Here is an 84,959-nt window from a genome sequence, read left to right on the forward strand (position 1 = left end):
AGACGAAAGAGTCTGTTTCACATCTATGATGACCGAGGCTGTGACCTGATCGGCGAAACACCTGACGCTATCCGTGATCTCTACGATGATTATAAGCATTGGATATTGAACCATGATAAAAACACTATTGATCAGACATTCTCACTATAAAGAGGCGATTCTTTGACTTAGAATCGCCTCTTACTTAGCTCTCGCTTAAAGAAATCGAACGCACAGTCGACTGAATCAACTGCTTTAACCATTTTTGTCTCACATCTGTTGAAAAGTCTTCATTTCCAAATACTTCTACTCTAAAGGGAAGCGTTTTTAACAACTGATGTTCCAATGCTTTTCGTTCCCTTAAGATTGCAATCGTCCCTTCCACTCCTGATAACGAGCGATTCACACCATATGCTTGCTCCGTGTAATAGGATACGAATCCGTCCGCCCATTCTGGTGGACGCTCGTTTAATGCTCTACGGAAGCTTCGTTCTACATCCGGTTGATCAACATAGACGAGAACTGGTTGCAATGGCGCGATGATCGTCGCTAAGCGATTAATATACGCTCGTAACGTCTCTTTCGGTAGATCGTATTTGATGAGTCCCATCGTCAACGGATTTTGCAAGAAACAGCACTCAAAAACATATGTTGTATCCGTCGTTAACGCTTGAGCGACGAACGCTTCCCACTTTTTAAAGATCATTGACTGATATAACTCAAATGGTAGTTCATAGATATCTCTTGCTTGCAGAAACGCAAGTACTGCTTCAGGAACATCCTGTTTTGACTGCCACTGACGATACGATATTAGCACGTAGTCATTGAACACCTCAGCAAATCGTAAGACATCGAGTGAAGCGTACTTGCTTTGAAAATCCGTCCATTCATCCATCGTTAAGTAAGCGATACTCTCATAATCCGCAGGATGGTTGAGATCACCTTCGATATGAAGGCGTGTATTGATTTGTTGATTTTGTAGTACACGAGTTAATGCTTCAGCTGTTGTTGTTTTGCCTGAGCCTGGGAGTCCTTCAACTAAAAATAAGCTTGTCACCATTCTTTGTCCTCCTAAAAAAGCATGTTAAAAATTCATATGCTATATACATTACAATTTATAGTATTATTTAGTTATGTAAATTACATTATATTACAGGTTAGCCGAATCATTTATCATTACCTTGAGAGGATTTCATACAGTGAAAAATCTCTACTTCGAGAAACGCAGATTTACTTATAGTGACGTAATCAATACGCAGTCGGATTTTATAGACGATTATCCGATCGTTTACCTATTGTATAATTCAACTAAAGAACAAGCATATGTGGGGCAAACGGTTCAAAAAAATCAAAGATTAAAATCCCATTTAAAAGATTCTCGACGTAAACAACTTGATCAAACAATTTTAGTTGGACACGAGCAGTTTAACCAATCGGCCACTTATAACATAGAGTCTAATTTGATCAACTTTCTGATTGCTGACGGCAATTATAAGTTGCAGAACGTCAGTCAAACAGCCTCTCGCTATACTCATAATTATTATCAAAAGTCCTTTTTTAATGAGACGGTCTTCGAAAACATTTGGCAACGATTGCGTGAAGAAAGCATTGCTAAAGGAACACTTGAACACCTACGCAATAAAGATGTTTATAAACTTTCTCCATATCGTGAATTGTCTGAGCAACAACTCGAAGTAAAACAAGCAATACTAGAATATTGCAAAATAAATATTACACAATCAGGACATCATGTATTTATTGTTGAAGGAGATGCCGGGACAGGCAAAAGTGTTTTGCTTAGTTCTTTATTCAATACAATCCAGGACCTGTCGAAAGATACAAGTTCCGCTCTTTATCAAACAGACAATTACTTACTTGTTAATCATAGTGAAATGCTAAAAACGTATAAATCGATTGCGGGAAGCTTACCGAACCTGAAGAAAAAACAATTTCAAAAACCTACACCATTCATAAACACATTGAGTAATCAAAACACAATGGTAGACATTGTACTAATTGATGAAGCACACCTACTCTTAACAAAAGAAGATACGTATAACAACTTTCATCAAAAAAATCAGCTGAACGAAATCATCACACGTAGTAAAGTCACTATTCTAATTTTTGATCCTAAACAAGTATTAAAAATCAAGAGCCACTGGGGACGTACTACTCTTCAGGAAATCGTTGGTCCTTTCGCAACGAAAACATTACGATTATCCAAGCAATTTCGAATGCAAGCTAGTCAAAAAACATTACATTGGATCAATCGTTTTGTAGAACGAGAGATTCTACCACTACCATCAGACTCTAACTATGACTTTCAAATCTTCGAAGATCCCGAAGCATTCAAACAAGCAATTTTTCAAAAAAATCAAAAATATGGACTTTCAAGAATGGTATCAACCTTTGATTATCTTCATAAAAAAGATGGTGCTGACTATTACGTAGACGAGGATGGCATCAACCTTCCCTGGAATCGTAGTTATTCAAATATAACGTGGGCCGAACAACCCGAAACGATAAATGAAGTTGGATCAATCTATACAATTCAAGGATTTGATTTAAATTATGTAGGTGTTGTGCTTGGTCCTTCTATTCAATATGACGAAGAAACTCAGCGGCTAGTCATTGATCCTACGCAGTATAAGGATAAAGGTGCCTTTACTTCGCGTCAGGACTTAAGTAAATCAGAAAATGAACAAGCAAAAGAGGACATCATTTTAAACTCATTAAATGTTTTGATGAAGCGAGGCGTAAAAGGACTTTATCTTTATGCTACGAATCTGCAATTGCGAAAATGTCTATTACAACTAAAGGAGAATGACTCATGAATGAAATTGAATCTTTAATAAAAAAAATCGATGACTTTCGGGATGAGCGGAATTGGAGACAATACCATAATGCTAAAGATTTAGCGATTTCTTTATCGATCGAAGCATCTGAATTACTAGAGGCTTTTCAGTGGAAGACAAGTGAAGAAGCTTGGGAAGAGAACAAAGAGAATATTAAAGAAGAGATTGCTGATGTTCTGATTTACGCGTTGACTTTATGTAGTGAATTGAATATCGATGTAGAAAAAATTGTAATAGATAAAATCCGGAAGAATGGGAGAAAATACAAAATTTAATTTAAATTAGAAGGACAATTTCTGTATAGAAACTTCAGGAATTGTCCTTCTTAGTGATTTACATCACTGCTTATAGTAATCATATAATTCATCAATAGTTAAATCTATCCCACTAGAGTTGAGGCGAGCTTTTCTACTGTCAAATAATCTTTTAATCATATTTTGAATCTCTTCAAATGTACCATAATGAATTTTTCTATGGCACATTGGACAAATAGAAATGATATTAGCATGTGTATCTAAGCTATTCTTATATTTATTTTGAAACTGTATCGGAATGAGATGATGAGCTTCAACATAATTTTCTTCAGTAAATTTAGATACGAACAACTGATGCGTTCCATCCAATTCGCATAAGTATCCAGCTCGTTCCAGTGCCTCTCTAGCATATCTCGGATTACGGAACCAGACCTCTCTTCCATGAACAATGATTTTTTTAGGTGTTGTTTTAGGAGCCTCTTCCATCCTGATTCCGTTATCAGAATCCGCTAGCAAATACTGGTGAAACTCACGCGTCTCATATGCGTACTCATCCTCTATTTCTCTAACTTCAAGTTCTTGTTTCCATCTCAATAAATGATTCAATGCCGCACCATACATATTATTTCCACGTCTGTTCTTATCGATGAAATCTGGATGTTGCATAATTTTTCTAATCATTTCTTCAGACTCGATATCGAATAGCTCCTTTTCATTAGACAGCCCATATGAATCTAGCTCTCTAGAGACACTATCGATAGCAAAAGCATATTTCTTGATTGATTGTGACGAAACGGTCGATGTCTCTTGCATCCATATAATAAAATTCGATTTGCTCATCTCAGCTTCCCCTCTTTAATTTCTTGTTTATGAAATGAAGGCTAACTTCGCAAAAACGATGTTAGCCTTCATAACCATTACTTCTCAAACTGCTTGTATAGTCCTTACTATTTCTCCACTTACATAGAATTTCTCGTCACTACCTCGCAACTTAATATGATTTTCCCAAATATAGAATCTCCATTTTGCATCATTTGAGTAATCAAGAGTAATTTCCTCCGTCATCAAGCGACGTAGATTTCTAAATTCAATATAATATACTTTTCCGCCTTCAACACGAATGGCCATAATCGAAATATCTGCTTGATCCAACTCATCTACTTGCTTTGTAGTTAAATCAAACCATCCATGCTCTTCTTTATATAACTTCGTCTCCGGTGTACAAAGTTTAATCGTTTTATTCTCGCTTGTTACCCCTTGATAAATAATACGTTTTTGTCCAATCAAGGATAATGAGCAGTCGTAACGTTGTTCTATCGCCTCTAATACTATTTCTTTTAGTGGAACAGACATAATATTTCCTCCTTGATTTTCAAAAAATGCTTGATCACTTCTCATTCAATGCCGGTATATCTACAATATGCTGACCATTATATGAACGACCTTGCTCATCAAGGAAATGCCCTACACTGAGGCACTGTCCTTTTCGCAATTGGCGTAAATCATCCGGATTCGCCATACCAATTCGACTCGCAAGAATTTTGAGTTCGCTTTCAGCAGGAGAAAAATATATCTTCGTCCCAGCATTATCTAAAATTGATAATTCATCTTTTGCGAAGTTATTAAAAGTTTGAGTCGCAAACCATGCTGACCAACCAAATTTTCGACCCTCACGTAAAATTTTTGCTGCCGGCGAACCATCTGTAAATGATAAATTTTGTGCTTCGTCTAATACAACTGGAATGGGTTCATCCTTTGTTCCATCTTGTGTAAAGTACCATAAATCCCATAGAATGAATTCCGTCATTAATTTCTTAATATCATCTTGGTCGTAACCAGCGAGTTGAATGACGGTCACCTTTCCGCCTGGTCCAAAATATTCTTTCCATTTATCTTCTGCTTCATAGTCGAATGGATCCATATCAACAAATTGTGTCAATCTACTTGTAATCGATGCGATTACGCTTGAAGTAGCTATATCCAACTCCTTGATTTCCTTCAATAAATGCTCCATTCTCATATGGTCGCCATGTTTGATGATTCCACGTTTCGTCGCTTCATAAAGCGCACTCTTCTGTTGTGGACCGAATGTCTTGTAGACAGCTTGGAATACATCCGCGACACGTGTCGCCACTTCATTAGGCTTTTCTTTCTCAATCCGTCCCACAACTTCTTTATCACGACGACGGAATGGATTCAACGGGAATCCTTCATGATAAACAATGCGTTCCGTCAGCTTCCCTTCCATTCGCTTTAAAAAAACTTCATCCAGTTGTGTTAACGTATAACTACTTGAATAATCTATCACAAGTGCCGATTGTCCACTGTTAGCTAAGTCAAGCAAAATTGATTGAATAAAATAAGTCTTCCCTTGACCTGATCTTCCACCGATTAGCAAATGACGATTCGATAAATTTTTATCCATGAACTCCCAATGAACTGCTTTACCTAAGCTTCTCCCAATCCAAGGACGTATCTCTTTATCAGGCGGTGTCACTACTGGCGATGTCACTACTGGCGATGTCACTACTGGCGGTGTCACTACTGGCGGTGTCACTACTGGCAGCTTCGGTGGCGATTTAATCACCACACCCTCCGAAAGCTCTTTCATTGAATATGCAAGAGTAGCATAGCCTTCATATTCTGGATATTCAAGCACCACTACACCGTCTCGTCTTTGACTCGTTGATGCTTCTGCTGCTTTACGGAAAGAGACGACAAAACCTGCACCGAATTCTTTTTCAAGCTCATTCGTAATATCAAAATCGTCATTCAAGAGTCCGTCGATTTCTTCACCTGATACTGTATAATCGCGTTCTGGCCAAACCTCATTATGCTTTATCTTGTCAAGATTATTGAGATAGATTCGAGCAAAATAATTTCTCAGGAACCGCGCATCGAAACCTTCGTCTGCAACAAGATAATCATGCAAGCGTTGCTTTAATTCTTTGACCTGCGAAATTCCTTTATCAATGATAGGTGTTTCATTTAAACCAATTTTAACCTCGACCGGATAAAGATGTAATTTAAGTCGACCACCCACTTGTTCAAGACCCATCAACATTAAATCATCACTACAATTCCCACGTCTACCAATCGTTTTGCCTGAGAACAATCCATCTTTTCTACTAAGTCCTACGCTCCCAGTCACCCTTACAATTTCCTCCATCGCAACAGGTACCCATCGAATATTTGGATGGTCAACATGTAGTAAGATTCTTTTTATCGCTGAGACCAGACTCATCTTTTCACGCTTATCATGGCTACGATTTTGGACAGCCCGTAACAACCATTCTCCATTAAAAGTATTGAATGCAAGAATGACGTTCTGAATCGCCTCTTTCGTCATCTCTACCTGCTGACTCTGCATGATTTCTTCGATGACATTGAAGTAAAGGTTCGATTTATCAGTTACTGTGATTGCATCGTAACTACTCGATGAGGACAGTTGGTCACTGTAATGAACAATGACGAGATGGTCGGAAGATTCTTGGAAATATTTCAAATCTACCGACGGATCAATGAATGTCACCCAATGTGCGCTTTCATAGAGAGATTTTAAGAAACGTTCACTCTCGGTACGCACGTGCATTGCGAGCGCAATACCTTTAGTGTATGCATCATGTCCGCCTCCTTGCATATTGGCGATAAGTTCGTTCATCTGATAACCAAAACGTGTCAGTTGCGTTCTTCTCGTGTCACTTTCACCGATTCCATACCCTGAACGATATCCACTACTGTCTGTTCGTGAAGAGACACTCGTCGTGAATAGTCCATTAAGATTCATACTACTCGGTAAACTCGTCATTAATTGACGTGATATGTTCTCTTCGTTTCGCATCTTATAAAAAGTTACATGCGCATACTCCATCGTTTCTTCAAAATCCTTTTTCATATAATGAATCGCAGACTGGAAAGCGACCATCACCTCATCCGCTTCAAAATCTTTTGTCGCGAAATCTATACCGGTTCGTTCTTTGAAAATTGATGCCGAACTCGCTTCGTTCAGTTCATCGAAGAAACTGGACGTTTTTTCATCTAGTTTATAAGAAGTCACCTCAATGTGGCGTAATGCATCCAAGTGACCTGACTGACGCACTTGACCTTTAAGCCAATCCACGATACCACGAAGAACTTCACGATCATTCGCAATATTTACGACGTTGATACGAAGTGCAGCTTTTTCATCAATAGAGAATAGATATTCATAATGATCAACGAATTGTGTCATCTTCTCTGAAACGATTTTAGCTAAATAACTGCTTGTTTCTCCTACAGACGCCTCTTCACTCGGCCGATATAAGTGCCACTCTGCCATTCGACTTTCATCAATCGGCATGTATAAATCATCTTGCATCTTTAGATAGGGTACAACATACATTGCTTTCAAACGCCGCAATATATTTGCATCAACTTGTTCTTCAGCTAATTCTGCCGATACCTGCAGCTGATAGGCGACATTTAATGGAGCGAAAGGTGAGAAATATACGGATTTCCCTTCCCGAATCATTCCCAGACGGAAAAGATTTCGTTCTGCGTCTATCATGACTTGTGAACTTTCTATTTGTTCGATGCTATCGAGATATGCATCGACATATCGTGTTCCCACCGTAATCATTTCTTCATCATAGTGAATCAAGGAAGGCATTCCGCCTTTTCGCTCGATAGTTTGTAAAAATTCCATGTATATCTCTTCAAGTGTGTGTGGAAGCTCTAATTCAACTTCCTCCAGTTCATCCAAACGAATTGCAGCAGACCGCATTTTTGTATTCGTCCAGTTTTTCTCCATCATCAAATAACGGCGGTCATTCTCATAAATCGTGTAAGGTAGATTATCAATTTCGACACGCTTTCCATCTTCAAGCATTTTAAAAGAAGAACGAGATTGACGTTTCTTTTCCCATAACTTCGAACCTTCCAATGGAATCGAACGGATTGCAATATCTTTAACGACGATTGGCATCGAAGTTCGCCCATCCGAGATTCGGAATCGAAACTCATCCTGCTCCTCGATTTGTTCACCTTTAAAAAGTAAGATAGCTCCTTCATCGATAGTTACCGTCTCATCATCTACTAGAACAGGAATTTCTGTTTCTCCTTCGCCGATCCGAACACCTCTTCCATCAAAATTCAACCGGATTGCCTGTTTGCTTTTAGGTGTCGTATCGACTTGGAAAGAAGAAAAATGAGGTACTAACCATTCCTTCGGACAACGTAAGATGGCAATATTAAATTTATACGTACTCGCCGCTTTATTCTCGTGTTTGTAAACCACTCGCTCGAACAACGTTTCACCTGATGAAGCATCAATGTTAACTCGAATTGAGTGTCCGCTCGATACAGCATTTCCTGTCGAGATGAACCGATTACTAACGTGACGGTCAAATGGTAACTTTAGTTCGATAGTCGAAACATGTGAAGGAGCAAATAACAATAGATTCCATTCGCGTCGTCCGGCTGTTGTATCTGCCTTAGGTCGTTTCTCGAGATGGACTTCCTCGATTGGTGTTATATCATCCGTTGATACTTGAATGCCGTTTGCCTCGAAATGAATTACTTTCTTCTCGGAAGCGACCTCCTCCCACTCAAGAATCTTATTGAAATCCTGTACATACCACTTTTCATCATCACTTAAGGTCGAAGCCCCTTTGTCATACAATTCCTCTAAACGATCTCTTGCATTCCCCATCTCGACTAACCGACCTATTTCTTCATGCTTTCGAGTATTCACGTCAAGACGTCGGTCGATTTCTCGTTCACGTTTCATCCATTCTCTTGAGTTCACTTCATACCGTGCTTGCTCTTCTAATAAGATACCAAGCCCACTATCTTGGAAGTAATGAAGCGCACGATAATCCGCTTGTTCTAAGTTCCCCTTTTCTAGTAAAGCAAGCGTCTCCTCGAAATCAAGGAAGGATGTATTTTGCATACGCGTTGTTTGTTCACGATTCTTTAGATAATGCATGAAGGCGGCTTGTTCTACCTTCGAAAATCGACTGACCTCTAGCAACTCATCCATACTCTTGACCATTTGACTGACGTGTAGTGGAAGTCCCTCACTCATGAGATTCCGTCCACCGCCACGAATTGAGTCATTAAGCGTGTCGGAAAGAAGGACAAGAGAAGTTCCCTTCCAAATTCCTTTTTGTTCACTCATCTCATTTCGAAGTGTAACTAAGAAGTCGATACTCGTATCAATCCCTGTTGCAGCAATAACGAATTTTTGACTGCCGTATTCTAAGGAAATTGTCTCATACGTTCGTGTTCCAGATGGATGACGGTACTGAAATGGTTTACTCGTCGATAAATTGGAGAGTGCATTATACATTTCTACGACGTGTTTCCTAGAGGGCAAGTGAACATAATATCGATCCGTTTGTTGATTTAGTGCCTCTTGCTGAAAGAAGCGATTCAATTGTTGACTAATATGATTAAAGAATGGATTTGACATATTGAGCATCCCCACTATCGCTTTTCTTTTCCAAATAATTCAATTTATCAAGTAGTTTAACGACTTCTTCTTTCGAATTATAGTCGAACCAAACACCTCGTTCTTCGAGCCGCTTCCATAGCTCACGTAGTTCGATTCGCTCCTCTTTTACTGATACTGCAACCAGCATCAATAACTGTTCTTGTGACAAGGATAATAACGTTCCAAGTGAACCACCATTTTTCCGATAGAATTGTTTTACAAGCATTTCAAGTGTCTTCGGATATCGGGAATTCAATTCTTTCGATACTCCCATCCGAATCGTTCGATGTAAATCTTCGAAGGCATCCCGCAATGTTTTTCCTTCTAAATTGTGTGGTACATCCTGTTTCGTCCAAGTAGCATATTCTTCTTCTAACCATTCATAAATCGATGATATGAATGGTTGTCTCCCTTCTGGTTTTTCAGCGAAAAACTCGAAGTAGTCATGGTATAGACGGTTCTTATCATGACCAATAAAATCGTTCATCGATAAAATATTCAATGCATGCTCATGCGCATAGAAATGTTCCAGTCCGTACTTAATCAATCTGTATCCACTCTCATAATTTTCACGCCATTTTGCTCCCTTTTCCCATCGAAGAAGAAAGTATAAAGGTTGAAGATGGTGCGCCTCAAAATGCCCAATTTTGTTCACTTTGAAGATAGTTTGTGTAATCGATGTGAATGCATAATGAACAAGTAATGCTGACAGATTCTCGATTAGAAATTTTGGATTACGCCGCATATGTGCTACGTCCTCTTGAAAACGTTCCTCAAGTCCAGGAAATAATGAGCGATATGTCTCTTCTCCTTGATCGTAGCGCGCTACTGGAGATAATTGCTCCATGAGTACTGTAGTGATGATATCCATTTCCTCAGTCGTCTGGAAGTGGTCATGTAAGACAGTTCGGTTTTCTCTCGCATATGTGTCATATAGATACCGAGCAAAGTCGATTTCCCCTACTTGTTCTCGTTCATTTTCCGAAAGAGGTACCCGCTCTAATTGCTCAATTTTATCGATTCGCTGACTTGTTACGTCATGATTTGATTCTTCTAGATAGTACTCAAACAGTTGCTTAGACTCATCATCGTCGAATTTTCCTAGTCTTAGCACGTCATCAAAAGACTGACTTTTTAAATCGATTTCTGCAGATTTCCCTTTAATCATCCGTACGAATGCACCGGTAACTGATAAAAAACCGTTCTCAAATTTCACACGCTCTGGCTCTCGGGTAGGAAAAGGCAGAAGATAGACGTTCTTTCTTCGTGCAAAAACATATTTTCCACCTTTTCCTGCAAAACGCCGGATGCTTTCCTTCTTAAGTTGATACATTTACTTCACCTTCTTTACTTCGTATCGTGATTTTGAGAATTTTGGTTTTGAAATTTCTAGCATCGAGTAATCTAGTGTATGGACAAGCAATAATTTATTCGTCTTGTCTGCCCCTTGAATTAGCTTTTCATGAAATTCAGCAAATTGAAGTGCATTTTGTACATCTTGTTTTGTAGGACGGTAGCCGGATGCTACTTTTTTCAGTAAAGCAAACAAAGAATAATCCAAATCAAATAAGTGATTTGTCGCATCTTGTTGATATCCGATACGGACCGAAGGCTCAAAACGAGTTAAGATATTCTGCCCTTCAGCCATCCCATACGTTTCTTCGTCGACACTTTCTTCGACTTTCAACGTGATGGCCATACGGAATCGTTTATTCGGTGGATCGATGTATATATAACCATCGCGCGGCGAACCTTTCCACATATACAATACGTTGTTTAATAGTTCAAAGACCTCGCCCATACCTTCTTCGTCCCCGGTGTAGTAAGCAAATAATAGCTGGACGAATGATTCATAGATATCATCAATTTTTTCTGGATAGAGTAAAGCATAGTTACGAATCAACAGACGTGCGAATGCAAGCTGTGTCTCACGACCATAAGCTTCTGATAGACGTTCCCATACACCATCCAATGCTCGATCACCCAGAATTTCTTTAACCATTCTTTCAGGATGTTCAGTCATGATGAAACGTGTCAACATCATATCGAAATGTTGAAGGCGCATCTTCACAGGGTCAACTTCATGTAAAATATGAAGAAGATGAGAACGGTCAGGGTGTGCGAATAAAAGATTTGGTAACATAGCATCAATATGTTCTTGAAGTGAAGAGATAGCCGTCGTCACCTTTACCGGTACGATGATATCGTAAATGAAGTTATACAAAGCCCGCATAGATATGATTACTTTTTGCTTAATCATCGCCTCGACTAAAGCTTTGACTACTGCTTGTTGTACAGATTCATGTTGCAACAACTCAAAATTCTGATGAGCCGCCGTTACATTTTCTTGTTGAATATCTTTTAACCATGATTTATAAAATGGATTTTTTTCATCCTTCGCTGTGATACGTCGGATAATTTCCAAACAAACTCTAGAAGTGGCCCCATTCGACGTCACTTCATAAAATTGTTCTCCAGAGAAATTAAGTAGATGGAAATGCCCTTCGCTTTTTCCGTTACTCGCGGCTGATGCAAACACTTCACTTCGATCGATAAAAGACGTCACTTGATTAAAACGCCCTTTAGATTTTTGAAGATGATAAAAATTATGCAAGACACCTAAATTGATGGCAATAATTGTCGTCCTCGCCTTTTCCGGTGATGCATCGAAATGATGTAAGACTCTCTCCAGTGTCTCAAGCGCATTTTCACTTGGATTATGTGCTTCGGTCGAATCATTATGTACCAACACCTCTTCAAACAAATCAGGACGATTCTCCATCAAATAAGCAAGTAGATGACTTTTCCCATCTCCTACACTACCGCATAAGAGAATCAGGCTAGGTGAAGGACTCTTGCGAGCCACTTCCAGTTTTTCCGTCAACATTTCCTGAATAGGACGAACAACATGCATATAAGCCCGAAGAGACCCAAAAGATTCTGCATGAACAACAGATTCTTTCGACGAAGATTGTAAGACACGCATTCTCGTCAAAAAGTCACCAGACTCTGTTATGAAACCAGTATTCGATTCTTTGTATTCAAGATGTTCGGGTTTCTCGATAGCCACCTCAACAGGTGTAGGACTCGTCTCAATAATCTTAGACATCGGAAAATCTGAAATCTTATTTTCTTTAGCAAAGAACTTACAATCACTGATCCAGGATTGAGCGATTTCCATTAAAATATTTAGCGCTCTAAATCCTTTTGAAACACGAAGATTCTCTGCATAAATTGAATCGCTTATTTTAATATATTCGTTCGCAATTTGAAATTCACGCATCGATACATTAAGTCCAACTCGCATATGTTTCCATGCCAAATGTAATAAGTTTTTTTGAAACAAGTGTGATTTCGTTTTATCTTGGCCTATTTGCTCAGCTAGTTGTGTCGAACGCTTTTCAGATAATGCTATGAATAATCCATCAAGATACGCTAATGCCTCCGTCGGACTATCTTCAATCATTTGATTAATCTCATCGAAATGAAAAATTATTTCGTCTACATGAAGAAGCGTCTGTAACTCTCCCCAAACTTCTACTTCTTTCAATCAATCTCACCCCAATTAGTTTATACATTTATTTTAATAAGTTATATTTAACTTTATCATTATTTGGATAGAATGAACATTCAGTTTCCTTTTTTAGCAAAATATATATTCATTCTATATCGAACAATTTCTAATATCATTTTATAAAAATCATTCGACGCATAATCAACTGTCGAAATAGTTAATTTGTTGTTTTCGAATACGAATGGCCTGCCCATTTTCGGAAACGGCATTTTTTTTAATAATCTCTCAACTTTAGTAGCATCAAACGTTCCTTTTAACTCAGCCGTTTGGGCATCCTTCAATTCCCGATACTTCTCCGCATGCAAATAATCATAAAAGAACGGTGCGACTTCTTCGGCCGTAATCGGCTCCATCCAGCGCTCTTCTCCCCGCTCAAGCATCGCTAGCAAGACGACCATCTTATAGCTCCGGTTCATGATCGTCTTTTCGACCTGCTCGATCAATTCACGATTTGCTTCATATGCTTCGATCTCTTCGTCTGATAACTCCTGATGCTCTTTTAAGAAACCAATGTAAGAACCCCACTCCTGTTTATAGCCTTGCGGAACTGCTGCATACTCACCGATTTCAACATAGGATGGTCGACGACCGAGTTCGTATTTGATTTGCTCATATTGTTCAATCAGTCGTAACTTCCGCTGACTTGGTTGCCGGAGTCGATGAATCAATTCCAATGCCCGTGTATCGAACTCAATCACACAGCCGGGCGGTGGCGTAATCGGTTCTGTCTCCCCTCGCTTGAACGATTCTTTCATCGTTCCGAGCAATTTCAGTTTCGTCTCGACGTTACGATAGTTCCCGATCAAATCAATGATGACGCAGTGCGATTTGTCTTGCGCTAAACGTAAGCCGCGTCCGATTTGCTGTGTATAAATGGCGACGGATTCAGTTGGACGACAGAACAGAAGTGTATCGACTTTCGGAATATCGACACCTTCGTTAAATAAATCGACAGTAAAGAGAACGTCAATTTCGCCCTGCTCGAATGCTTGCATATGTTGCGCGCGATTCGTCGTCTGCCCTGTCAGTGCAAATGCCGTCGTTCCTTTTTCCCGGAATACTTGCGCCAGATATTCCGCTTGCTTGATCGACGAACAAAAGCCGATCGTCTTCGTTTGCCGATGTTTCTCCCAAGAATGATAGATATTATCCGCGACTTCACGATCGAGTTGCCGATGCTCGAGTTGCGACGCATCATAGGTCCGACCAATTCGTCGAATCTGAGAATAGTCGATCGTGTCATGAATACCGTAATAATGAAACGGCGTCAAAAATCCTTCAGCAATCGCTGCCGTGAAGTGCATCTGGAAAGCAACGTTATGGTGACAGATCGCATAGACATCGGCTCCATCCATTCGGTCTGGTGTTGCCGTCAGACCGAGCAAGAAACGAGGCGTGAAATGATCAATGATTTTCCGATAACTCGTTGCTGCCGCGTGATGGAACTCGTCAACAATAATGAGATCAAACTGATCCGTTGCAAAACGGTCCAAGTGACGCTTTTGCGCCAACGTCTGGACGGAAGCGAAGACGATCTCCGTCGTCTCTGTGACGGTCCGGTCACTGCCGATATAAAAGCCAGTCTGCCACGCCGGATTGACTTTTTGAAACGAACGCTCTGCTTGCAGTAATAGTTCTTTTTGATGTGCCAGGAACAGGACTCGTGTAAAGTTTCCCGCAAAGAACGCACTCAGATAGGTCTTCCCTAGTCCAGTCGCAAGCACTGCCAACGCCCGTGTCCGTCCTTCTTCCATCGTTTCCCGTAACGCTTGCAGCGCTTCTTCCTGCACCCGGTGCGGCAGGATTTCTGGCGCAACGACGACCGTTCCTTCGTCATACTCGACTTCTGGTTCTGCGACATATTGACGTGCCGCGTACTCTTGACGATAAGCGTCTAAGACAACCGGATTCAATTCCTCTGCCGATTCGCTGAGATAAAGATCCATGAAGGCATCAATCGCATCATCAAGGATCTGTGGAGCGACAGCTTGCGGTAGATGAACGTTCCATTCAATACCGGACCGAAGCGCACTGTTCGAGATGTTCGACGAACCGACGATTGATAAGCCAGTCTCTGCGTTTCGAAACAGATACGCTTTCGGATGGAACGAGCGTCCGCCTGACCGATAAAAGCGAACTGACAACCCATCAAGCGCAAGCAACTGCGCCAATGCTTCTGGATCGGTGATATGTAGATAGTCGCCAATCAACAGCCGAATCTCGGCTCCTCGTTGCAAGGCGCGACGAAATGCCGGAACGAGCAAGGCGACGCCTGACTTCTGAGCAAACGCTGCGACGATATAGACTTCCTCTGCCAAATCAATGGCCTCGACGAGTGAGTCATATAAGTGATGCGTCGTCAGCTTCGCTTCCGGGATCAATCCTCGACCTCGATCAGGTAAAGGCGTTCTTCGAATCCGCCGCGTTGTTGCTGTTTCTTCGTTCGGACGGCTTCCAGTTCCTCGACTGTCACGCCATGTGTCTTCGCTAACGCTTGGATGAGCTCCAGTAAATCAGCTAACTCCTCGACAGCGTCTGCGTCCGTCGTCGCTTCCTCGTATTCAGCCAGTTCTTCATGTAATTTCTTTTTCGCTTCCACTAGGAATTCATTTTCATCCAACGTGCGGAACGTCGCTTTTTTCCCATTTTGGTCGATGATGTTTGGAATCGCGTCTCGAACTAATTTATGATAAAGTGGCATATCAATTCACTCCTTTGAAGGGTTGAGGGATCTCCGAGTCGAATCACTCGGTGTCGTACATATGTATTTTATAAGAGGAGGTTCTTTTCATGTCTACATTCAAACAGATCGACACAACGAACGCCCCTGCTGCAATCGGTCCTTATTCACAAGGCTTCATCGCGAACGGAACACTCTATGCTTCTGGTCAAATCCCGATCGATCCCGCAACAGGTGAACTTGTACCAGGCGGAATCACGGAGCAGACGGAACAAGTCATGCGAAACGTCGATGCCATCCTGAAAGAGGCAGGACTGACACCTGACCGCGTCGTCAAGACGACATGCTACTTAACGAGCATGGAACACTTCGCTTCTTTTAATACGATTTATTCCGATTACTTCGCACCGCACGATTACTTCCCGGCTCGGTCTTGTATCGCGGTTAAGGAACTACCAAAAGGTGCATTAGTTGAAGTCGAGATCTTAGGACTCGTGTAATCTGATCGCTACGCACTCGTTGCGTAGCGTTTTTTCATCGCAATCCCCAGCGTCCTGTTCCTTTCCTCGTCTCACTGTAAAAAAGGTCCTGCTCTCCCTGGTACAATTCACACTCACTCGCATGCAGGTAGATCAATTTTCGAATACGTGCCTCGAGTCCTGCTTCTGATGTAAACCGTGATAGATCCAAATGTTCTATTTGTCTGACGCGCTGGTAGATATCAATTAAATCGAGTGGCGATTGTCGTTCTAGGATTTTCTGAATTGCATCAAGTAACTGCTGACTCTCATCCGTCATGTCCTTCTAACTCCTTTCTCATCACTTTATTTTGAATCGCATTCATCACAATCGGTATTTGCACGACCAGATTCAAGACACTCACTCCGAGAACCAGTTGACTGACTGTCAATGGATTAAAGTATCCTTCGCCATATCCTTCCCCCACGCTGAGCGCGATCCCATACGAAATCGCAAACGACACCATATTGCCGATGACGATGTATTTCGGTTTTCCACTCCGCGCAAGTGAATATGATAGAACACCGAGTCCAAATAAAAATAAGGCATACCCTAGTATCGAACCCTCTTTCCAATCGAGATAAGGTCCAAGCCACGCAAACGGTATCAGATACAATAGGGCTCGTTTCATTGTTCACCCTCCACTTCTTCGTCTTTTCGGTTACTCCCAGCATCGTAATAACCGTATAGCAGTTCTCGAATCATCTCCCACCCTGGTGGAAACACGTTTGATCGTGAAATTATTTCTGTTCCGTTTTCTGTCGTCACATGAATCTCCCAATCTGTTCCGCCAATAATAGTAAAGCTTTCAGGATCCGAATACTCTCGCCATTCATTGGCATTAAATCGATCCGACCACATGTCGATTAGATAGATGTCCTCTTCCGTCAGCTTTCTGAATAATGGATGCTCTTCTTCATCTAGAAAGAGACGCCCTTTCGGATACCATGGACCTAATAATTCTTCCTCATCTTCCGCACGAAGCGTCTGACTTGCGCGATCCCACCAAAACGTCTGTCCTCTTCCCATACCGGACTCTCGGAAATAAATTCGTTCGACTGTTTGCATCACGCTCATCCTCTAAAATTGATATTTCCATTATAGCCCATTTGCTATTTTTAACCTGTTACATTTTTTACTATGGTTCTGCTGATTTCTGTGACTGTGAAACATTTTTCTTCTTCTATCAGTAAATGTAGTGAAAGGAGATGTTTCACATGCATGTATCCATTCGCCAAGCCGGTTATGACATCGGTCAGCCCGTCTTACACGAGATTGCGTTTGCCTTACAGCCTGGATCCATCACCGGTTTGATCGGTACGAACGGTGCAGGAAAAAGTACGACGATTCAAGCGATGTTCGGTACGCTGCCTTGGGTCGAAGGAGAGATCGATTTACCGGTCTCACTCGCCTATATTCCGGAACAGCCAACCTATTATGAATATTTGACGCTCTCCGAGCACCTTGAGCTGGTCGCCTCACTTCACGAGACAGATCACGCTTACACAGAACGACTCTTAAAGACATTCGAACTGCATGCTGTCACAGGTGACTATGTGTCCTCTTTCTCTAAAGGAATGAAACAGAAGGTGATGCTCGTCTGTGCCTTGATGCAACGCGCGGACTGCTTGATCATCGATGAACCGTTCGTCGGTCTCGACGCGGTCGCGACGATTCGGTTATTGCATGTACTCGAAGCAGAACGAACGCGTGGCGTAGCGATTCTGCTCGTCACCCATGTCCTTGATTCCGCGGAACGTCTGTGTGACGATTTCGTCTGGATTGATCAGGGACGCATTAAACATCAAGGAACACTCGCTCAAATCGGTGAAGCCTCTGGTCAACCTGGTGCTCGCTTGTTCGACATCATGGAAGCGATGGTACTCGAGCATGATTGAAACCTTTTTGAAGCAACGGATCCGTCGACGGCATGCGGAACAGCATCGCTTCTTTAGAGAAATTTTTGATTGGACGATTTTGCTGTATCTTGTCATTCCGGTCGGTCTGTTTATCATCTATGAGACGATTCAGATCTTAAGTGGTCAAGCGGTTTGGGTGCAAACAGTTCCGGTCGCTTGGATCTTACTTGGTTGGATGCTGTACGGGTTTCTGCCTGCCTTTTACGCTTGGTTCGAACCAGCGGACCGTCTCTTCTTCAAACTGGTTCCTGGAGCAATCGTCCGAATGAAGCGGTATTCTGTTCGGTATCACTTCGTGCGGATTTTCTTATTAACGACCGGCTTACATCTACTTTGTTTCCCGCTACATCACATCCGGTTTGACCAATCCAGTATCACCGTACTGCTGACTAGTCTCGCGCTTTCTTTACTCCAACCGTTCTTTAGCTTCTGGACATACCGGTTATCTGGGCAACGGTTCTTGCGGAAATGGAGCGGTCATCTCTTCCTGGCAGCAGGACGCATCTCCCTGTTGCTCCTGCTTTGGCTTCAACCGCACCCTGTTCTCTTCGTTGTCGCACTGGGTGTGTTACTGTTCGGATCTCTCCATGTCCGGCACTGGTCACGACGTGAGGACGGATTAACGGAGGATATCCTGTTGTCGATGAAACGACAGTCGAGTTTATCAACAACCGTCCTTGAATTGAACGGTGCCTTACCGAAGCCGTCTCATCGAAAGCGACCCTTCCTTCATCTGCGACTATTCAAGAAAACGCATCAGCAACTCCCGCTGATCACGTATCTGCGGGATCCGAGTAAGCGCCGCTTCTTGCTCCAGCTGTTCGCTGCAATGAACTACGGTCTTCTCGTCTTACCATGGATTGGACGCGGTCTCGTCATCACCTTCGTACTATTCGTTCTCTTTCAAGAACGGAAACAACATCACACGTGGTTCCGCAGACAATCATTCTACCAGCATATTTCCAATTGATTGATTTCTGCTATACTTTTTCTAATACATGGTTGGAGGGATGACTTCATGCGTACTCATTTATTCTTATTTGGAGGCGGTCCTCCATTTACACCGAATTTGCAAAAACGGTTTGCTGCATTAACGAATGGTGGTCCGGTCGCGATTCTGTATGTCCCACGTACTGGTAAGGACTGGGTGACCTACGCCTCGATTTATACGGAAGCGTTGCGGGAAGAGGGTATTGCGTCCTTCGTCCATCTACCACTGTCTGACGCGCCAACGGATGAACAGCTCGCGCAACTACAGCAATGTCAAGGGATCATCATCTCCGGTGGCGAGACCGAATTGTATCAGCAATACTTGGTCGCGACACCGATTGGTGACATCATCCAGTCGCGTTTCGTAAACGGTGTTCCGGTCGCTGGCTTTTCTGCCGGTGCCCTCGTTTCACCCGAACGTTGTGTGATTCCGGAGATCGACCAACGCGACAATCGACGTCTTCGCTTGCCTGGTCTTGCTCTGCTGACAGATGCGACCGTCTGTGTGCATTACGAGACGTGGGGCGAAGCCGCCCACCTCGTGCAATCCTTTACGGAAGAAGGCACGAGCCGTGCCTTCGGACTTGCCGACGCAAGCGGGATCTATCTGTGCGATCAGTACCTGATCGAAACAGAAGGAACCGATCCCGTCGTGTTATCACGGAGTCCCGTCAGATGACGGCGATCGTCCCTGCTGTCAAAGGCATCATCATTCACGAGCAACGTCTCCTGATCGTCCGCCGGGCTGTCGCTGACTTCGGCGGCGGAACATGGGAATGTCCAGGTGGAAAGATCGACTTCGGTGAACTGCCGCTCGACAGCCTTGTTCGCGAGATAAAAGAAGAGACACAGTTGACGGTTACGCCAGAACGTCTACTCTATGCCTCTAGCTTCCTAACGCATCCCGATCGGCAAATCATTTTGTTGATGTACGTCTGCTCGACGAACCAGACGAGCGTTCAGTTATCCGCAGAACACGACGCTTATCTCTGGGCGGACGAAGAAATGATCCGTCAGTTGATCGCTCCAAATATTTTGGCTGATTTTGAGCGATATGATGTCTGGTCTCTCCTTAGTTGACCGTAATATACTGCCCTGTCCAATGCTCTCGTCAAACAAGACAGTATTTTTTTCATTACCGGACAGTTGTTGTGTTTTTAAAGTAATGAACAGGGAATCCCTTAAATATATCTATCGTATACATTATTAAGGGGGAATCTTTCATGGACCGTCAAGCCGAAAAACGAAAAAGTAAGATGCCGTTCTTCATCATTCTTGTCATTGCCATCTTTGTCATCGTTGCTGCTGCGTTGATCATTTATGTGACGTCTGAACCAAAAGAAGAGACACAAGCACTTATGACACATCTTGCGACTGTCCTTCCGATTTACGTGAACTAGATTCACAAGACCTTTACACAAGTCGTACAACGCCTTCATACATGTTGAGCCATCTCCTTCCGATAGGTACACGGGAGGAGATGTTTTTTATGCTTACGAAAAAACGATTACTAGCACAACAACTAAATAGATGGTTGATTCCGATCGTTGCCATCGGATTGATTATGATCAGCGGTCTAAGCGTTTACGCTTCCTATCAACAATCCGTCGCAGCGACTGAGGAACGGCTGATGCGCGAATTAACGATGTTTGATGCGAACGTCCGGGCAACGTTTCTCGCATATCCGAATGACGCAACAGACCGTACGCGTGCCATTAAACGATTGCAACAGCAACAACGAACCGACTTATCACGTGACGACTACACGGTTCGCTTTCAAAGCCTGAACACGAGTGAGGCGTTCCGACCGTTGACACTCGACCCAGCAAAACGGAAACAACTACTACAGCATTTAAAAACAGCTCGTACATATGCCTTTTCAAATCAAGACCAGTTTCTTGTCGCGATGACGATTCCGGAACTCGATGACGTCATCTTGCTGACGACCGATCGCGATAAATTAATCGCTCCTGCTCGAGATTTAGCTTGGACACTCATCTGGGTGAGCGTGATCACACTTGTCAGCATCAGCCTCTTGATCCGCTGGCGAATTCAACGACAACTAGCACCGTTATCGAAACTCGCTCTACAGATTGAAGAAGCCCATGCGAAGCGATCGTATCGTCCGTTAACACTTAAGACGACGACCTTTGAGTTACAACAGCTCACGTTTCAATACAATCAATTGATGCAACAGATTGGGGATTTGACGACCGAAATGCAACAAGCCAGTCAGGAACTTGAATCCGTCCAACCCCACTTTTCATCGCACTTATCCGCGATGGATCAGTCGGTGCATGCCGTCGATGAAGTCGCCGGTTCCTTACTTGCGCAATCGACGCAGATGAATCAGACGATCATCGCCTCCACACGTTTGACTGCCCAAGGACACGATGCGTTAAGCGAAATGCAAACGACACTTCTGAACAGCCAACGTGCCGTAACTCGTTTTCAACAGACTGTTCAGACGAATCACACGACACTTGGGACATTACAACAAGAAAGCCACTTGCTGAAGGAACAATCCGCGACGACAGAGCAAATCTTGCAACAGACCTCACATCTACAGCAGCAGATGGAGACCTCAATTTCCCACATCCAGCGTGTCGCTGAAGAGACGCGCCGCCTATCGCTAAATGCGCTAATTGAGGCAACTCGTGCTGGCGAAGCCGGTCGTGGCTTCACGGTCGTGGCCAAGGAAGTCGAAAGACTAGCCATCGATATCCGGACGAGTACGGACCACATCCGTCAGGTCAATCAGACGTGGACGGCAGGGCTCACTCAAGTCGAACAAGCGCTCTCGCAGATGACGGAACGGTTTCTCTCGACGTCACAACAGCTCGAGACGGCAACAGAGCACTTGCAACAGATGCTGACTGAAGCGACGACGATCGAGACGACACTGGGGACCGTGGAACACCAACGTCAAATCGTCGCAGAAGTCCAGTCGAATATGCAACAGCATCTACAATCTGTCCAAAAGTTGATGTCAGAGCTCTCGTCCTATAGCCAAGTACTCGGGGATCAAATGCAACACCACGTCATTCAGCAAACGGAATTGAAGACACATAGCGCGGTACTCGAGTCACGGATCAGTTCGTTGCAACAGACCGTTCGCTCGAGCGAATCGTCGTCTTAACAAAAAGTGCGCCTGCCATTCCTGGCAAGCGCTCTTTTCCTCTGTTCTCAGCCGATATAACGTGCTTCCTTTTTATCGATGATATTGCGAATCCGGTTCTCCGTCACCTGATACTGCTCCGCCAGTTGACGAATCGTCTTCCCTTTTTCATATTGGGCGCGAATCGCTCGAATCTGGAATGATGACAGTGTCACATGTTGTTCTAATAAGAGATCAAACTCACCAAGTAGTTCGGTATACTGCTGATCAAATGAAGGCAACACGTCCAAGTTCGACAACTGATCGTCAGCTCGTTTACCGTTGCGTCGGACGAGTCGCGCTTCCGTAACGTCAACCGTCAGAAAAGCTTGCGCAACGAGTAGACCGACCTGCACTCGTTCTCCTCGCCCCCGTTGATAGAGCGTGACTTTCCGATATCCTTCCCGATTGAGTCGTGGTCGGAGCAAGACACCTTTTCGGCGTTGCCGGACGCCGCGACACGTCACGATCGTCCGATCAAGCGACCTTACGCGACCAAGTGACGAGACTTCATATATACCTACATAGCCGATGACGGCCTTCCATTGCTCTTGCATAGTTGTCCTCCTTCAGACAAGGACACGACGGGACTTCATACCTGAATTATATCAAATTACGAACAAACGTTCTAGCGATGTCACTCATCGGAATGTGCTATTCTTAGCAGAAAAAGGAAATGAGGTTCGTCCATGAAATTTGTCTTGTTACTTGGTCCCCAAGCAGTCGGAAAGATGACGATTGGTCAGGAAATCGAACGGTTGACGGAGATGAAAGTCTTCCATAACCACCAGACGATCGACTTGTTATTGCCTTATTTTGATTTCTCTGAACCCGCCCATCACCGCTTAAAAGATACGATTCGGCGCGAGATGTTCAAGGAAATGGCGAACAGTTCGCTTGAAGGTGTCCTGTTTACATTCGTCTGTCTATTCGGCGTCGAAGGTGGTGGTCTCGAGTTCATCGAAGAAACGGTTGAGTTGTTCGAACAAGCAGGTGCTGACGTCTATATCGTTGAACTGGATGCGCCGGTCGCAACCCGTCTGCACCGGAACACGACCGAAAACCGATTGACGCACAAAGTAACGAAGCGTGACCTCGCCGCTTCTGAACAAGACTTACGCGAGACGGCGGACGGATACCGGACACGCTCGCTGCCAGGCGAACTACCGGACGTCAATTATCTCTTCCTTGATACGGAACAGTTAAGTGCGCGTGAAAGCGCTGAAGCGATTTGCGACCATTTCAACTGGTCGAAAACAACGGTCTAATCACAAATAAGCCCCGTTCTGCTCAGCAGACGGGGCTTTAATGATGAAGTTCGCGTGCATATCGATTCGCCTGCAACTGAAATCCGTTCCGACGCCAGACCGTCTCACTGCCCGCTTCACTATAGACACACGTCAATAATAACGTCCGCGCGAGATATGACAAAATCGACGTCAAGGCTTCTGTGATGTACCCGTGCTGATCGTCCTCATCAGTCGTCGTGTAACGTAAGGTTCCGGTAGATGCATTCCAAGTGAAGATAATCGTTCCGACGATCGTTTTCTCACGTAACGCATGCAGCGTCCACTTACAACCCGATTCTTCATCCGTTGCTTCGACAAATAATCGTGACGTTTTAAAATCCGGATGCCGTCCTTGCATTCAGCTCTCCTCCTCGACCTCAAACGTTGCTGTCGCGTAAGCCTCTCCGTTAATCAAAATCGTCAATGTGTGTGTACCAGGATAATGGACACGCGTCGTCATGTTCCGAAACGATTGGCGTCTTTCGACTTGTAAGACACCTTTAACTTCCCGCTCCCGCAGTTGAAACACCTTCCGACTCGTTCTGCGTTGTTTGACGTAATCGATTGCGTACTCCAAGCGCAAACGTTGTGGAACAGAACTCGTCACGGTGAACGAGAAGTCGAGCTCTCCGCCAATCGTAACCGGCGAGACGACTAAATTTGTAATCTCGACCTCCCCTTGCGTAACGTGACCGAACAATTGTAAGACTTCTGGATTTCCGCGTTTGAGTAACGTCCGGGAGGCGTGGCGCAAAATCCAGTCCGTGTTCGGATCTGTTCCTAAGTGACGTTCGATCCGCTCAATCAGATATTCCGGATGTGTCTTTGAAATATCGTTCAAGTGATTGGCGACACTTTTTCGGACGTAGAGTGACGGATCCTGTAGTAACGCGTCAAGAACCGGTAACGCCGGTCGCGGATCAGCAATCAGACTCGGAATCGCTTGTCCCCATGGCAGACGCGGTCGTGTCCCTTCCGACGCTAAGCGCCGAACATGTTCATCGTCTGATGTTGCCCACATGAGTGCTTGCTCGAGATAACGCTCTTGATCAGCGAGTAGAAAACGCCGGACAGCGAACTCAGACGTCGAATACGGTGTCAATTTAGCGAGTGTCTCTAACGCAAGCTTCCAGTCAACGAGTGTTGCTGTCCGTTCGACATACTCGGGAAAAACGATCCCTGGTAACCCAGTAAACTGCGGTGCGAGTCGCTCTAGCTCCGGCACCGAATCCGGAAACGGTGGCAGGACGGATTCTAGCGTCTCCGCAACACGACGGACGCGTTGTTTAAACGCAAGCTCGTCCCAGTCCTCCCGTTCGACTCGTCTGCGAAAGTCTGGTACATCGACCGCTTCTTCTAATTCATCGAGCCAACTCGGTGAAAACACATCTTTAATCAAACTCATCCTATATCTAGTCCCTTCCGTGTACGCTCCAGTTTGAGCAATGTTTCTTTGCGTGCAAGTCCCCCGGCGTATCCACCTAAATCTCCATTCGTTCGAATGACCCGATGACATGGAATGATGATTGCTAGTTGATTTGCTCCGTTGGCTCGTGCGACAGCGCGAACAGCGGTTGGTTGACCAATTCGGATGGCCAGTTCCTGATACGAGATCGTCTCGCCACTCGGAATCCATTCAAGTTCTTCCCAGACGCGGCGTTGAAAGGGCGTTCCGTACCGCATCAGTGGCGTCTGAAACAAGACCGGTTCTCCTTTGAAGTAACGACGGAGCTCCCCTTCAATTTGTTCAAAGATGGGTGACTCCCCAGGCACGATGACAGCACGCGCTTTTTGACGCAATTGTTCAATTTCCCGCTCAAGTCCCCGTCGATCGACGAATTCAAGGAGATGCAAGTGTTGTTCATCAGCAATCGCAAGCATCGAACCGAGTGGTGTATCAAGCCATTTTGCGCGCAAGACCTGTCCGTCAAAACGTGACGGTGCTTCCCCGAGCATCCGTGCTGACGCTTCACGAAAACCGCTACTTGATTCATAGCCTCCTACTAACTGCCCTTCGATGACCGGCTTCCCAGTCCGAATCTCTTTCATCGCTAGCCCCATCCGCCGTGCCCGAGCATAGGCAACGAACGTCATCCCGAATCGTTTCTTGAACTGGCGCCGTGCTGTTGATTCGTCCAAACCAAGTGCTCGGAAATCGGCTTCTTTAAACCGTTTATCTGGTTCCGCCTCGACTGCTTCGATCAAGCGTTGAATCGTACCGTGATCGCCTGGATAAGCGAGCGGATGACACCGTCTGCACGGTCGATAAGAGGCAAGCAATGCCTCTTGCGCCGTCTCGAAAAACTCACAGTTCTCCGCCTTCGGTTTTCGCGCTGGACACGTCGGGCGGCAAAAAATACCGGTCGTCTTGACTCCGACGAAAAACGTTCCTTCGTACGTCGCGTCACGTCGAACGAGTGCCTCATAATACATATGTTGTTCCATCGCTTTCCCCTCCTTTGTCTCTAGTATACCGACTTGTTCAATCGTCATGTCGCCGAAAATCAGGCATTGATATGTTTAAGATTCAGTTAAGAATTCTCTACCTGTTTTCGAAAGGGACGACGTGCATACTACATGCTATACTCAACGGAAAGTAAGGTTTTCATGTTTGATTTTTTTAAAAGAAACACTTCACGGAATCGGTGATCTTCGGATTTCAATCAAAGAAGGAGCACAAGGCATCCAACTGATTTGCTCGAATGCGATTGAAACGATCTATACGCTAGAGGAACTAAACGCGTGACTGACGCCGTTCGGAACGTCTGACGCATCGCGTTCTTCCGGCGGTTCCGGTATCGGTCTGTCGATTGTTCAACAAATCATGGCGCGCCATCACGGAAGTGTCCAGCTCACTTCAGCAGACAAATGCTTTTCCGTCACGTGTCGTTTTCCGCGTCATTCGTAAGTCAGCATCCGATGCTCTCGTCGGGTGCTTTTTTGGGCTAGGTTGTTACTTCTTAGACACTTCTTTGAAATTGGAATTCGATACACTAAAGACTGTTAGAAATTAGTTGTCGTTTTAAAGGAGTTGTTCGTGTCTTATGAAATCCTCGTCTCGTTCGATTACATATATGCCAGGGCTTGACGGCTTACGTGCTTTCGCTGTCCTGTCTGTCATTCTCTACCACTTATCTGTTTCATTCTTCTCTGGTGGTTTCCTCGGTGTTGATCTCTTTTTCGTCCTATCCGGTTACCTGATTACTGGTCTTTTGTTACGCGAGTGGCAAACGACCGGGCGCCTCGATTTGAAACGGTTTTGGATTCATCGTTTCCGTCGTTTGTTCCCAGCTCTATTCGTCATGCTGTTACTCGTTCTCGGATATGTAACCGTCTTTGAACGCGAGCTATTGCATACAGTTCGTCAAGATAGTGCCTTTGCGCTTATTTACGGAACAAACTGGTGGTATATCTTCCATGACGTCTCGTATTTCGAGTCGTTCGGGAAACCGTCACCGATCCAAAACCTTTGGTCGCTCGCGATCGAAGAACAGTTCTACCTGCTATTCCCGATCCTACTTTGGTTCGGCATGAAAAATCGTCGCCTGTTCCTTCAATTGATTGGTGTCGCGATCGGCGCATCCGTGCTCGCGATGGCGATTCAATTCACACCGGGTGAGGATCCGAGTCGTGTCTACTACGGTACCGATACACGATTATTCGCCTTATTGATCGGGAGCTTGCTCGCGTTCGCGTGGCAACCGACCCGCTTTAAGATTGATATCCCAAAACGTGGTGTTCGATTGTTGAATCAAACAGGTGCTGTCACGTTGCCACTCTTACTTTTACTGATGGTTGTCACGAGTGAGTTCGGAAGCTTTTTATACCGCGGTGGCTTTTTCATCGTTTCGCTCCTTGCCGCCCTATTGATTGCTACGATCGCCCATCCGGCGTCGATTTGGAGTCGTTGGTTTGCGCGTCCATCACTTATTGCGATCGGCAAACGGTCGTACGGCTTATATCTATGGCATTTTCCCGTCATCACGTTGCTGACACCGGTCGAGCAAATTGGAACATTCTCGGTACTACGGACTATATTGATCATAGTTATTCTTGTTGCGTTAACAGAAGCGTCGTATCGCTTCATCGAGCGTCCGATTCGTCAACTCGGACTGTCTGGTTACTTGAAGCGTTTATCGCTACATCCGCAACAGTTACGTCAGTTCTCAACGATACAGTGGGCGAGTGTTGCCGTGTTGACGATCCTTATCGTCAGCTTCATTGGTAACTTATCGATTCTTGCTGTTTCCGATACACCGAAGCCAGAACCCGCCTTCCATAAGATAGCGGCGCCAAAAGAAAAACCGAAACCGGTCCTCAAACCGACGACACCGAAAGCAAAACCTGATCAACGAAAAATTTGTCGACCGACGCTTGCGATCGGTGACTCCGTCCTGCTCGGTGTCGAAGATTATCTCGGCAGTACACTCAAACAACTGACGATTGATGCGAAACTCGGTCGACAGCTACGAGAAGCGATTCCGCTAAGTGAGCAGTATGCGTCGTACAATCAACATGGACGCCAAGTCATCCTCCATCTTGGAACGAACGGCAGCTTCCGCAAAGATCAGTTGAATAGCTTACTCGACCAATTTGCAAATGCCGATCACGTCTATCTCGTCACAGCACGGGTGCCACGCCCGTGGGAAGCAGAAGTCAATCAGATGTTACGAGAGGCATCAAAGCGGAAACGGGTCGAACTGATCGACTGGCATGCTAATGCTGTCAAACACCCATCCTATTTTGAAGCAGATGGTGTTCATTTGAATATTAAGGGCGCCCGGGCCTATTCGAAGATTCTTGCGAAGGCCACGAATTGCGCCGTTTCGACAAAATAAAACCAGGACAAACAAGGTAGCGGATAGTTCCGCTACCTTGTTTTTTCGTGTTCACCCTGTCGCAAGTAGTCCAAGGTAGATCAGACTGACACTAAGAAGGCTCAGCAAGACACCCACTGCATGTCGTCTGAATCCGAGTAAGAGCAGTGGTAAGGTGGCGATCCCCATCATCAAGACCCACCCGTCCCCTGCTGGACCACTGACCGGTAGTTGACCTAACGTCGGTTGTTCCAAACGACTGAGTGATGCACTTGCCATGAACAGAAGTATTAAAATAATACTCTCCATCCGGAGTAACGGACGCGAATCGTATGTCGAGTCGAAACGTAACCGACGCCGGACAAGCGTGCCATTACAAAAGGCGTAGAACAAAAGCGGCAACAACAAAAGATGCTTCAGCAACATGGCTTGACCGTATGGCACGCCCCATAGATTCGGATAACGTTCAAGCGGAATTGCCAGTTGCATCAGCAACAGACCTGACAGAATGACACCGGCAAAAGCAATCCGGGCAAACGGACTGAACCAGTTTAAAAAGACGGACCAATTCTCGGTCGAACGGGCACCAACAGCTACCCAAAACACAACACCGATCCAAGCCGTCACACATAAAAAGTGACTGAACTGAAGCGTCCACCCAAGCGCCCCGTATTTCGCTGCGGCATGACTCGTTCCTGCAATGCCAATCCATATCGGGATCGTCAAGAGTGCGAGTAGGACGGACCGATGTTTTCGCCAAGCAAGTACGATCAATAAGAGTAAGACAGCGAAGTAAACGACAAGAAACATCCGACCGATATGCAAAAATAATCCTGTCCGTAGAGCCTCCGTCATCGTTTGTGTCGAATGTAGAAAACGAACGGCACTGATGATTGGAATACTCGTTCCAAGAACAAGCATCCCGAGCCCCGCTACCGCCCATGACGTACCATCCATTAATGGCGGTTTGTGTTTCGTTGAGATGAAGCATAACACCAGATAACCCATCCAAATCGCTCCACCCATGTAGACAAGTAGTTCTCCTAGAAACGCACTCATATCGAACGACGACGGAATAAGAGAAGTAAGACGATGCTGACTAATAGTCCACCAACAATCCAAGGAAGAAGCGTCGGAACGAGTCCTTTTGAAACAGGTTCAGCTTCTGGGACGACCGCTGCCTTTGTTTCCATTGGCTCTGCTTTTTCAACTGTACTCGCTTCAGTTGTCGCGGCACCCATCACTGTAAATCCGATCGTTCCTTTCACGGGATGACCATCATCTGAAATCGATGCCCATTTAATCGTGTACTGTCCTTTTTTCAATGGTTTCGAGACGACGGCACTGAGTTCATTCCCGATGATGAGCGGTTTCGCAAGCGACTGTTCGACACCGTTCGTATCCACTACACGTAAGGTACTCGTCTTTTCGACAGCCTCACTAAACGTCAAGCGGATTCGATCGACGGGCTCTGATAACACCGCTCCTTCTGCCGGATTGGAACTTTTGAGACTCGTGTGTGCTTCAACGGAGATGGGAAGCAGACAAATGAGGAATAGAAGTGCAAATCGGATGATACGCATGTCGTTTACCTCCTTTCAGCTTGATGTGTATAAGAAAACCCGCTGTTTCCAGCGGGTCGTCCTTTATTGTTGCGGGCGACGACGGAGTGCGAAGAATCCAAGGATCGATGCTGCGGCAATACCAAGCAATGACCACACGATACCTGTCGCCGATGATTCTTGCATACCACCGAGACCTGTGTTCGGCATTCCAGATGGCGCACCTTTGAATTTATCTGGGAACTGATCGACGATTGCTGTCGCTGTTCCCTCCCCTACGCCGTACATATGCGCGTACGCTTCGCGAATCGCTGGGTACGTTTTGTCGTAATCTTTTTCATTGTAGCTATTGAAGGCGAGTAAGAGTTGGTCAATATGGACCTTCAACCCTTCTTCCAAATCTTTTGCTTTCAAGCGTCCTTCCGTTGCTGCATCGAGGAATGCTGCTTGTTCAACGCGGTACTCATCGAGTTCTTTTACAGCCATGTCGCGTGCTTGATCATCTTTTGCACCTGTTGCTTTGACGTAGTCGACGAAGTAGCCGATATGGCTCGACCAGATTTTCTTGAATTGTTGTGCTGCTTCACTGCCGTAAACGGAACCGATTGAAGCCGACAAATCATCTGTATTTTGACTCAAGGCACCGGCTGCTGCGTCAAAGTCCTTTGCACCGTCAATCCCTTTTTGCATCGCGAGCACCGCAAGCGCTGCGTGCTCTGAGAAGTTCCGGTTGAGCCCGGCACGAAGATCGGCTGCTGGTGTATCGACTTTCGTATTTTTGAATTTGTCCGGATACTGATCAACGATCGCACCAGATAATCCTTCTCCGACCATATACATATGCTCGATTGCTTCACGTAGATTGCTGTAGGCAGCGTCATAATCACCAGCAACGTAACTATCAAACGATGTTAACAATTGCGTGATATGGACTTTGAGCCCTTCTTCGAGATCTGCTGCTTTCAATCGCCCGCCTGTTGCTTTATCAAGGAATGCAGCCTGCTCGACACGGTACTCATCCAAATCTTTCAATGCTTTTTGTTTAGCATCTTCATCTTTTGCTCCAGTCGCTTTGACGTAATCGACGAAGTAACCGATGTGGCTCGACCAGATATCTTTAAACGCTTTTCCTGCATCATCACCGTAGACAGAACCGACAGCTGCCGCTAAATCATCCGTATTTTGATTCAATGCGCCTGCTGCTTGTTCAAAATCTTTTTTACCATCAATCCCTTTTTGCATCGCAACGACTGCGAGATATGCGTGTTCAGATAGAATTTGATCGAGTGTCGCTCGCAGATCCGATGCTGGAGAGGAGACATCTAGTGAGACTTTTCCTGAACTGTGAGACATTTTACTATGGTCCTCATGACCATGTGCACTGACACCTGCTGCTGGAATCAACAATGCGGCACTTAGCGGAACAGCGAGATACGACTTTTTCATCTTCATCTTATGAACACCCCTTTAATTTTTTAGACTTCACATAGATAACGTATGGAGTTCATAAATGGTTTTATCTTTTTACATTTTTTATTTAAAATATTTTTTTGGTCGAAATACCTCCGTTCATTACTCTAATTATTTTTTAGTTTTTATTTACTCATTTCAAGAAATAAACAACTTATTTTCTAACGATTTCATTAAAATCTTCTTATCACCATATCTTTTATTTATTATTCAGAACAGGAGTGGACTCATGAAACGGATCGTCATTAGCGCATTACTTGCTTCGCTCGTCGTCTCGCAAGCAGTTGGACCTGTCGAAGCAAAAAGTAAAGCGAAGAAGAAACCTGTCATGCAAGTCGATCGAGACAAAAACGGGATTCCAGATGCTTGGCAAAAACAATATCATTTGGGATATGGAAAACAAGTCGCAACAAAAGATCACGATCGCGACGGTCTAACGAATACTCAAGAGTATCAACTTCGCCTCAACCCTACAAAATCGGATTCCGATCGCGATGGAATCAAGGATGGGAAAGAGGATGCGGACCGCGACTTACTTACGAATCAACAAGAATACACAGCGCATCTGAATCCGTTGAAGAAGGATTCCGATCAAGATGGTATTTCTGATGATAAAGAAGACCAAGATCAAGATCGATTGACGACACGCGAAGAGTTCATCGTCGGTACGCAACCATTGAAAAAGGATTCAGACCGTGATGGCATCACAGACAATGAAGAAGACCGCGATCAAGATACGCTTCTGAATGAAGACGAATTCGAACTTGGTTCTGATCCAACCAAAGCAGACAGCGATCAGGATGGAACTCGAGACGATCAGGAAGATACGGATCAAGACGGTGTTCAAAATAACCAAGAACTTAAACGAATCATGATCAAAGTGACGGATACGAATAAGAAAAAGTTCGAGTGGCGCTACAGTAATGAACACCAACGGAAAGAACTCCGTTTTAAAGATGAGATTGGCATCACTGATGTCGCGACGTTAAAAGACCGCCTTCTCGTCACGCCATCGATGACGGAAGAGGAATTATTAACGTTAGTAGCTCAGGCACTTCAATTGCCAAACATTAAAACATTACAATTCCAAGTCAAGTTCTACAATGGACAAGAGCTTGAATCGGAAGATGAACACGCGGATGACGATGGTGCATCGGATGATTCTGGGGATGAAGGCGATGACGATTCCGATGATCATGGTGGTCACGGTGATGATGATTGATCCTCAATACACAAAGAGAGAACGGAAAATTCCGCTCTCTCTTTTTTCATACTCCTATTAATGATGGTGACCGCTACTTCCACCAGCGGGTTTTGCTCCACCTTGTAAGATTTTTAAATCCTGCGCCGACAGTTTTCCGACGATGAATTGCCGTGTCGGCATGATCATCGCACCTTCACTGCTCGCATGCGCTTTGACATAATACAAGCCGGATTTCGGTAATGTCTTCGCAATCGTGTAGACACCCGGCTTCGTCTCTTCTGCCGGTTCCATACTATAGCGGACTGTTCCGTCTGCTTTCCAGATTTCGAAGTGGACATAGTCGACTTTTTGAGCCGGTTTCGCTTCACGCCAAACCGTCGCTTCGAACGTTTGCTTTTTCTTTGCGTCCGGTTGTACGTCTTTTGGGATATTCATTTTGATCGATAACGGATGAACGACTGCGTACTGCTCCGCCGCATCAGAATCAACGGCGCAGCCGGCAAGACTCGTCGTCGTGACGAGCAGTCCACCAAGCACGAATGTTTGCATCGATTTACGCATTGAAGAACCTCCTTACACTCGGAATACGACGAATGACGAGGAAATCGAGTAACCAGACGACGAGCAACGAGAGTCCGACAAGTGGGAAGACAATTCCCAGCACAACAAGCACAGCGAGGAATCCTTTCAACATGAATGCTTTCGGACCTTTTGGTGCCCCCATCCCCTTACTTGGTTTTCGCTTCAACCACAGATAGAAACCACTGACTGCTACGAGAATGATCCCAAGACAAATCAATAGGCTGATCAATTGGTTGAACCAGCCGAATTCCGTTCCTTTGTGAAGCGTGATTCCGGTCGCGACGATCTTCCCGACGACGCCATAATTGTCATAGCGATAGTCAGCGAGGACAGCACCGGAATATTGATCGAGATGGATCGTTGCTTCATCCTGTGCCTTTGCGGGATACGCGGACAGGGTGTAGACTCCACTCGGATCACTCGGGATGCTGATTTTAAAGCTTGGGTCCATTCCCTGTTGCTTGCCGATCGCAACGATGTCATCGATCGAAGCCGGAACGGCTCCTTCGACTTTCGACTGAGGGACATCAAGTGTTTCAGCGGCCCACGGGACTTCTGCGATATCTTTCGTTTGAAGCGTTGAAGTCGGTGCCTCCCCACCCCAGATGGACGGTGGATAGCCCAGTCCTTGGTTCGTGACGAGTGACTGGAAGTTCGTTCCCCAGAAACCGGACCATGGGAGACCTGTCAGGATGAGGAATAACATTCCTGCTGTAATCCAAAATGCAGGAACCGCGTGAAGATCACGACGGAATAACTTCTTACCTTGACGAAGACGCGGGAACAAAACACCTGACAGTCCCTTTTGCTTGCGTGGGAACCATAAGAATAATCCTGTCACGATCAAGACGATTGCCCAACAGGCAACGAGTTCGACAATCCGGTCACCGGTCGTTCCTGCCATCAGTTCTCCATGAATTTCTTCAATTTTGTTCATGATTCGATCGTCGTCCGATAATGTTCCGATGATTTTCCCGGAGTACGGATTGACGAAGACTGTCGCCGACATCTTAGGTGACGAGATGTTCACTTCACTGGATCGATCGTCCGATTCACCCGGTCGGTATGACGTAACGAGCGCGTCGGGATACTTCGCTTTGACGCGATTGATTTGTTCTGTCGCCGTGATGCGATCCGCTTTTGGTGTAACTTCATAATACGATTGATACAGGACGTTTTCGATTTGCGGCTTAAATAGATAGATCGATCCTGTCACGGCAAGCATGACGAGGAACGGTGCAAAAATGATACCAGCATAAAAGTGCCACCGCCAAATCGTCCGGTAAGCAGAAGAAGTCGGTGCTTTTTTGACCGTCTCTTCCGTCTGCATGAGATTCATATGTATCCTCCTTCGACAGAAAATATGTCCACTCTGTGAACACCTTTTAGTATAAGCGGTTACAATCCATTTCCACGCACTGGCTTGTGACGATAAATTGCCAATCCAGTGTGTAAATCAGGTAGCTTTTAAGAAGTGATGTGCGTCATTTTTTGACAATGATTTCACTTTTTTTGTAGATTACTTCTTATTTCAAAAAACTATCCTTATTCATAAAACCAAACTTTAACCTAAAAAGCGAATCCATTATCGGATTCGCCGTTTTATATGTGATTTACATCGAGGACTCTTCTTCTAACGCTTGCTTTTGACGATGATGATGGACGATTCCGATGACCGCTGCTCCAATGAGGATCACGATGATTGATCCAATGACACCAGGATTCACCTGTAGCCAGTTCCACAGTTCCGACCACGTCACAGCTTCTCCGATTCGAATGATGATGAATGTCCACAGTCCTGTATAGACGCCTGCTGCTAAGAACGTCATCACTAAATAACGCGGTAACGGATAACCGAGAAGTCCGGCGACATAATGAATCGGATGTCTGACGCCGGGTAAGAAGAACGATAGTCCGATTGCCCATAACCCGCGTCGTTCTATGATTGCTTCTGCTCGTTCTAAGAAACGTGATTTCATCCAGCGTTTGACGAGCGGAATCTCACGGAAGAACCGAGCAAGTAGATAAAACCACGTAAAGGCGATGAAGAAGACCGGCCAAGCGGTCAGCCAGATGACGACCGGGTACATCCCCTCTCGTAATCGAAGTGCTGCAAAACCCATCATCAAGACATCGTCCGACAATGGGGTGAACATGATTCCGCCAGCCAGGCGGACGAGTGCCATGATATCCATCACGTATCCCTACTTTCTGTTTCTCTCTATATTCAGTATCCCCGATTTTTCTGAAGTTGAGCCCTATCCATTTCTTAAGTTCTTCTTTAGTTATACTTTTCTGATCAAAAGAGATCATCATCGATGATTTAAAGTCACTTAGACCGGATGACATGTATACGCAATCGTTTAATAAAACATCCTTTTCCCACATCGAGAAAAAGGGTTTCCTTCATCCGTTCGAGAAGGGGTATAACGTACATCCGAACGCTCATCTGATAGGAGGAATTTCCATGTTGCATCGCCGGAAGACCTATACGATTCGTCCCGAACGCCTAGAAGAATTCACTGAGTTTTTTCATACCTACCTGTATCCGCTTCAAGTCAGTCATGGTGCCCGTCTCGTTGGTCGCTGGGTGACGGAAGCAGAAGATGAAGTTATCGCTATCTGGGAATACCGCGACCGTGAACATTACGAACAAGTCGATCGTGATGTCCGAAACAGTGCCTTACGCCGTGAAGCGATGAAAAAACGTGCCCGACTCGGCAAAAATCTCTATATCAAGTCGTATGAAGACTTCATGACGGCGACCGGTACGTACGCTCCTCCTCGTGCCATCGTCAGTGTGACCGCGTACATCACAAACGATGCCGGTGAAGTCCTGCTCGTTCGCAACCTCCACCGGGGTGATACGTATGAGATGCCGGGTGGACAAGTCGAAAATCATGAGTCGATTCTTGACGCGATCAAACGAGAAGTCAAAGAAGAAACCGGGATTGATGTCACAATCGATGGAATTACCGGTATCTATCAAAACGTCTCGAGTCACGTCCTTTGTGTCTGCTTCCGCGGGAAAGCGGTCGGTGGTGAACTTACGACACAAGAAGGCGAAACAACAGATGTCGGCTTCTTCCCACTGACACGTGACTCGCTGAGTGAATACATCAAACGGGATCATTTCCAGTTGCGGACGCTTGATGCCATGGATCCGCACTACTTCCCGCATGCCTTATATAAAGTCAGACCGTATGAGCTGATCAGCCGGTATGACGGTAATGCAACGTCATCTTCACGATAAAACAAAAAATCCCCTTGCAGATTTTTCTCTGCAAAGGGATTTTTTCAGTTATGTTGTCAATCGAGCAGTGATTCCAGCATCATCGGTGACATAGACAGCATCTGCTTGATCCGTAACGGTATACGCAGAAGACTTCAACGTCTCGATTGCTGCTCGGAGCGTCGCTTGATCCGGATAACGCAGCGTCCAGTAGACAAGTCCGACCGCATCTTCCGGATTCGTCGGTGCGTCAACTCCCGACCAGACGTTCAGACCGATGTGATGATGGTAACCGCCAGCAGCGACGAACAACGCACGCATCCGCGAAGCGTCAGCCGCAACCTCAAAGCCGAGCGTGTCGACATAAAATGTCCGCGCTGCTTCGAGTGTCTTGACGTGGAAATGGACATGTCCCATGACCGTCTCGGCCGGCATACCATACCAGTCTTCTTCTCCAGCTTCGACGAGCATACTTTGCCAATCGACAGGATCGGTCGTCATCTTAACATCTCCATTTGCTTCATACGTCCATGTCTCACGTGGACGATCGGCATAAATCTCGATCCCGTTCCCATCCGGATCCGATAGATAAAAGGCTTCACTGACAAGATGGTCACCTTGACCAATCTCAATCCCTTGTTCGATCAAATTGCGGATGACGAAACCGAGTTCTTTTCGGTTCGGTAGCAAAATCGCAAAATGGTATAACCCGGCAACCGAGTTCGGTGGGAAACGGCGGGCATTCGGATGAACTTCGAGCTCAACGAGTGGTGTACCTTGTGCGCCAAGAACCGTTAGCTGATCCGTTTGTGTCAGTATACGTAATCCGAGGGATGCTGTATAAAATGAAACGGAACGGTCAAGATCGGTGACGCGTAAACGAACGGGACCGAGTGTAATCTGTGGGTGAATCGACATGTTGTTTCCTCCTTCAATGAAATAGCTTGTACCTCTATTATTACGCGGAAGTGATGGAAGCGGAAGTAGGCACGAATAAGTGGTATAGTATCCTAAACGATACCATGAAGGAGGAAGACCGATGGAAGAGACACCAAGCTGTCGAGTCGAGACCGCACTCGAAATCTTGACCGGAAAATGGAAACCGTCGATTTTACTCGTCTTGATCACACACGGAACGCTCCGCTTCAGTGAATTGAAACGACAATTGCCGAACATTACGCAAAAGATGCTGACAGCTCAATTGCGCGAGCTCGAACTAAACGATATCGTGCATCGCGAGATTTACCAAGAAGTCCCGCCACGCGTTGAGTATTCGCTGACGGATTACGGTCGGACACTTATCCCGGTTCTTGACGCCATCAATGCATGGGGCGAACAGCACGTCATTCATCTTGAAAATAAAGAAAAAGTAGCTTCGGCCTCCCAATGAGAAATCCATTTCGATGTGATTTCTCATTTTTGTATGGAATAAACTGTCTATTCCCCCGTATACTAACCTAATAGACTTCTGTTTTCGGAAAGGAATGAGTCCTCATGCATCAACTCCATGCAATCGAGCAACTCGTTGCTCGGCTCAAACAAGATCCTGCAGTCGAAGCCATCTTCTTGAAAGGATCCTTCGGACGAGGAGAAGAAGACGTTCATTCAGATATCGATCTGTACTGTCTCGTCTCGGAAGAACGCCAAACGAAATTTTTATCACGTCGACTGTCCCACCTCTCTGTTTATCGCCCCATCATCTGGAAAGATGAGATCGACATCATCGCACCACAGATGATCGTCGTCTATGATGATTTGTTACATATCGATTTATTCACGGTGACACTTGATTCGCTAAACCATAAGGATCAATTGCGTGTCCTGTACGATCCAAAACAGCAATTGACGGACTTTACGGATACTTGCGACTTGACGCTTTCCGCACAAGAAGCGACCGATGAAGCGATTGATGCCGTCTGGTTCTTGTTCCAATACAAAAAAGCAGCGGCACGGGGAAACGACTTATGGGCAGTCGAGATGCTCCGGAGCGCCTTGATCAAGTTCGCGAAAGTCTTGCTTCATCACCATACTCCAGATCGGGCGCAGCTCGGATTAAAGACGATTCCGACGACATTGCCTGACGGTCCACGCCTTTCTCTTGAATCAATCTATGAAGTCTTGACACCCGCAACGCATGCTGAAGCGGCTCAACGTTATCTGGCATGTCTAGAGACTGAACGGAAGACACTCAATCGGACGCTCGTCACGCATCCCGAAACACTCGACTTACTCGATCGATTAACGCATGAACTATCGATGCAACAAGTAAAACGATAACAACAAAGGAGTAGCAGGCATTTGCCTGCTACTCCTTTGTCTGCTCACCTATCATCGTGTCAATTGAATCTCTTTTGATTGTCCACCTGCCCAGCCAAAACCGGATGAGACTTCAAGCTTCGGATTTTTGACCTGTTTCGGTAATTCAAAGACGATGTTGCCGGTTTTTTCGATATTCGGGTTGATCGTCTCTAGGAAGAAGCCCATGCCGTCTTCATTCGCATAGAGATCGAGTTCCGTATCGGCTGAATACTCGGTATCGCCGACATTGACTTTAAACATGTTGCTATCGACGAAGCGCTCTTCCTTATCTCCATTTAGAATCGTCAGACCGATGACTAAGAATTGTCCTGATGTTTTCTTTTCGCCAAGGACATTCGATAACGTGTCGACCATCTTGACGTCATTGGCGACATACGTCAATTTCCCGACCTTTACCTGATCCTTGATGCCATAGGTTTTCTTGACCGGCTTCGCCGCTGCTTTTGCTTTCACTGGTTTTGCTTCTGATTTGACTGCTTCTTGTTCGACCTCTACTTTTTTCTCTGGTGCCACTTGTTCTTCATCATCTCCTAGATTTCCAAGGATGACTGCTCCGATTACGATGATTCCTGCCCACTTCAATCCTTTTTTCATGTTACTTCCTCCTTTTAATATGGCTGACTCACTTCTAATAGCCCTAGTATAGGAAGAAGCAACCCCTTATCCTTCACACTTTTTTAACCAGGTTATTTTTTGTTTTAGGTATGAAAAATAGATTGACAGGACACAAAAAAAGAGCGCTGATTTCAGCGCTCTTTTCTCCTTATTCTCCTTTGACCCGGATGACGATTTTTCCTTTCGCATGCCCTTCTTCGCCATAATCGTGCGCTTCCTTGATGTGGTCGAGATCAAAGATTCGATCGACGACAGGCTGCAATTCGCCTCGCTCGACGGCTTTAGCGATATGTTGCAAACGCTCACCGGTCGGTTGCATGAAGACGTAGGCCGAACGGGCATTGTGTTGTTTCGCTTGCTCCTCATCGGGTGGTGTGGAAATCGAAACAAGCATCCCATTTGGTTTCAGCATCTGATAGAGCTCTCCTTGCTTGTCTCCGCCCATCGTGTCAAAGACAAAATCGACGTCCCGGACACGGTCGGCTGGATTTTCTTGTTTGTAGTCGATGACTTCGTCGGCTCCAAGTGCTTTTACCCAATCGACGTTTTTTGTACTCGTCGACGTAATGACGTACAACCCGTTCGCTTTCGCAAGTTGGATCGCAACCGTTCCGACGCCCCCTGATCCGGCACCAATGAAGATCCGGTCACCTGGCTTCGCATCCATCACTTCGAACATGACCTGCCACGCTGTATGCGAGACGAGCGGAAGGGACGCTGCTTCTGCGAAACTGAGCGATTCTGGTTTTTTCACGACAAGATGTGCATCAACTGCGACATACTCCGCATAGGTCCCTTGACGAGCGATTTCTGGACGACTGAAGACGGCGTCCCCGACTTGAAGATCCGAGACGTTTTCTCCGACTTCCTGAATCACGCCAGCAACATCCCAACCGATAACGAGCGGCATTTCGTAGCTCAACATCTGACGCAAGTACCCCTCTCGTAACTTCCAGTCGACCGGATTTACGCTCGCGGCATAGACTTCAATTAAAACATCATCTGGTCCGATGACCGGCTTTTCCAGTTCTCCGATCTTAAATTGTTCCGATCCACCATACTGTTCAATGTAAGCTGCTTTCATCCGTTGACTCCTCCTTCGATAATCATTCCCTATCTTCTTCCCCGTCCGTTCCACCAACAAACAGTCTGAGAATAGACAACAGCTCCCCACTGATCAATGAGGAGCTGTTTCGTTAACGATTCGTTTGCTGAAGGGTAGACGCCGTCTCGTTCAAGGCATGAATCGCCTGTTGCAGTTCCATGACCTGTCCGACTTGATGACGTGTCAGACCTGATAATGACTCACTTTGCGCGAGCAAGGCATTCATGAACGTGTCGAGTTGACTGGTTGCTGTCGTGATAGCAGTAAGACTACTTGTCATCGTCGCGAACTGAGTCTGCGCCGACTGGATCGAACCGACGACTTCCGTTGTATTCATCTCAATCGTCTGTAGCGCCAATTGACTCTCTGCCATCCGTTCTTCCTGCTCACGTAACAAGGTCGTACTGGCATGAATCGAGTTTCCGGTTTGCGTAACATCCTGCTCAACACGTTCAATGATCGTATTGATTTCCTTCGACGCTTCTGCCGTCTGTGATGATAGATTACGAATTTCTTGCGCAACGACCGTAAAACCTTTTCCGAACTCGCCCGCGCGAGCCGCTTCGATCGACGCGTTAAGACTAAGCAGATTCGTTTGCGTCGCAATCGCGTTAATACTCGACGTGATAGCGACGATCTCCTGGAAACGCCCAGCAAGCTGTCCGAACGACGTGACCGACTCATCCATGCTCGTCGTCAATTGTTGCAGCGATTGTCCGGCAAGACCGATCGTCTGCCTGCTTTGTTCAGCTGTTGTCCGCGATGACGAACTCCGCTCGAGCGCACGGTCGACTGATACCGTTACCTCTTGCATCCGGTTAACTTGTTGTTCGTTCAGTTGACGGATTTCACGAATCGCTTGGACGCTGCCTGCCGCTTCACTTGCCAGCTGTTGCATCGCTAGATCGACCTGACTGAAGGAATCCTTCGCCGCGTCGACCGTCTCACTCATTTCTTCTGTGAACGTCGTCACTTCCGTTGCCGTTGCTGCCGTTTGCTCAAGGGCGACTTGCGATGTTGCCGCGTAAGCTTCCGACCGTTCCTGTTCTTGGCGGACTGCCAGCATGACGTTCCGTCCGAAGACGGCAACGAAGACAGCCGCTGAGAAGATCATCAAGTAGATGACATATGCGACGATCAAGTCAAATGTGTTCGTAAAAACAATCGTACCGTTGGCTGTGAATAACGCCATTTCAAGTAGTCCGAAGATCCCAGCCAAAACGACGAGACGCGGAATCAAATAGACGATCGAAATCGTCAAATAAAGATAAGCAATCGTCCAGATACTTGGGGACGGTAATGTCGTCAAAACCAAGGCGAGGACGAGATACGTTAATGTCACTTGAACATATTTCCCACTCGGACGATGTCCGAGGAGGCGGTTGCCGACCAGCAACGCGACCGTCAAGATCAGACCACCGACTAAAAACTGATAGAACACACTGATGGGAACGTAATTCATTTGGGCAAATACGAAAATCAACGGATGCGCAATTGTAATCAACGTTGCAATCAGACGGGATAAAATCTTTGTACTTTGTTGCTCGAGGGCAGATACCATCTTGTTCAAACTCCTTCATCATAGTAAAGTCATACAATTGTTCATCGGCAGAAAGAATTCAATCGTTAAGTCCCTCGGATGACTTTTTTTCTTGACGCTTTCTTGAGAGCGGGAGTACGTTTAACGTAGACTTTTTTCAGAAAAGAGGATTCCTATGCTCTATGTACTCGTAGGTCTCGCAGGTGTTCTCGGTGCCTCTGCACGTTATGGACTTGGACTGCTGATTGGCGACTTTACGACCGGTCCGTTTCCGTGGCCCACGCTTGCGATCAACTTGATCGGTAGCTTTCTGCTCGGCTATGCGACACACTTCCTATTTCGAACGAAACTCTTGCATCAATATGCGATTACAGCTATTGGAACGGGCTTCATCGGCTCATTCACGACATTTTCGACATTCAGCGTCGAGACTGTGACCTTATTTAACGAACGTCATTTAGCGGATGCGCTTCTCTACGTGCTCGTTAGCTTATTTGGTGGTCTGTTCCTGTCTTATCTCGGTTACGCGCTTGGGACAAGACGACTGCGTCACGTGACGAAAGGACGTGACTGAATGACATTACTCGCCCTCGCCATCGGTGCTTTTTGTGGAGCCATCAGTCGTTTTGCTGTCAGTCAATGGATCAAGACGATGTGGAAACATGAATTCCCACTAGCCACATTCCTCATTAACGTACTCGGCTCATTTTTGCTTGGTCTCGTCATCGGTGCACATCTCGATACGACTTGGACGTTACTGCTTGGTACTGGCTTTCTCGGGTCGTTTACGACGTTCTCGACGTTCAAGATTGAAACGTTACAGCTTTTACAAGATGGAAACCGTAAAGTACTCGCCTTCTACTTGATATGCAGTTATGGATTCGGAATCCTCGCTGCCTTTTTCGGTATCACCTTGACCGCTTGATTAAAAAAGAGGCGATGGAAAAATCCATCGCCTCTTACATGTAATTTTAATCATTCATCCAGAACAGACCGACCGTCTCTGCTCCGGCATGTGTCCCAATTGCCGGTCCGAACGTGCCTTCAAGAATCGTCAGATCCGGGAATTTCGCTGCGACCTGTTGGCGCAGTTCTGCTGCCATTTCGGGTGCCATCGTCGTCGCAACATATATCCGGTTCTTATAGAACGTGTGTTGACGCATCGACTCATCGATTTGTTTGACCATCTCGATGTAGGCTTTCTTAAGAGAACGCGCTTTTTTGAATGGTACGACTTTTCCCGCTTCATCCGTCGTGATGATCGGTTTGATGCTGAGTAAGTTCGCAAGGAACAGGTCTCCTGACGAGACACGTCCACCGCGACGCATCGTCTCCATATTACCGACGATCATATAAAAATGGGTCTTTTTCGTCAATGCTTGTAACGCCGCAACGATTTCTTCGACCGATTTCCCCTGTGCCTCAAGTTCCATTCCGTAACGAATGAATTCCTGTTGGTTTTCGAACGCGGTATGGGAATCGATGATATGAACCGGGAAGCTTGCCGCTTCCGCTGCTGATGCTGAGCTTTGAACGGTACTTGATAAGCCATTCGTACAATGTACTGCAATCGCGCAGTCATATCCTTCTTCTTTTAGCCGTTCGTATGTCCCGACGAACTCACCAAAGATCGGTTGTGAAGTTTTTGCAATCAGCTTTTTGTCCGCATCCAGGGCACGAAACAGACGCTCGACCGTAATGGCATTCTCTTGATACGCCGTATCACCAAGTAAAATTTGAATCGGCACGACATTGACGCCGATCGCTTCCGCCTCTTCTTTCGTGAAATAGGCCATACTATCGGTCACCCATGCAATTTTAGTCATTTTCCTTAGCCTCCGTTAGATTCTTCTCGCTCTATCCTACCATATACAGGAGTGGAAATCGCGAGATACCTCATGACATCATCTGAAAATGAAACGATGTACGCTTATGATAGTGCTCACCGGCACGCAAGACAACGGAAGGGAAATCTGGTTGATTGATCGCATCCGGCAGCCCTTGTGTCTCAAAACAGATGCCCAGGTACGGCGTTGCCCGTCTTCCACAAATCGTGAACTCGCCTGACAAGTGATTGGCCGTGTAGACGACGACCCCCGGTTGGTCGGTTACGACCCGTAACCGCCGCCCGCTGATTGGTTCGTCAAGAACGATTTCCCCACCTTCTCTAAGCAGGAAGGGATGATCCACCCCGCTACCCGCTTGACGAAGTTGTTCGTCTGGTGCGTGTGTGACTTCATGTAGAAAACGGGCATCGAGAAAATCAAAAACGGTGTCTGTTACCGGGAGAATGTCACCGGTCGGTACGGCATCTTTCGTCAACGGAATATAAAAAGGGGCGTCCATTCGCAGGACGTGCTGTTCGATTGTCGTCTTCGCCTCACCCGTCAAATTGAAGTACGTATGATTCGTCGGACTGAACGGTGTCGAGGCCGTCGTCTCCGCTTCATAATGAACATGCAGGACGTTCTCGTCTGTCCATTCGAAGGTCAACTCAAACGATAAGTGACCTGGGTAGCCGTTCTCTCCATTCGGACTATCTAATCGTAGGACGAGTCGGTCATCGTTGATTTCGTGCGTGAACATCCGGTTCGCCCAATTCTCGCTTCCCCCGTGAAGATGATGCTCGCCTTCATTTTGTTCAAGTACATACGTCATTCCTTCGAGCGCGAACGCTCCGTTCGCGATTCGTCCTCCGACACGTCCGATCGTTGCGCCTAAATGGTGTGGATCATCCTGGTATTCTGACAGGTCATCAAATGCGAGTACGACGTTTTCAATCATCCCTTGCTGATCTGGAACCCGTATCGCAAGAATTTTTGCGCCTCGGTTCAAGATATCGACACTATGTCCATGAACATTCTCTAACGTGAACCGTAACAAGTACTGATCTCCTAGTTGACCCACTTCTGTTGTCGTAATCATCATCTGCTTCCTCCTGTACAATACGTTTTGCTGTTTTCCTATTTACCCTTGAAGCAACACAAAAAAACAACAGTAGCAAAGTGCCACTGTCGTCAAGGCGATGGAAAAGGTAGCCGGACTTCGATTCGTGTTCCTTGATGGATAATGGAATAGACGCGTAGTGACGCAGCCGGACCATATGTCACCTCCAGTGCGCGTCGAATCAAGAACAGATTCGAATCACCTGATTCTTTTTGATCCAGTTGTTGCATCACAGCAAGCGGCATTCCTTGCCCATTGTCTGCGACTTCGATGACCCAACCCGTCGTCGACTTAAAGGCGCGGACATCAATCCGGTGATGCCGTCCTGCCTTTACGAACGCGTGACGTAGTGCATTATCGACAAGCTGTGTCACGAGGAACGGGAAAACGAAGTATTCCTCAACGGAAGTCTCGATGTCGAGATCGACCGTGATATCAGCGGATGTCAATTGATTCGGACGGCGGCGTGTACCTTCGAGCGATAGATAAGCTTTTAGCGTCGCTAGTTCCTCACGCAGTGGATGTTCATCGTGCCGCGTCGCTGTCGTCAAAAGTTGAAGCAACGCATTCAATTGATGTTTTACAGGAGTTCCGGGATCGGCTGTCCGCTGAATTTCTTCGATGATACCTTTGAGATAACTGACGTGTAACATAGGTTTCATCTTTCTACCGCTTAATCGGAGCAACTGCTCTTCTCGGTGCATGTATAACTCTCGTGCTAATAAACGGACAAGTTGTTCCGTCATTCGCTCGACCGTATCGTCAAATAGATCTTTCGAGAAATAACAGATGACACCCGCCTTTTGACCGTTGATGCGTATTGGATGAAAGCTTAGAATCTGTCCCGTCAGTTCATCTTCCTGTCGGACGGGTTCTTCTGCCTCAATCCATTGTTGTTCCTCACGTCTCGGTTGTTCGCCACAGACAGCAGGTTGCTGTTCCGTCATATCAATGACGACTTCCGTCGCTCCGAGCAAGACGACACGTTGCATTTTCGTCTCCTTTAATAATGTCGCTCCGATTTGTCGGGCGACTTCTGACGTCAACCCCTGCTTTCGTAAGGGTTGCAACGCTTGTAATAACCGATCAGAACGCTCCGTTTGTCGGACGAAGAGATCACCTTCGAGTCGAAGTTGCGTTCGTAAAATCATGATAAACAGGACGACACCACATGTGTTCGCGAACAATAGCGGAAATACCGCATGACTGATTAAATCAAGTGCCTGCGTCGTGTCTGGAGCCAGCAACAACGTGATTCCACTTTCAAAGAACAATGCGGCTAAGACGATGCCGACTGGTGGAATCAAGGCATAGTCATCCCGTAAACGCCAACGTTTCCGGTACCATCCACTCACGAGCCCAGCTACCATCGCAATGATCCAACCTGCTTCTGCCCCTAGAGAACCGAGTAAATAGCGGTGCAACCCGACTAGACATCCTGTGATCCCACCGACGATTGGTCCACCGATCAGACCGCTCGTCACGATGACTGCTAAACGTGTATCAAGTAATAAAGCATCCTTTTTGACGGATAACCCGAGTAACGGATCGATCGTTGTATCATTCGAAAGCACGATTCCCGCATAGTTCATTAAAATACCAGATGATACGAATGCTAAAAGAAGTGGTACATTCATCCCGCGGTCCATCTTGAATATGTATCGAGAAATGCGCCACTGGGATAATAGAAAGGCTAACAGTGCTAACATACCTAAACGACTCAGTAAGAATGGAATCTGATCAAGCACGGAATACCTCCTCGTTTCATAGGACGCGAATCGACAATACGGTAGTTGTAGATTACATTCCCGCTCACTCCATCATTCTCCTATCATGACCGCTGAAAGTTCACACAATCCGCAAGTTCTTAATTTTTTGACTGATGTGATATAAAAAAATCGGCTCCTCGATGAGGAACCGACCATCTTATCCTTCTGCTTCTACTTGTTCAGCTGGATGCAACCAAATCTTGACGCGATTGATTTGATAGTTCTCCATCTCCATTACTTCAACCGAAAAGTCTGGTGTATCGATGTGCTCACCGGGTTGAAGATCAATGTTGTGCATCTGAATCCAGCCGCCGATCGTATCCACGTCCTCGACGTTCGTAAATCGAATGTTGAAACGTTCTTCTAAATCCACGAGTAATACAGTACCGTCCAGTAAAAATTCGTCAGATTTGATTTGTTCGATTTCTTCGACTTCATCTGCATCGAATTCATCACGGATTTCGCCGACGATTTCTTCGAGTAAGTCTTCCATCGAGACGAGTCCTGCTGTTCCACCATATTCATCGACGACGAGTACGAGGTGTGTCCGGGTCCGTTTCATCTTCCGCAATGTGTCCTGAAGTGATGTTACTTCAGAAACGACCGGTAGTTCCTTGACGTAATGTGTCACCGGATGTTCGTTCCCGTTCGCAAAATCCGTCAAGACTTCCTTGACGTTGACGTATCCAAGAATCCGGTCTTTATCGTTCTCTTCTGTGACCGGATAACGCGTATACGGATTATCCATGAAGATTTCCATCAGTTCATTCTTCGTCAAACGTTCCGAGATCGTCTCCATCCGCATTCGTGGAACCATTAAGTCTTTGACAATATGCTCGTCAAAGGCGAAGACGTTCTGCATGAGAGCAAGTTCCGTCTGATTGATTTCACCACTTTGGAAACTTTGCGCCATGATGATTTTCAATTCATCTTCTGAGTGGGCTTGTTCATGTCCTGCTGGTTTGACACCGAACAGACCGAGGAACAGGCGTGCTGAACCGTTGAGTAACCAGATGAACGGATACATGATCTTCCCGAACACATACAGCGGACGAGCAAATAACAATGTCATGCGTTCTGCATACTGAATCGCGAGTGTCTTCGGAGCAAGTTCGCCGATGACGACGTGTAAGAACGTTACGGATACAAATGCGATACCAAACGACAAGAGTGTTGAAACAGCAGCAGAGATCCCGAAGTCATCGAAGACCGGATGCAAGATCTTTTCGACTGTCGGTTCTCCAAGTGCCCCAAGACCGAGTGCCGTGACGGTAATACCGAGCTGACAGGCAGACAAGTAATAATCAAGATCACCGGCGATTTTTTTCGCAAGGACCGCACTTTTATTGCCTTCCTGGATCATCTGATCCAAACGCGACATCCGCACTTTGACGACAGCGAATTCCGATCCGACGAAGAACGCCGTCAACACGATCAACAACACCACTAAAAATAAATTGATGAATAATATAGTATCCAAAATCCCCTAAACAGGGGTCACCTCCATTGTTTTGTATTAAAGCTGTGCAATCAGAGAAGCAATCAATGTCAGACGCCGGGACAGTTCTAAGCGAATCGCTTGTTTTTCGACTTCCGTCGACTGCAACAAACGTTGCTCGAGTCCTTCAACCGTCGTCTGTAATTGTTGTACTTCCTGATAAATCGTCTCTCCTGTTTTTTGTTCTCGTTCCGTAAAAGAAGCAAGAATCTCTTGCAGGGAAAGCCGTTGAGACTTCAAATATTCAATCTTTTCGATTTGATGAATGACCGATTCGTCATACAAACGGTAGCCCGATGCAGTACGCTCTGATGTTAAGAGACCGAGTGATGTGTAGTAATCGATCGTTCGTTTTGATAAGCCGGTGGTCTCCGCGACCTGACCGATTCGAAGTAACGCCTTCCCAAAAGATTCTCACCTCCTTGCCATAGTTAGTACTTTTATTTTATCATGTCAAAACCGTACAGTAAAACGTCATGCTTTTAATAAAAAAACGATTACTCCCGTTGATACGAGAATAATCGTTTATACACTTCTAATTTTAAACTGTGGCAATTGGCTCTTCGACCGCTATACCAACGATCGAGCGTTCTAATAATTCGACGACATCATACGTGGCGACCGCTTCATCCACTTCCTTCGCCTTCGTACCGTCACTAAGCATCGTCAAACAGTACGGACATGCTGACCCGATGACGGATGGTTGGACGGTCAACAATTGTTCCGTCCGCGCGACGTTGACACGTGCACCAACTTTTTCTTCTTGCCACATCATACCGCCACCAGCACCACAACACATGCCTTTTTCACGGTTACGTTCTGTCTCGACGAGAGTGATGCCTGGAATCTTCTCGAGAATATAACGCGGTGCGTCGTAAATATCATTGTATCGACCGAGGTAACACGAATCGTGATAGACGACCCGCTCCTTAACTTCATGTAACGGTGTAATGCGTTTCTCATCAATCAGACGAGCGAGCAATTCGGTATGGTGATAGACTTCGACATCCAGACTGAGTCCGAAGTCTGGGTACTCATTTTTGAATGTATTGTAGGCATGCGGATCAATCGTGACGATCTTTTTGACGCCATACTTCTCAAATGATTTGATGTTTGCTTCCGCGAGTTCTTGGAACAAGACTTCGTTACCGATTCGACGTGGTGTATCGCCCGAGTTCTTTTCATCGTTTCCGAGAATCGCAAACGAGATATTTGCCTCGTTCAGAATACGCGCAAACGCCATAGCGATTTTTTGACTCCGGTTATCGTACGATCCCATCGCCCCGACCCAGAACAGGTACTCGAACTCTTCGCCTGCTTTCTTCTTTTCTTTCGCTGTCGGAACGACGAGTTCATCACGGTTTTTCCGCCAGTTTTCGCGCTCTTTTCGGTTCATCCCCCACGGATTACCTTGACGTTCGATGTTTGCCATCGTCCGTTGCATTTCCGGATCCATCTTGCCTTCCATCATGACGAGATGGCGACGGAGGTCGATGATTTTATCAACATGTTCGTTCATGACCGGACACTGATCCTCACAGTTCCGACAAGTCGTACACGCCCAGATTTCTTCTTCCGTAATGACGTTCCCAATCAATGAATCCGGAACGATATCCATCTGTCCGGCTGCAGCCAGTGAAGCGATTTGATTACCTTGCGATCCTTCGAACGCAAAGGCAGGTGCCCATGGCGAACGTTGTGTGATGGCTGCCGTTTTCATATTAAGATGGTCCCGTAATTTAACGATCAAATCCATCGGTGACAACATCTTCCCAGTTCCGCTTGCTGGGCACATGTTCGTACAGCGACCGCACTCGACGCAGGCATATAGATCAACGAGTTGCTTTTGATTGAAATCCTCAATCCGATTGACCCCGAAGCTGAATTCCGCTTCGTCGTCTTCTGCTTCTTCCATGACGGATAGATCAATCGGTGCCAAACGACCAACCTTCGATGTCCGACCGAGCCAGACGTTTGCTGTACCGGCAATCAAGTGCGCATGCTTACCTTGTGGGATGTAGACCATGAAGCTAAGTAGGAACAAAAGATGCGCCCACCAGAAGAAGACGAATAATCCGAAAGCGACCGATTCCGGTACCCAGCCGAATAAGAACGCAATGCTTGAAGCGACGGGTTCACCGAGCGTCGAGTGGTTCTCATAGACAAGGAAGAATCCATTTCCGAAGAGGACGGCAACCATCAAGCCACCGATGAAGATCAAGGCAAGACCTGCTAAGAAATTTCGCTTCAGACGGACGAGCTTCTCGACATACCGGCGATAAAAACCCCAGACGACGGCAATCAAGATGACGAGCATGACGATCTCTTGAAAGAATGTAAAAAATGGATAAAGTGGACCGAGCGGGACATGCGGAAAACGCTGACCGACGGCAAGTCCTTTCCAGATAAAATCAATCGCTCCGAATTGAACGAGTAAGAATCCATAGAACATCATGACGTGGATGGCGCCACTTTTCTTATCTTTTAATAGTTTCTTTTGACCAAAGACGTTAACTAAAACTGCGTCTAGTCGTTCTTTATTCGTCAGCGTCCATTCCGCCTTTTTTCCCCGTTTAATGGCGGCATAACGACTTTTGACGAGTGATGTGAACAGATAGCCTGCATAACCGATGACGAGTAGGAAGGCAATCCAGTTGATGATTAAAAACGTATTCATGTTCGAACAAACCCCTTTCCCCCTAAAGCAGTTGTGTTGAAATGAGTATAGCATATAATGAATGACTATTCATTCATAAATTTTTAAATAAATTTCTTACTTATTCATTGACTTAATCTGTCAAAAAAATAAAACACATCCATAAAAAGTAAGTTATCGTATATATGGTCATTTTATTTATATACATATCAGGAGGTTTTCATTATGCAAGGTATTCTTCAACATCCAAGCGGTCTCGTCAAAGAAGTCAAAGTAGGCTTTTCTTGGACAACATTCTTTTTCGGCTTTTTCCCAGCTTTTTTCCGAGGCGATTTTAAATGGGGATTGATTCAACTCGTTCTTGCACTTGTCGTCGGTACTGCTACGGTAGGCTTTGGAACAGGTCTCGTCAGTCTCGTATTTTCGTTCATCTATAATAAAATCTATATAAACGAGTTGATTGAAAAAGGATATCGTCCAATCGACACCTCCTTCCAACAAGCTTTGAAACAACGCGGAATCCATACACGTCTATTATCTGAAACATCTGCTCGTCAAGAAGCAGCATTCTAAGCAAAAGAACGGATACATTCCTTCATAAGGATGATCCGTTCTTTTTGCTTACCACTTCATCTCTTCAAACATATAATAACCTTTGTGTTGTTCTGTTAAGTATGTATATAACGGAAGACGGACATCCTCACTTGTGATGTATTCCGTTAGCTCCCTTTGATTGATCCACTTCGTCTCGCTAATTTCTTCATCAGGATCATTCGGATCGAGTACTCCGCTCACCTCGCAATCAAAATAAGTGACGAGACTGTGCGCTTGATAAGTTGGCATGAAGTTCTCCGTCAAGAAGGCAAACGACGATGATGTGACTGCCAAGCCAGTCTCCTCAGCAACCTCACGACGAAGTGCTTGCTCGAGTGTCTCCCCAGCTTCAATCTGTCCACCGGGTAAGCTCCACCGATTGTCCTGACCCGATTGATTGTTGACAATGAGCAGTTGATCGCCCTTCCGGATGATCGCGACGATGATTCGATAGAGTGGATACATGACGCTTCCTCCTAAAAAGACCACCTTGTCTAAAACAAGATGGTCCACTGATTGTTTATTCTAGACCGAGCGACTGTGGCAGACGGACTGCACGTGCGAAGGCATTTTTATAATCCTTTTTCGCGACTAACTTTTCGACTTCACGGATCGCTGGATGCTGTTCGTCCGCAAACGCACCCAGGATCGTCAAGTAACGCTCATATACTTGATCGTCTTCCTGACGTGCTTTCAAAAGCGCTGTATACAGCATGACGGTATCTTCACCGTATAAGACAGGTAATTCTTCATTGATTAAAAGTAGCGTATCGATTGACTCCGGATCGACCTTCGGATTGTATTCCGTGATGACCTGCTCTGCGAGTCCTTCGAGTTGATCACGCCATTCGTTGTAGCGCGGCTCATCGTTCTCGAGCCACTCGAACCATTCCTCTTCCAACATCTGTTCCATTTGACGTACTGTTTGTTCAAATGCCATTCGTCTCACTCCGTTTCCAAGTTAAATCAATCGTATACGTACCGACTGCTTGTCCATTCATTTTTAATGTATAGCGAAACTTCATCTGCTGCGGTTTCATCTCAATCGTCTCCGTGTCTGTCTCCATCAACATTTGACCGAACTGACTGCCATACTGGCTTTTAGTCGTCTCTTTTAAAATGAAGATATGATGCATCGCAACAGGACCTTTGCGATTCAAGGCGATCTGGTCTTTTGACCATTTGATCGTCGTATCAATCGGTTGTTCATCCGGTTGAACGAATTTCACGGCAAAACCGTCCTTTGTTTCGAACAACGTGCCGTCCGCCTCAAGTTCGACCGATTCACGCATCGGACCATCTTCAATCGTCGTCACCTGTCGTAATGACACCGAGTACTTTACTGGTTTCACTTCTATCACCTCATCGTTTAGCGTACACGATTTTTTCGTCTGATGCATCTTCTGCTTACGCGCAACAAAAAAACGGATTCGATGTACTTCGAATCCGTTCAAAACATATTAGCGCACACGGTACAGACGAGCTTCGAATGGACGAAGTTCCAGTTCTGTTCCTTCGTGGTGCATCGTCGGATAGTTGCCAAGCAACATATTATCCGAATGCAAGATGATATCCGTATCGATTTCTGCTGTTTCGCCTTTTAAGTTCGTAACAATCAAGAACTGTTCGTCACCAAGCGTCCGTGTATAGGCATAGACTTTCGTATCTTCCGGTAAGATGAGATCATACGCACCATAAATCAATGTCTCTTCCATCTTACGGATTTGAATCATTCGTTTATAGAAGTTCAAAATCGAGTCTTCGTCTTGTTCTTGTGACGCGACATTGATGTCCGCGTAGTTCGGGTTAACACCGAACCATGGGGATTGATTCGAGAAGCCACCATTTTGCTCGTTCGTCCATTGCATCGGTGTGCGTGAGTTATCGCGGGACGAGTTCCAGATGACTTCCATGATTTCCTCATGTGTCTTCCCGGAAGCGAGTTGCATCTCATACATGTTTTTCGTCGCGACGTCATCATAATCCGAAATATCCGGGAACTGAACGTTCGTCATCCCGATTTCCTGACCTTGATAGATGAACGGTGTGCCTTGCATGAAGAAATACATCATCGCAAGCGACTTCGCGCTCTCTTTCCAGTACTGTTCCTCGTCACCCCAAAGGGAGACCGAACGAACCTTATCGTGGTTTTCGAGGTACAACGCATTCCAACCGGTCGCTTCAAGACCTTTTTGCCACTTCGTCAGCACTTGTTTCAGTTTGACGACGTCGACGCCTTTTTCCGCATCTGCGCGCCAGAGATCCATGTGCTCGAACTGGAAGACCATGTTCATCTTGCCGTTCTCTTCTCCGACCCAAAGGTCTGCTTCTTCCGGCGAGACGCCGTTTGCTTCCCCAACAGTCATGATGTCGTATTTCGAGAATGTCTCATCCTTTAGCTCTTCAAGATACGCATGGATGCCTTCGACGTTCATATGCATGTCAAACGACGGCACATACGGCATACCAAGTGGGTTCGGGAGATCGCCGAACGACTGATCCTTGTTGATGTGACTGATCGCATCGATTCGGAAACCATCGATGCCTTTATCAAGCCACCAGTTGATCATTGTATAGACCGCTTGACGCATATCGCGGTTTTGCCAGTTCAAGTCTGGCTGACGACGGGAAAAGACGTGCAGGAAGTATTGCTCAGTCTTCTCGTCATATTCCCATGCTGATCCACCGAAGATACTTTCCCAGTTGTTCGGTTCTCCTCCATTGATCGCATCTTTCCAAATGTACCAATCGCGTTTCTCGTTGTCTTTTGACGAACGCGATTCAAGGAACCATGGATGTTCATCAGATGTGTGGTTGACGACGAGATCAAGTAACACTTTGATGTCTCGTTTATGCGCTTCTTCCATTAAGAGATCGAAGTCTGCCATTGTTCCGAACTCATCCATAATGTCTTCATAGTCACTGATATCATATCCGTTATCATCGTTCGGTGACTTGAACATCGGACAAATCCACAAAACGTCGACGCCAAGATCCTTCAAGTAATCCAGTTTTGCGATGATACCCGGAATATCGCCGATTCCATCGTTATTTGCGTCATAAAAGCTGCGTGGATAGATTTGGTATGCTACTGCTTCTTTCCACCAAGCTCGTGTAATTGTTTGTTGGGCCGTCTCAGGGCGCGGTATCATTTGTGTCATGTGTTAGAAATCCTCTCGTAGGTGAGTCATTAGTAGGAGTTAGGTATATTTGTTCGTCCTTCATTTTGTTTTGCGCAACCGATTGCGCAAACCCTTTACTTTTATCTTATCAAATCCACTTTTAAAGTCAATGTCTCGAGGATGATTTCACCATTTCACATCAATGGGGATCACTCTTCGTTTACATCGAATATTTCAGTTGAATTTACATTACATTTACTGAATCATCCTACACTGTTTATCGGTCAATTTCTACCTTTTTGCATAACCTTTCCTTTCCAAAATGAATCTTTTTTTATTCGTTCGGGTATACCCTAACCAATGCACGTAAAAAAGGGGGATTTTCAAGATGAAGGGACAATTCTTTATTGGTGGACAATGGCTGGATCACGGACGAGAACGGACAGATGTCACGAATCCAGCAACCGGAGAAGTCGTCGGTAGCGTACCAAACGGAACAAAATCAGACGTCAATGATGCTGTCGAAGCAGCACGGAAGGCTTTTCCAGAATGGTCGAAGCGGACAGTATATGAACGCGCTGAACTCTTGGAAAAACTCTATGCCAAAATGATCGAGAAAAAAGATGAACTCGCCCGGTTAATGACGCTTGAGATGGGGAAACCGCTGGCTGAATCAGAAGGTGAAGTCCAGTATGCGGCAAACTTCGTCAAATGGTTCGCAGAGGAAGGAAAACGGGCATACGGACGTGTCATACCGACACACGATGCTTCTAAAAGACTTCAAGTCATCAAACAACCGGTTGGTGTCGTCGCCGCGATCACACCATGGAATTTCCCAGCAGCCATGATTACCCGAAAATTGGCTCCGGCTCTCGTTGCCGGATGTACGTTCGTCATCAAACCACCCACCGCGACTCCATTAACAGCACTTCGTTTACTTGAACTTTGTCAGGAAGTCGGGATTCCAGAAGGCGTCGTCAATGCCGTTACAGGTAGCGGGAAAGCACTCGGTGAATCACTCGCGACACATCCGCATGTCGATAAGATCACCTTCACTGGTTCGACCGAAGTCGGACGGACACTGATGGCTCAAGGAGCAGAGACGATCAAAGCGATGTCGCTTGAACTCGGCGGACATGCACCGATTCTCGTCTTTGATGATTGCGATCTCGATTTAGCTGTTGCGGAGACGATCAAGTCGAAATTCCGAAACGGCGGACAGACGTGTGTCTGCGGAAACCGGATCTATGTATCTGATTCGATTTATGACGCGTTCGTTGAAAAACTCGGGCAGGAGACGGCAAAATTGAAAACCGGGAACGGTCTGGATGCCGAAACCAAGATCGGTCCAATGATTAATAAAGCGGGTTACGATAAAGTTAAAAAACATGTCGATGACGCTACTTCAGCCGGTGCTCGTGTCGTCACGGGTGGAACAGGAACAACGGACGAGGAGAACGATGTCTATTATTATGAAGCAACCGTGCTCGCTGACGTAAAACCCGGCATGTTGATCATGAACGAGGAGACGTTCGGACCTGTCGCTCCCGTCCAGCGTGTCAGTTCTGATGAAGAAGCGGTTCGTTACGCCAACCAGACACCATTCGGTCTCGCTTCATACGTCTTTACGAAGGATTACGCGCGTGCCATTCGTGCAATCGAAGGGCTTGATTATGGAATCGTCGGCTGGAATGATGGGGTTCCTTCTGCTGCACAAGCACCATTTGGTGGAATGAAACAATCCGGTCTTGGACGCGAAGGCGGTAGTGAAGGACTCGAAGCGTATCTCGAGACAAAATACATCTCAATCGGTGGACTAGCATGAACGCGGCGGACTGGTTCGTCCAATGTTTAGAGGCAGAGGGAGTCACGCATATCTTCGGTGTTCCCGGTGAAGAGAACATCACATTGCTCGAATCACTTAGTCGTTCGTCGATCACGTTCATCACGACGCGTCACGAAACGAACGCTGCGTTCATGGCAGCGATGTTCGGTCGCCTGAGTGGACGACCGGGTGTCTGCTTATCGACGCTTGGTCCTGGTGCGACTAACATGATGACGGGAATTGCGAGTGCAACGATGGACCATTCTCCTGTCGTTGCCATCACAGGACAAGGAGCACTATCACGGCAACATAAAGCGTCGCATCAAATGTTTGATCTCGTTGATCTATATCGTCCGGTCACGAAGTCAAGTACGTCCGTTCTGACACCAGAAGTGATTCCGGAAATCGTCCGTCGTGCCTTTGCGACGGCACAGAGCGAAAAGCCGGGAGCGACGCATATCTCTTTCCCAGAAGACGTTGCAAAACAAGAACGAGATCAACCTGTGACTCCTGTCAAAAACGACAGTGCTCCGACATATCTTCATCCGTTGACGATTGATGATCCGGACGTTTTACGATTGATCGAGCGATCGCAACGTCCTGTCATCATTGCCGGTTTCGGGATTCACCGTCAACACGCACTTGAGGCGTTTCGGGCATTCGTCGAACAGCTGGATGCTCCGGTCGTCGAGACAATGATGGGAAAAGGCTCCATCTCCTCACAACATCCGCTTGCCGCGCATACGATCGGTTTGCCGGATGTTGATTACAACCAACGAATTCTTGATGCGAGTGATTTAATCATTACGATTGGTTATGACATCACGGAACTGCCCCCGGAAAAATGGAATCCGAAAAAGACGCCGGTCGTTCATCTGGATACGAACCCTCACGAAATCGATGCCTACTATCCAGTCGTTGCAAATCTAGTCGGCAATCTTTCAGATGTATTGACCGTTTTGACACCACTGCTTCCAAAGCGTTCCTGGAACGGTTGGCAACAGAATCGCGATAAGTTGCGCCAAGAGATTCAAGAAACATATTCCCTCGCGCTCCCTTTACATCCTCAAAGCATCGTTCGTGAGCTCGAACGGACGGTTGGTGAAGCCGGAATGGTTTTCTCGGATGTCGGAGCACATAAAGTCTGGCTCGCTCGCCATTATCAAACGACACATCCAGATCAATTGTTCATTTCGAATGGGTTTGCTTCAATGGGCTATGGTTTATCGAGTGCACTCGCAGCCAAACTTCTCTACCCCGACCGACGTATCGTCTGCGCTGCTGGAGACGGAGCTTTTCTTATGAACGGTCAGGACCTCGAGACCGCCGTTCGTTTGAAGCTGCCACTCGTCGTATTAATTTGGCGAGACGGGACATATGGTCTCATCGAATGGAAACAACAACAAGCATATGGAAAATCATCGTACATCACCTTTGATAATCCGGATCTCGTTCAACTGGCTCATGCTTTCGGTGCGCTTGGACTTCGCGTCGGTGAACACGGTTCGCTTGCCCATTGTCTTGATCAAGCTTTCGCGAGCGATGGACCCGTATTGATTGACTGTCCGGTCGATTACCGGGAAAATCTAAAGTTAAGTGAACGTCTCCGGACGTATGGAGGGTGATATATTATGACACAACCACGTAAACTGCAGTCTATTTCTGATTTTGATCAATTTGCGTCCGAGCATAGCGCGTTCGTGATTTGCAAACACAGTACGACGTGTCCGATCAGTGCCGCAGGATTCTCAGAGTATACGAAGTTCGCGGATGAAACATATGTTCCGACAGCATATCTCTTCGTCCAAGAAGCTCGGACCTTATCGAATCACATTGCTGAACACTATAATGTCCGACATGAGTCGCCACAAGTTCTTTTCATTCAGGACGGCAAATCTGTCTGGACAGCATCTCACTACGACATTACAAAGGATGCACTCGAAACGAACGTTCAGTAACGCTAACTATGAAACAAGCTTATGGCTGTTTCAAACTGAAGACAAAGCGCAATTTTCCTCTAACGAGAAGGATTGCGCTTTTTTATTTCCTACGAATCATTTTCTTCATTTAGAAAAACGCTTTCAAAACTACATAAAAAATAAAATTATCTTTCTTAGCTATTATTATTTGTAATTCGAACTAAATCGGATTAAGATAAACTACAGATAGAACGACCGTATATAAATCTGTACCGTTAGTTTAGTTAGGAGGATATTCATGCAACAAAGTGCAACTCACACAGCTCGCGCTCCTTACGGCATCCTCGCCGTTTTGATGATCGGGGCATTCATCGCTTTCTTAAATAATACCTTGCTCAACATCGCCCTTCCTTCGATCATGAAGGATCTAGCGATCGAACCAGCTACTGCTCAATGGCTGTCGACTGGTTTCATGCTCGTCAATGGTGTCTTGATTCCGACATCTGCTTTCTTGATTCAAAAGTATTCGGTTCGTCGCTTGTTCTTACTCGCGATGACCCTCTTCTCGACCGGAACGATTCTTGCCGGATTCGCAGACGTCTTCCCTGTGCTACTCGCAGGACGGATGATTCAAGCGTCGGGTTCTGCCATCATGATGCCGCTACTGATGAACGTCATGCTCGTCAGTTTCCCGATTGAAAAACGCGGGACTGCGATGGGATTCTTCGGATTAATCATGATGGGTGCCCCAGCGATCGGACCGACGTTGTCTGGTTGGATCATCGAGCACTACGATTGGCGGATGTTATTCCACTTCATCACACCAATCGCCTTAATCGTTCTCGTCGCTGGTTTCTTCTTACTTCGTGACGTCAAGGAACGGTCTGCCACTCGGATCGATCTCGCTTCCGTGGCACTTTCGTCACTTGGTTTCGGTGGCTTACTGTATGGATTCAGCTCAGCTGGCTCTAAAGGTTGGGACAGCTTCCACGTCTACGGTGCGCTGATCGTCGGAGTCATCGCACTCGTGACATTCATTTACCGTCAGCTCCATATGGAACGTCCGATGCTCAACTTCAAGATTTATCGTTACCCGATGTTCGCCTTGTCTTCTGCCATCTCGATGGTCGTCACGATGGCGATGTTCTCGGGCATGTTATTGCTTCCGATCTATGTCCAGACGATTCGCGGTATCTCACCACTTGATGCGGGTCTCATGCTGTTACCGGGTGCCATCTTGATGGCCGTCATGTCACCGATCAACGGGAAGCTGTTTGATAAGATTGGTGGTCGTCCTCTTGCATTGACTGGTTTGTTCATCACAGTCGTCACGAGTTATTACTTCAGTCAACTTGAGATGGATACGACGTATACCCATCTGATCATCCTGTATTCGTTACGGATGTTCGGGATGTCAATGGTCATGATGCCGGTCTCAACGAACGGTTTGAATCAGTTACCAACACGCTATTATCCACACGGCACAGCGATGAACAATACGTTGCAACAAGTATCTGGTGCAATCGGAACGGCGTTGCTTGTTACGATCATGTCAACGCATGCGAAGACCCGTGGCACAGAGCTCGCGGCCGAAGCGGCGAAGAACATGACAAGTCAACCGACAGCTGAAGCAGCTGCTGCTTTAAAACAGCAGATTACGATGCAAGCGACGCTTGACGGAATCAACTATGCGTTCTTCATCTCGACGTTCATTGCTGGTCTAGCATTCGTCCTCGCCTTCTTCATTAAACGGGCGACACAAGCTGAAGACATCATTAGCGATCAACGCTCATTGAACGAAACGATCGTCAAACCGCAAGTCTCCAATCAATAAGTGCAAAAGCAGTCGCCTCTCGCGACTGCTTTTTTTTTATTGTTTGAGCTATATACTGGTACCCCCCATACCTATATGTTAGAGTAAAGATAACAAAAAGATTACTAAAGGAGGCACGACTATGGCACACGATCACCCTGTCGTCCCACGAACACATGAAGAACAAGATGCCTTGATGAAACGATTAAAGCGTATCGAAGGACAAGTCCGCGGGATTGCCAACATGGTTTCTGAAGACCGGTATTGTATCGACATTTTGACGCAAACCGCATCGATTCAAGCAGCACTTCGACAGGTCGAACTACAAATCATCGAACGCCACGTCAAAATGTGCATGCATGAGGTCGCGACTCGTCAAGACAGTACGGACGCTTACGTCGATGAGTTGATGGCAGTCATTGCCCGTCTGAAAAAGTAAGGAGGGTTTTCTGATGTCAAAAACGATTGAGTTTGATATTGAAGGGATGACATGTGCCGCCTGTTCCGCTCGGATTGAAAAAGTCCTGAACCGGATGGACGGCGTCGAAGCAACGGTCAACTTACCACTCGAGACGGCTCGTGTCTCGATTTCTGATGCCTATGATGATCAAGCGATTATCGAAAAAATTCGCAAAATCGGCTACGAGGCCACGGTCAAACAAGCACCACACGCAACAAAATCGAATCGTCGGATGCTGTATCGCTTCGTCATCGCAACCGTTCTTTCGCTCCCTTTGCTCGCGAGCATGCTGACACATATTCCGAATAGTCCATTCCATCTTCCATTCTTGATGAATCCGTGGCTACAATTTGCTTTAGCGACACCGGTTCAATTCATCATCGGTGCGCCCTTTTACAGCGGGGCTTATAAAAGCTTACGAAGCGGGAGTGCTAATATGGATGTCCTTGTCGCGCTCGGGACATCGGCAGCCTATTTCTATTCCGTTGCTGAAATGCTGTTCGTCTCTGATATGCCACACCTCTACTTTGAGACAAGTGCAATTCTGATTACACTCGTCTTGCTTGGGAAGGTTCTCGAAGACCGTGCGAAACAACAGACGACAGGAGCGATTAAAAGTCTGCTTTCCTTACAAGCGAAAGAAGCCATCGTTTTGGAAGATGGGCAGGAACGGATCGTTTCAATTGAGGCGATCCAAGCCGGGATGGTGTTACTCGTAAAACCCGGAAATAAAATTCCGACAGACGGTATTGTTCGCGCAGGTGATGCGTATCTCGATGAGTCGATGTTGACCGGTGAATCCGTTCCTGTTCATAAGACTGTTGGCGCATCCGTCATTGGTGGTACGCTGAATACGAACGGTTCCTTACAAATCGAGGCGACAAAGATCGGGCAAGCAACGGTTCTCGCACAAATCATTCGCGTCGTCGAGCAAGCGCAGACGGAAAAAGCACCAATCCAGCGACAAGCTGATCGGATTTCTGGTGTGTTCGTACCGATCGTCGTCGCCATCGCGCTTCTGACGTTAGCCGCTTGGTGGATGTTCACCGGTTCCTTTGCAGAAGCGATTCGTCCTGCCATCGCGGTGCTCGTTATCGCCTGTCCGTGTGCACTCGGGCTTGCGACACCAACTTCAATCATGGTCGGAACCGGAAAAGGAGCGGAACGAGGGATTCTCTTTAAAGGCGGTGCTCAACTGGAGAACCTTCAACATGTCGATGCTGTCGTCTTTGATAAGACTGGAACATTGACAGTCGGTCGCCCTGTCGTCGTCGAGACGTTTGGCACGGAGACAGCGCTCGATTTCGCTGCCGCGCTCGAACGTCAATCCGAACATCCTCTTGCCCGTGCCATCACAGCAGAGCGGGATGTTGTGTTTGATATCGAACAGTTCCATGTCGAATCAGGACGTGGGATCACGGGACAAATCATGGGACATGATTTGATCGTTGGTTCAGCGCGAATGATCCAGGAACGAAACATCGCCCTTCCTGACTGGACGTCACTCGGAGCGACACTCGTGTATGTCGCCGTCGATGGAGAAGTCGCTGCCGGATATGCCATCCGTGACGCGTTAAAAGATTCAGCGAAAGAAACAATCCAGCGGTTGCGAGAGACTAAGGACGTGTATCTCTTGACCGGTGATCGTCGTGAAGTTGCTGATCATCTAGCAGAAGAACTCGGACTTGATCGAGCGTTCGTCTTTGCTGACGTCTTACCTGTTGAAAAGGCAGATGTCATTCAGTCACTTCAACAAACGAAACGTGTCGCGATGGTCGGAGACGGTATCAATGATGCTCCCGCTCTTGTAACGGCGGACGTCGGCATCGCGCTCGGCAGCGGCACAGATGTCGCCCTCGAAGCAGCCGACGTGACGTTGCTTGGACACGATTTAAAACAAGTTTTACTTGCGATCGAACTAAGTGAGCAGACAATGAAAAACATTCGTCAAAATCTCGTTTTCGCACTCGGCTACAATACGATTGGCATCCCTGTTGCTTTTCTTGGTCTGCTTGCTCCATGGCTTGCGGGCGCCGCCATGGCATTCAGTTCTGTCTCTGTCGTGACGAATGCGTTACGATTAAAACGTACCCCACTATCTGAAGGAGGAACTTCATCATGAAAGAAACAACGTTATCTGTTATCGGTATGACATGCAATCACTGTAAAGCGAGTGTCGAATCAGCTTTATCTGAAGTCGAAGGTGTACAACATGCTACTGTCTCACTGGAACAAAACCAAGTGACGGTACAGCATGAAGACGTTCCTCGTGAGCGCCTCGTCGATGCAATCGAAGAGATCGGCTATGATGTGCCGACTGCTTAAACATCCATGCCAAACTGCTTCTAACACGCAGTTTGGCTTTTTTGTTTTTTGAAAAGCGGGAATATACGGAGTAAGGAGGGGTTCGTATGGTACCGCAAATCGAATTCGTAGAACACTTCGACGACAACAAAGGAAAACGATTCAAAATCGAACTTTGGAATCTCGGAACCTTCACATTCAGTGCCGAGTCAGCTCGTGGACCTGTCACCCGTTTCACCTCCATCGATATTCAATTCGTTCAAACCTGCGTTCAACGAATGCGCTCGATCGTGGACGCCAAAAAAGCATTCCAGGAAGATCAACCGGTCTAATCCTGTCTTTTTTCATTCTCCTCATGGCACTTGCCATGAGTTTTTTTGTTTCCGGTCAATGTTTTTCAATATTCTCGTCTTTTTTTCGAAAACCAGTATCGCTTCGTCAAGATGAACCGATAAGAAACAGACATCATTTTATTCACATCTTGAGTATTGGAGGCAACTACGTGCGCAATCCTTTTAAAAGTAAGACTACTTCGGTTTATCAAGCTACAATCGGCTTTCCTGATTCTCATCTCATCACGAAGACGGCAGATCCTGATCTTACATCTCGTCTCGTATACATGGGGTATACAGAAGAACAGCTACAGACACTTAAATCGATGGCACCTGTCGTTCAAGGCATCTTAGATGAGGTCCTCGAGCAAGTGCTTGACCATCTATTATTGAATCCAGAGATGGCAACGATCGCGAAACAATCATCGACACGCGAACGATTGAAAAAAGTCTTTGCGGACTACTTCACGAGTCTTCTGACAGGAAACATGGATGAATCCTTCCTTGCGATGCGGACACGGATGGGACAGACGCATAAACACAACTTCGTTCCCGTCACTTGGTTCATCGCTTCATATGCTGCGTTTCAGACGTTGTTGATTCCTAAAATCGTCGAACATTATCAGCATGACCCAGCGCAACTGACAACAGCCGTGCTTGCATTGACTCACGCGATGAACTTAGATGCTCAAATCGTAACGAGTCAGTACGTCGATTCTCGTCTTCATGAAGTAACGGCAGCGAACGAGTCGCGCCGTCAACTGCTGACAGACGTCGTTCGTGTCAGTCAAGAAGTCGCAAGCTCCGTCGAACATACGGATCATGCCATCATCGAAACGAGCCGACGTGCTTCACAAGTGTTGGCAGAAACAGATCAGACGGAGCAGACGAGCCAGCAACTCGTCCAAATGACGATTGCTAACGAACGACAGATGCAACAGATGGAGCAACAATTCGCTCAATCAACACAACAAGTTGGTACTTCGCTTGAAAGCATCCACGAATTGAAAACGACGTCGGATGAGATCGTCCAGATGACACAAAGCATCGAAGCGATCGCCAATCAAACGAACTTACTCGCGTTAAATGCTTCGATTGAAGCAGCCCGCGCCGGTGAACACGGTAAAGGATTCGCTGTCGTAGCGACGGAAGTCCGGAACCTTGCTGAAAATGCCAAGTCATTAAGTAGCAGCATCAATGGTCTGATTCAAAAGAACAATGGCAACATTACACAACTGGTTTCTCAGATGGAAGACATCACACGCGCCAACACTGCATCTCAGCAAGAATTACAACAAGTCAAACAAGGAATCCAAACCGTTAAGAGTGAAATGGAAAACTCACTGACGTTGTTTGGTCGTAATAAAGAAAACCTTGGACAAATCGTCGAGACGATCCAAGGTCTCAGTAAAACGACGCAAGGCTTGACGACACTGACGACGGATCTTGTCGCAGCTTCAGAAACACACTAAAAAACAGGTCTCTCTTTTTCGGTCATAGCCGAAGTGAGAGACCTGTTTTTTTTAATTGTCTTGTTCTGCCGTGACGACAAGACGTTGATCGTACCCTTTTGAGTTTGTAAACGTACCAATGCATGAAATGAGCGTCAGTTTGTTCATGACGGTCGCACCAAAGATTGATCCGACTGGTGCTTCATCGACAGGATAGGACATGACGTTCGTCACCACGTATGACACCTGTTGTCCTGTTTTCCCTGTCACTTCAATCCGTTGCCCTTTTTTCATCTTGGCTAAATCATAAAAGACAGCAGGTCCCTTTTCATCGTCTAAATGTCCTGCTAATACGACATTTCCGGTTTGACCGGCTTTCGCACCGTATTTATACCACGCGACTTGATCCGTTTTTTTTGGCACATCCATCCGTCCTTGCTTATCCTTCCCGACGACTTCGATGTTTGCTTTCACATCGAGCGTCGGAATCATAATACGCGTTGGAATGAATGCTTCTTCGTCCACCATTTCGGATGAAGTGGACGAAGAAGACGTCGTTTCAGTTTGTTTTGGTTTTTCCGGCTTTGTAGTACCTGGAGGTGATCCCGATTGGCATCCGGCTAATACGAGTAAGAGAAGCAGACTACTCTTAAGCGTTTTGTTTACGACGGACGACATACGCTGTTCCTACTAACAAGGCAGCTGCTGCTGCGACTGCCCATGGTGTAGCAGAAGTCGTATCAGCAGAACCACCAAGTCCTGTATCTGGCATTGATGCCATTTCACCGCCATCTGGAATTAAGAGAACATCAAACGCTGGCTCGCCTTCTAGTAAACCGATTGCGAGAGCTGTATAGTTTTTGCCACTGTCGAGTTTGACGCCATCAAGTGCTTTGACGACATCCGTTGCGCCTGCAGGGCGGACTTCAAGGTCATACGTACCTGCATCGAGTGTACCGTAGTCAGAGACTTTTGAGAATTCAAGGTTGCTAAAGAGTGGGTCTCCACCTTTTGGTGCGACATCAACAGCAGGTGCATCTGGTGCAAAGTGTGCGACACGGACCATTGATTTGCCGTCTTCGCCTTTGCCGTTGTCTTCCATGACAGCAAGTTTAATATCAGCAAGTTTACCGATTGCTGCGACAGAATAGAATTTACCAGCTTCCACATTGAGTGTTTGAGAGAGCACAGGATCTTTTGTTGTTCCTGCAGCGAATACTTCTACTTTATGTTCGCCAGCTGGTAGTGTGAGGTAATCTGTAACATCTTTGAATTTTGCTCCTGATACGGCTTTTTTGCCATCGACCGCGATATCGACTGCCGGAGCATCTGGTGAAGCATGAATGACACGAACCATTGCGTCATCTGCTGCGCCTACCGGAAGCACGAATAGTGCAAACAGTAACGTAGCAGTCACAAACGATAAGAGTTTCTTCATCTTTTTTCCACCTTTCTGATTGTCAAATGTACATCGCTCTCAAACCAATGTTCTTACACTTCAGAATATTTCCGTCGTGGTGACATCTTAAACTTAAGATACTTCCGTATATGTGTAAAGATTTCAGTGTGCTATGAACTTGTTTTGAAAACACACTGACCTTCTTTTTGTTTTCGAAATAAAATACATAACAAATCAATTGAAAAGAAGGTTAGTTATGATACAGCCTCGTCACGGTTAAGTGCCTACCTGTCCGTTTTACTTCTGACGTTCTTGAATCCGATGACGAGCGGACAGGATGCCGTTTTGTTTCTAATCGGTATTTTTCTTGGTTCTGCCACCTGGGGGAGCATCCTGGCAAACATCACACACCTGCTTAAACACCAGATTGCGACGTCCGTTCTACGCGTCGTCCAATAGACATCTGTCAGTCTGATCATCGGATTCGGTGCATTCGGAGTCGTTCAGTTCTTCTTCTGAACAAAACAAAAGAGACCGACATCACGTCTGGTCTCCTTTGTCTATTTATTTAATGAATCCAATCATCATCTCGCGCAACACTTTTGCTGCTGCGATCGCTGTCATATCCGATTGATCATACGCTGGGCATACTTCTACCAAATCAGCTCCGATGACGTCGACGTCTGCTCGTGCAATCATGTGAACGACTTCGAGTAGTTCCTTCGTCGTCACCCCACCGATTTCTTGTGTCCCTGTTCCTGGTGCTGCTGACGGATCAAGGACATCGATGTCGATCGTGACGTAGACCTTTTTCCCGGCAAGTGTTGGAAGAACTTGACGAAGCGGCTCGACGATCTCGTATTTGAAAAGGTTGTAGCCTGACGTCTTCGCCCATTCGAACTCTTCTTTCATCCCCGAACGGATTCCGAACGAATAGCAGTTCTCCGGTCCGATCAAGTTCGCGATTTTCTTGAGTGGCGTCGAGTGTGACAACGGCTCACCTTCGTACTCGTCACGCAAGTCCGTATGCGCATCAAAGTGAAGCACAACAAAATCATCATAGTGTTTATCGAACGCTTTGACGACTGGCCACGTGACTAAATGTTCGCCACCCATACCGAGCGGGAACTTGCCTGCTGCCAGTAATGAATCGACGTATTCTTCAATCATATCAAGTGATCTTTGTGCATTCCCGAATGGTAACGGGATATCTCCCGCGTCAAACAACTTCGCGTCGGCGATGTCGCCATCTAAGTACGGGCTATATTCTTCTAAACCAAGTGAGACTTCACGGATACGTGCCGGACCGAATCGTGAACCGGGACGGAAACTGACCGTCCAGTCCATCGGCATGCCGTATAAAATTCCTTTTGCATCCTCGTGAGTCGGTTGACTCGCGATAAAGACTTTTCCTGAATATGCTTCATCAAAACGCATGATCCATTCCCCCTGTTCATTGGTCGTTTGCTGCTGCAAACGCCTCTTTACCTGACAACAGAGCGATTTCGAAGATCGAAACCGCTCTGTTCATGTGTGCTATAGTGACTGAACTCAGCCGTTCGTTAAATCTTTAACGAACTTCGGAAGCGCGAAAGCTGCCGTGTGAAGCTCAGGCGTGTAATACTTCGTATCGATCTCGTGGAAACGCTCTGGTGCGACAGCAAGCGGATCGTGTTTCTTTGATCCGATCGTAAACGTCCAAAGACCACTTGGATATGTCGGAACGTTAGCGATGTAGAGCTTCGTGATCGGGAAGATTTCTTTGACGTCGCGTTGAACATCACGGATCAAGTCTGGTGTGAACCATGGGTTATCCGATTGTGCGACGAAAATACCGTCTTCTTTTAATGCTTTTGAAATACCAGAGTAGAAGCCTTTCGTGAACAAGTTGACCGCTGGACCAACTGGTTCTGTCGAATCGACCATGATGACATCATACTCGTTTTCTGCTTCTGCGATATGCATGAATCCATCCCCAACGATGACTTCGACGCGTGCATCGTCCAATCCACCTGCGATGTTCGGGAGGTATTTTTTCGAATACTCGATGACTTTTCCGTCGATTTCAACCAAAACAGCTTTTTCGACGGACGGGTGTTTCAAGACTTCACGGATGACTCCGCCGTCTCCTCCACCAACGACCAGAACCGATTTTGGATTCGGGTGTGTGAACAATGGGACGTGCGCGACCATCTCGTGGTAAACGAACTCGTCCTTATCTGTCGTCATGACCATTCCGTCAAGTAACAACATCGTACCGAACTCGTCCGTTTCAACCATCTCTAGGCGTTGAAACTCCGTTTGTTCGCTCTCATAAACGTGGTTGACACGGAATGTGATACCGTAATCTTCCGTTTGGTGTTCCGTGAACCATAACTTTAATTTTTGTTCCATTTGCGATAGAACCCCTTTCTTTCATCAAGACAAAAGTTGTTCGTATGCGAGTGGCGTTTACGGCGCTTCTTAATCATACAAATGCGAGTATACCGAATTTCGAAAGAAACTTCTATATAATTTGAAAATTTTTGTCTTCCGTGTTTATTCGACGAACGTTACGATTTCATCAAGCGGGCGACGTTGCTTATCACGTTTCGGTTCGTCTGCCCGGTAACCAAATGCGACCATGACCGGAACCGTAAAAACAGAACGATCGAGCAGTCCACGACCGCCGAGTAATTGCTCGACTGCTTGTTGGTCAAACCCTTCGATTGGACAGGAGTCAATCCCGATTTGTGCTGCTGTCGACATCATGTTTCCGAGTGCAATATAGGCTTGTTTCGCTGCCCAGTCTTCCATCGCTTTCGGGTTATGACCGATCGCGAAATCCTCCTTTAAAAACAGACCGTATCGCTTCGTCCGTCCGGCTTTCGCTTCTTCAGATAGACCAAGGAAATCCATCATCTGCGTAACATGCGGTCCATCTATCTGCATTTGTTCTCCTGTCCGAGCGAGGAACAAGACGAAATGACTCGCTGTCGGTAATTGTCCTTGTGCGCCCCAAGAAATTTCTTTAAGCGCTTCACGGATTTCTGGATTTTGAATGACGAGCATGTTCCATGGCTCATAACCGAACGAGCTTGGTGACAGACGCGCCGTTTCCAAGATAAAACGGAAATCCTCTTCTGGGATCATTTGACCGTTAAATGCCTTTGTGGCATGACGAGATTGAAATGCTTCGAGAATCGCTTGCTTTTGTTGTTGTTTTCTCATAAGAAATGCCTCCTTTAAAATGATGACTGCTTTTGTTATATCAAATCCAATTTCGGACCGCCTCTGATTTGCTCAGATTAGTCATTACGTTAGTTTTTAAGTAAAACGGGAAATAAGAATATTAACGTCTTTCCTTTCACTATTTAAAAATCATTTTAAACATTTGATTATCCGCCATTTTACACCTTTCCTCTCTGGTAATTCCCTAATTTCTATGGTTTCATTTCCCAAACGATTTGCTTTTTCACCAAAGTGTTTGTTACGGTAGTACCCTGCGTGATTAGGTTTTGTTATCGGATGCACGGGGTAATGATAATGTCGTTGTCATCATTTGATACAGAACAACCATGTAAAATTCGAAAGAAGGTGTGGAACACGATGGAAAATAATCGAAAAAGTAAGATTACAAAAGTCTTTATGGTATCCGTCATTTTCTGTGTGCTCTTTACCATATGGGGAATCTTACCGGAATCCCTAATCGGTGCAGCTAGTCTCGGAAATGTCACAGCTAAAGCACAATCCTTTGTCTCTGACGGATTTGGCTGGCTTTATCTTCTCGGCATGAGTGCTTTTTTAATCATTGCTATCTTTTTAATCTTTTCCCGCTTCGGTTCCATCCGACTCGGTAAGGATTCGGACCGACCTGAATATGGTCTCATTTCTTGGTTTGCCATGCTCTTCAGCGCTGGTATGGGAATTGGTCTTGTCTTCTGGGGTGTCTCAGAGCCTTTGACGCATTTCCATACACCGCCGGTCGCAACGGATGATCCGACGGAAGCGGCACGACTCGCGATGCGCTATTCGTTCTTCCACTGGGGATTACATCCGTGGGCCTTGTATGCGATCGTCGGACTTGCCATCGCGTACTCGACATTCCGAAAAGGACGTCCTGCTACGATTGGCGACACGGTCGCTTCATTGATGAAGCCTCAGTTCGCTTCAGCCGGTAAAGGTACCGTCGAAGTACTCGCCATCGTCGCAACGGCGTTCGGTGTCGCGACGTCACTTGGTCTCGGTGCGCAACAAATCTCAGGTGGACTGAACTTCTTGACAAGTAGTATTCCGAACTCATTTGCTACACAAATGATCATTATCGTGATCGTCTCGGTCCTTTATATGATGAGTGCCGCATCTGGTCTTGATAAAGGAATCGTTCGTCTCAGTAACGCCAACATTGTTCTTGCTGTTCTATTGATGGTCGCCGTCCTTTTCCTCGGACCGTTTAGTTTCATCATGGACCTCTTCGTCCAAACGACAGGAGCTTATCTGCAAAATTTACCAGTCATGAGCTTCCGCGCATCTGCTTTTAATCCAGATGAACGCGGCTGGATCAACGATTGGACGATCTTCTACTGGGCGTGGTGGATTTCATGGTCACCATTCGTCGGTACGTTTATTGCTCGTGTCTCGAAGGGACGAACGATTCGTGAGTTCGTCATCGGAATCATGCTCGTCCCAACGATTTTCGGATTGCTTTGGTTCTCTGTTTTTGGCGGATCAGCAATTTGGAATGAACTGTTCCAAAACGTCAATTTGATCACGACGATTAACGATAAAGGAGTCGAAACCGGCATGTTCGCTCTGTTTGAGACATTCGGTGGATTAGGCACATTCCTCAGTATCGTCGCTGTCTTCTTGATCACGACGTTCTTCATTACTTCGGCTGACTCCGCGACATATGTTCTCGGGATGCTTTCGTCTGGTGGTAGTCTCATGCCAAGCTTACGCATTAAGCTCGCTTGGGGTGTTCTCCAGTCTTCGATTGCCGCTGTCTTACTTTATGCCGGAGGATTGAGCGCCTTGCAGGCTGCTTCAGTTCTTGCCGCCTTTCCGTTCATCTTCGTCGTCGGTATGATGATTATCGCTCTATTTAAGGAGTTATCAGATGAACCTGATGCCCAAAAAGAAGTAACTGATTTGAAGCAAGATGCTTAAATTGTTTTGAACTCCTCCTTCCGTCGCATACGGAAGGAGGTCTTTTTTGTTATCCTGAATTATGCTGAACAGAAAGAAATGAGGTGACTCATGCGAAAACGTACACGTTGGCTCGTATCCCTTGGGATTCTCGCCCTAGGTAGTTGGTTTTTATATCGTGAAAATAACGTCATCGACGTCTCAGAGATCACAGTGACGTCGGGTCGCTTGCCAAAATCATTTGATGGCTATCGCGTCGTTCAAATCGCCGACTTACATGGCAAAGCGTTCGGATCGGATCAACAACGACTATTGAAAAAAATTAGTCGTAAATCACCAGATCTCGTCGTCATGACTGGCGATTTGATTGACTCGAGGCGAAACGGAGAAGAAGCTGCCCTTACACTTATGAAAGCGCTCGTCGATCGATACCCTGTCTACTTCGTCACCGGGAATCATGAAGTCCGACGAAATTTAACGATTTTACCGAAACTTGAGCAGCTCGGTGTCACCGTTCTTCGGAATGAAACGCGTGTCATCGAGTATAAAGGACAATCGATTTCGTTACTGGGTATCGATGATCCGACGACGACACGTTGGCGCGAAGGACTATCAGAACCGGATGGGATTCGTCAAAGTCTCAATCAAGCACTGCAAGACGTATCGCCTGATGCGTTCCAGCTCCTGCTTGCGCATCGTCCGGAATATAAATCCTTGTATGCAGAGCGTTCCGTTGATCTCGTCTTATCCGGTCACGCCCACGGCGGACAGATCCGCTTACCTTTTACGGAAGGTCTGTATGCGCCTGGTCAAGGATTCTTTCCAACCGTGACGGCAGGCCGCTATCAGGAACAGCAGACTGAACTGATCGTCAGTCGTGGTCTCGGGAACAGCCTGTTTCCGTTTCGTCTGTTCAATCATCCAGAACTCGTCGTCTTGACGCTGAAACGACCATGAAAAAAGAACGTGTGCCGCGGCACACGTTCTTTTATTTAGACCAACGCTTCATGTAAAGCAGTGTCAGCATTTTCCCACATCTCAGGTTTATGAGTCTTTAAGAAATCACGTAACAATTCCTTTGAACGCTCATCCATGTGATCGACGACGATCCGTCCTTTAAGGGATTTATCCATCTTATTGACGTGGTCGGCAAGAATCTTGAATCCGCGCCGTGCTTCTGCATCGACTAGCAGGTCACAAGCAGCCACACCACCGTAATAGAAGCCTTCAGGTTTACGACCAACCGTCACCCAGACGATCCAGTACAGTTTACCGTTCGGTGTATCGACTTTATCCGTCGTGAACTTGACGCGTTTCTCGATTGCTGCTTTTGCGTGCATCGCACCCATATCGATGTAAGCTTCACCGTCTTCCGGAGAAATGATGACTGGTGACATACTATTTAAACTGAGTGTTCCGACACCGAATCCTCCGTGACCGTCTGTAGAGTTATCTGAAATGATATTGAAGTTAATCTTTTTTTCCATCGTGTTTTGTCCCCTTTTATTCCTGTTGCTTCTATCATACCGCATTCCGAGGTGTCTGCAACCAGTCACTCGTAACGGAGTAACTGTAATTGATCCTCTGTCGCTCGGCGAATCGTCGGGAGACGATAACACGTCATGGATGCAATCTCCTCGTGGGCTGGGGGATTGACCTCTTCGAGATGAAGCAAAGCACGATCAAACAGGGTTTGCGCTGCACGACCGAATAAAAAGAGACGTTCCAGCGAAGAACACTGCGACCGAATCGCACGTAACTGATGCGCCAGTTCTCGCACCTTTGCCTCAACCTCTTCTTCCATGTCGGCTGTCGGTTTTCGATTTTGAAACAACGGTTTGAAACGTACATCGTCCTCAAGCAATGTCAGCATCCCGTATCGCTTCGCTTCTTTTTGATTCAGCAGTTGAGCGAGTTTTTTATCCGTTACGAGTCGACCGAACGGGATGTTCTGTTCAAAGACGATATCTGCAACCTCGAGTCCTTTAGGGCCAGACAATGGATAAGCTGTATCTTCTGGTAACGTCCGATCAAAAATCAGTAGCGTATGAATTTTTTTTCGTATGATCGCGTCCATTATGTCTCTCCTTTTCTGCCGTATGTGTATGACTACCTTCGCTTCCGACAAGAATAGCTCCTACCTTATACCCTTCTTTTTCGAAAACGATGTTCGAATTGACGAATCCCCTATCGAATGCGCTATACTGATGGCGTATCGTCATCATGCTAGAGGGGGAAATGAAGTCATGCCATATGTCACGGTTAAAATGTTATCGGGTCGTACAGTCGAACAAAAACGCGCCTTGATTGAAAAAGTCACGGAAGCGGTATCGGAAACGACAAATGCTCCAAAAGAAAACATCACGGTCTTCATCGAAGAGATGGAAAAAACAGATTATGGTCAAGCTGGCGTCATGTTTGCAGATAAATAATCAACAAGAGACGTCCGGTCGTTACCGCACGTCTCTTTTTCCCATCTACTTGATCTCCAAGGAGGAATTCTTATGACTACTGTTACTGTACTTGGTGCGACCGGTCGAACGGGTCGCCCTCTAATCGATCGTTTATTAAAAGATGGCTACGATGTCCAAGCACTCGTGCGTTCCGCGTCATCGGACTTACCAGTTCACGATCGCCTTCATATCCTGACGGGAGACGCCACAAACCCGGACGATCTTGAACAAGCACTCGCAGGAAGTACCGCTGTCTTCAGTTGTCTCGGTACCGATCAACAGCAGGTTCTCTCGACAGCAATTCCACATCTCGTCACCAAGATGAAGGAAGCAGGCATCGAACGGATCGTCTTCATTGGTACAGCAGGCATTCTCGATGCGTCAGAAGAACCTGGAAAGTATCGTTTCCAATCGAGTGAATCCCGTCGCCGCTCGACAATCGCAGCAGAGGATCACCTGAAAGCTTATTTGACTTTAAAGGATGCAGACGTCGACTTCACCGTCATCTGCCCAACACAATTGACGGAAGATAAAGCACTTGCTGCTGACGACTTGTTGATTGAGACGACACGCTTCACTGCATCGACAGGACCGATTCCCCGGGAAAACGTCGCGCAGTTCGCTTACGAAGTCTACCGTGACGGAACCCACCATCGCGTCCGCGTCGGAATTGCTTCGCACGGTGAAACGAAATAATAGACAAAAAGAGCAATGGATCTGCTGATCTATTGCTCTCAGATTGTAGACAAACCCTCATTTCGTAATTGAAATGAGGGTTTGTTGTATGTACTCCCTATTAAAACGTAGTGAAGACATGGATTCCCGGGGGAATCCCAGGACCAATTCGCAAGCTTTTTGAGGTTCAAGGCAATGAAAGTAAGCATCGCTTGAAGCGTCGTTTTTTTCAGCCCTCGATAGCGGCTCCAACGCATGCCATGCTTCTCTTTGGTGTCCGCGAAGACACGCTCAATTGTTTCCTGACGCTTGCGATACAACGCACGATTCACGACTGTATGTCTGAGATGCTCCACTTCATCCATCGCCTCTTGCCAGAGATGGCGATGGATGACTTTTCTGTGGTCGCGACTTTGCGTACATTGGGATAGAAGAGGACATGTCTCGCACACAAAAGGATTCGAGACATATTCACGGTATCCGTCTCGCGTCGTCGTTCGATAACGGAGAACTTGATTGTTTTCACATAAATAACAGTCATAATGTTCGTCATAGTAAAAGTCTTTTGTTTTTAACATTCCTTTTACCCCTCTGGGGCGTGTATAAGGGAAGACGGGTAAAATGCTTTGTTTGAGAAGATGATGGGCGATTGGAACAGTCTTATAGGCAGAGTCAGCGACGACTGCGAATGGTTGTCCGAAATGGTGCGTGACAGTTTGAAGAAGTGCCGGAAAGACGATACTGTCGTGGACACTTCCGGGCGTTACAATCATCCCGAGAACGAAGCCGTACCGATCACAGGCGGTATGGCACGAATAGGCGAATTGCTTTTCACGCTCNTTTTGTTTTTAACATTCCTTTTACCCCTCTGGGGCGTGTATAAGGGAAGACGGGTAAAATGCCTTGTTTGAGAAGATGATGGGCGATTGGAACAGTCTTATAGGCAGAGTCAGCGACGACTGCGAATGGTTGTCCGAAATGGTGCGTGACAGTTTGAAGAAGTGCCGGAAAGACGATACTGTCGTGGACAYTTCCGGGCGTTACAATCATCCCGAGAACGAAGCCGTACCGATCACAGGCGGTATGGCACGAATAGGCGAATTGCTTTTCACGCTCCCCCTTCACGTAATARCCACTCTCCGGATCGGTCGTACTCTCCTTCGTCTCGTGTTCTTCAGCTTTCTTYATCTTGGGGGTGAAAGGCTTTTTTCCATGCAAAATCCGATCCTCGTTGACTTCTTGGTCTAGTTCTTCTTTGTACTGTTGTGCGGCGCGTCGAACGAACTTCTTCTTATACTTCCGTTTGTTCGCGTTTGCTTTGATGTGGGTKGAGTCAATGAAGAGGACCGMCGGGTCCACGAACCCGGCTTCGACTCCTTGCGTGAGGACCCGATAAAAAATACTCTCAAAGACGTCTGTATCCTGAAAACGCCGGACGTAGTTTTTGCCGAATGTAGAGAAGTGCGGCACCTTCTCATCCAGACCAAGACCTAAAAACCAACGATATGCCACGTTGGTTTCAATCTCTTTGATGGTACGCCGCATAGAGGGAATRCCGAATACATATTGAAGAAGCGCCATCTTGATTAACAGAACGGGATCGAYACTTGGTCTGCCTGTGTTTTCGCTATACAAGTTCTTTACGGCACTATAGATGAAGTCGACATCGATGACTGCATCTATTTTTCGGACGAGATGGTCCTGAGGGACCAGTTGTTCCAATGTGATGGTGATATTCTCTGAGCGATGATGGTGATCTCTCTTACCCATCATAGGAAGTCCTCCTTCTTCTTTTCTACTTTTTTATACCCGGAAGAAGGATCAGAGAAGCGTTTTGTTCACTCGAAATCGCTTCCTAGGGAAAAACAAACAAGAGCGACCCTGCAGCGAAGCGAAGCGGCGCGATGCTTGTCCCAGGAAAACGATTCGAGACGAACAAAAAAGCGCAATCCTTCTCGTCAGAGAAAAATTGCACTTTGTCTTCAGTCTGANGAAGCGGCGCGATGCTTGTCCCAGGAAAACGATTCGAGACGAACAAAAAAGCGCAATCCTTCTCGTCAGAGAAAAATTGCACTTTGTCTTCAGTCTGACGAATGCCCAGTTCCTGTAGTCGTGCTAATTTTTCATAGGTAGCCGTCTAATACGATAAGGCGGCGGATTCCGTGATTTCGAGCTCGAGGTATGCCGGATTCATTCCTGTCTCTGTGAGAATCGTTTCGACGCGACGTAGAAATTTTTGACTCGCGAACTGAAGTGGGGAGACGTTAACAGCAATCGAGAACGGTTCCGAAGTCAGGTCTTGCCAAGTGACCCAGCGTAGGCAAGCGGTACGTAACACCCAGTCACCTAAGGCGTGAATCGCCCCGGTATTTTCAGCAACGGGAATGAATTCGGCCGGTGAGACGAAGCCAAGCTCATCATGCGTCCAGCGTGCCAACACTTCAACACCAGTCATTCGTTCCGTAACTACTTCGATCTTTGGTTGATAGACAAGCTCGAAGGCTTCTGCTTCGAGTGCCTCCGTCATGAATTTTTCAATCTGGACGGTTCGCAAGATATCGTTTCGATTCTCGACCTTGAATTCCTTGATCGTGTTTTGCGCTTCAGTAAACGAAGCATGGAGTGCCAGTTTTGCATACTCGATCAGTTCTTCTGCTGTTGTGGCGTCTTCCGGGTAATGACTAATCCCGGCGCGCATTGTCAGCGTAATGACGGTTCCGTCGATATCAAATGGTTGTGATAAGGCAGCGTAACACTTCTCGGCTTTTTGTGTCGCTAGCTGACTGCGTTCGTCAACGAGGAGAACAAGAAATTCGGATGAATCAAGGCGTGCTAGGACATCACGCATGTGAATCGTCGCTTGCAGACGTTCTGCAATTTGCAACAACAGACTCTCGACGCCTTTATGTCCGAGCATATCACTTAGAGAACGCCAACAATCCATACTGAGCGCGAGGCACGAAATCGGAATCGCTTGTCTAATCTGTTCCTCGATGAAGAGTGTAATCTTGTCTCGATTCGGTAAATCCGTCAACCGGTCATGAAAGGCAAGGTGTTCGAGTTGCTGCTGGGACGACACTTGATCGGTGACGTTGCGAAAGAACCACAGTGTCTGATTCAAGTTCTCCCCTTTTAGCGGATGATTAACGACTTCAAGGATGCGTTCGTCGACGTGTAGCATCTGTTTTGTGTGGTCAGGAACATCAAGACGTAAAGTCGCGTCATGTTCCGTTAAGTATGGGTGGCGTTCCGGGAAAAAATCATGAAACAGCGAGTTCGCATATTGAATCAGACCATCAGGATTCGTCGTCACGACACCATCTTCGGTTGATTCAAGAATCGTCGCTTGGATGAAGTCACGTTTACGTAACTGAAGGTCAAATAAGACGGAAGCGAAGAAAACGATGAATAAAAAGAGCGTGACGATTGAAACAAGTGTCAACAGCATCGCTGGTTCGATAACTTGATCACTCGTGAACGATGGAATCATCTGAAACTCTAAACCGAGCATGCCAACGTGATGCATCCCGGAGATCGCAATACCCATGATGAGAGCAAAGAAGACTTTCGTCTGAACCAGCATCTGTTGCTTCGCGTAACGCGAAAAGAAACCGATATAAAGTGCGGTCCAAGAAGCAGCAATCGCAATTAAGATCGAGAGCAACACATATCCTGTATGATACTGAAGGGTCATTCCCTGTAAAGCGGCAATCCCGACATAATGCATGCCGGCAATCGCACTTCCCATCAAGAAGCCGCCAAGAACGAATGATTCACGGGACATGCGGCGGGCAACGAGATAAAAGCCAAGGATACATCCCGTCATCGCGATGATGACCGACAGAAAGACGAGCGGGAACGAGTAGGTCGCATCCTTCAAGGTACCGTGACCAAGCATCGCGACAAAATGCATCGACCAGATGCCGAGACCTAAAATTGATCCACCGGCAATCAACCAAAGATGTTTCGAATGATCAGTCGCCGTTTTGACACGTCCCGCGAGTTCAATTGCGATGTAGGCGGATGTTGCGGCAATCAGATAAGATAACGTGACGAGTAAAAAATCAGTATGAGCATGCATCGTATGGTTTGGCATGATGAAAGAAGTCACCTCGGCAGAGTGAAATGTTTAATCGAATGGTAAAGGTGTAATCTAGATACCCTTTTTCATTCAATCATATACATTTTTTTTAAATAACATCTGCGGGTGCGGAAAAAATCATAGCGTATCGATTATAGATGAAGACCGACAAGGATTTTATGATCCATTAATTTTGTGTACTGGAGCGTATGGAAAAACGGATTTCCGAAGTCGCATGGTTGAAGATGGACATGAATCATGTGATAACTGTAAGACAAGTTTGGGTTTGCCTTTAGCAGATTCAAAATCGTCTGTTCTTGGGATGCTGGGCTGATGTCATAGATATGAAACGAGATGATGTTATGACGGATGCGAAACGGGGCAATCGTGAGGGTGAACGGTTTATGATGGGCAAAGCGATGTTCTGTTGAGACGGTCGATCCGGTAATCACGAGTTCGTGTGGGGTGATGCGTAATTTCGGGTGCCAGAAGTCTTTGAATTCGATTGCGATGATATCGCGTAAGTCTTCTTCCGTCACATACGTCGTGACGAGAATATCTGAGGGATTGCCAAGATAGTCGTTATCCGTATTCATATGTAAGCTCCTTTATCGATTAGTGGATGGAATCAATGCGCTGTCGTTCAGGGTAAAGAAAGATATGTGTTCTCTCCTGCTCTACAGAAAGTAGATTTAATATGATTGTAACTTTTTTCCTTATTTTTGTTTTTCACTCATTGATCGTTTAGGGAAAGCGATTCTTGATATTTCATCGAAAATCAATCGTGTGTTCCATCACTTGTCACCATACAAAGGAGGAACTACCCATGACTCACTATGATTATCTCGATCAGTATTTATTGACGGACTTCTCGCGGACAGCCCATACGATCAAGGCGTACCGGAGTGATCTTCGGCAAATGCGTTTGCATCACGTCGACTGGTCAGTTGCGTCCTTACGACGCTACTTTCACTGGATGAGAGCACATTATAAGCCGTCGACGATTCTGCGACGTTATCACGTCTTACACCGGCTCGGAAACGTTCTCGTCGAGCGGCGACGGATCAAAAAAAATCCGATGGTCGAGATTCGTCCGATCGTCCATCAACGTCTCCAAGATGAAACGTATCATGATAGTGAAGAGTTGATTCCCGTGATTCGACAGATTGATGATCCAACCTATCGCCTTTTCTTCGAGGTGCTCAGTCAAACGGGCCTCCGCTTCATGGAGGCCCGTTTGTTGACGGTGCAGGATTTTGATTTAGCGAAGAACGAACTGTACGTTCGTCACGGGAAAGGCGGTCGAACGCGGACTGTTCCAATCGGGGAGACCCTTTGCGATAAGATTAGTCTGTTTCTTACAGGTCGCACGACCGGCTATTTGTTTCAATCCGTCACGGGACGGATGATCAATGAACATGCGGCGAGAAAGGCACTACGCGAAGTCGGGTTTACGTCTCTAAAGCGTCACGTTCGTCCACATATGCTGCGGATCGCCTATGCGACCTATCTTTATCAGCAGGCAGGATTGAAGTTGCTCGATATAAAGCGTCTGCTTGGTCACGCCAGCATCTCGACGACGGAAGGATATATCCGTAGCCAGACGAATCACGTCCGGGACGTTCTTAATCGTCTGTCCGCTTGAGGCGATTAACCGACGAATGAGCAATGTCGTGTGACGGTAGGACGTAGTGTTGGGTCGTCCGAACATCGCTGTGACCGAGCAGGCGCATGATTGTCAGAATGTCCGTCTGGTGCACGTGATAAAGTGTCGTCGCAAACGTCACCCGGATGTCATGCGGCCGCAGGATCCGTCCAAGACATCTGTTGCTCGCCTCTTTTAAGACACGGCGAAATTTTGCCGGATTGACGGGTCGTCCGCTGTCTTCGCAAAACAGTGGGATGGCGTCAGGACGGATCGTCTCGATGTAACGCGCTAGGACATCGCGCAACGCATGATGCAGCGGAACTTGACGTGACTTATCCCCTTTACCGCTCCGGACGAGCAACTGATCGCGCGCAAAGTCGACGTCTGCAAGCTGTAAGTCACGGGATTCTGAAAACCGCAGTCCCGTGTGCAGGAGCAGAAAACTAAAGGCGTAGACAGTCTCGTCGCGAATCGTCTCGAGGACACGATGGACGTCGTCGTACGTAAAGGCAAGTCGCCGATGAGATGTGGGAACCGGTTTTTTGATGCGTGCCAACGGATTCGTCTGGAGCGAACGTTCAGCGACGAGTTGATCGAACAGAATCGACAGAGCATGCAGGCGCCGGGCTGCAGTTGCTGGGGCGTAAGTGTCACGCAAAAACTTAGCGTAACGTTGCAGCGACGGGACATCGATCCGTTCGACATGACGACAGAGATGCCGTACGTCCGAGCGATAGGCTTTTTTCGTCAAAGGGCGATAGTCCGCCTGTTCAATGATCGCAAGTAGGCGTTCTTGATAATAGGGCATCATCCGAGGAGGAACTGGACTTTCTGCCGGAGTTCCGACTTTAATGAGCGCAGTCGCGCCGGGGAGTAACCGAGCGTCTCTTCTGTTCCGTGCATCAAGGCTTCGAGAAACGTGTACTCCTTATTCGACAGATCCCGTTTAAGTTCGCTGAGGAGATAACTAAAGGAGACGTTCGGCGTCCGAGGAAGCTCCGGCATCGTCTCGACCGCGACTTCGGTCGCAAGCGTCCGGTTGCGGGTCGCTAAGTAGTCGAGCATCGCCCCTTTTGCTCGAATCCGGGCGAAGGTGACAGTCATGACCTTTCCTTCTTCAATTGATTTCCAAAGTCGGAGCAGGGCGGCTTGCCGGCATTCATCATGTTCATTCGGGTGGATCGAGAGGCGGGACAGGAGGGAGTTGACGAGGGGAATCCAGTTACGTAGTAAGTCGTTCATGAGTATCCGTTTCTTCAGATATGCATATCTGTTATGTATTCCGCGGTAGTTTTAGTATAAGTAGAGTTATCCGCTCGATGCAACGCCCCATTTCTTCAATCATGCCAACGGATTCTTCAACTTTTAAGTAGCGTAAGTGATACAATTCTGCGTCACTCTATCCATTCGCTTCAGATAAACCCGCATTCTCGCGCGATTGCTTTCAGGATAACTCTACTTATCCGCTGGAGTGTTCGGAAAGTATTTAATCTACCATGATTAACTTTAATATCTAAAAAATGTTTAATAGATTACGATTTAAATGATTACGATGAAAAAATATGCCTCTTTTTATTCCTGAAATACAGAATAAAAAGAGGCATATTTTTATTTATTCTGACGTACATATCTTCGAACTTCGCCTCTTAATAAATCCATGAATACACTTGTCTCTAATAAAAGAGGAGTAACGTAGGGTTCTAGTTCGCTGACTAATTTGCGCTCTAAAGCATGTAATAGCTGATGATCAATTGATCCGCTTTGATTGTAGTAATTCTGAATGATGTTCATGGTTGCGCTGTGATCATGAAGTAGGTCTTGAATATAGGGCTTTATTTTATGCTGGGATGTGACGGTATGGGTTGGTGGTGTGAATCGTTCATATGTCTTTTGTGAAAAAGTAGACTGCGTTGTTTCCAATGCGGGCATTATAATAGGTAGGTTAAAACGAAATTGTTTAGCCCATCCAAAGATAAGTAGAATCCAGAAGGGCATTAAATTATCAAAATCATATGTCACGATTCCCCAAACACCAGCAGCAAAAACGAGAATAAGAAATGATAGCTTGTACATATGTAGACTCCTTAAAACTTCACAGGAATGGAAGTTTGTTTAGTGTAATCAGCATTGAAGAAAATCAGTTTAACTTGTTTTACATCACGTGGTGCTTCGAAACGAATATCATACGTTTTAGTAGTTTTACCCTTGATGGACGATACATGTGTTAAATCTCCCTTTAAAGAACCGAGACCTGTCTCTAGTTGATCGTAATATATGGTGTATTGAGCATTCGATATATCAAAAGCAGTTTTAGTTTTAGCAGTTAGTACGAGTTGGACTTGAAGTGACATCATCTTTTGTTTCAAATTACGTTTGGCATACACATTTTTAATTTGAATACGCCCAATCTTAGAGTCATACCAAGTTCTATTTAAAGATATGTTTTGATTTAAGTATTTTTTCATTTTTTTAGCATCTTCGACTTTCTTTCGCTGTTGTTCTTTCTTTCGTTGTTCTGCAATTTGTTTAGCTTTTCGTTTTTCCTCTTGTTGCCTTTTTTTCTCAAACAACTGTTTTTTATGACGAGCAATCCGTTCCTGTTCTTCTCGTTGTTTTTTTTTAATCAGTTCGGACTCTGATAATTTCTTCTGATTGGAGTCTTCTTCGGAGTCTGCTTCGACTTGAAGTGAGGTTGTATTTTCTACTTGGAGTAGACTTAAGAAAGAAAAAGAATGATTGTGATTAACAAATAAAAGCGCGAAGAAAAAGACAGTCAACCATCCAACACGACGACGAATTTTATAATGAATTGATGACTCGCCGATTTTGAACTTAAAGGGGCGAAACGAAAAACTGAATATACCGCCGATGAAAATAGCAAAGATATTCAATACGATAGATGGCTGCGGTAGAAAAATTAGGCACACGCCCATCAAGATACAAACTAATATAAACAACGGATATTCTGAATTTGGCATGGTTTTACGCCGTGCGAATCGAGAACAGATCAGTGCAGAAAGGATGGCATAATCAAAGGTGAATAATGAGTTTGAATAGACCGTTCCTCTGACTAAAGCAAAACAACTAGCTGAAAGAAGTGAAATCCAAATCAGGCGATTAAGTAATGCGATCGAACCGAGGTAAGACTCAAGATTTTTGGAAAGATACCAAAAGAAAATCAGTGCAACAGCTTGGTAAGAAAGTGATTCGATTGGAAAGAAAGGATGGAAAAACAACCATGTCAGCATGTATGTATCGTTTGACCAAAGAAAGTCCAATACCCAAGATAGTACTATAAAAAATAAAGAACTAGCCGTAATAGAAAGTGTGACAGGATGGTGCTTCCACTCAAAACTGAAAAAATGTTTAATAGATTGTTTCATGAAAAATCTCCTTTTGATGTTCTAACATTTGTCGTCAATCCGAGTAAAAGAGAAAAATAACAAGTGTCATTTATGTTGTAGTTAACTAAGAATAAAACACACTTTTAAATTTAATGAGTATAGTATCAAGACATAATGCGAAGGGAAAATTTATTTTATTGTATGCTCTATAACTTCATGATTAAGAGGTGGTGGTATACGCCCATTAAATATTGTACTTAAATTCAGTTTACTATAATTTTTAAAAAAGGAAAATATTATAACTTTTTATAAACGAAATAAACATATATAGTAATTTAAAAGTATGATTATACTTACAAGAAGTAATGATTTTATTAAGGTATAGTAGTATTACTTTTTGATTATCAGCTTCGTGTAACTGAAAAGATCATCTTATCGGTCATTTCAGCGAGATTCATTTAAAACATTACGAGAGGCGTGCGGATCTATCTTGTGGTCTATAGCGAATTCTCCTTTTTTAGTTAAGACTAGTTAAGACTCTTTTTGCTCAATAACGCTGCGTGCATTTGGCAATTCTATTCTTCTAAATGTTAATTATAAGAGTAGTTATTTTAATGCTTAAATTCATAAATATAGTGTTTGTGAAGAAAAAAACTTCTATCCTCTGAAGAGAATAGAAGGCGAATGTATACAAGTCTTCATTAATTTTTTTAAGGATTAAGTCCATTGTAACTTCATGAACTTTGGATATACCTCTTTCATTGCATCTAAGATCATTACGTAAAGATGAACAGTTAGCATAGGATCAAAATTAGTATCGGCATAATACGTGTAGGCGTAATCGACTTGTCCATCTACTTCGATGAAGTTTCCGAAACGATATTCGCGATTCAATGTATTTAGTAATTCATGGAGATTTTCTTTTTTTAACGGATTATTGATATTTGCAAGTCCCCAACCACGCATTTCAATGATGTCTTGATCTTCTTGAAAGATGATCCCCATGACAACGGAACCACCACCCTCAAAATGTTCTACTCGTCTAAAACCAATATTATTGTTATCGAGTTCGATTTCCTCCATACTTGCTTCAATTTCGTTTAAATGGTCTCGAAATACTTGAGAGTTTTTCATTATTTAACCTCCATTAAATTCAAAATAGAAAACATTTTAAAATACTTTTTCTCTTAAATGTAATCATATTCCTTTTATTTTTTATGTATTCTTTATTTTTTCCATCGATTTTTTGATTTTGAAAGTAGTCGTTACTAAGTAATTTAATCAAACATACGTATTGTTACATCTCATTATTAAAAGAGGCTGGGACATAACTCAGTTTCACAAACGAAAGGCCCTCGAAACGTGTAGTCGTTTCGAGGGCCTTGTTCTATGACGAAAAACCGATTCTGAAT

Annotated in this window: 85 protein-coding genes and 1 pseudogene (1 of these 86 cut by a window edge); 35 read left to right on the top strand and 51 right to left on the bottom strand. The window is 45.8% G+C overall.

Annotation, left to right across the window (positions count from 1 at the left end; genetic code table 11):
* Positions 1-150 carry the 3' portion of a DUF3885 domain-containing protein gene (locus tag ASG02_RS12430; protein ID WP_056063919.1) on the top strand. 486 nt of this gene lie to the left of the window's left edge, so only the last 150 of its 636 coding nucleotides appear in the window; the start codon falls outside the window, past its left edge; its stop codon occupies positions 148-150.
* Between the two features lie 34 nt (positions 151-184).
* Here ASG02_RS12430 and ASG02_RS12435 read toward each other — a convergent pair whose 3' ends face one another.
* Complete coding sequence (locus ASG02_RS12435; protein ID WP_056063922.1) at positions 185-1,039, bottom strand: hypothetical protein; 855 nt, start codon at positions 1,037-1,039, stop codon at positions 185-187.
* Positions 1,040-1,178: 139 nt separating this feature from the next.
* Here ASG02_RS12435 and ASG02_RS12440 point away from each other — a divergent pair, with 139 nt between their 5' ends.
* Together ASG02_RS12440 and ASG02_RS12445 are read left to right on the top strand one after the other, a co-directional pair.
* Positions 1,179-2,813, top strand: a complete 1,635-nt coding sequence (locus ASG02_RS12440) for a DUF2075 domain-containing protein (RefSeq protein WP_056063924.1) — start codon at positions 1,179-1,181, stop codon at positions 2,811-2,813.
* Positions 2,810-3,109 carry a nucleotide pyrophosphohydrolase gene (locus ASG02_RS12445; RefSeq protein ID WP_056063927.1) on the top strand — a complete coding sequence of 100 codons (300 nt, stop codon included), beginning with the start codon at positions 2,810-2,812 and terminating at the stop codon, positions 3,107-3,109. The genes ASG02_RS12440 and ASG02_RS12445 overlap by 4 nt, the downstream gene beginning before the upstream one ends.
* A 63-nt stretch (positions 3,110-3,172) precedes the next feature.
* Here the strand turns inward: ASG02_RS12445 and ASG02_RS15520 are convergent, their stop codons facing one another.
* The 7 genes from ASG02_RS15520 to ASG02_RS12480 form a co-directional block, all read right to left on the bottom strand.
* Complete coding sequence (locus ASG02_RS15520; RefSeq protein ID WP_056063930.1) at positions 3,173-3,928, bottom strand: HNH endonuclease; 756 nt, start codon at positions 3,926-3,928, stop codon at positions 3,173-3,175.
* 84 nt (positions 3,929-4,012) lie between these two features.
* A complete protein-coding gene (locus tag ASG02_RS12455; protein WP_050678904.1) occupies positions 4,013-4,441 on the bottom strand; it encodes a hypothetical protein in 429 nt (142 codons plus the stop codon).
* A gap of 34 nt (positions 4,442-4,475) precedes the next feature.
* Positions 4,476-9,548 carry a DNA phosphorothioation-dependent restriction protein DptH gene (gene dptH / locus ASG02_RS12460; RefSeq protein ID WP_156359008.1) on the bottom strand — a complete coding sequence of 1,691 codons (5,073 nt, stop codon included), beginning with the start codon at positions 9,546-9,548 and terminating at the stop codon, positions 4,476-4,478.
* A complete protein-coding gene (gene dptG / locus ASG02_RS12465; RefSeq protein ID WP_056063936.1) occupies positions 9,520-10,893 on the bottom strand; it encodes a DNA phosphorothioation-dependent restriction protein DptG in 1,374 nt (457 codons plus the stop codon). The genes dptH and dptG overlap by 29 nt, the downstream gene beginning before the upstream one ends.
* Positions 10,894-13,110: a DNA phosphorothioation-dependent restriction protein DptF gene (gene dptF / locus ASG02_RS12470; RefSeq protein WP_056063939.1), complete on the bottom strand. Its 2,217-nt coding sequence runs from the start codon at positions 13,108-13,110 to the stop codon at positions 10,894-10,896. It lies immediately after the preceding gene.
* Between the two features lie 80 nt (positions 13,111-13,190).
* Entirely contained in the window at positions 13,191-15,515 is a 2,325-nt protein-coding gene (locus tag ASG02_RS12475) for a DEAD/DEAH box helicase family protein (protein ID WP_056063943.1), read from the bottom strand.
* Positions 15,512-15,835, bottom strand: a complete 324-nt coding sequence (locus tag ASG02_RS12480) for a nucleoside triphosphate pyrophosphohydrolase (protein WP_056063946.1) — start codon at positions 15,833-15,835, stop codon at positions 15,512-15,514. Before ASG02_RS12480 ends, ASG02_RS12475 begins: the two co-directional genes overlap by 4 nt.
* 89 nt (positions 15,836-15,924) lie before the next feature.
* Here ASG02_RS12480 and ASG02_RS12485 point away from each other — a divergent pair, with 89 nt between their 5' ends.
* Positions 15,925-16,314, top strand: coding sequence for a RidA family protein (locus ASG02_RS12485; protein WP_056063949.1), 390 nt, complete (start codon positions 15,925-15,927; stop codon positions 16,312-16,314).
* Positions 16,315-16,348: 34 nt separating this feature from the next.
* Here the strand turns inward: ASG02_RS12485 and ASG02_RS12490 are convergent, their stop codons facing one another.
* The 3 genes from ASG02_RS12490 to ASG02_RS12500 are packed head-to-tail and all read right to left on the bottom strand — an operon-like array spanning position 16,349 to position 17,401.
* Positions 16,349-16,612 (bottom strand): hypothetical protein, encoded by a 264-nt coding sequence (locus ASG02_RS12490; RefSeq protein ID WP_056063952.1) that lies wholly within the window; start codon positions 16,610-16,612, stop codon positions 16,349-16,351.
* Complete coding sequence (locus ASG02_RS12495; protein ID WP_056063955.1) at positions 16,602-16,964, bottom strand: hypothetical protein; 363 nt, start codon at positions 16,962-16,964, stop codon at positions 16,602-16,604. The genes ASG02_RS12490 and ASG02_RS12495 overlap by 11 nt, the downstream gene beginning before the upstream one ends.
* The gene (locus ASG02_RS12500) at positions 16,961-17,401 is read right to left on the bottom strand and encodes a hypothetical protein (protein WP_056063957.1); all 441 of its coding nucleotides are present in this window, start codon (positions 17,399-17,401) and stop codon (positions 16,961-16,963) included. Before ASG02_RS12500 ends, ASG02_RS12495 begins: the two co-directional genes overlap by 4 nt.
* A 149-nt stretch (positions 17,402-17,550) precedes the next feature.
* Here ASG02_RS12500 and ASG02_RS12505 point away from each other — a divergent pair, with 149 nt between their 5' ends.
* From ASG02_RS12505 to ASG02_RS12525, 6 genes are all read left to right on the top strand, one after another.
* Complete coding sequence (locus tag ASG02_RS12505; protein ID WP_056063962.1) at positions 17,551-18,231, top strand: ABC transporter ATP-binding protein; 681 nt, start codon at positions 17,551-17,553, stop codon at positions 18,229-18,231.
* On the top strand, positions 18,224-19,222 hold the full coding sequence (locus tag ASG02_RS12510; RefSeq protein ID WP_056063963.1) for an ABC transporter permease: 999 nt from the start codon (positions 18,224-18,226) through the stop codon (positions 19,220-19,222). Before ASG02_RS12505 ends, ASG02_RS12510 begins: the two co-directional genes overlap by 8 nt.
* 48 nt (positions 19,223-19,270) lie before the next feature.
* Positions 19,271-19,921 carry a Type 1 glutamine amidotransferase-like domain-containing protein gene (locus ASG02_RS12515; protein WP_056063966.1) on the top strand — a complete coding sequence of 217 codons (651 nt, stop codon included), beginning with the start codon at positions 19,271-19,273 and terminating at the stop codon, positions 19,919-19,921.
* Positions 19,918-20,322: an NUDIX domain-containing protein gene (locus ASG02_RS12520; protein ID WP_056063969.1), complete on the top strand. Its 405-nt coding sequence runs from the start codon at positions 19,918-19,920 to the stop codon at positions 20,320-20,322. Before ASG02_RS12515 ends, ASG02_RS12520 begins: the two co-directional genes overlap by 4 nt.
* Positions 20,323-20,465: 143 nt before the next feature.
* Positions 20,466-20,642 carry a hypothetical protein gene (locus ASG02_RS15730; RefSeq protein ID WP_023466867.1) on the top strand — a complete coding sequence of 59 codons (177 nt, stop codon included), beginning with the start codon at positions 20,466-20,468 and terminating at the stop codon, positions 20,640-20,642.
* Positions 20,643-20,731: 89 nt separating this feature from the next.
* Positions 20,732-22,381: a methyl-accepting chemotaxis protein gene (locus ASG02_RS12525; RefSeq protein ID WP_056063972.1), complete on the top strand. Its 1,650-nt coding sequence runs from the start codon at positions 20,732-20,734 to the stop codon at positions 22,379-22,381.
* Positions 22,382-22,428: 47 nt separating this feature from the next.
* Here the strand turns inward: ASG02_RS12525 and ASG02_RS12530 are convergent, their stop codons facing one another.
* On the bottom strand, positions 22,429-22,956 hold the full coding sequence (locus tag ASG02_RS12530) for an NUMOD4 domain-containing protein (RefSeq protein ID WP_052019130.1): 528 nt from the start codon (positions 22,954-22,956) through the stop codon (positions 22,429-22,431).
* A gap of 132 nt (positions 22,957-23,088) precedes the next feature.
* Between ASG02_RS12530 and ASG02_RS12535 the strand changes: the two genes are divergently transcribed.
* A complete protein-coding gene (locus ASG02_RS12535) occupies positions 23,089-23,667 on the top strand; it encodes an AAA family ATPase (protein WP_056063974.1) in 579 nt (192 codons plus the stop codon).
* 37 nt (positions 23,668-23,704) lie between these two features.
* On the opposite strand, the gene ASG02_RS12540 is transcribed toward ASG02_RS12535, so the two are convergent.
* Genes ASG02_RS12540 through ASG02_RS12550 form a run of 3 tightly spaced genes read right to left on the bottom strand, consistent with a single transcriptional unit; the run spans position 23,705 to position 26,133 of the window.
* A complete protein-coding gene (locus ASG02_RS12540) occupies positions 23,705-24,046 on the bottom strand; it encodes a GNAT family N-acetyltransferase (protein ID WP_056063978.1) in 342 nt (113 codons plus the stop codon).
* A complete protein-coding gene (locus ASG02_RS12545) occupies positions 24,047-25,093 on the bottom strand; it encodes a DNA alkylation repair protein (protein ID WP_056063981.1) in 1,047 nt (348 codons plus the stop codon).
* The gene (locus ASG02_RS12550) at positions 25,090-26,133 is read right to left on the bottom strand and encodes a bifunctional transcriptional activator/DNA repair enzyme AdaA (RefSeq protein ID WP_056063983.1); all 1,044 of its coding nucleotides are present in this window, start codon (positions 26,131-26,133) and stop codon (positions 25,090-25,092) included. The genes ASG02_RS12545 and ASG02_RS12550 overlap by 4 nt, the downstream gene beginning before the upstream one ends.
* A gap of 166 nt (positions 26,134-26,299) precedes the next feature.
* Here ASG02_RS12550 and ASG02_RS15900 point away from each other — a divergent pair, with 166 nt between their 5' ends.
* The 3 genes from ASG02_RS15900 (at position 26,300) to ASG02_RS12555 (ending at position 28,526) form a co-directional block, all read left to right on the top strand.
* Positions 26,300-26,434, top strand: coding sequence for a hypothetical protein (locus tag ASG02_RS15900; RefSeq protein ID WP_255344371.1), 135 nt, complete (start codon positions 26,300-26,302; stop codon positions 26,432-26,434).
* On the top strand, positions 26,435-26,596 hold the full coding sequence (locus tag ASG02_RS15955) for an ATP-binding protein (protein ID WP_082478701.1): 162 nt from the start codon (positions 26,435-26,437) through the stop codon (positions 26,594-26,596).
* Positions 26,597-26,732: 136 nt separating this feature from the next.
* The gene (locus ASG02_RS12555; protein ID WP_056063986.1) at positions 26,733-28,526 is read left to right on the top strand and encodes an acyltransferase family protein; all 1,794 of its coding nucleotides are present in this window, start codon (positions 26,733-26,735) and stop codon (positions 28,524-28,526) included.
* Positions 28,527-28,577: 51 nt separating this feature from the next.
* Here ASG02_RS12555 and ASG02_RS12560 read toward each other — a convergent pair whose 3' ends face one another.
* The 3 genes from ASG02_RS12560 to ASG02_RS12570 form a co-directional block, all read right to left on the bottom strand.
* Entirely contained in the window at positions 28,578-29,513 is a 936-nt protein-coding gene (locus ASG02_RS12560; protein WP_162236135.1) for a copper resistance D family protein, read from the bottom strand.
* Between the two features lie 47 nt (positions 29,514-29,560).
* On the bottom strand, positions 29,561-30,088 hold the full coding sequence (locus ASG02_RS12565) for a copper resistance CopC family protein (RefSeq protein ID WP_056063991.1): 528 nt from the start codon (positions 30,086-30,088) through the stop codon (positions 29,561-29,563).
* Positions 30,089-30,151: 63 nt separating this feature from the next.
* A complete protein-coding gene (locus tag ASG02_RS12570) occupies positions 30,152-31,519 on the bottom strand; it encodes a hypothetical protein (protein ID WP_056063995.1) in 1,368 nt (455 codons plus the stop codon).
* A gap of 247 nt (positions 31,520-31,766) precedes the next feature.
* On the opposite strand from ASG02_RS12570, the gene ASG02_RS12575 reads away from it, so the two are divergent.
* Positions 31,767-32,759, top strand: a complete 993-nt coding sequence (locus tag ASG02_RS12575) for a hypothetical protein (RefSeq protein ID WP_056063998.1) — start codon at positions 31,767-31,769, stop codon at positions 32,757-32,759.
* 57 nt (positions 32,760-32,816) lie between these two features.
* On the opposite strand, the gene ASG02_RS12580 is transcribed toward ASG02_RS12575, so the two are convergent.
* The 3 genes from ASG02_RS12580 to ASG02_RS12590 form a co-directional block, all read right to left on the bottom strand.
* On the bottom strand, positions 32,817-33,302 hold the full coding sequence (locus ASG02_RS12580) for a FixH family protein (protein ID WP_035411256.1): 486 nt from the start codon (positions 33,300-33,302) through the stop codon (positions 32,817-32,819).
* The gene (locus ASG02_RS12585) at positions 33,295-34,662 is read right to left on the bottom strand and encodes a PepSY domain-containing protein (protein ID WP_056064001.1); all 1,368 of its coding nucleotides are present in this window, start codon (positions 34,660-34,662) and stop codon (positions 33,295-33,297) included. Before ASG02_RS12585 ends, ASG02_RS12580 begins: the two co-directional genes overlap by 8 nt.
* 274 nt (positions 34,663-34,936) lie before the next feature.
* Positions 34,937-35,518, bottom strand: coding sequence for a DedA family protein (locus tag ASG02_RS12590; protein ID WP_056064004.1), 582 nt, complete (start codon positions 35,516-35,518; stop codon positions 34,937-34,939).
* 272 nt (positions 35,519-35,790) lie between these two features.
* Here ASG02_RS12590 and ASG02_RS15530 point away from each other — a divergent pair, with 272 nt between their 5' ends.
* Positions 35,791-36,576, top strand: a complete 786-nt coding sequence (locus ASG02_RS15530) for an NUDIX domain-containing protein (RefSeq protein ID WP_056064006.1) — start codon at positions 35,791-35,793, stop codon at positions 36,574-36,576.
* Positions 36,577-36,624: 48 nt separating this feature from the next.
* Here ASG02_RS15530 and ASG02_RS12600 read toward each other — a convergent pair whose 3' ends face one another.
* On the bottom strand, positions 36,625-37,473 hold the full coding sequence (locus tag ASG02_RS12600; protein WP_035411267.1) for a VOC family protein: 849 nt from the start codon (positions 37,471-37,473) through the stop codon (positions 36,625-36,627).
* 121 nt (positions 37,474-37,594) lie between these two features.
* On the opposite strand from ASG02_RS12600, the gene ASG02_RS12605 reads away from it, so the two are divergent.
* Entirely contained in the window at positions 37,595-37,945 is a 351-nt protein-coding gene (locus tag ASG02_RS12605; protein WP_035411270.1) for a helix-turn-helix domain-containing protein, read from the top strand.
* A gap of 104 nt (positions 37,946-38,049) precedes the next feature.
* Positions 38,050-38,832: a nucleotidyltransferase domain-containing protein gene (locus ASG02_RS12610; RefSeq protein WP_056064009.1), complete on the top strand. Its 783-nt coding sequence runs from the start codon at positions 38,050-38,052 to the stop codon at positions 38,830-38,832.
* A 51-nt stretch (positions 38,833-38,883) separates the two neighbouring features.
* Here ASG02_RS12610 and ASG02_RS12615 read toward each other — a convergent pair whose 3' ends face one another.
* The 3 genes from ASG02_RS12615 to ASG02_RS12625 form a co-directional block, all read right to left on the bottom strand.
* Positions 38,884-39,468 carry a DUF4352 domain-containing protein gene (locus ASG02_RS12615; protein WP_052019135.1) on the bottom strand — a complete coding sequence of 195 codons (585 nt, stop codon included), beginning with the start codon at positions 39,466-39,468 and terminating at the stop codon, positions 38,884-38,886.
* A gap of 169 nt (positions 39,469-39,637) precedes the next feature.
* Positions 39,638-40,573, bottom strand: coding sequence for an NADP-dependent oxidoreductase (locus ASG02_RS12620; RefSeq protein ID WP_056064012.1), 936 nt, complete (start codon positions 40,571-40,573; stop codon positions 39,638-39,640).
* 112 nt (positions 40,574-40,685) lie between these two features.
* The gene (locus ASG02_RS12625) at positions 40,686-42,155 is read right to left on the bottom strand and encodes a methyl-accepting chemotaxis protein (protein WP_056064015.1); all 1,470 of its coding nucleotides are present in this window, start codon (positions 42,153-42,155) and stop codon (positions 40,686-40,688) included.
* Positions 42,156-42,309: 154 nt separating this feature from the next.
* Here ASG02_RS12625 and crcB (ASG02_RS12630) point away from each other — a divergent pair, with 154 nt between their 5' ends.
* Entirely contained in the window at positions 42,310-42,708 is a 399-nt protein-coding gene (crcB, locus tag ASG02_RS12630) for a fluoride efflux transporter CrcB (RefSeq protein ID WP_056064018.1), read from the top strand.
* Positions 42,709-43,059, top strand: a complete 351-nt coding sequence (gene crcB / locus ASG02_RS12635; protein ID WP_056064020.1) for a fluoride efflux transporter CrcB — start codon at positions 42,709-42,711, stop codon at positions 43,057-43,059. It begins immediately after the preceding gene.
* 46 nt (positions 43,060-43,105) lie between these two features.
* Here the strand turns inward: crcB (ASG02_RS12635) and ASG02_RS12640 are convergent, their stop codons facing one another.
* The 6 genes from ASG02_RS12640 to ASG02_RS12665 form a co-directional block, all read right to left on the bottom strand.
* Entirely contained in the window at positions 43,106-43,960 is an 855-nt protein-coding gene (locus ASG02_RS12640; protein ID WP_035411284.1) for a DegV family protein, read from the bottom strand.
* A gap of 70 nt (positions 43,961-44,030) precedes the next feature.
* The gene (locus ASG02_RS12645) at positions 44,031-45,062 is read right to left on the bottom strand and encodes an aldose epimerase family protein (protein WP_035411287.1); all 1,032 of its coding nucleotides are present in this window, start codon (positions 45,060-45,062) and stop codon (positions 44,031-44,033) included.
* Positions 45,063-45,151: 89 nt separating this feature from the next.
* Positions 45,152-46,828, bottom strand: a complete 1,677-nt coding sequence (locus ASG02_RS12650) for a LytS/YhcK type 5TM receptor domain-containing protein (RefSeq protein WP_056064023.1) — start codon at positions 46,826-46,828, stop codon at positions 45,152-45,154.
* Between the two features lie 178 nt (positions 46,829-47,006).
* Positions 47,007-48,329 carry a hemolysin family protein gene (locus ASG02_RS12655; RefSeq protein ID WP_056064026.1) on the bottom strand — a complete coding sequence of 441 codons (1,323 nt, stop codon included), beginning with the start codon at positions 48,327-48,329 and terminating at the stop codon, positions 47,007-47,009.
* A 36-nt stretch (positions 48,330-48,365) separates the two neighbouring features.
* Positions 48,366-48,734 carry a MerR family transcriptional regulator gene (locus tag ASG02_RS15905; protein WP_035411297.1) on the bottom strand — a complete coding sequence of 123 codons (369 nt, stop codon included), beginning with the start codon at positions 48,732-48,734 and terminating at the stop codon, positions 48,366-48,368.
* Between the two features lie 154 nt (positions 48,735-48,888).
* On the bottom strand, positions 48,889-51,024 hold the full coding sequence (locus ASG02_RS12665; protein ID WP_035411299.1) for a (Fe-S)-binding protein: 2,136 nt from the start codon (positions 51,022-51,024) through the stop codon (positions 48,889-48,891).
* A 204-nt stretch (positions 51,025-51,228) separates the two neighbouring features.
* Between ASG02_RS12665 and ASG02_RS12670 the strand changes: the two genes are divergently transcribed.
* A complete protein-coding gene (locus tag ASG02_RS12670; protein WP_035411302.1) occupies positions 51,229-51,576 on the top strand; it encodes a hypothetical protein in 348 nt (115 codons plus the stop codon).
* Positions 51,577-51,624: 48 nt separating this feature from the next.
* On the opposite strand, the gene ASG02_RS12675 is transcribed toward ASG02_RS12670, so the two are convergent.
* From ASG02_RS12675 to ASG02_RS12690, 4 genes are all read right to left on the bottom strand, one after another.
* Positions 51,625-52,062 carry an NUDIX hydrolase gene (locus ASG02_RS12675; protein ID WP_056064029.1) on the bottom strand — a complete coding sequence of 146 codons (438 nt, stop codon included), beginning with the start codon at positions 52,060-52,062 and terminating at the stop codon, positions 51,625-51,627.
* Between the two features lie 55 nt (positions 52,063-52,117).
* The gene (locus tag ASG02_RS12680; RefSeq protein WP_050677289.1) at positions 52,118-52,537 is read right to left on the bottom strand and encodes a hypothetical protein; all 420 of its coding nucleotides are present in this window, start codon (positions 52,535-52,537) and stop codon (positions 52,118-52,120) included.
* Positions 52,527-52,949: a DUF1934 domain-containing protein gene (locus tag ASG02_RS12685; RefSeq protein ID WP_235514037.1), complete on the bottom strand. Its 423-nt coding sequence runs from the start codon at positions 52,947-52,949 to the stop codon at positions 52,527-52,529. The genes ASG02_RS12680 and ASG02_RS12685 overlap by 11 nt, the downstream gene beginning before the upstream one ends.
* Positions 52,950-53,057: 108 nt before the next feature.
* Positions 53,058-54,758 carry an alpha-glucosidase gene (locus ASG02_RS12690; protein ID WP_056064035.1) on the bottom strand — a complete coding sequence of 567 codons (1,701 nt, stop codon included), beginning with the start codon at positions 54,756-54,758 and terminating at the stop codon, positions 53,058-53,060.
* A 349-nt stretch (positions 54,759-55,107) separates the two neighbouring features.
* Between ASG02_RS12690 and ASG02_RS12695 the strand changes: the two genes are divergently transcribed.
* The 9 genes from ASG02_RS12695 (at position 55,108) to ASG02_RS12735 (ending at position 64,844) form a co-directional block, all read left to right on the top strand.
* On the top strand, positions 55,108-56,544 hold the full coding sequence (locus ASG02_RS12695) for an NAD-dependent succinate-semialdehyde dehydrogenase (protein WP_035411314.1): 1,437 nt from the start codon (positions 55,108-55,110) through the stop codon (positions 56,542-56,544).
* Positions 56,541-58,169: an acetolactate synthase large subunit gene (locus tag ASG02_RS12700; protein WP_056064038.1), complete on the top strand. Its 1,629-nt coding sequence runs from the start codon at positions 56,541-56,543 to the stop codon at positions 58,167-58,169. Before ASG02_RS12695 ends, ASG02_RS12700 begins: the two co-directional genes overlap by 4 nt.
* A 6-nt stretch (positions 58,170-58,175) precedes the next feature.
* Complete coding sequence (gene ytxJ / locus ASG02_RS12705) at positions 58,176-58,502, top strand: bacillithiol system redox-active protein YtxJ (protein WP_056064041.1); 327 nt, start codon at positions 58,176-58,178, stop codon at positions 58,500-58,502.
* Between the two features lie 259 nt (positions 58,503-58,761).
* Complete coding sequence (locus ASG02_RS12710) at positions 58,762-60,297, top strand: DHA2 family efflux MFS transporter permease subunit (protein WP_056064044.1); 1,536 nt, start codon at positions 58,762-58,764, stop codon at positions 60,295-60,297.
* Between the two features lie 121 nt (positions 60,298-60,418).
* Positions 60,419-60,715, top strand: a complete 297-nt coding sequence (locus ASG02_RS12715; RefSeq protein WP_035411326.1) for a metal-sensitive transcriptional regulator — start codon at positions 60,419-60,421, stop codon at positions 60,713-60,715.
* 13 nt (positions 60,716-60,728) lie between these two features.
* Positions 60,729-62,858 (top strand): cation-translocating P-type ATPase, encoded by a 2,130-nt coding sequence (locus ASG02_RS12720; RefSeq protein WP_056064047.1) that lies wholly within the window; start codon positions 60,729-60,731, stop codon positions 62,856-62,858.
* Complete coding sequence (locus tag ASG02_RS12725; RefSeq protein ID WP_023466808.1) at positions 62,855-63,061, top strand: heavy-metal-associated domain-containing protein; 207 nt, start codon at positions 62,855-62,857, stop codon at positions 63,059-63,061. Before ASG02_RS12720 ends, ASG02_RS12725 begins: the two co-directional genes overlap by 4 nt.
* 86 nt (positions 63,062-63,147) lie before the next feature.
* Positions 63,148-63,372 carry a hypothetical protein gene (locus ASG02_RS12730; RefSeq protein ID WP_035411332.1) on the top strand — a complete coding sequence of 75 codons (225 nt, stop codon included), beginning with the start codon at positions 63,148-63,150 and terminating at the stop codon, positions 63,370-63,372.
* Between the two features lie 170 nt (positions 63,373-63,542).
* The gene (locus tag ASG02_RS12735; protein WP_056064050.1) at positions 63,543-64,844 is read left to right on the top strand and encodes a globin-coupled sensor protein; all 1,302 of its coding nucleotides are present in this window, start codon (positions 63,543-63,545) and stop codon (positions 64,842-64,844) included.
* A 51-nt stretch (positions 64,845-64,895) separates the two neighbouring features.
* Here ASG02_RS12735 and ASG02_RS12740 read toward each other — a convergent pair whose 3' ends face one another.
* The 5 genes from ASG02_RS12740 to ASG02_RS12760 all read right to left on the bottom strand — a co-directional run bounded on the left by ASG02_RS12740 (position 64,896) and on the right by ASG02_RS12760 (position 69,432).
* Positions 64,896-65,501: a class F sortase gene (locus ASG02_RS12740; protein ID WP_056064053.1), complete on the bottom strand. Its 606-nt coding sequence runs from the start codon at positions 65,499-65,501 to the stop codon at positions 64,896-64,898.
* The gene (locus ASG02_RS12745) at positions 65,473-66,261 is read right to left on the bottom strand and encodes a DUF4397 domain-containing protein (RefSeq protein WP_035411338.1); all 789 of its coding nucleotides are present in this window, start codon (positions 66,259-66,261) and stop codon (positions 65,473-65,475) included. The genes ASG02_RS12740 and ASG02_RS12745 overlap by 29 nt, the downstream gene beginning before the upstream one ends.
* Before the next feature lie 525 nt (positions 66,262-66,786).
* Entirely contained in the window at positions 66,787-67,659 is an 873-nt protein-coding gene (speB, locus tag ASG02_RS12750; RefSeq protein ID WP_056064054.1) for an agmatinase, read from the bottom strand.
* 114 nt (positions 67,660-67,773) lie between these two features.
* Positions 67,774-68,616, bottom strand: a complete 843-nt coding sequence (gene speE / locus ASG02_RS12755; protein WP_023466799.1) for a polyamine aminopropyltransferase — start codon at positions 68,614-68,616, stop codon at positions 67,774-67,776.
* A 144-nt stretch (positions 68,617-68,760) separates the two neighbouring features.
* Positions 68,761-69,432: an NAD(P)H-dependent oxidoreductase gene (locus ASG02_RS12760; RefSeq protein ID WP_056064056.1), complete on the bottom strand. Its 672-nt coding sequence runs from the start codon at positions 69,430-69,432 to the stop codon at positions 68,761-68,763.
* Between the two features lie 378 nt (positions 69,433-69,810).
* Between ASG02_RS12760 and ASG02_RS12765 the strand changes: the two genes are divergently transcribed.
* On the top strand, positions 69,811-71,367 hold the full coding sequence (locus tag ASG02_RS12765) for a BCCT family transporter (protein ID WP_056064105.1): 1,557 nt from the start codon (positions 69,811-69,813) through the stop codon (positions 71,365-71,367).
* A 90-nt stretch (positions 71,368-71,457) separates the two neighbouring features.
* Positions 71,458-72,303, top strand: coding sequence for a metallophosphoesterase (locus ASG02_RS12770; protein ID WP_069201494.1), 846 nt, complete (start codon positions 71,458-71,460; stop codon positions 72,301-72,303).
* Between the two features lie 35 nt (positions 72,304-72,338).
* Here the strand turns inward: ASG02_RS12770 and ASG02_RS12775 are convergent, their stop codons facing one another.
* Positions 72,339-72,833 (bottom strand): YwhD family protein, encoded by a 495-nt coding sequence (locus tag ASG02_RS12775; RefSeq protein WP_056064059.1) that lies wholly within the window; start codon positions 72,831-72,833, stop codon positions 72,339-72,341.
* Positions 72,834-72,898: 65 nt separating this feature from the next.
* Positions 72,899-73,423, bottom strand: coding sequence for a hypothetical protein (locus ASG02_RS12780; RefSeq protein ID WP_056064062.1), 525 nt, complete (start codon positions 73,421-73,423; stop codon positions 72,899-72,901).
* Positions 73,424-73,592: 169 nt separating this feature from the next.
* On the opposite strand from ASG02_RS12780, the gene ASG02_RS12785 reads away from it, so the two are divergent.
* Together ASG02_RS12785 and ASG02_RS12790 are read left to right on the top strand one after the other, a co-directional pair.
* Positions 73,593-73,778 (top strand): 2-hydroxymuconate tautomerase, encoded by a 186-nt coding sequence (locus ASG02_RS12785; RefSeq protein WP_023466792.1) that lies wholly within the window; start codon positions 73,593-73,595, stop codon positions 73,776-73,778.
* Between the two features lie 72 nt (positions 73,779-73,850).
* On the top strand, positions 73,851-74,495 hold the full coding sequence (locus tag ASG02_RS12790; RefSeq protein ID WP_056064064.1) for an NAD(P)-dependent oxidoreductase: 645 nt from the start codon (positions 73,851-73,853) through the stop codon (positions 74,493-74,495).
* Positions 74,496-74,533: 38 nt separating this feature from the next.
* Here the strand turns inward: ASG02_RS12790 and ASG02_RS12795 are convergent, their stop codons facing one another.
* From ASG02_RS12795 to ASG02_RS12810, 4 genes and pseudogenes are all read right to left on the bottom strand, one after another.
* Positions 74,534-75,247 carry a transposase gene (locus ASG02_RS12795; RefSeq protein WP_082478703.1) on the bottom strand — a complete coding sequence of 238 codons (714 nt, stop codon included), beginning with the start codon at positions 75,245-75,247 and terminating at the stop codon, positions 74,534-74,536.
* A 67-nt stretch (positions 75,248-75,314) separates the two neighbouring features.
* Positions 75,315-76,247, bottom strand: a pseudogene (locus tag ASG02_RS12800) (IS1182 family transposase); the annotation flags it as partial.
* 364 nt (positions 76,248-76,611) lie between these two features.
* Positions 76,612-78,570, bottom strand: a complete 1,959-nt coding sequence (locus tag ASG02_RS12805; protein WP_056064072.1) for an MHYT domain-containing protein — start codon at positions 78,568-78,570, stop codon at positions 76,612-76,614.
* Positions 78,571-78,707: 137 nt separating this feature from the next.
* Positions 78,708-79,151 (bottom strand): hypothetical protein, encoded by a 444-nt coding sequence (locus ASG02_RS12810; RefSeq protein WP_056064075.1) that lies wholly within the window; start codon positions 79,149-79,151, stop codon positions 78,708-78,710.
* Positions 79,152-79,381: 230 nt separating this feature from the next.
* Here ASG02_RS12810 and ASG02_RS12815 point away from each other — a divergent pair, with 230 nt between their 5' ends.
* Positions 79,382-80,200, top strand: coding sequence for a tyrosine-type recombinase/integrase (locus ASG02_RS12815; RefSeq protein WP_056064078.1), 819 nt, complete (start codon positions 79,382-79,384; stop codon positions 80,198-80,200).
* On the opposite strand, the gene ASG02_RS12820 is transcribed toward ASG02_RS12815, so the two are convergent.
* The 5 genes from ASG02_RS12820 to ASG02_RS12840 all read right to left on the bottom strand — a co-directional run bounded on the left by ASG02_RS12820 (position 80,181) and on the right by ASG02_RS12840 (position 84,681).
* Positions 80,181-81,011 carry a tyrosine-type recombinase/integrase gene (locus ASG02_RS12820; RefSeq protein WP_235514038.1) on the bottom strand — a complete coding sequence of 277 codons (831 nt, stop codon included), beginning with the start codon at positions 81,009-81,011 and terminating at the stop codon, positions 80,181-80,183. The genes ASG02_RS12815 and ASG02_RS12820 overlap by 20 nt on opposite strands.
* The gene (locus ASG02_RS12825) at positions 81,011-81,445 is read right to left on the bottom strand and encodes a sigma factor (protein WP_056064084.1); all 435 of its coding nucleotides are present in this window, start codon (positions 81,443-81,445) and stop codon (positions 81,011-81,013) included. The genes ASG02_RS12820 and ASG02_RS12825 overlap by 1 nt, the downstream gene beginning before the upstream one ends.
* 366 nt (positions 81,446-81,811) lie before the next feature.
* Entirely contained in the window at positions 81,812-82,276 is a 465-nt protein-coding gene (locus ASG02_RS12830; RefSeq protein ID WP_056064087.1) for a hypothetical protein, read from the bottom strand.
* Between the two features lie 11 nt (positions 82,277-82,287).
* A complete protein-coding gene (locus tag ASG02_RS12835; protein WP_056064090.1) occupies positions 82,288-83,586 on the bottom strand; it encodes a cell envelope integrity protein TolA in 1,299 nt (432 codons plus the stop codon).
* Between the two features lie 678 nt (positions 83,587-84,264).
* Positions 84,265-84,681 carry a YbjN domain-containing protein gene (locus tag ASG02_RS12840; RefSeq protein ID WP_056064093.1) on the bottom strand — a complete coding sequence of 139 codons (417 nt, stop codon included), beginning with the start codon at positions 84,679-84,681 and terminating at the stop codon, positions 84,265-84,267.
* Positions 84,682-84,959 lie beyond the last annotated feature (278 nt).

Source organism: Exiguobacterium sp. Leaf196, from assembly GCF_001423965.1.
Classification (GTDB): domain Bacteria; phylum Bacillota; class Bacilli; order Exiguobacteriales; family Exiguobacteriaceae; genus Exiguobacterium_A.

What these genes read in the sequence shown, in the direction of transcription:
- ASG02_RS12435 (WP_056063922.1), bottom strand. Translation starts at nt 1,039, where the DNA reads ATGGTGACAAGCTTATTTTTAGTTGAAGGACTCCCAGGCTCAGGCAAA.
- ASG02_RS12445 (WP_056063927.1), top strand. Translation starts at nt 2,810, where the DNA reads ATGAATGAAATTGAATCTTTAATAAAAAAAATCGATGACTTTCGGGAT.
- ASG02_RS15520 (WP_056063930.1), bottom strand. Translation starts at nt 3,928, where the DNA reads ATGAGCAAATCGAATTTTATTATATGGATGCAAGAGACATCGACCGTT.
- ASG02_RS12455 (WP_050678904.1), bottom strand. Translation starts at nt 4,441, where the DNA reads ATGTCTGTTCCACTAAAAGAAATAGTATTAGAGGCGATAGAACAACGT.
- dptH (WP_156359008.1), bottom strand. Translation starts at nt 9,548, where the DNA reads ATGCTCAATATGTCAAATCCATTCTTTAATCATATTAGTCAACAATTG.
- dptG (WP_056063936.1), bottom strand. Translation starts at nt 10,893, where the DNA reads ATGTATCAACTTAAGAAGGAAAGCATCCGGCGTTTTGCAGGAAAAGGT.
- ASG02_RS12480 (WP_056063946.1), bottom strand. Translation starts at nt 15,835, where the DNA reads ATGCCACTTTATCATAAATTAGTTCGAGACGCGATTCCAAACATCATC.
- ASG02_RS12485 (WP_056063949.1), top strand. Translation starts at nt 15,925, where the DNA reads ATGTCTACATTCAAACAGATCGACACAACGAACGCCCCTGCTGCAATC.
- ASG02_RS12490 (WP_056063952.1), bottom strand. Translation starts at nt 16,612, where the DNA reads ATGACGGATGAGAGTCAGCAGTTACTTGATGCAATTCAGAAAATCCTA.
- ASG02_RS12495 (WP_056063955.1), bottom strand. Translation starts at nt 16,964, where the DNA reads ATGAAACGAGCCCTATTGTATCTGATACCGTTTGCGTGGCTTGGACCT.
- ASG02_RS12500 (WP_056063957.1), bottom strand. Translation starts at nt 17,401, where the DNA reads ATGCAAACAGTCGAACGAATTTATTTCCGAGAGTCCGGTATGGGAAGA.
- ASG02_RS12505 (WP_056063962.1), top strand. Translation starts at nt 17,551, where the DNA reads ATGCATGTATCCATTCGCCAAGCCGGTTATGACATCGGTCAGCCCGTC.
- ASG02_RS12510 (WP_056063963.1), top strand. Translation starts at nt 18,224, where the DNA reads ATGATTGAAACCTTTTTGAAGCAACGGATCCGTCGACGGCATGCGGAA.
- ASG02_RS12515 (WP_056063966.1), top strand. Translation starts at nt 19,271, where the DNA reads ATGCGTACTCATTTATTCTTATTTGGAGGCGGTCCTCCATTTACACCG.
- ASG02_RS12520 (WP_056063969.1), top strand. Translation starts at nt 19,918, where the DNA reads ATGACGGCGATCGTCCCTGCTGTCAAAGGCATCATCATTCACGAGCAA.
- ASG02_RS15730 (WP_023466867.1), top strand. Translation starts at nt 20,466, where the DNA reads ATGGACCGTCAAGCCGAAAAACGAAAAAGTAAGATGCCGTTCTTCATC.
- ASG02_RS12525 (WP_056063972.1), top strand. Translation starts at nt 20,732, where the DNA reads ATGCTTACGAAAAAACGATTACTAGCACAACAACTAAATAGATGGTTG.
- ASG02_RS12530 (WP_052019130.1), bottom strand. Translation starts at nt 22,956, where the DNA reads ATGCAAGAGCAATGGAAGGCCGTCATCGGCTATGTAGGTATATATGAA.
- ASG02_RS12535 (WP_056063974.1), top strand. Translation starts at nt 23,089, where the DNA reads ATGAAATTTGTCTTGTTACTTGGTCCCCAAGCAGTCGGAAAGATGACG.
- ASG02_RS12540 (WP_056063978.1), bottom strand. Translation starts at nt 24,046, where the DNA reads ATGCAAGGACGGCATCCGGATTTTAAAACGTCACGATTATTTGTCGAA.
- ASG02_RS12545 (WP_056063981.1), bottom strand. Translation starts at nt 25,093, where the DNA reads ATGAGTTTGATTAAAGATGTGTTTTCACCGAGTTGGCTCGATGAATTA.
- ASG02_RS12550 (WP_056063983.1), bottom strand. Translation starts at nt 26,133, where the DNA reads ATGGAACAACATATGTATTATGAGGCACTCGTTCGACGTGACGCGACG.
- ASG02_RS12555 (WP_056063986.1), top strand. Translation starts at nt 26,733, where the DNA reads ATGAAATCCTCGTCTCGTTCGATTACATATATGCCAGGGCTTGACGGC.
- ASG02_RS12560 (WP_162236135.1), bottom strand. Translation starts at nt 29,513, where the DNA reads ATGGGTTATCTGGTGTTATGCTTCATCTCAACGAAACACAAACCGCCA.
- ASG02_RS12565 (WP_056063991.1), bottom strand. Translation starts at nt 30,088, where the DNA reads ATGCGTATCATCCGATTTGCACTTCTATTCCTCATTTGTCTGCTTCCC.
- ASG02_RS12570 (WP_056063995.1), bottom strand. Translation starts at nt 31,519, where the DNA reads ATGAAGATGAAAAAGTCGTATCTCGCTGTTCCGCTAAGTGCCGCATTG.
- ASG02_RS12575 (WP_056063998.1), top strand. Translation starts at nt 31,767, where the DNA reads ATGAAACGGATCGTCATTAGCGCATTACTTGCTTCGCTCGTCGTCTCG.
- ASG02_RS12580 (WP_035411256.1), bottom strand. Translation starts at nt 33,302, where the DNA reads ATGCGTAAATCGATGCAAACATTCGTGCTTGGTGGACTGCTCGTCACG.
- ASG02_RS12585 (WP_056064001.1), bottom strand. Translation starts at nt 34,662, where the DNA reads ATGAATCTCATGCAGACGGAAGAGACGGTCAAAAAAGCACCGACTTCT.
- ASG02_RS12590 (WP_056064004.1), bottom strand. Translation starts at nt 35,518, where the DNA reads ATGGATATCATGGCACTCGTCCGCCTGGCTGGCGGAATCATGTTCACC.
- ASG02_RS15530 (WP_056064006.1), top strand. Translation starts at nt 35,791, where the DNA reads ATGTTGCATCGCCGGAAGACCTATACGATTCGTCCCGAACGCCTAGAA.
- ASG02_RS12600 (WP_035411267.1), bottom strand. Translation starts at nt 37,473, where the DNA reads ATGTCGATTCACCCACAGATTACACTCGGTCCCGTTCGTTTACGCGTC.
- ASG02_RS12605 (WP_035411270.1), top strand. Translation starts at nt 37,595, where the DNA reads ATGGAAGAGACACCAAGCTGTCGAGTCGAGACCGCACTCGAAATCTTG.
- ASG02_RS12610 (WP_056064009.1), top strand. Translation starts at nt 38,050, where the DNA reads ATGCATCAACTCCATGCAATCGAGCAACTCGTTGCTCGGCTCAAACAA.
- ASG02_RS12615 (WP_052019135.1), bottom strand. Translation starts at nt 39,468, where the DNA reads ATGAAAAAAGGATTGAAGTGGGCAGGAATCATCGTAATCGGAGCAGTC.
- ASG02_RS12620 (WP_056064012.1), bottom strand. Translation starts at nt 40,573, where the DNA reads ATGAAAGCAGCTTACATTGAACAGTATGGTGGATCGGAACAATTTAAG.
- ASG02_RS12625 (WP_056064015.1), bottom strand. Translation starts at nt 42,155, where the DNA reads ATGGTATCTGCCCTCGAGCAACAAAGTACAAAGATTTTATCCCGTCTG.
- crcB (WP_056064018.1), top strand. Translation starts at nt 42,310, where the DNA reads ATGCTCTATGTACTCGTAGGTCTCGCAGGTGTTCTCGGTGCCTCTGCA.
- crcB (WP_056064020.1), top strand. Translation starts at nt 42,709, where the DNA reads ATGACATTACTCGCCCTCGCCATCGGTGCTTTTTGTGGAGCCATCAGT.
- ASG02_RS12640 (WP_035411284.1), bottom strand. Translation starts at nt 43,960, where the DNA reads ATGACTAAAATTGCATGGGTGACCGATAGTATGGCCTATTTCACGAAA.
- ASG02_RS12645 (WP_035411287.1), bottom strand. Translation starts at nt 45,062, where the DNA reads ATGATGATTACGACAACAGAAGTGGGTCAACTAGGAGATCAGTACTTG.
- ASG02_RS12665 (WP_035411299.1), bottom strand. Translation starts at nt 51,024, where the DNA reads ATGAATACGTTTTTAATCATCAACTGGATTGCCTTCCTACTCGTCATC.
- ASG02_RS12670 (WP_035411302.1), top strand. Translation starts at nt 51,229, where the DNA reads ATGCAAGGTATTCTTCAACATCCAAGCGGTCTCGTCAAAGAAGTCAAA.
- ASG02_RS12675 (WP_056064029.1), bottom strand. Translation starts at nt 52,062, where the DNA reads ATGTATCCACTCTATCGAATCATCGTCGCGATCATCCGGAAGGGCGAT.
- ASG02_RS12680 (WP_050677289.1), bottom strand. Translation starts at nt 52,537, where the DNA reads ATGGCATTTGAACAAACAGTACGTCAAATGGAACAGATGTTGGAAGAG.
- ASG02_RS12690 (WP_056064035.1), bottom strand. Translation starts at nt 54,758, where the DNA reads ATGACACAAATGATACCGCGCCCTGAGACGGCCCAACAAACAATTACA.
- ASG02_RS12695 (WP_035411314.1), top strand. Translation starts at nt 55,108, where the DNA reads ATGAAGGGACAATTCTTTATTGGTGGACAATGGCTGGATCACGGACGA.
- ASG02_RS12700 (WP_056064038.1), top strand. Translation starts at nt 56,541, where the DNA reads ATGAACGCGGCGGACTGGTTCGTCCAATGTTTAGAGGCAGAGGGAGTC.
- ytxJ (WP_056064041.1), top strand. Translation starts at nt 58,176, where the DNA reads ATGACACAACCACGTAAACTGCAGTCTATTTCTGATTTTGATCAATTT.
- ASG02_RS12710 (WP_056064044.1), top strand. Translation starts at nt 58,762, where the DNA reads ATGCAACAAAGTGCAACTCACACAGCTCGCGCTCCTTACGGCATCCTC.
- ASG02_RS12715 (WP_035411326.1), top strand. Translation starts at nt 60,419, where the DNA reads ATGGCACACGATCACCCTGTCGTCCCACGAACACATGAAGAACAAGAT.
- ASG02_RS12720 (WP_056064047.1), top strand. Translation starts at nt 60,729, where the DNA reads ATGTCAAAAACGATTGAGTTTGATATTGAAGGGATGACATGTGCCGCC.
- ASG02_RS12725 (WP_023466808.1), top strand. Translation starts at nt 62,855, where the DNA reads ATGAAAGAAACAACGTTATCTGTTATCGGTATGACATGCAATCACTGT.
- ASG02_RS12730 (WP_035411332.1), top strand. Translation starts at nt 63,148, where the DNA reads ATGGTACCGCAAATCGAATTCGTAGAACACTTCGACGACAACAAAGGA.
- ASG02_RS12740 (WP_056064053.1), bottom strand. Translation starts at nt 65,501, where the DNA reads ATGTCGTCCGTCGTAAACAAAACGCTTAAGAGTAGTCTGCTTCTCTTA.
- ASG02_RS12745 (WP_035411338.1), bottom strand. Translation starts at nt 66,261, where the DNA reads ATGAAGAAACTCTTATCGTTTGTGACTGCTACGTTACTGTTTGCACTA.
- speB (WP_056064054.1), bottom strand. Translation starts at nt 67,659, where the DNA reads ATGCGTTTTGATGAAGCATATTCAGGAAAAGTCTTTATCGCGAGTCAA.
- speE (WP_023466799.1), bottom strand. Translation starts at nt 68,616, where the DNA reads ATGGAACAAAAATTAAAGTTATGGTTCACGGAACACCAAACGGAAGAT.
- ASG02_RS12760 (WP_056064056.1), bottom strand. Translation starts at nt 69,432, where the DNA reads ATGAGAAAACAACAACAAAAGCAAGCGATTCTCGAAGCATTTCAATCT.
- ASG02_RS12765 (WP_056064105.1), top strand. Translation starts at nt 69,811, where the DNA reads ATGGAAAATAATCGAAAAAGTAAGATTACAAAAGTCTTTATGGTATCC.
- ASG02_RS12770 (WP_069201494.1), top strand. Translation starts at nt 71,458, where the DNA reads ATGCGAAAACGTACACGTTGGCTCGTATCCCTTGGGATTCTCGCCCTA.
- ASG02_RS12775 (WP_056064059.1), bottom strand. Translation starts at nt 72,833, where the DNA reads ATGGAAAAAAAGATTAACTTCAATATCATTTCAGATAACTCTACAGAC.
- ASG02_RS12780 (WP_056064062.1), bottom strand. Translation starts at nt 73,423, where the DNA reads ATGGACGCGATCATACGAAAAAAAATTCATACGCTACTGATTTTTGAT.
- ASG02_RS12785 (WP_023466792.1), top strand. Translation starts at nt 73,593, where the DNA reads ATGCCATATGTCACGGTTAAAATGTTATCGGGTCGTACAGTCGAACAA.
- ASG02_RS12790 (WP_056064064.1), top strand. Translation starts at nt 73,851, where the DNA reads ATGACTACTGTTACTGTACTTGGTGCGACCGGTCGAACGGGTCGCCCT.
- ASG02_RS12795 (WP_082478703.1), bottom strand. Translation starts at nt 75,247, where the DNA reads ATGATTGTAACGCCCGGAAGTGTCCACGACAGTATCGTCTTTCCGGCA.
- ASG02_RS12805 (WP_056064072.1), bottom strand. Translation starts at nt 78,570, where the DNA reads ATGCCAAACCATACGATGCATGCTCATACTGATTTTTTACTCGTCACG.
- ASG02_RS12810 (WP_056064075.1), bottom strand. Translation starts at nt 79,151, where the DNA reads ATGAATACGGATAACGACTATCTTGGCAATCCCTCAGATATTCTCGTC.
- ASG02_RS12815 (WP_056064078.1), top strand. Translation starts at nt 79,382, where the DNA reads ATGACTCACTATGATTATCTCGATCAGTATTTATTGACGGACTTCTCG.
- ASG02_RS12820 (WP_235514038.1), bottom strand. Translation starts at nt 81,011, where the DNA reads ATGCCCTATTATCAAGAACGCCTACTTGCGATCATTGAACAGGCGGAC.
- ASG02_RS12825 (WP_056064084.1), bottom strand. Translation starts at nt 81,445, where the DNA reads ATGAACGACTTACTACGTAACTGGATTCCCCTCGTCAACTCCCTCCTG.
- ASG02_RS12830 (WP_056064087.1), bottom strand. Translation starts at nt 82,276, where the DNA reads ATGTACAAGCTATCATTTCTTATTCTCGTTTTTGCTGCTGGTGTTTGG.
- ASG02_RS12835 (WP_056064090.1), bottom strand. Translation starts at nt 83,586, where the DNA reads ATGAAACAATCTATTAAACATTTTTTCAGTTTTGAGTGGAAGCACCAT.
- ASG02_RS12840 (WP_056064093.1), bottom strand. Translation starts at nt 84,681, where the DNA reads ATGAAAAACTCTCAAGTATTTCGAGACCATTTAAACGAAATTGAAGCA.